General features: G+C 29.6%; 103 protein-coding genes, 1 pseudogene and 2 riboswitches (1 of these 106 running past the window's edge). Of the genes and pseudogenes, 85 read left to right on the top strand and 19 right to left on the bottom strand.

Translation table 11 applies throughout. The features are described from left to right. The first annotated feature begins 285 nt into the window (after positions 1-285). Genes JG776_RS01660 through JG776_RS01680 form a run of 5 tightly spaced genes read left to right on the top strand, consistent with a single transcriptional unit; the run spans position 286 to position 3,323 of the window. The gene (locus JG776_RS01660; RefSeq protein ID WP_291964104.1) at positions 286-636 is read left to right on the top strand and encodes a DRTGG domain-containing protein; all 351 of its coding nucleotides are present in this window, start codon (positions 286-288) and stop codon (positions 634-636) included. Beyond that, positions 636-1,061 (top strand): ATP-binding protein, encoded by a 426-nt coding sequence (locus tag JG776_RS01665; RefSeq protein ID WP_291964105.1) that lies wholly within the window; start codon positions 636-638, stop codon positions 1,059-1,061. The genes JG776_RS01660 and JG776_RS01665 overlap by 1 nt, the downstream gene beginning before the upstream one ends. A gap of 9 nt (positions 1,062-1,070) precedes the next feature. Beyond that, positions 1,071-2,315 carry a [Fe-Fe] hydrogenase large subunit C-terminal domain-containing protein gene (locus JG776_RS01670; protein WP_291964106.1) on the top strand — a complete coding sequence of 415 codons (1,245 nt, stop codon included), beginning with the start codon at positions 1,071-1,073 and terminating at the stop codon, positions 2,313-2,315. Continuing rightward, positions 2,305-2,637: a DRTGG domain-containing protein gene (locus tag JG776_RS01675; RefSeq protein ID WP_291964107.1), complete on the top strand. Its 333-nt coding sequence runs from the start codon at positions 2,305-2,307 to the stop codon at positions 2,635-2,637. Before JG776_RS01670 ends, JG776_RS01675 begins: the two co-directional genes overlap by 11 nt. A gap of 2 nt (positions 2,638-2,639) precedes the next feature. Next, entirely contained in the window at positions 2,640-3,323 is a 684-nt protein-coding gene (locus JG776_RS01680) for a PHP domain-containing protein (protein ID WP_291964108.1), read from the top strand. Positions 3,324-3,372: 49 nt separating this feature from the next. Here the strand turns inward: JG776_RS01680 and JG776_RS01685 are convergent, their stop codons facing one another. Then, positions 3,373-3,870, bottom strand: a complete 498-nt coding sequence (locus JG776_RS01685) for a hypothetical protein (protein ID WP_291964109.1) — start codon at positions 3,868-3,870, stop codon at positions 3,373-3,375. Positions 3,871-3,954: 84 nt separating this feature from the next. After that, positions 3,955-5,889, bottom strand: coding sequence for an ATP-binding protein (locus tag JG776_RS01690; RefSeq protein ID WP_291964110.1), 1,935 nt, complete (start codon positions 5,887-5,889; stop codon positions 3,955-3,957). A 182-nt stretch (positions 5,890-6,071) separates the two neighbouring features. On the opposite strand from JG776_RS01690, the gene JG776_RS01695 reads away from it, so the two are divergent. Then, positions 6,072-7,787, top strand: coding sequence for a 5'-nucleotidase C-terminal domain-containing protein (locus JG776_RS01695; RefSeq protein ID WP_291964111.1), 1,716 nt, complete (start codon positions 6,072-6,074; stop codon positions 7,785-7,787). A gap of 20 nt (positions 7,788-7,807) precedes the next feature. After that, positions 7,808-9,490, top strand: a complete 1,683-nt coding sequence (locus JG776_RS01700; RefSeq protein WP_291964112.1) for a 5'-nucleotidase C-terminal domain-containing protein — start codon at positions 7,808-7,810, stop codon at positions 9,488-9,490. Positions 9,491-9,514: 24 nt separating this feature from the next. On the opposite strand, the gene JG776_RS01705 is transcribed toward JG776_RS01700, so the two are convergent. After that, positions 9,515-10,678 (bottom strand): MFS transporter, encoded by a 1,164-nt coding sequence (locus tag JG776_RS01705; RefSeq protein ID WP_291964113.1) that lies wholly within the window; start codon positions 10,676-10,678, stop codon positions 9,515-9,517. Positions 10,679-10,828: 150 nt separating this feature from the next. Here JG776_RS01705 and JG776_RS01710 point away from each other — a divergent pair, with 150 nt between their 5' ends. From JG776_RS01710 to JG776_RS01785, 16 genes are all read left to right on the top strand, one after another. After that, positions 10,829-11,647, top strand: coding sequence for an Mrp/NBP35 family ATP-binding protein (locus JG776_RS01710; RefSeq protein WP_291964114.1), 819 nt, complete (start codon positions 10,829-10,831; stop codon positions 11,645-11,647). 11 nt (positions 11,648-11,658) lie between these two features. Beyond that, positions 11,659-12,105 carry a DUF134 domain-containing protein gene (locus tag JG776_RS01715; RefSeq protein ID WP_291964115.1) on the top strand — a complete coding sequence of 149 codons (447 nt, stop codon included), beginning with the start codon at positions 11,659-11,661 and terminating at the stop codon, positions 12,103-12,105. Positions 12,106-12,148: 43 nt separating this feature from the next. Then, positions 12,149-12,234, top strand: a riboswitch (cyclic di-GMP riboswitch). Positions 12,235-12,282: 48 nt separating this feature from the next. Beyond that, a complete protein-coding gene (locus JG776_RS01720; RefSeq protein WP_291964116.1) occupies positions 12,283-13,236 on the top strand; it encodes a hypothetical protein in 954 nt (317 codons plus the stop codon). Between the two features lie 262 nt (positions 13,237-13,498). Then, positions 13,499-15,079 carry an alpha-glucoside-specific PTS transporter subunit IIBC gene (locus JG776_RS01725; protein ID WP_291964117.1) on the top strand — a complete coding sequence of 527 codons (1,581 nt, stop codon included), beginning with the start codon at positions 13,499-13,501 and terminating at the stop codon, positions 15,077-15,079. Positions 15,080-15,118: 39 nt separating this feature from the next. Beyond that, positions 15,119-16,444: a 6-phospho-alpha-glucosidase gene (locus tag JG776_RS01730; RefSeq protein WP_291964118.1), complete on the top strand. Its 1,326-nt coding sequence runs from the start codon at positions 15,119-15,121 to the stop codon at positions 16,442-16,444. Positions 16,445-16,559: 115 nt separating this feature from the next. Continuing rightward, positions 16,560-17,321 (top strand): MurR/RpiR family transcriptional regulator, encoded by a 762-nt coding sequence (locus JG776_RS01735; protein ID WP_291964119.1) that lies wholly within the window; start codon positions 16,560-16,562, stop codon positions 17,319-17,321. 233 nt (positions 17,322-17,554) lie between these two features. Continuing rightward, complete coding sequence (locus JG776_RS01740; protein ID WP_291964120.1) at positions 17,555-18,280, top strand: DUF1287 domain-containing protein; 726 nt, start codon at positions 17,555-17,557, stop codon at positions 18,278-18,280. Positions 18,281-18,336: 56 nt separating this feature from the next. Beyond that, the gene (locus JG776_RS01745) at positions 18,337-18,915 is read left to right on the top strand and encodes a Uma2 family endonuclease (RefSeq protein WP_291964121.1); all 579 of its coding nucleotides are present in this window, start codon (positions 18,337-18,339) and stop codon (positions 18,913-18,915) included. A gap of 168 nt (positions 18,916-19,083) precedes the next feature. After that, a complete protein-coding gene (locus JG776_RS01750; protein WP_291964122.1) occupies positions 19,084-19,608 on the top strand; it encodes an FmdE family protein in 525 nt (174 codons plus the stop codon). A 406-nt stretch (positions 19,609-20,014) separates the two neighbouring features. Beyond that, on the top strand, positions 20,015-20,257 hold the full coding sequence (locus tag JG776_RS01755) for a hypothetical protein (RefSeq protein WP_291964123.1): 243 nt from the start codon (positions 20,015-20,017) through the stop codon (positions 20,255-20,257). A 229-nt stretch (positions 20,258-20,486) separates the two neighbouring features. Next, on the top strand, positions 20,487-21,665 hold the full coding sequence (locus JG776_RS01760; protein ID WP_291964124.1) for a DUF6449 domain-containing protein: 1,179 nt from the start codon (positions 20,487-20,489) through the stop codon (positions 21,663-21,665). Positions 21,666-21,683: 18 nt separating this feature from the next. Continuing rightward, complete coding sequence (locus tag JG776_RS01765) at positions 21,684-22,064, top strand: GntR family transcriptional regulator (RefSeq protein WP_291964125.1); 381 nt, start codon at positions 21,684-21,686, stop codon at positions 22,062-22,064. Then, on the top strand, positions 22,064-22,369 hold the full coding sequence (locus JG776_RS01770; protein ID WP_291964126.1) for an ATP-binding cassette domain-containing protein: 306 nt from the start codon (positions 22,064-22,066) through the stop codon (positions 22,367-22,369). Before JG776_RS01765 ends, JG776_RS01770 begins: the two co-directional genes overlap by 1 nt. Positions 22,370-22,415: 46 nt before the next feature. Beyond that, positions 22,416-22,964 (top strand): hypothetical protein, encoded by a 549-nt coding sequence (locus JG776_RS01775; protein ID WP_366934180.1) that lies wholly within the window; start codon positions 22,416-22,418, stop codon positions 22,962-22,964. After that, positions 22,939-23,262 (top strand): hypothetical protein, encoded by a 324-nt coding sequence (locus JG776_RS01780; RefSeq protein WP_291964128.1) that lies wholly within the window; start codon positions 22,939-22,941, stop codon positions 23,260-23,262. Before JG776_RS01775 ends, JG776_RS01780 begins: the two co-directional genes overlap by 26 nt. A 19-nt stretch (positions 23,263-23,281) precedes the next feature. Further along, positions 23,282-24,637, top strand: a complete 1,356-nt coding sequence (locus tag JG776_RS01785; protein ID WP_291964129.1) for a hypothetical protein — start codon at positions 23,282-23,284, stop codon at positions 24,635-24,637. 31 nt (positions 24,638-24,668) lie between these two features. Here the strand turns inward: JG776_RS01785 and JG776_RS01790 are convergent, their stop codons facing one another. Continuing rightward, positions 24,669-24,989, bottom strand: a complete 321-nt coding sequence (locus tag JG776_RS01790; RefSeq protein ID WP_291964130.1) for a thioredoxin family protein — start codon at positions 24,987-24,989, stop codon at positions 24,669-24,671. A gap of 191 nt (positions 24,990-25,180) precedes the next feature. Here JG776_RS01790 and ppaX point away from each other — a divergent pair, with 191 nt between their 5' ends. From ppaX to JG776_RS01830, 8 genes are all read left to right on the top strand, one after another. Further along, a complete protein-coding gene (gene ppaX, locus JG776_RS01795; RefSeq protein ID WP_291964131.1) occupies positions 25,181-25,810 on the top strand; it encodes a pyrophosphatase PpaX in 630 nt (209 codons plus the stop codon). A 76-nt stretch (positions 25,811-25,886) separates the two neighbouring features. Continuing rightward, positions 25,887-26,876 carry a LacI family DNA-binding transcriptional regulator gene (locus JG776_RS01800; protein ID WP_291964132.1) on the top strand — a complete coding sequence of 330 codons (990 nt, stop codon included), beginning with the start codon at positions 25,887-25,889 and terminating at the stop codon, positions 26,874-26,876. A 47-nt stretch (positions 26,877-26,923) separates the two neighbouring features. Beyond that, positions 26,924-27,877: a carbohydrate kinase gene (locus JG776_RS01805; protein WP_291964133.1), complete on the top strand. Its 954-nt coding sequence runs from the start codon at positions 26,924-26,926 to the stop codon at positions 27,875-27,877. 9 nt (positions 27,878-27,886) lie between these two features. Further along, positions 27,887-28,768, top strand: a complete 882-nt coding sequence (locus JG776_RS01810; protein ID WP_291964134.1) for a glycosyltransferase — start codon at positions 27,887-27,889, stop codon at positions 28,766-28,768. Continuing rightward, positions 28,744-29,337: a glycosyltransferase gene (locus tag JG776_RS01815; RefSeq protein ID WP_291964135.1), complete on the top strand. Its 594-nt coding sequence runs from the start codon at positions 28,744-28,746 to the stop codon at positions 29,335-29,337. Before JG776_RS01810 ends, JG776_RS01815 begins: the two co-directional genes overlap by 25 nt. A 2-nt stretch (positions 29,338-29,339) precedes the next feature. Continuing rightward, positions 29,340-30,272 carry a DUF4931 domain-containing protein gene (locus tag JG776_RS01820; protein ID WP_291964136.1) on the top strand — a complete coding sequence of 311 codons (933 nt, stop codon included), beginning with the start codon at positions 29,340-29,342 and terminating at the stop codon, positions 30,270-30,272. Positions 30,273-30,301: 29 nt separating this feature from the next. Next, positions 30,302-31,654, top strand: coding sequence for a HAMP domain-containing protein (locus JG776_RS01825; RefSeq protein ID WP_291964137.1), 1,353 nt, complete (start codon positions 30,302-30,304; stop codon positions 31,652-31,654). Between the two features lie 2 nt (positions 31,655-31,656). Then, positions 31,657-32,337, top strand: coding sequence for a methyl-accepting chemotaxis protein (locus tag JG776_RS01830; protein WP_291964138.1), 681 nt, complete (start codon positions 31,657-31,659; stop codon positions 32,335-32,337). Positions 32,338-32,410: 73 nt separating this feature from the next. Here JG776_RS01830 and arcC read toward each other — a convergent pair whose 3' ends face one another. The 3 genes from arcC to arcA are packed head-to-tail and all read right to left on the bottom strand — an operon-like array spanning position 32,411 to position 35,645. After that, positions 32,411-33,361 carry a carbamate kinase gene (gene arcC, locus JG776_RS01835; protein WP_291964139.1) on the bottom strand — a complete coding sequence of 317 codons (951 nt, stop codon included), beginning with the start codon at positions 33,359-33,361 and terminating at the stop codon, positions 32,411-32,413. Positions 33,362-33,392: 31 nt separating this feature from the next. Then, on the bottom strand, positions 33,393-34,382 hold the full coding sequence (gene argF, locus JG776_RS01840; RefSeq protein WP_291964140.1) for an ornithine carbamoyltransferase: 990 nt from the start codon (positions 34,380-34,382) through the stop codon (positions 33,393-33,395). Between the two features lie 33 nt (positions 34,383-34,415). Next, positions 34,416-35,645, bottom strand: coding sequence for an arginine deiminase (gene arcA / locus JG776_RS01845; protein ID WP_291964141.1), 1,230 nt, complete (start codon positions 35,643-35,645; stop codon positions 34,416-34,418). A 462-nt stretch (positions 35,646-36,107) separates the two neighbouring features. Between arcA and JG776_RS01850 the strand changes: the two genes are divergently transcribed. Next, positions 36,108-36,686, top strand: a complete 579-nt coding sequence (locus tag JG776_RS01850) for a GNAT family protein (RefSeq protein ID WP_291964142.1) — start codon at positions 36,108-36,110, stop codon at positions 36,684-36,686. 5 nt (positions 36,687-36,691) lie between these two features. Here JG776_RS01850 and JG776_RS01855 read toward each other — a convergent pair whose 3' ends face one another. Next, complete coding sequence (locus JG776_RS01855; RefSeq protein WP_291964143.1) at positions 36,692-37,909, bottom strand: MFS transporter; 1,218 nt, start codon at positions 37,907-37,909, stop codon at positions 36,692-36,694. A gap of 214 nt (positions 37,910-38,123) precedes the next feature. Between JG776_RS01855 and JG776_RS01860 the strand changes: the two genes are divergently transcribed. After that, positions 38,124-38,588 (top strand): methylated-DNA--[protein]-cysteine S-methyltransferase, encoded by a 465-nt coding sequence (locus JG776_RS01860; RefSeq protein WP_291964144.1) that lies wholly within the window; start codon positions 38,124-38,126, stop codon positions 38,586-38,588. Positions 38,589-38,592: 4 nt separating this feature from the next. On the opposite strand, the gene JG776_RS01865 is transcribed toward JG776_RS01860, so the two are convergent. After that, a complete protein-coding gene (locus JG776_RS01865; protein WP_291964145.1) occupies positions 38,593-39,498 on the bottom strand; it encodes a DMT family transporter in 906 nt (301 codons plus the stop codon). 129 nt (positions 39,499-39,627) lie between these two features. Here JG776_RS01865 and JG776_RS01870 point away from each other — a divergent pair, with 129 nt between their 5' ends. Continuing rightward, positions 39,628-40,650, top strand: a complete 1,023-nt coding sequence (locus tag JG776_RS01870; protein WP_291964146.1) for a low specificity L-threonine aldolase — start codon at positions 39,628-39,630, stop codon at positions 40,648-40,650. Between the two features lie 23 nt (positions 40,651-40,673). Here JG776_RS01870 and JG776_RS01875 read toward each other — a convergent pair whose 3' ends face one another. Further along, positions 40,674-41,960 (bottom strand): aminotransferase class V-fold PLP-dependent enzyme, encoded by a 1,287-nt coding sequence (locus JG776_RS01875; protein WP_291964147.1) that lies wholly within the window; start codon positions 41,958-41,960, stop codon positions 40,674-40,676. Positions 41,961-42,155: 195 nt separating this feature from the next. Between JG776_RS01875 and JG776_RS01880 the strand changes: the two genes are divergently transcribed. The 5 genes from JG776_RS01880 to JG776_RS01900 all read left to right on the top strand — a co-directional run bounded on the left by JG776_RS01880 (position 42,156) and on the right by JG776_RS01900 (position 48,540). Then, positions 42,156-43,631, top strand: a complete 1,476-nt coding sequence (locus tag JG776_RS01880) for a methyl-accepting chemotaxis protein (protein WP_291964148.1) — start codon at positions 42,156-42,158, stop codon at positions 43,629-43,631. A gap of 123 nt (positions 43,632-43,754) precedes the next feature. Continuing rightward, a complete protein-coding gene (locus JG776_RS01885; RefSeq protein WP_291964149.1) occupies positions 43,755-44,480 on the top strand; it encodes an ABC transporter ATP-binding protein in 726 nt (241 codons plus the stop codon). Further along, positions 44,473-46,128, top strand: coding sequence for a hypothetical protein (locus JG776_RS01890; RefSeq protein WP_291964150.1), 1,656 nt, complete (start codon positions 44,473-44,475; stop codon positions 46,126-46,128). The genes JG776_RS01885 and JG776_RS01890 overlap by 8 nt, the downstream gene beginning before the upstream one ends. Before the next feature lie 308 nt (positions 46,129-46,436). After that, a complete protein-coding gene (locus JG776_RS01895; RefSeq protein ID WP_291964256.1) occupies positions 46,437-47,285 on the top strand; it encodes an FAD:protein FMN transferase in 849 nt (282 codons plus the stop codon). Between the two features lie 10 nt (positions 47,286-47,295). After that, positions 47,296-48,540 carry a 4Fe-4S binding protein gene (locus JG776_RS01900; RefSeq protein WP_291964151.1) on the top strand — a complete coding sequence of 415 codons (1,245 nt, stop codon included), beginning with the start codon at positions 47,296-47,298 and terminating at the stop codon, positions 48,538-48,540. A 134-nt stretch (positions 48,541-48,674) separates the two neighbouring features. On the opposite strand, the gene JG776_RS01905 is transcribed toward JG776_RS01900, so the two are convergent. Further along, positions 48,675-49,730, bottom strand: coding sequence for a Gfo/Idh/MocA family oxidoreductase (locus JG776_RS01905; RefSeq protein ID WP_291964152.1), 1,056 nt, complete (start codon positions 49,728-49,730; stop codon positions 48,675-48,677). Positions 49,731-50,182: 452 nt separating this feature from the next. Between JG776_RS01905 and JG776_RS01910 the strand changes: the two genes are divergently transcribed. The 7 genes from JG776_RS01910 (at position 50,183) to JG776_RS01940 (ending at position 56,567) form a co-directional block, all read left to right on the top strand. Beyond that, entirely contained in the window at positions 50,183-51,463 is a 1,281-nt protein-coding gene (locus JG776_RS01910) for a phosphatase PAP2 family protein (RefSeq protein WP_291964153.1), read from the top strand. Between the two features lie 2 nt (positions 51,464-51,465). Next, on the top strand, positions 51,466-52,308 hold the full coding sequence (locus JG776_RS01915) for a homocysteine S-methyltransferase family protein (RefSeq protein WP_291964154.1): 843 nt from the start codon (positions 51,466-51,468) through the stop codon (positions 52,306-52,308). Positions 52,309-52,361: 53 nt separating this feature from the next. Then, positions 52,362-52,751: a bacteriohemerythrin gene (locus tag JG776_RS01920; RefSeq protein WP_291964155.1), complete on the top strand. Its 390-nt coding sequence runs from the start codon at positions 52,362-52,364 to the stop codon at positions 52,749-52,751. Between the two features lie 189 nt (positions 52,752-52,940). Continuing rightward, positions 52,941-53,054, top strand: a riboswitch (TPP riboswitch). A gap of 81 nt (positions 53,055-53,135) precedes the next feature. Continuing rightward, a complete protein-coding gene (gene thiD, locus JG776_RS01925) occupies positions 53,136-53,945 on the top strand; it encodes a bifunctional hydroxymethylpyrimidine kinase/phosphomethylpyrimidine kinase (protein ID WP_291964156.1) in 810 nt (269 codons plus the stop codon). After that, complete coding sequence (locus JG776_RS01930; protein ID WP_291964157.1) at positions 53,935-54,648, top strand: cytosine permease; 714 nt, start codon at positions 53,935-53,937, stop codon at positions 54,646-54,648. The genes thiD and JG776_RS01930 overlap by 11 nt, the downstream gene beginning before the upstream one ends. A 72-nt stretch (positions 54,649-54,720) precedes the next feature. Next, positions 54,721-55,344, top strand: a complete 624-nt coding sequence (gene thiE, locus JG776_RS01935) for a thiamine phosphate synthase (protein WP_291964159.1) — start codon at positions 54,721-54,723, stop codon at positions 55,342-55,344. Positions 55,345-55,661: 317 nt separating this feature from the next. Next, positions 55,662-56,567, top strand: coding sequence for a DMT family transporter (locus tag JG776_RS01940; protein ID WP_291964161.1), 906 nt, complete (start codon positions 55,662-55,664; stop codon positions 56,565-56,567). 220 nt (positions 56,568-56,787) lie between these two features. Here the strand turns inward: JG776_RS01940 and JG776_RS01945 are convergent, their stop codons facing one another. Beyond that, the gene (locus JG776_RS01945; RefSeq protein ID WP_291964163.1) at positions 56,788-58,110 is read right to left on the bottom strand and encodes a glycosyl hydrolase family 18 protein; all 1,323 of its coding nucleotides are present in this window, start codon (positions 58,108-58,110) and stop codon (positions 56,788-56,790) included. A 163-nt stretch (positions 58,111-58,273) separates the two neighbouring features. Here JG776_RS01945 and JG776_RS01950 point away from each other — a divergent pair, with 163 nt between their 5' ends. The 3 genes from JG776_RS01950 (at position 58,274) to JG776_RS01960 (ending at position 62,039) form a co-directional block, all read left to right on the top strand. After that, positions 58,274-59,044 (top strand): ABC transporter ATP-binding protein, encoded by a 771-nt coding sequence (locus tag JG776_RS01950; RefSeq protein WP_291964164.1) that lies wholly within the window; start codon positions 58,274-58,276, stop codon positions 59,042-59,044. A 332-nt stretch (positions 59,045-59,376) separates the two neighbouring features. After that, positions 59,377-60,501 (top strand): ABC transporter ATP-binding protein, encoded by a 1,125-nt coding sequence (locus tag JG776_RS01955; protein ID WP_291964166.1) that lies wholly within the window; start codon positions 59,377-59,379, stop codon positions 60,499-60,501. Further along, on the top strand, positions 60,501-62,039 hold the full coding sequence (locus JG776_RS01960; protein ID WP_291964168.1) for a glycine betaine ABC transporter substrate-binding protein: 1,539 nt from the start codon (positions 60,501-60,503) through the stop codon (positions 62,037-62,039). The genes JG776_RS01955 and JG776_RS01960 overlap by 1 nt, the downstream gene beginning before the upstream one ends. Positions 62,040-62,060: 21 nt before the next feature. On the opposite strand, the gene JG776_RS01965 is transcribed toward JG776_RS01960, so the two are convergent. Together JG776_RS01965 and JG776_RS01970 are read right to left on the bottom strand one after the other, a co-directional pair. Then, complete coding sequence (locus tag JG776_RS01965) at positions 62,061-62,681, bottom strand: TrkA C-terminal domain-containing protein (protein ID WP_291964170.1); 621 nt, start codon at positions 62,679-62,681, stop codon at positions 62,061-62,063. A gap of 85 nt (positions 62,682-62,766) precedes the next feature. Then, positions 62,767-63,369 (bottom strand): lactate utilization protein, encoded by a 603-nt coding sequence (locus tag JG776_RS01970; protein ID WP_291964172.1) that lies wholly within the window; start codon positions 63,367-63,369, stop codon positions 62,767-62,769. 272 nt (positions 63,370-63,641) lie between these two features. Here JG776_RS01970 and JG776_RS01975 point away from each other — a divergent pair, with 272 nt between their 5' ends. The 15 genes and pseudogenes from JG776_RS01975 (at position 63,642) to JG776_RS12400 (ending at position 83,670) form a co-directional block, all read left to right on the top strand. Further along, positions 63,642-64,568, top strand: coding sequence for a DUF5692 family protein (locus JG776_RS01975; protein ID WP_291964174.1), 927 nt, complete (start codon positions 63,642-63,644; stop codon positions 64,566-64,568). A gap of 152 nt (positions 64,569-64,720) precedes the next feature. Then, entirely contained in the window at positions 64,721-65,656 is a 936-nt protein-coding gene (locus JG776_RS01980) for a hypothetical protein (protein WP_291964175.1), read from the top strand. A gap of 149 nt (positions 65,657-65,805) precedes the next feature. Beyond that, positions 65,806-68,889, top strand: coding sequence for a PD-(D/E)XK nuclease family protein (locus JG776_RS01985; RefSeq protein WP_291964176.1), 3,084 nt, complete (start codon positions 65,806-65,808; stop codon positions 68,887-68,889). Continuing rightward, the gene (locus JG776_RS01990; RefSeq protein WP_291964177.1) at positions 68,886-72,119 is read left to right on the top strand and encodes an exodeoxyribonuclease V subunit beta; all 3,234 of its coding nucleotides are present in this window, start codon (positions 68,886-68,888) and stop codon (positions 72,117-72,119) included. Before JG776_RS01985 ends, JG776_RS01990 begins: the two co-directional genes overlap by 4 nt. Positions 72,120-72,195: 76 nt before the next feature. Next, a complete protein-coding gene (locus tag JG776_RS01995; RefSeq protein WP_291964180.1) occupies positions 72,196-72,882 on the top strand; it encodes a TIGR00266 family protein in 687 nt (228 codons plus the stop codon). A gap of 106 nt (positions 72,883-72,988) precedes the next feature. Beyond that, the gene (locus JG776_RS02000) at positions 72,989-74,143 is read left to right on the top strand and encodes a sugar diacid recognition domain-containing protein (RefSeq protein ID WP_291964182.1); all 1,155 of its coding nucleotides are present in this window, start codon (positions 72,989-72,991) and stop codon (positions 74,141-74,143) included. A gap of 113 nt (positions 74,144-74,256) precedes the next feature. After that, entirely contained in the window at positions 74,257-75,390 is a 1,134-nt protein-coding gene (locus tag JG776_RS02005) for a glycerate kinase (protein ID WP_291964185.1), read from the top strand. A 19-nt stretch (positions 75,391-75,409) separates the two neighbouring features. Then, positions 75,410-76,753: a GntP family permease gene (locus JG776_RS02010; RefSeq protein ID WP_291964187.1), complete on the top strand. Its 1,344-nt coding sequence runs from the start codon at positions 75,410-75,412 to the stop codon at positions 76,751-76,753. Between the two features lie 274 nt (positions 76,754-77,027). Continuing rightward, on the top strand, positions 77,028-77,615 hold the full coding sequence (locus JG776_RS02015) for a hypothetical protein (RefSeq protein WP_291964189.1): 588 nt from the start codon (positions 77,028-77,030) through the stop codon (positions 77,613-77,615). Positions 77,616-77,633: 18 nt separating this feature from the next. Beyond that, complete coding sequence (locus JG776_RS02020; protein ID WP_291964191.1) at positions 77,634-79,718, top strand: DEAD/DEAH box helicase family protein; 2,085 nt, start codon at positions 77,634-77,636, stop codon at positions 79,716-79,718. 179 nt (positions 79,719-79,897) lie between these two features. Next, positions 79,898-81,910, top strand: coding sequence for an AAA family ATPase (locus JG776_RS02025; RefSeq protein WP_291964193.1), 2,013 nt, complete (start codon positions 79,898-79,900; stop codon positions 81,908-81,910). Next, on the top strand, positions 81,907-82,365 hold the full coding sequence (locus JG776_RS02030; protein ID WP_291964195.1) for a hypothetical protein: 459 nt from the start codon (positions 81,907-81,909) through the stop codon (positions 82,363-82,365). The genes JG776_RS02025 and JG776_RS02030 overlap by 4 nt, the downstream gene beginning before the upstream one ends. A gap of 41 nt (positions 82,366-82,406) precedes the next feature. Next, positions 82,407-82,538: a hypothetical protein gene (locus JG776_RS02035; protein ID WP_291964198.1), complete on the top strand. Its 132-nt coding sequence runs from the start codon at positions 82,407-82,409 to the stop codon at positions 82,536-82,538. Between the two features lie 107 nt (positions 82,539-82,645). Continuing rightward, on the top strand, positions 82,646-82,996 hold the full coding sequence (locus tag JG776_RS02040; RefSeq protein WP_291964200.1) for a hypothetical protein: 351 nt from the start codon (positions 82,646-82,648) through the stop codon (positions 82,994-82,996). Positions 82,997-83,340: 344 nt separating this feature from the next. Next, positions 83,341-83,670: pseudogene (locus JG776_RS12400) on the top strand (HNH endonuclease family protein). 67 nt (positions 83,671-83,737) lie between these two features. Here the strand turns inward: JG776_RS12400 and JG776_RS02045 are convergent. From JG776_RS02045 to JG776_RS02065, 5 genes are read right to left on the bottom strand one after another with little or no spacing between them, the layout of a single operon-like run. After that, the gene (locus tag JG776_RS02045; RefSeq protein WP_291964201.1) at positions 83,738-84,916 is read right to left on the bottom strand and encodes a cysteine desulfurase family protein; all 1,179 of its coding nucleotides are present in this window, start codon (positions 84,914-84,916) and stop codon (positions 83,738-83,740) included. After that, complete coding sequence (locus JG776_RS02050) at positions 84,913-85,296, bottom strand: DndE family protein (protein ID WP_291964203.1); 384 nt, start codon at positions 85,294-85,296, stop codon at positions 84,913-84,915. Before JG776_RS02050 ends, JG776_RS02045 begins: the two co-directional genes overlap by 4 nt. A gap of 3 nt (positions 85,297-85,299) precedes the next feature. Further along, entirely contained in the window at positions 85,300-87,453 is a 2,154-nt protein-coding gene (locus JG776_RS02055; RefSeq protein WP_291964205.1) for an AAA family ATPase, read from the bottom strand. After that, a complete protein-coding gene (dndC, locus tag JG776_RS02060; RefSeq protein ID WP_291964207.1) occupies positions 87,440-88,831 on the bottom strand; it encodes a DNA phosphorothioation system sulfurtransferase DndC in 1,392 nt (463 codons plus the stop codon). Before dndC ends, JG776_RS02055 begins: the two co-directional genes overlap by 14 nt. 10 nt (positions 88,832-88,841) lie before the next feature. Beyond that, a complete protein-coding gene (locus JG776_RS02065; protein ID WP_291964209.1) occupies positions 88,842-89,153 on the bottom strand; it encodes a helix-turn-helix transcriptional regulator in 312 nt (103 codons plus the stop codon). Between the two features lie 178 nt (positions 89,154-89,331). On the opposite strand from JG776_RS02065, the gene JG776_RS02070 reads away from it, so the two are divergent. The 21 genes from JG776_RS02070 to murQ form a co-directional block, all read left to right on the top strand. Then, a complete protein-coding gene (locus JG776_RS02070) occupies positions 89,332-90,306 on the top strand; it encodes a phosphoadenosine phosphosulfate reductase family protein (RefSeq protein ID WP_291964211.1) in 975 nt (324 codons plus the stop codon). Positions 90,307-90,563: 257 nt separating this feature from the next. Beyond that, positions 90,564-91,673, top strand: a complete 1,110-nt coding sequence (locus JG776_RS02075; protein ID WP_291964213.1) for a metallophosphoesterase — start codon at positions 90,564-90,566, stop codon at positions 91,671-91,673. Continuing rightward, positions 91,670-94,081, top strand: coding sequence for an ATP-binding protein (locus tag JG776_RS02080; RefSeq protein WP_291964215.1), 2,412 nt, complete (start codon positions 91,670-91,672; stop codon positions 94,079-94,081). The genes JG776_RS02075 and JG776_RS02080 overlap by 4 nt, the downstream gene beginning before the upstream one ends. Before the next feature lie 51 nt (positions 94,082-94,132). Next, positions 94,133-94,600 carry a hypothetical protein gene (locus tag JG776_RS02085; RefSeq protein WP_291964217.1) on the top strand — a complete coding sequence of 156 codons (468 nt, stop codon included), beginning with the start codon at positions 94,133-94,135 and terminating at the stop codon, positions 94,598-94,600. 229 nt (positions 94,601-94,829) lie between these two features. Then, positions 94,830-96,815 carry a BglG family transcription antiterminator gene (locus JG776_RS02090; RefSeq protein WP_291964218.1) on the top strand — a complete coding sequence of 662 codons (1,986 nt, stop codon included), beginning with the start codon at positions 94,830-94,832 and terminating at the stop codon, positions 96,813-96,815. After that, complete coding sequence (locus JG776_RS02095) at positions 96,805-97,245, top strand: PTS sugar transporter subunit IIA (RefSeq protein WP_291964220.1); 441 nt, start codon at positions 96,805-96,807, stop codon at positions 97,243-97,245. The genes JG776_RS02090 and JG776_RS02095 overlap by 11 nt, the downstream gene beginning before the upstream one ends. Positions 97,246-97,298: 53 nt before the next feature. Then, entirely contained in the window at positions 97,299-98,324 is a 1,026-nt protein-coding gene (locus tag JG776_RS02100; protein WP_291964222.1) for a PTS fructose transporter subunit IIC, read from the top strand. 27 nt (positions 98,325-98,351) lie between these two features. After that, positions 98,352-98,666 (top strand): PTS fructose transporter subunit IIB, encoded by a 315-nt coding sequence (locus JG776_RS02105; protein ID WP_027308524.1) that lies wholly within the window; start codon positions 98,352-98,354, stop codon positions 98,664-98,666. 404 nt (positions 98,667-99,070) lie between these two features. Further along, a complete protein-coding gene (locus JG776_RS02110; RefSeq protein WP_291964226.1) occupies positions 99,071-99,685 on the top strand; it encodes an SOS response-associated peptidase in 615 nt (204 codons plus the stop codon). 188 nt (positions 99,686-99,873) lie between these two features. Then, a complete protein-coding gene (locus JG776_RS02115) occupies positions 99,874-100,437 on the top strand; it encodes an MFS transporter (RefSeq protein WP_291964228.1) in 564 nt (187 codons plus the stop codon). A gap of 154 nt (positions 100,438-100,591) precedes the next feature. After that, positions 100,592-101,791 carry an iron-containing alcohol dehydrogenase gene (locus JG776_RS02120; RefSeq protein WP_291964258.1) on the top strand — a complete coding sequence of 400 codons (1,200 nt, stop codon included), beginning with the start codon at positions 100,592-100,594 and terminating at the stop codon, positions 101,789-101,791. 341 nt (positions 101,792-102,132) lie between these two features. After that, positions 102,133-106,155: a family 10 glycosylhydrolase gene (locus JG776_RS02125; RefSeq protein ID WP_291964231.1), complete on the top strand. Its 4,023-nt coding sequence runs from the start codon at positions 102,133-102,135 to the stop codon at positions 106,153-106,155. Positions 106,156-106,300: 145 nt separating this feature from the next. Further along, entirely contained in the window at positions 106,301-106,609 is a 309-nt protein-coding gene (locus JG776_RS02130; protein ID WP_073247705.1) for a PTS sugar transporter subunit IIB, read from the top strand. A 26-nt stretch (positions 106,610-106,635) separates the two neighbouring features. Then, positions 106,636-107,961 carry a PTS transporter subunit EIIC gene (locus JG776_RS02135; RefSeq protein ID WP_291964235.1) on the top strand — a complete coding sequence of 442 codons (1,326 nt, stop codon included), beginning with the start codon at positions 106,636-106,638 and terminating at the stop codon, positions 107,959-107,961. A gap of 199 nt (positions 107,962-108,160) precedes the next feature. Then, complete coding sequence (locus tag JG776_RS02140; protein ID WP_027308112.1) at positions 108,161-108,469, top strand: PTS lactose/cellobiose transporter subunit IIA; 309 nt, start codon at positions 108,161-108,163, stop codon at positions 108,467-108,469. Between the two features lie 16 nt (positions 108,470-108,485). Next, a complete protein-coding gene (locus JG776_RS02145) occupies positions 108,486-108,782 on the top strand; it encodes a hypothetical protein (protein WP_291964239.1) in 297 nt (98 codons plus the stop codon). Between the two features lie 22 nt (positions 108,783-108,804). After that, entirely contained in the window at positions 108,805-111,456 is a 2,652-nt protein-coding gene (locus tag JG776_RS02150) for a sigma 54-interacting transcriptional regulator (RefSeq protein WP_291964241.1), read from the top strand. 15 nt (positions 111,457-111,471) lie between these two features. Further along, entirely contained in the window at positions 111,472-112,401 is a 930-nt protein-coding gene (locus JG776_RS02155) for an N-acetylglucosamine kinase (protein WP_291964243.1), read from the top strand. Next, positions 112,394-113,560: an anhydro-N-acetylmuramic acid kinase AnmK gene (anmK, locus tag JG776_RS02160; RefSeq protein ID WP_291964244.1), complete on the top strand. Its 1,167-nt coding sequence runs from the start codon at positions 112,394-112,396 to the stop codon at positions 113,558-113,560. Before JG776_RS02155 ends, anmK begins: the two co-directional genes overlap by 8 nt. Next, positions 113,557-114,639 carry a DUF871 domain-containing protein gene (locus JG776_RS02165; RefSeq protein ID WP_291964246.1) on the top strand — a complete coding sequence of 361 codons (1,083 nt, stop codon included), beginning with the start codon at positions 113,557-113,559 and terminating at the stop codon, positions 114,637-114,639. Before anmK ends, JG776_RS02165 begins: the two co-directional genes overlap by 4 nt. A 17-nt stretch (positions 114,640-114,656) precedes the next feature. Next, a protein-coding gene (gene murQ, locus JG776_RS02170) for an N-acetylmuramic acid 6-phosphate etherase (protein WP_291964248.1) crosses the window boundary here: on the top strand, positions 114,657-115,343 show its 5' portion. It continues 237 nt past the right edge of the window; the window shows 687 of its 924 coding nt (coding positions 1-687); its start codon is at positions 114,657-114,659; the stop codon falls past the right edge of the window.

The following is a 115,343-nucleotide window of genomic DNA, read 5'->3' on the forward strand; positions in this document are numbered from 1 at the left end:
CTCGCGATGCCATCGTCCTGATGGCCGCTCGGCTCGGCACGTCCTGTGCCGAATTACGGACTTTTTCAAAGTCGAAAAGCTAAGAATTGCTAAAGCTCACGAAAGAGCACATTGAAATCCATTCATAGGGCTTTTTCATAATTTATCTAATAAGTAGATTTGTCAACAATTTCAGCATTAACCTTAAGTGGTTAATGCTTTTTTAGTTTATCAAAAAAATAACATTGAAAAATTTTCGGAAAAATTATAATATTAATATATATCTTGTGACGGGGGAATGTATATATGAAATTGAGTAGAATTAAAGAATTGATAAGTGCGGAAGTTTTATGCAATGAAGAAATGCTTTCGATGGAAACTGTATGTGCCTTTGGTTCAGATTTAATGAGCGATGTTTTAGCACTAACTTGTAAAGATACAATTCTTATTACAGGGCTTACCAATATACAGACAATAAGGACAGCAGAGATGCTCGACATTAAATGCATTATTTTTGTAAGAAATAAAAGACCAGATGAAACAATAGTTGAGCTTGCAAAGGAGAAGGGAATGTGTATTCTTACAACACGACACACTATGTTTACAACTTGTGGTATACTTTATAGTAATGGATTAAAAGGAGTTGACATTGACTAATGGAGGAGTTACTTTCTGTTAAATATGATATAGTTAGTGGTGATTTTATTAGAGGAGGAGAGGCCTCCAGTAATCTGAAAAAATTATTAAATCAGCTTGGTATAAGGAGCGATATAGTAAAGAGAATTTGTGTTGCCTGTTATGAGGCAGAAATGAATATTGTCATACACAGTGTTGGCGGCTTTATTGAGGCTAAAATATATAATGATAAAATTGAAATTACTGCCTATGATTATGGGCCAGGTATTCTTAATATTGAACTTGCAATGCAGGAAGGATATTCAACTGCATCTGATATTGCACGAGAGATGGGTTTTGGCGGAGGAATGGGTCTTCCTAATATTAAAAGAAGCAGTGACGAATTTTATATAAAGTCAGAGGTGGGAAAATTTACAGAAATAAAGATTATAATTTATTTTAATTAAGGTGATAATATGAAACAACTATTCCATTCAGTTGCTTTGATTTCTGAAAAGTGCATAGGATGTACTAAATGTATGATGAATTGCCCAGTTGAAGCTATAAGAGTAAAGGGTGGTAAGGCTGTAATATATAACGAAAAATGTATAGATTGTGGGGAATGTATAAAGGTGTGTCCATATGGGGCTCATATTTCTATAAAAAATTCATTAGATGATATACACAGGTATAAGAAGAAAATAGCCATACCATCTGTTACCCTATATTCACAATTTGGCAAGAATGTAGAGCCTGATGTTATAAATGAGGGACTTTTAAAGCTTGGATTTGATGAGGTATTTGATATTACCTTTTCCTGTGATATAGCATCAGAGACATTGAAAAAAGATTTAGAAAGGGTAGAAAAACCAGCAATTTCTACATTGTGCCCAACAGTTGTAAGGCTTGTTGAGACTGAATATCCAAGTTTAGTAGGTCATTTAGTTAAAATGCTAACACCAATTGAAATATCCGCTCTTATAATTAGAGAGAAGTATCAGGGAATGGGATATAAAAACGAAGATGTAGGGATATTCTTTTTAACTCCTTGTCCAAGTTGGGTGACTAAGATAAGCGAAATATCTAAAAATGAAAATATAAGAATAAATGGTGCAATACCAATAAGTGATATATATCCTAAATTGTTAAAGCATATAAAAGGTAAGGTTGAAAATAAAAATTCGCATATTTCAAGAACAGGACTTATGTGGGCCTATTCTGGAGGTCAATGTGAAGCAATTGGCATAGAAAATTCAATTTCTGTAGATGGAATAAAAAATGTTATAAAGGTGTTAAACGATGTTGAAAATGGAAGGTTAGATGATATAGACTTTATTGAAGGATTAGCCTGTCCTAATGGATGCTTAGGAGGACTCTTGCTTGTAGAAAATCCCTATAATGCAGAAAGAATAACAAAAAATATAAATAGCAAGATTGATTTTACTTATCAAATACACGATTTTTCCGATATCGAAAGCAAATTAGTAAGTGATGAAGAAATTGATGAACATAGGGATACACAAAAATTTTCTACAAACTTTGAAAGTGCAGTTAAGATGATAAAAACTATGAATAATATAATAAATATGCTTCCTGGAACTGATTGCGGACTTTGTGGTTCACCCTCTTGTAAAGCTTTTGCTGAGGATGTGGCAAAGGGACTTGCAAGTTTGAAGGATTGTAAATTTTTAAATAAAGGAGGTTTTAAAGATGAAGGTTAAAGATATAGTTGATGCCATAAATTTTGAGGTTTTGGCTGGAGCAGAGGGACTTGATAGAGAGGTTAAGGGAGTTTATACCTGCGACCTTTTAAGCTGGGTTATGTCCCACGGAAAGCAAAATAATGTGTGGATTACAGTTCAAATACATCCAAACATTATTGCGGTTGCAACTCTTTTAGAATTTTCCTGTATAATAATTCCAGAAAATATAGATGTTGAAGAAGCAACTTTAAATAAAGCAAACAATGAAAATATACCTGTACTTCAATCCAATCTAAATGCATATGAAATTTGTATTGAATTAAATAAGTTAGGTGTATAAATATGAAACTCTATTATGATTTTCATATACACACAGGGCTTTCTCCCTGTGCAGATGATGATATGACTCCTAATAACATAGTAAATATGGCAAAAATTAAGGAACTTGATGTTATTGCAATTACAGATCACAACAGCTGTAGAAATGTTGAGGCCTGTTTAAAGGTTGCAGAAAAGGTAGGAATGTTGGTTATACCAGGAATGGAGCTTCAGACTAAAGAGGAAGCTCACGTTCTATGCCTTTTTAAGGATTTAGATTCAGCACTTTGTTTTCAAGAATTTGTTTATAACAGATTGCCCAATATAAAAAATAAACCAGATATATTTGGAAATCAGATAATATATGATGAAAATGATAAGATAGTAGGGTATGAGGACAAATTGCTGCTAAATTCTGCTGACATAACAATAGATGAGGCTTTTTATAGGGTAAAGGAGTTAGGCGGACAATTTATACCTGCACATATTGATAAGGATACTTATAGCATAATATCAAACTTAGGCTTTATTCCAGATTATTTAGATATAAAGACGTTAGAATATTCAAGTTATGAAAAAATCAATAAATTAATTAATAGTAAACAATTAAAAAACACCTATAGGCTTATTAAAAATTCAGATGCCCACAATTTAGCCCAAATATCAGAAAGAGAAAACTATATAGAGTGCCACCCAGGTGAATTGTGACATTATCCATATTATGGAACTGAAACCTTCATCAGGGTGGCAATATTTATTATTTCTTGTGATAGTTAAGTCTATTTATTATAATTGAGTTTATATCATTGGTTATTTTACCCATAGTTAAGTCGTAGTAGAATTTATTTATGTCGTGCAATTTATTATTCCTATTAATTTTATAATTTACTTGGCAATTATTATTTGCTTTTATTAGGTTTATAATTTTGTTTATAGATGCATTTATATTTTCGGTTTTATTTTTAAAATATTCCTCAATCCAGCTATCAACAATTTTGTTTACTTCTTTTTCTATATTCTTTATATCAGACCTGAAGAAGAAATACTTGTCGTTATAAAAGTTTTCAATTATTGTGCTACTTTTAATTGAGGACATATTATTTAAGTATTTAGCAGAAAATATGTTAAACCCATTTCCAATATATTTATTTATGTTTATGTTAGAGTAAATTTTGTTTGTAAGTGAATATAGCTCATTATCAACATATATTGTGGATAAATTTGTTAAATTATTAACATTTGCATCAGCTTCCATCTTAACCCCTCCCATTTACATTTGTTTAAGAAATGCAACACAATATATATATATATTCACTAAAATAAAAAAATGTGAGAGAAATTAAAAATAAATATCAGAAAATTCAATTGAAATTCTCTCAACATTATTAAAATTACTTATTGTACCTATTTCACAATTTACCTCTTTGTCTAAGTTATTTGGTAGTAAAATTATAAATTCACTGCCTTTTCCTTCTTCACTTATTAATTTAATTTCTCCACCGTGCATTTCAATAAATGATTTAACAATATTAAGACCAAGTCCACTTCCTTCGCGTTCCCTTGATAGAGACTTATTAACCTGACTAAATCTTTCAAAAATTATGTCCTGTTTATCGTAAGGTATACCGATTCCAGTGTCCTTAACAGAAATGCAAGTGTATTCTTCTAAATCCTTTATATTAACAATTATTTTTCCATTATTTGGTGTAAACTTAATTGCATTAGAGAGCAGATTTAGTATTATTCTTTCAATTTTATCTTTATCACATTTTATATATTTTTCTTCTATCTCAGTATCGAATATAATTTCAATATTTTTAGAATTAATATAATCGGCAACAGATTGAATTATGTCTTCAATTAAAGATACTATATTGCATTCGCATAGATTAAGTTGCATATATCCAGCATTTACTTTTGTTATATCTATTAGGTTATTAACAAGCCTTAATAGCCTAAAACAGTTTTGTTTTATTGATTTGTTATATTTGTATAGAGTGTCATTGTCATCAATAATTTTATTGTTTTTAAGATATAACTCCAAAAGCTGTATTGAACCTAAAATAATGTTCAAAGGAGTTCTAAACTCGTGGGATATATTAGCAAAGAATTCTGAACGTATATTTTCATATTCCTCAAGCTCTTTAATTTTTCTCCTGCTCTCTTCAAGTTTTTTAGAATCGGTTATATCCTTTGCATAAATGAAGATTCTATCTAAAAGAGTGTTATCTAATATAGGCATTATGTTTAGTTCAAGGAAGTACTCTTCATTTACTTTGTTTACTAATTTTGTTTCAAATTTTATTGGTTCTCCTTTTAACAATGCATCAATTGCTTCTTTACTTGTTATTTGATTTTCAATATTAAATAAGTCGTATATAGTAAATTCTTCAAGGTCATTTTTATCAAGTTTAGTTATATTAAAGAAGGTAGGATTTGCTACAAATATGTAACCAGAATAGAGGTCTGCCTCTAAAAGCATATCAGGACTGTAGTCAAAAAAGGACTTATATTTTTTTTGCTGCTCTAAATTTTTAATTTCTATAAGCTTTTTTTCTGTTATGTTTCTTACAACGGCAATAACCTGATTTTCTTTTAGTGCTACAATTCTTGCTTCAAAGTATTGTTTTGAAGAATCAAAGGAAAGACTATATTCTATCGATTTTATTTTCTTTGTACTTAATGTATAATCGATTGCTGATTTATATAGAAGTGCCACATCCATTGGCAGCATATCTATTATTTTATTTCCGATTATTTTATCTGGAGATACATATAAATCATCCCTATTATAGGTTCTAAAGTCAAGTATTGTTGTATCCTTATCTATTTTAAAATAAAGGTCTGGAAAGGCTTTAACTATAGACAATAGTTCAGTTGTAATGTTTTTTAGATTTTCCTCTGCCATTTTACGTTTTGTAATATCAACGCCAACAGCCCAAAGGGATAATCCTTCAATTGGATATAAGGATGAAACATTTGACCAAGATATAACCTTTTGACTTCCATCTTTACAGGTTATAGTGGTTTCAAGATTTCTAAAGTTATTTTCAAGCTCTGGAACAAGGCTTAAAATATAGCTTCGATATGTATCATCAGGATATAGAAGTTTAAAGGCGTCGGGATTGTTTATTATTTCTTCCTTAGAATATCCTGTTACCCTTTCGGCCTCTTTATTCCAAAAGATTATATTTCCATTTTCATCAAGAGCATCTATTAAAACAGGCATATTCTCAAGCATATAAAGTGATTTTTCGTTTATTAAATTTTGCATGCCCCTTCCCCTTCCTATTTATTTCTATATAAATAATTCAACATTTGTAAAAAAAATCCTGCAAATATTTTATAACATAAAAATCAGAAAACCATTTCTAAAATTTTATTCATAATATTTACACAATTAAATAAAAGTAATATAATAGATAATGCACCAAAAAAATGAAGGGGGAATAAAATATGAGAATTAAAAGAATTGGTGCTAAAATTACCAGTTTTATATTAAGTTTGTTGCTGATCTTGTCGATGCTACAACCAGGACTTGTAACCTTAGCACAGGCAGAGACAACTGGAAAGGTTTATGACATCATTGAAATCACAGATTTTCACGGTACTTTACAGGATTCTTCTAATAACAAGGTTGCAGCTGTCTTAGGAGACAGAATTAAAAAGGTTAAACAGTTAAACCCAGATAGATTTATTTTCCTAAGCGGCGGAGACTTATATCAGGGTTCGCCTGTTTCAAATGTACTTTTAGGAAAACCAGTTAAAGAATTTTTAAACAATGTAGGGCTTGATGTAACTGCCCTTGGAAACCACGAATTTGACTGGGGATTAGACAAAATAATAAATATGCATAAGGAAGAGCCAGTTGCTAAATATGATTTTGTATGTTCAAATCTATATGACAAAACAACAGGAAAAAGAGTATTTGAACCATACAAGATATTAGAAAAGGATGGTCTTAAAATAGCAGTTGTGGGAGCTATATCTACAGAAACTCCAACAATAGTTCTTCCTAAAAATGTAGAAAACTTTGAGTTTAAGGATGAAGTAACAGAAATTAATGCAGTTGTTAAGGATATAAGAGATAACAATAAGGCGGATGTTGTATTAGCTCTAATTCACGAAGGAAGTGATAAGACAGGCAAAACAGGTAAGATATTTGATATAACAAATAAGTTAGAGGGCGTGGACGCAGTATTTGGAGGACATTCACATACAATAGTTTATACACAGGCAGAAAATGGTATTCCGGTGTATATAGCAAATTCAAGTGGAAAGGGCTATATTCACGTAAAAATGACAGTTAAGGATGGTAAACCAAGCTTTACAGGAAATTATATTGCACTTGATAATGCTTCAGGGTATAAGACAGCAGAACCAGTGTATGATGCAGAGGTACAAGCTATAGTAGATAAAGCATATCAAGACTTAAAGCCAATATTTGATGTCAAGATTGGTTATACAGACAAAAACTTAACAAGAACACAAAAACAAAGCCCATACGGTGAATCATATCTTGGAAACTGGGTTACTGATGTAATGAGAAAGAAATTGAATGCAGATGTTGCTTTTCAAAATAATGGCGGTATAAGAATAGATATTCCAGCAGGGGATATAACTGTTGGTACAATTTTCTACTTAATGCCTTTTGACAATACTTTAGTTAAACTTGAAATGACAAAGGCACAATTAAAGACAGTATTAGAACAAGCTTTTAAGGACGGTGGAAAGGGAATACAAGTTTCAGGATTAAAGGTAAAATACGATCCAACAAGACTATCAGGAGACAGAGTTGTTGACATTATAAGAGAAAATGGCAAGGCAATTTCAGATACAGAAAAATTAGTGGTTGTTACTAATGATTTTATGGCAACAGGTGGAGATGGATTTACAGCATTTAAGGATGCAGGTGGTGCAGATCCAAAGAATAATACATTTATTTTAGTAAGAGATGCTTTAATTAATGCTGTTAAAGAAACAGGAAAAGTAGAAACAACTATGAATAATAGAATAACAAATCTTAAAAAGTCAATATCAATAGTTGCAACATCAGATGTTCACGGAAATGTGCTAAACTTTGATTATGCTACAGGAAAGCCACCAGTTGATTCAAAGGGAGTAGAAATTGACAAGGTCTTGCTAAGGTATCAACTTTTGTTAAAAACCTAAGAGCTCAAAATCCAAATGTAATGTTAATAGACAATGGTGATACAATTCAAGGTACGCCACTTGTTTATTATTACAATATGTTAGATAAAACAGCAGAGTATCCAATGATGAAGGTAATGGGTGCAATGGGATATGATGCTTGGGTATTAGGAAACCACGAATATAACTATGGTCTTGATACTTTAAATAGAGTAATTAAAGATGCAGAGAAAAACAATATAGAAGTATTATCAGCAAATACATATAAAAATGGTGAAAACTTTGTAAAACCATATATTATTAAGTCCTTTAATTTAGATGGAAAAGAAGTTAAAGTTGCAGTTATAGGACTTACAACTAAAACTATACCAAGCTGGGAATCACCACAAAATTATGCTGGATTAGAATTTAGAGATTTAGTTGAAGAGGCAAAAAAATGGGTTAAGGAAGTTAAAGATAAGGGGGCAGATGTTGTAATAGTATCAGCACACAGTGGAGAAGAAAAAGCATCAGACATAATACCAGAAAACCAAATTAAGGCAATTGCTCAAAATGTAAGTGGAATAGATGCAATTGTTGCAGGACACGCACATAGTATAATTTCTGAAAATATATATAAAAACCCAGAAGGAAAAGATGTAATAGTTACTGAACCAGGAAAATGGGCACAATATATATCACAAATTGATATTTATGTAAATCAAGATGGAACATATTCAGTATCAGCAAAGAATGTAAAGATGGATAGCACAATTGAAGAAGATATAGAGATTGTTAATTTAATTAAGCCATATCAAGATAAGACTATGGAATATATAAAAACAGTTGTTGGAAAGGCTACAGGAGAATTTACAGGTTTAAATCAAACAATAGAACCAACTGCTATAATGGAACTTATAAACAAAGTTCAGATGGAAGCAGCAGGAACCCAACTTTCAATTGCGGCACCATTAAGTTCAAAGGCTTATATACCACAAGGTGATGTAACTATACAAGATATTATGTCTGTATATGTTTATGAAAACTTCCTATATGGTATAAAGATGACAGGAAAGCAGTTGAAGGACTGGTTAGAATGGTCAGCAAGATATTATAAGCAAGTTCAAAGCCCAACAGATAAAATAGAAAAGGACCCAGTACTAAACATTCCAGACTATAATCTTGACCAATTATATGGTGCAACATACGATATAGATTTAACACAACCTGCTGGAAATAGAATTAAGAATTTAAGATATAAGGGCAAATTAATTAAGGATACTGATGTATTTACAGTAGCAATTAATAATTACAGATACAATGGTGGTGGCGGATTTATGGCTGCTGCTGGAATAAGCAATACAGATTCAAGTATAGTTGTATACGATTCACAAAAGGCACTTGGAGATGATGGACAAGTAAGAAGCTTAATGATAGAGTACTTCAAGAAATATGGAACAATTGCAAATACTGTAGAAAAGAATTGGAAGTTAAGCACAACAAAGGTTGAAGAAATAAAGGATACTGAAGATACAACTAATGATGAAATACAAAACGATGATAAAACAACAGATGATAAGGAAGCAACCAATAATGGAGGAGCTGAACAAAATAAAGATGGTAAATTACCAAAGACAGGTTCAGTAGTAGACATAACTACTCTATTTGGAGCAGGTGCAGCTTCCATTATGATTGGTGCAGTTTTTGTAATACACGATTCAAGAAGAAAGAAAAAAGTAGCATAAAAATAAAGCAGGCGAAAGCCTGCTTTATTTTTTCATTGCATTTTTTACTGTGTAAGTTGCTATGAAGGAAACAAGAAGCATTGCTATTGATGCACCGATAAATACATAGCTGTAGTTATTATATAGGTTTATTATTTTTCCATTTAAACTTGTTCCAATTGCACCACCTACAAACATATTAAAGGAAGCAAGGGACATAGCAGTACCCCTAAGTGTAGGCATAGTTTCTTGTGCTGTTGAAACAAGTGTTGATTGTAGTGAAACAAAGGCAAGACCAAATCCAAATAGAGCAACTACTATTAAAGCTGTTGAATTAGTTGCAGAAAGTAGATAAAGAGATACTGAACCTGTTAATCCTAAAACTAAAAGGAATTTATTTTGTAGTTTTGCTCTAAGCTTTGGTGCTATTCTTCCACCTATAACCGTTGCAATACCAAAGGAAGTTAATACAATACCTACAATTAAAATGTTGTATCCTGTCTTAGATTGAACAAGTTTTCCAGTATATGTGAAGCTACCAAATACGCTAAATCCAACAAGCATAATAGTTGATACAACAGCTACAAGCTTACCGTTAGAAAGTGCCTGCTTATACACACCAGTTAAATTTAGTTTATCAATTCTTCCAGGAAGTTTTGGTAGTTTCTTTAGCATTACTATTGCAAGTATAAGTTCTCCAAGTCCATATATAAAGTAAACAGCTCTCCAAGAACCAAAGTATGCAAGTGCTCCCCCGATAAGTGTTGCAGATGCACCACCTAAGAACATCATACCCATAACCTTACCTATGGATTTTTGTCTCTCCTGTGGTTCAAAAACTTCTCCAACAAGTGCCATAGTAACAGGGAATATACCAGCACCAAAGGCACCGTTTACTGCTCTAAAGAATACAAGCGAAGGTAAGTTAAATGCAAAGGCACCAAGCATACTAAATATTGCTGTACCAAAGGCAGCAATGTTTATAATCTTTGTCTTTCCGAATCTGTCTCCAAGTGGTCCAAATAGTATTGTAAATAGACCAAATGAAAGCATATATGCAGTAACAGATACTGCGGCAGTTGTAAGACTAAGATTTAAATCCTTTGCAATATTTATTATAAGTGGAGCAGCAGCATAGTTGTCTCCATTGGCCAAAAACGCCATTAAACCAAGTACCATAATTATGGTTTGTTTATCTTTGTTTGTCATTATAACACCTCCGTAATATAAGTAAATAATTAAATAATAATATAACAATATCATATTATTACAATATATCATTTTTGTCAACAATGTATTTGACATATTTGTTAAATAGGTATATTCTAATAATAGCAAATGCTAAAAAGGGGTGGTATTATGTCAAATTGCAGTACTTGTCCTTCAAATTCATCCTGTTCAAAGGACAAAGAAACTTGTATGGTACAAATAAATCCAAACAATAGAATAAAAAAGGTAATAGCAGTAATGAGTGGAAAGGGTGGAGTTGGTAAATCAACTGTATCAGTTCTACTTGCTAAAAAACTAAATGAGTTAGGATATAGTGTTGGTATTATGGATGCAGATGTTACAGGCCCAAGTATACCAAGACTTCTTAATATAAGAGAGAAGGCAAGGGGAACAGAGGAGTACATACTCCCTGTTGAAACTGAAGATGGCATTAAAGTGATGTCAGTTAACCTTTTAATGGAGGATGAAAATCAGCCTGTATTATGGAGGGGACCTGTAATTTCTGGTGTAATAACTCAATTTTGGACTGATGTTTTGTGGGAGGATTTAGATTATCTAATAATAGATATGCCTCCAGGAACATCTGATGTTGCACTAACTGTAATGCAGTCAATTCCTATAAATGGAGTTGTAATGGTTTCAATTCCTCAGGATTTAGTTACAATGATAGTTATGAAGGCAATAAATATGGCAAGAAAGCTTAATATTGATGTTTTAGGTGTTATACAAAATATGAGTTATATTAACTGCCCAGATTGTGGAAAGAAAATAAGATTATTTAATTCAGAAAAGGCAGAGGAAGAATATAGAGAAATGGGAGTTGATATTTTAGGCGAACTTCCAATGACTCAAAGTCTAAATAATTACAATGATTTAACACAAGATAGAATAGAATTTGATAAAATATTTACACCAATTGTTTTAGAGATAATGAAAAAATTAAATTAATGGAGGGGTATATGCCAAGACCTACTAAATATAGAATGGTAGAAAATTTACCAAAGGAGGAGTATTTTGTTCCAGCAAATGTTCCAAAATGCTCCTTAGATGAGGTGGTTTTGAAGGTTGAAGAGCTTGAGGCTATGAGACTAAAGGATGTTGAAGAGCTTCATCAGGAGGACTGTGCAGAGAGGATGAACGTCTCAAGACAGACCTTTCAAAACATCATAGATAGTGCAAGAAAAAAGGTAGCGATAGCACTAACAGAAGGAAAGGCAATAAGAATTGGAGGAGGGCATTTTGTAACAAAGTACTGTAAATTTAAGTGTTTTGATTGTGGAAATGAGTATGATATAAATGTTGAATATGACAAAACAAAGTGCCCTGTTTGTAGTTCTAATAAAGTTATGTGTAGTAAAAAGGCTGAGAAGTGTAAAAAGTGGTGTAGATGTGAGGAAAATGATTGATTTGTTTTGTTAAAGTGATAAAATTAAATTAAGAATAAACAAAACCTGAAAAGGGCAAACTTAGGGAAACCTAAGGACGCAAAGTTATGGGCCTAAGGAGCTGTGCTCTATGGTTGCCAGACTGCCAGGTTCTCCTTATATGGGGAACCTAATATCTCTATATAAGGAGGTGTTTTTATGTTTAAAAAATTCTTTTCTATCAGTCTTGCTTTTTTATTAATAGTTACAAGTTCATCTACACCTATTATTGCTAAGTCAAAATCCAAGTCAAATCCTATTAGAAAAAAATCTGTTTTCACTCAAACTATGCAAAATAAAAAGGTGTTATCAAATTCTATTTATAATGAAAAAAGTTATGGTACATGGATGTGGAATACACAAAAGATAGTTGAAAGTCCTGATACAATAATTAAGCTCTTAAAGGATAATAAATTTACTGAAGTGTACCTTCAAATAGATCAAAAATTAGATGCTAAATACTACAGTCATTTTATAAAAAATGCTAATAATAATGGAATAAAAGTTTATGCATTAGATGGAGATCCAAATTGGACTTTAAAGAATAATAGGAGAGAACTTGAAAATTTTTTAAATTGGGTTGTTAATTATAATAGTTCAAAAGTACAAGATGAAAGATTTGTTGGTATTCATCTTGATGTTGAACCATATCTTTTAAGTTTATGGAAAAATAACAAAATCAAAGTTATAACAGATTATATGGAATATATAACGTACTTAAAGGCATTTGGTGCTAAAAATGGACTCGAGGTCGCTGTAGATATTCCATTTTGGTTTGATGAAATAAGTATACCGAAACAAAAGGTAAATTTAGCTGAGTATGTAATATCAAGAGTTGATAGTGTAAATATAATGGCATACAGAGATAGAGCACAATCAATAATAGACATAGTAAAAAATGAAATGAATTATGCTAAAAAGTACAACAAAAAAGTTGTTATATCTGTTGAAACAGGAAATACATCAGAAGGTGAAAACATTACATTCTATCAAGAAGGACTTAGTTTTATGTGGAATGAATTAAATGAGGTAGATGAATACTATAAGAATAGTTATAATAATTATGGTTTTGCTGTACATTATTTAGAAAATATAATGAATATAAAAAAATAAAATTAAAAGCATCTATTATACATAGAGTTATGTGTAATAGATGCTTTTTTATATTTTTTAAAGCTATTGTAGGTATAACGTTATTTTGTGAATTTTCAACATAAGTGTGAAAATTCAAAATGATTAAGAATAGACACAGAATAACTAAATTGTATTGAAGGGCATAAGAAAACTTGATAATATTAAGTCGATGAAAGTACTTTCAGAAAATTTAAAATTAAAAAACAAGAATTTGCAATAAATATACGAGGGGTGATAAAAAATGATGCAAAAAATACAAAGATTTGGTGCAGCTATGTTTGTTCCGGTTTTATTGTTTGCATTTGCAGGAGTAACGGCAGGGATATCAATTTTATTTATGAATCCAGATATAATGGGTTCAATTGCAAATCAAAATACAATGTGGTATAAGTTTTGGTTTATTATTCAAGAGGGTGCGTGGACAGTATTTCGCCAGTTACCATTATTATTTGTAGTTGGATTGCCTATAGCATTAGCTCAAAAAGCTCAAGCAAGAGCATGTTTGGAAGCATTAGTAATTTATTTAACATTCAATTATTTTGTAAGTGCTATATTGTTATTATGGGGTCCAAGCTTTGGAGTTAATTTTAATGCACAAGTTGGTGGAACAAGCGGTTTAACTATGATTGCAGGCATAAAGACACTTGATACTGGAATGATAGGAGCAATTATAATTGCAGCTATAGTAGTTTATTTGCATAATAAATATTTTGATAAAAAATTGCCTGATTATTTAGGAATATTCCAAGGTTCATCTTTTATAGTAATGATAGGTTTTTTTGTTATGTTACCGGTAGCATTAATTATGTGTTTAGTATGGCCTAAAGTACAAGGTGGGATAGCGGCTCTACAAGTTTTATTATCTTCATCTGGTGTTTTTGGGGTATGGCTATATACATTCTTAGAGCGTATCTTAATACCAACTGGATTACATCATTTTATTTATGGTCCTTTCATTTTTGGACCAGCAGTAGTTGAAAATGGTATTGCTTCATATTGGCCATCTCATTTAAGGGAATTTGCAACAACTGCCCATTCATTAAAAGAAATGTTTCCAGCAGGTGGGTTTGCATTGCATGGAATGTCCAAAATATTTGGTGCACCTGGGATTGCTTTAGCAATTTATTCTACTGCAAAACCAGAAAAGAAAAAAATAGTTGCAGGATTATTAATACCAGCTACATTAACCGCTGTTATAGCGGGTATAACTGAACCACTTGAATTTACCTTCTTATTTATAGCTCCTATACTATTTTTAGTGCATAGTATATTGGCAGCAACTTTAGCTGCAATAGCATATGCTTTTGGAGTAGTAGGAAATTTTGGTGGTGGATTGATAGAGTGGGTGGCTCAAAATTGGCTTCCTTTATTTAAATATCATTATATGACGTATATTACTCAAATAATTATTGGATTATGTTTTACAGCTGTATATTACTTTGTGTTTAAATTTGCTATTGAAAAGTTTAATTTTAAAACACCTGGAAGAGAAGAAGGAGAAGAGGAGACAAAGCTTTATACAAAGGCAGATTATAGAGCAAAAAAGATGTCAGATGCGGCGGTTACTGTAGAAACAAATTTAAATAATAGTAAAGCAGGAAAGTTTTTAATTGCTTTAGGTGGAAAAGATAACATACAAGATGTTACTAATTGTGCAACTCGTTTAAGAGTTTCTGTAAAGGATGAAAGTAAAATTGCCAAAGATAGTGTATTTCATGAAGCAGGTGCACACGGTGTCGTTAGGAATGGTAAAGCAATTCAGATTATTGTTGGTCTGTCAGTTCCACAAGTAAGAGAAGAATTTGAAACATTATTAAAATAGATTAAAGATATAATAACATAAATAGAAGGAGGAACAAAAATGAAGAGATTTTCAATAGTAATTGCAGGTGGAGGTTCAACTTTTACTCCAGGAATAATATTAATGCTATTAGAGAACTTAGACAGATTTCCAATTAGAAAAATAAAATTGTATGATAATGATAAGGAAAGACAAGATATAATTGCAAATGCGTGTGAAATAATATTAAAGGAAAAAGCACCAGATATTGAATTTATGGCAACTACAGATCCGGAGCAAGCATTTACTGATATAGATTTTGTAATGGCACACATTAGGGTTGGTAAATATAAAATGCGTGAATTAGATGAAAAGATACCATTAAAGTATAATGTTGTTGGACAAGAAACTTGTGGACCTGGTGGGATTGCTTATGGGATGCGTTCAATTGGACCAATAATAGAAATAATAGATTATATGGAAAAATATTCACCAAATGCATGGATGCTTAATTACTCTAATCCAGCAGCTATTGTTGCTGAAGCTACACGTAGATTGAGACCAAAATCTAAAGTACTTAATATATGTGATATGCCAATAGGGATAGAAACAAGAATGGCTGAAATATTAGGATTAAAGTCAAGAAAAGATATGATTGTTAAATATTATGGATTAAACCATTTTGGATGGTGGTCAGATATTAGAGATAAGCAAGGTAATGACCTTATGCCGAAGCTTAAGGAACATGTAGCAAAGTATGGATATGTTGTTAATAATGGTGATTCACAACATACAGATGAAAGTTGGAAGGATACATTTGCAAAGGCAAAGGATGTTTATGCATTAGATCCTAATACTTTACCTAATACTTATTTAAAATATTATTTATTCCCAGATTATGTTGTTGAACACTCAAACAAAGAATATACCCGTGCTAATGAAGTTATGGATGGTAGAGAAAAGTTTGTATTTGGAGAATGTAAAAAAGTTATAGAAAACAAATCTACTAAAGGTTGTAAACTTCATATTGATGAACATGCATCATATATAGTAGATTTAGCCAGAGCTATTGCATATAACACACAAGAAAGGATGCTCTTAATAGTTGAAAACAAAGGTTCAATTTTAAATTTTGATCCAACAGCAATGGTTGAAATACCATGTATTGTTGGAAGTAATGGTCCAGAACCGTTGAGAATAGGAGAAATTCCTCAATTTCAAAAAGGTTTAATGGAACAACAGGTGTCTGTAGAAAAGCTGGTTGTTGATGCATGGATAGAAGGCTCTTATCAAAAGTTATGGCAGGCAATTACGTTATCTAAAACTGTTCCAAGTGCACATATTGCCAAATTAATATTGGATGAGTTAATAGAAGCTAATAAAGGATATTGGCCTGAATTGAGATAAAGAAATGGAGACGGTATAGTTAGTGCCGTCTTCATTTTTTTAATACAAACTAATATTTACAGTTTAAATAAAGATATATAAAATAAAAATATAAGTGAACTTTAGGAGGATTAATATGCGGTTAGAAGAACTAATAAATAGTAGATATTCAAAATTGAATGAAAATGATATACATATATTAGGATATATTTTAAATAATAAAAAGAGGTGCTCAACACTTAGTATTAATGAATTAGCTAAGGTTTGTAATGTTTCAAGGACTACAATTTTAAGAACGGTTCAAAAACTTGGTTTTGATGGATATAGTGAATTTAAAGTGTATTTAAAATGGCAAGTGGAGAAAAATAAAAAAATTGACAATAGTAGCTTAGATGAATTTTATGGAGATTTATATAAAACAATTAAAATGTTAAAAGAAACAGATTTTAGCGTTATATCAAATTTAATTGATAAAGCGGAAAGAATTTTTGTGTATGGGACTGGTGCTGCACAAAAAATAGTTGCACAAGAACTAAAAAGAACATTTTTAGCGGTACATAAATATTTTCATGTAATAGAAGGAAGTACTGAACTTAATATAATAACACAAAGCATTACACAAAAAGATTTGTTAATAATTATTTCGCTATCAGGTAATACAGAAAATATATTGGACTGTATTAAAGAATTGTCAATTAAAAACATACCAATAATATCAATAACACGATTAGGAAATAATAAACTTTCAACAATTGCAAATCATAATTTATATACATATATTTCCACATTAAGTATTACTGAAAATAGAAAAGTAGAAACTTTTTCACCATATTTTATTTTAAATGATGTTTTATTTAGAGAATATATAAGATATAAGCAGAACACAGATTGCAAGTGATAATTTAGGGAGTTTTAAGAAAAATAGAATTACACTTTTCTTTAAATAATAAGTTTTTCAGCAAAAAGGCTGAGAAGTGTAAGAAGTGGTGTAGATGTGAGGAATAGGTTTCATTTGGTGGTTAACACCAAGTGAAACCTATTTTTTATACTTTTTTTTACTTTATTTTAATTATAAAAATTTGAATATATTGCTATACTTATATAGAAATAAATGTAAATGGAGTAGGTTGTATGAAAAACAAAATTAAAATAGTATCTGCTTTTATTATAGTAATAATTAGTATTTTATTTTTTAGGAAACACTCTATAAATTTAAAAGTTCAAGAAAAAATACAAGAAAACGTAGTGGATAATAGTATATTAGATAATATTCCTATTTTAAAAACTGTTGAGGTAGAAAAGATAGTTATTCCTGTAGATAAAGACAATGACAGTATATATGACTTAGATGATATAGTAGAAGGTGCAAGGCTTGAAGCCCAGAGAAGACCTATATATAAAAGTGCCTATTATCAAGGAGGATATCCACCAGAAACAGAGGGAGTATGCACAGATGTAATTTGGAGGGCTTTTAAAAATGCAGGATATGACCTAAAAAATATGGTGGATAATGACATAAAAAATAATGTAAGACTATATTTAAGAGTAAATGGAAAACCAGATCCTAATATTGATTTTAGAAGAGTTCCTAATTTAGACGTTTTTTTCAAAAGGTATGCGAATACATTGACATTAGAGCTAAAACCCTATGATAAAGAAAATTTAAAACAGTGGCAGGGTGGCGATATTGTTGTTTTTAAAAATCCTGGGCATATAGGTATTTTATCTGATAAAAGAAGAAATGATGGAATACCTTATCTAATTCACAACGCAGGTCCCTATGCAATGGAGGCGGATGACCTTTTATGGTGGTATCCTAAAATAGTAGGGCACTACAGATTCCCTAAAGTAGATTAATTATCTACTGATAAATTTGTGGTATAATTATAAAAAAGGCAAATAGGGGTGATTTTATGGTATTGCCTGAAAGACTTGAAATATATACTTATAGCGACTATAAGAACAAAGAAGATGATAATAGATATGAACTTATTAATGGAAAGTTTTATGCAATGGCTCCGGCACCTTCAAGAATTCATCAAAAGATAATAACTGAAGTATCACGAAACATAGGAAATTATATTGAAGGTAATTCACTATCCTGTGAAGTATATGTAGCCCCCTTCGATGTTAGATTAATAGATGATGGTCAGACAGAAGATAGCTGTACAAATGTAGTTCAACCGGATATTTCAGTTATATGTGACAAAACAAAGTTAGATGATAAGGGTTGTATAGGAGCACCTGAATTTATAATAGAGGTCGCTTCATCATCAAATGCATCAGTTGATTATGTGAAAAAGCTTTATTTATATGAGAAGTTTAATGTTAAGGAATATTGGATTATAAATCCTAATACGGAGCATATAATGATATACACTTTAGGTGAAAACAATCAATACTCAGAACCTTTTATCTATACATTTACAGAAATCATAAGATCTAAGTTTTTGCAGGGATATGAGGTAAAAATAAGTGATATTGTTAAATAATAATTTATATTGACTAAAATATTATATTTTGTTAACATAAAGTAGGAACACGAAGTTCCACATAAGGTAAGATTTTTAAAACAGAGCTAAACCCACGAAGGGTTAAAACCTTCGTGGGTTATTTTTTGTATTTCTTTTACTAATAAAAATTATTTAGGAGGTTGAGGTATGAATAAAGAATTGTGGAAAAAATGTGTGGAGTTTCACGGACACGAGTGCCCAGGGCTTGCAATAGGATTTAGAGCCTGTGAAATCGCAGCAGAAAAACTTAATTTGACCTTTTCTAAAGATGAGGAGGTTGTATGCATAACTGAAAATGATGCCTGTGGTGTTGATGCTGTACAAGTTATAACAGGATGTACGATGGGAAAGGGTAATTTATTATTTAAAGACAGGGGAAAAATGGCCTTTTCTTTTATTAAAAGACAGACAGGACAAGGAATAAGAGTAGTATTAAAACCTTTAAAAAGAGAAATAACAAGAGAAGAAAATCAAAGGTATATTTTAGAGGCATCAGCAGAGGAGGTATTTGACATAAAGCCTTTAAATACTAAGCTTCCTGAAAAGGCAAGACTTTTTAACAGTATAGTTTGTGAAGAGTGTGGAGAGGCCACTGCGGAACATAGGGTAAGAATTCAAAATGGAAAAAAGGTTTGTTTAGACTGCTTTAAGGAATATACAAGGGTATGGTAAAAATGCAGGCAGAAATTATGTATAAAAGATATGTTGGTAGATAAAAGTTTGTATTTTTACTACCTACACAAAGAAGAAGGCAGATGAAATATATAAGTTTTTTGTAGGTAAGGAATTGTTTGATAAAATGCAGGAGGATTTTGGTGAGCTTGGGAAATTAAATTTAAAATAAAGTATATAAGTAACAAGAAGACGAAGTGGCAAAATGCTTCGTCTTTTTTGTTTTAGAAAAATATTTACAGTAAAGTATTTACAAAAACAAAGAAGTAGAATATAATATAACTGTACTAAATGAAATAATACAGATAATACACGTAATACAGGGGGAGGGGTTATTGAATTCTACTAAATAGATTAATAAATGTAATAGAATGTGTTTAAAAAAGGCTATTAAGGAGGGTTTAGAATGAAAAGGGTGCATATACATCCGATACTTCAAAACGATTTTAAAAGATTTGGACTGTTTGGATTGATATATGGGTTGTTTTTAAGTTTATTTATACCGATTAAGCTGTTTAATCTAATTGGCCATTCTAAACATATAGAGGACATAAACCCATATGCAATTTTTAGATTCAATTCAGAAAATGGTATATATATTTTAGGTATTGTTATTTTTTTCAATCATACTTGGTGTTGTTATATTTAGTGAAGCACAAAATTATAGCTCCAATAATCATTTATATGGCCTGCCCTTTACCAAAAAGGAAATTTTTATAAATAAAGTTTTAGTAGGTATTTTTCTTATATTAATTGCCTGCCTATTTAATGTTTTACTTTGTTATATCTTATTATTGAAAACTAATTACTACACTATTTTAAAATTAAGTATATTAAAGTATTATATTTTAGTTTTTATTTTAAGTACAATCTTTTTTATGTATAGTGTTTTATTTTCAACAATGACAACAAATAATCTTCTTAATGCTCTTTTTAGTTTTACTTTTTGCGTACTGCCCTATGGTATTGTAAAACTTTTGAATATGTTATTAGAAAACATTTTAATTGGTAGGTATGAACAGTTTAAGGAGACAATTTTACCACATCTTTTTCCATTTAGCATAATGGAAGGTTTAGCTTTAGAGTTATTTAAGAGTAAGGACTTGATTTTATTTTTAATGAGTATAATTTTTATATTCATTTTATCCTTTGCACTGTTTTTATACAGAAAAAATGAGAACATTAATAGATTAATTGTATTTAAATTTTTAGAACCTGTATTTGTGTATGTCGTGACTTTTATTACAATGTTGATATTTGGAATAATTATAATTAATATGTTGCCTGAAAGTTTTATAGGAGTAACTATAGGTTGTCTTATAGGTGCATTTTTAGGACATTATGTTTCACAAATGGTGCTTCATAGGGAAATAGTTGTTTTTAAATATATGAAGGGATTTTATGTATATGTATTATTAATGATTATTGTTATATTTGTTATCGGCAAAACAGATATAGTTTATCGCCATACGCTGCCTAAAGTTGAAGAGGTTGAAGGAGCTTACGTTACAACAGAATACTATAGATTTAAATCTATGGAAAAAAATAATTTCAATTACCTTATAAGAAATCCTAATACGATAGCACAAATAATTGATTTACAGAATTATTTAATTGGTTTAAAGCAGATTCCTTATGATACTAATTCTACTTTTATTGTTTATAAATTAAAGGATGGATCAATTGTAAAAAGAAAATATATGACAGACTATACAATAAAGGAAGAAGAATATTTAAAGCAAATATCAAAGGATAAAGACTTTAAAACAATTGAATATGATATTTTGCGTATACAACCAGAGCATATAAAGGATGTCGTAGTTGTATATGAGAATAATACATTTGAAATAAAGGATAATGCAAAAATAAATTATGTATGTAAAAACTTAAGGGAGGATATTTTGAATGATAGATATAATCTAAGTACTTTTGAAGGCACAATAAGAATAACCCTATATCCACAATATTATAAAAAATATGGAATAGACAGCGATAATCAAATTTTAAATTATCAAATAAGTTCAGGTAACAAGTGGATTGAAGAGGTAATAAAGTAGGAAAATGGAGGTGAATTTATGTTTGAACTTGATGTTAGAAGTAGAGTTCCTATTTATGAACAGCTATTTGAAAAGATAAAGGAACTCATTATAAAGGGGTTGTTGAAGGAGAACGAACAGCTTCCATCGGTTAGGGCACTATCTAATGATTTAACAATAAACCCAAATACAATTCAAAAGGCATACAGGGAGCTTGAAAATCAAGGATATATATATTCAATACCTGGAAAAGGAAGCTTCGTAGCACCTTTAAAGGACAGAGATATTAATAAAAAACAGATAGAAAAGATTTTAGAAGAGGTAAAGAAGCTTATGCTTGAGGGACTTTATTTAGGAATGGATAGAGAGGATTTTATAAAGGTTTTAGAAGATGTTATAAAAATTAAGGAGGGAAAATAATGTTAAGGGTAAATGGACTTTATAAAAAATATGATGATTTTGAAGCAATAAAGAATGTAAACCTATATATACCAAAGGGAGTAGTTTATGGACTTATTGGTTCAAATGGTGCAGGAAAAACCACTTTATTAAAGACAGTAACAGGAATTTTTGAAAAGGACAGAGGAAGTGTAGCTTTAAATGAAAAAGAAATTTATGAAAATGTTGAGGCAAAAAAGAAGATATTTTTTATAGCAGATAATCCATATTTTTATCCTGGATATACAGTAAAGGATATGGCGAAATTTTTACAAATCAGTATATGAAACTTGGGACAGGGATAAATACGAAAGGCTAAGAGGTATATTTAAAATAGATGAAAACAAAAAAGTTAGGAATATGTCAAAGGGGATGCAAAAGCAAGTTGCAATATGGCTTGGACTATCAACAAATACAGATGTTTTAATTTTAGACGAACCACTTGATGGTCTTGATGCAGTTATAAGGCAGAGAGTAAAAAAATTGATTTTCCAGGAGGTTGTAGATAGACAACTTACAGTTTTAATTTCATCACATAATTTAAGGGAACTTGAGGATTTTTGTGATTATGTTGCAATACTCCATAATGGAGAGGTAATTTTAGAAAGAGAAATTGAAAAGCTAAAGAGCAGTATTTTAAAAGTAGAAGTTGCCTTTAATGATGGAATGCCTGAGGAGCTAATGGAAAGGATAAAGCCAATAAAAACTGTACAAAAGGGTAGAATGTGGGTCCTTATAGTTGAAGGAGAAAGAATTGAAATTGAAAAAATTATTCAATCCTATAATCCAATTTTATTTGATGTTGTATCACTTACTCTTGAGGAAATTTTTATGTATGAAATGGAGGGGATAGGGTATGAGTATGAGAGCATCAACTATTAATTCAATATTTAAAAATGATTTAAAAAGGTATTGGGTTGTAGACCTTATGTATTTAATTTTAATATTTTTAAATATACCTTTAAATATGTTAATTTTACTATCAAAGTCAACAGAGAAAGAAGAATTAATGTTTTCTCTTACACAAATGTTTAATTATCAATCAGATTACTTTATATTTGGCATATTAATTTTAACTATTTTGATGTGTATGCTTTTAATTCGTGAAGTACAGGGGTATAGAAGCAATATTCACATTTTTAGTTTGCCATTTTCAAAGAAGAATATTTTTTATAAATAAGTTCCTTGCGGGTGTTATTTTGATTTTTACTCCAATATTTATAAATTTTTTAATAACTGAAGTAATTTATTTTGCATTTGACGCAAATAAATTGATTAAACAAAGTATAATATTAAATTATTATATAATGCTTCTAATAATTTGCATAATTTTCTTTTTACAAAGCTTGGTGTTGGGTATTATTACATCAAACTCATTGTTTCATATAGCAAGTGGATTATTAATTAATTTTATTCCTTTTATTTTAATAAGTGTTCTAAATTTATTTTTGAATGTTGCTTTCTATGGTTTGTATTTGGAGGATAGTTTAACACTTTTAGTATCAAATAAGTCATTTATAGCTTATCTATTTCCACTTTTGAGCTGGTTAAATAGTGAAATTGTATTTAGTAAGGTAGGTTTTGTTGGATATATATATTTACTTTTAACAATACTAATTTATTTTTTACTATCCTATATACTTTTTACAAAAAGGAAAAACGAAAAGGCAACAAATTTAGTAGTTTTTGACTCTATAGCCGAAGCACTAAAATATTTTAATACAACATTGTTAATGTTTGGAGTTTCAAGTTTAGCTACAATGATAGCAAAAGGAGACATATTTACAGTATTTATTTCGGGATTAATAGGTGCTTTCGTAGGATATTATTTTTCTGAGGCATTAATAAAAAGAAATTTAAAAGTTTATAGGAATCTGAAGGGATATTTAATTGTTGTGTCTATATGGTCTATATTTCTGTTAATTAGTCAAACGGAAATGATATTTAGACACAGCCCTCCAAAGTTAGATGATATTGAGAGTGTATGTATATCTAATAATAAAAAAATTATTTATGATATGGAATATGGATCTAAGGCACCAAGATTTCATATAAAAAATAAAGAAACAATTAAAAAAGTACTTTCTCTACAGCAACATATAACATCTCTTAAAAGGGATTACAGTAGATTAAATAGTGTTTATATAGTTTATAGACTTAAAAATGGCAGAGAAATAAAAAGACTTTATGAAGGAAGTTTTGACAGCAAATATAATGAGTATATGCAATTAATTTCTTTGGATGAAGGTTATAAGAAAATAAATTATGATATATTCAATATAGATTATAAGGATTTTAATAAGGTAATGATATTTATGAAGAACAAAAATGAAGTTGAAATTAATGACAGGGAAAAAATTGAATTTGTTGTGAATAACATAAGAAGAGATATATTAAATAATAGCTATCAGTATAAAGATGACGTTATTTTTGATGGAGTTGATAAATCAAAGGGAAGTATTGAAATATATTATGGATATGACGGGCAACAATACAAATATACAGCATTTATAATAGATACAAATAATAAATGGATAGATGAGCTTATTAAATAGTTTAACAAAAGGGCAAATCCCTTTTGTTAAACTAAAACACAAGTGAATAATATTTGTCAATAGTCGCCAGAAAATCATCAATGCTAATTATTCTTGATTTTCTGGCTATTTCTTTTCCATCGATAAAAATAAGTAATGTAGGAAATGAAAATATAGAATATTCTCCAGCAGCTTCAGGAACGTCTGAAATTTCAACCTTTGAGAGTTTGATATTAGGGTAGTTTGTTAAAACCTCTTCTATTTTAGGATAGAGTGCGTGGCATACGCTGCAAGCCTCACTTGAAAAATATACAATGCACATTGTATTTTCTTTTGTAAAATTTTTAATTGAGTCTAATGTTGAAAGAACCATAAAAACACCTCTTTAACATAATATCATTATAATACGATATATTATATAAGATTTTTAATATAATATCTACCATTATACTTTAATATTTTGTTTAGAAACATTATTTTATCATTTATTTTTACAAAGTTTTGAAATAATATGTATTTATGATATGATAGATTATAAGTTAATTTATTTTTAGGAGGGAATATATGTTTAGGGCAGTTTTATTTGATTTAGATGGGACTCTTTTAGATACAAATCAGCTTATAATATCATCTTATAAACATACTATAAAAAAGCATTTAAACAGAGATTTAGAAGATAAAGAAATAGTAAGATATTTTGGTGAACCATTAAGGTTAACTCTTGAAAGATATGATAAGGAAAAGGTTGAGGAGATGTATGAAACCTATGTAAAATATAATGAAGAAAAACACGACAGTATGATAAAGCTGATGGACAATGCAAAGGAGACATTGGAGGAGCTTAAAAATAGAGGAATAAAAATAGGTGTTGTAACATCTAAAAGAAAGCATATGGCGGAGAGGGGACTTAAGTATTTTAACTTGCTTGAATTAATGGATGTAATAATTGCAATGGAGGACACAAGTGAACACAAACCAAATCCAGAACCTCTACTTGAGGCCTGTAGAAGACTCGACATATCACCAAGCGAAGTTTTATATGTGGGGGATAGCCACTATGACATTCAATGTGGTAAAAATGCAGGTTCAAAAACCTGTCTTGTAAAATACACAGTACTTGATTTAAATGAAGTTTTAAGCTATAAGCCTGATTTTGTTATTGATGGACTTAGACAACTTTTGGAGATAATATAGATAGATAAAATTTTAGTTGAAGGTTGAATTATAATATGGTAAATTAAATATGAAAAGCTTTTCAAGGAGAGTTGCTATGTTAAACATTAAGGATATTGCAAAATTGGCGGGAGTTTCGCCTGCAACTGTATCAAGGGTTATAAATAATAGTGCCAATGTAAATGAGGAAAAAAGACAGAGAGTCTTAGAGGTATTAGAACAAACAGGATATAAACCAAATGCCTTGGCAAGAGGATTACTATATAATAAGACCTTTACATTAGGTGTGGTTGTACCTGATATATCAAATATAAATTTTTCAGAGTTTGTAAAGGGAATAGAAAAAGAGGCAAGACAAAATAGCTATAATATAATTTTAATGACTTCAGGAAATGAACCAGAGAGGGAAGTTGAATGTTTTGAAATACTTAAAGAAAAAAGGGTAGACGGAATAATATTTGCAGGTACTATTTTAACAGATAGACATAAACAACATTTAGACAATTCAAATATTCCATTTGTGGTTTTTGGGCAAGATTTTGAATATAAATCATTAATTTCTATTAATTTAGATAATCTTAAAGCCTCCTACGATGCAGTAAGATATTTATATTCAAAAGGAATAAAAAAGGTTGCTATGATTACAGGACCACTTTGGGATAAATCTGCTGGATATGATAGATATATTGGATTCTTAAAGGCTTCTATTGAAAATGGTATAAACCAAAGGGATTTGATATATAAAGAGGGGGATTTTACAATTACGTCTGGATATGAAAATATGAAAAAGATATTGGAGCAAGATAGAGTAGAGGCAGTTTTTGCGGCGAATGATTTTATGGCACTTGGTGCAATTAAATATCTATTAGACAATAATATTAAAGTACCGCAGGATATAAAGGTTGTTGGATTTGACGATAATCCAATAGCAAAGATCTACACCCCATCCTTATCAACTATAAAAATTGATTTTTATAATGCAGGAGTATTAGCTGTAAAGGCTGCTATAAAATGCTTAGATGGAATTGAAGATGAAAAAAGGATACCTATAGAATATGAAATAATAGAAAGGCAGAGTAGTATATAATTTTTTTAATTACTTTTGAAAAGCTTTTCAAAAAGGGAGTGATAAAGATGAATATAGAAGAAAAAATAATTTTTAGCAATAGGGAATATGACCTTTTGACAGTTGGAGAAATATTAATAGATATGATATCTAAAGACTTTGCTGAAGATTTTTCAAGTGAAGAATATATAAAAAATTTTGGTGGTTCACCCGCTAATATAGTGATAAATACTAAAAGATTAGGATTAAATTCAAGGGTAGTTTCAAGTGTAGGATTTGATGGATTTGGAGATTTTCTTGTTTCCCATCTACAAAATGAAGGAATAGATACATCCCTTATAGGAAGAACAACTTGTCCAACAAGTATAGTGGTTGTTACAAGGTCAAGGGGGACACCTGTACCTATATTTTATAGAGGTGCAGATTATGAAATAGAATATACAGAAGAACTAGATAAAGCAATAAAAAATACAAGGATTATGCATTTTTCAACGTGGCCACTATCAAGAGAAAGATCAAGAAAAGTAGTAGAGAAGGCAATAAAAACTGCAAAGGAAAGTGGAACATTAATAGGTTTTGATCCAAATTATCATAGGGATTTATGGGACAAAGATTTTGATGCAATAGGATATATAAAATCAATAATAAAGTATGTAGATTTTATAAAACCGTCGGAGGATGATGCAGAAAGGTTGTTTGGGAAGGATATTCCCAAAAATCAAATTAAAAAATTCCTTGAACTTGGTGCAGATGTTGTTGTTATGACACTTGGTAAGGATGGTGTTATAGTTGCAGATAAAAATAAAATGATACAGTTTAATACATTGGCGACAGAAGTTAAAGATACGACAGGTGCAGGAGATGCCTTTTGGTCAGGTTTTTATACAGGAATGATAAAGGGGAGAAATATTGAAGATGCAGTAAAGGTTGGACTTGCTGCAAGTGCTTTTAAATTAAAATATATTGGTGCTATTTCGCCAATGCCAAGATATGAGGAATTAATAAAACAATTTAATGTATAGGAGGTTAGTATGAGAATAGCGTTTATCAATCCACAAGGAAATTTTGATAATAACGATAGCTACTGGACACAGCATCCTGATTTTGGAGGACAGCTTGTATATGTAAAGGAAGTTGCACTTGCTCTTGGAGAAATGGGGGTTAAAGTAGATATAATTACAAGAAAAATAGTTGATGATGAATGGGTAGGGTTTTCAAAGGATGTTGAAATTTATCACGGCAATGAAAATGTTAGAGTAGTTAGAATACCCTTTGGAGGTGACAAATTTTTACCAAAGGAACAACTTTGGCCATATCTTGCAAATGAATTTGTAAATGGAATAGTTGAGTTTTATAAGAAAGAAAACATAAAGCCTGATGCAATAACAACTCATTATGCAGATGGTGGACTTGTTGGTGCCATACTTTCAAATATATTTGATGTTCCATTTACCTTTACAGCCCATTCCCTTGGTGCACAAAAGATGGACAAGTTAGGTGTCAATAAAGAAAATTTTGATGAATTTGAAAGAAGATTTAACTTTTCAAAGAGAATATTTGCAGAGAGAATTGCAATGAATAGATCCTGTGTGAACATTGTTTCAACAGCACAGGAAAGATATAATCAGTATGGTCATAAATACTATGAAGGTGCAGTTGATGTAAATGACGATAAGAAGTTTAAAGTAATTCCACCGGGTGTAAACACAAAGGTATTTACCTATCAATATAGAGAAGAGGATGATAAAACAAAAGAATATATATACAAATATTTAAGGAGAGACATTGCTGAAGATAGATTAAACCTTCAATATGTTGTTTTATCCTCAAGATTTGATAAGAAAAAAACCATAAGGGAGCAGTTCTTGCCTTTGCTAAAAACAAAAAGTTGCAGGAGAAGGCAAATCTTGTAATTGTTTTAAGAAATGTAGAAAATGCCTTTGAGGATTATTCAAATTTAAATGCTGAAGAGAAAGAAATAATGGATGAAATTATGACAATCATAAAGGAGTATAATCTTTATGGAAAGGTATCGATGTTCCCTATAAATGGCCAAAAGCAGCTTGCTTCTGCATACAGGGTTTTTAGCAAGCTAAGATCAGTTTTTTGTTTAACAGCACTGTATGAACCCTTTGGACTTGCTCCAATTGAAGCAATGTATGCTGGGCTTCCTGCTGTTGTAACTAAAAATGGAGGGACTCTTGAGACCGTAGATAAAGGACGATATGGAGTTGTAGTTGATCCAGAAAATCCAGAGGATATATCAGAAGGACTTATTAAAGCACTGGAAAACTTTGATATCTACAGAAAGCTTGGGATAGAAAGAGTAGAATCAAAATATACTTGGAGAGCAACTGCAGTTGGATATCTTAAGGTAATTGAGGAGGCTTTAGGAAAAAGAGAAGAGATTGAAGATTATTACTATACAGGAGCTCAAGAAGAAAATTTAATTAGAAAAATGAAAGGAATGTTAGGTGATTAATTATGGCAGAGTTTAGATTGAATGAAATAACAAATGAACAAATATTGATAGTAGAGTCAAGACTAAAAAGACCAAAGGATTATAAGGATAAAGAGGTTGTTGAAAAGGTTTCATTCAAAGAAAACTGTCCATTTTGTGTAGGAAATGAAGAACAAACACCACCTGAAGTTTATAGGGATGGTGATCCTTGGGATGTTAGAGTGGTAGAAAATAAATTTCCTATACTTGGTAGAGAAGGTGCTATAACAGGTTATCATTATGTTGTTATTGAAACAGCTGACCATAGTAAAAATCTACACGAAATGAGTGAGGATGAAATATATAAAGTTGTTAAAAGCTTTATTAAAGTAAGTGAGGAGTTATATAAAAAGCAAGATATAAAATATGTTCAAATTTTTAAAAACTACAAGAAAGAGGCTGGTGCGTCTTTAGAACATCCTCATTCTCAAATTATCGCAATAAAAAAGATGCCTGAAAAGATAATAAAACAGAAGAAAAAAACAAGAGAGTATTTCTATCAAAATGGAAGATGTTTTATTTGTGACATTATTAAAAATGAAATACAAAATAAAGAAAGAATAGTATATATTGACGAACAATATATAATTTACTGCCCATTTGCATCCATATTCCCTTATGAAATGGCTATTGCTCCACTTATACATAAAAGTAGTATATTGAATATGAATGATGAAGAAATAAGAAAATTAGGAAGTATTATTTTAAATGCATTGAATAGATTACAAAGAAATGTTGGAGATGTAGCATACAATTTGTTTTTTGATTTTATTAGAGATGAAAATGAGTACTATCATTTTCAAATTAGAATATGTCCAAGAATTTCTATAAATGCGGGTTTTGAAATAGCGACTGGCTTACATACAAATGTAATATCTCCAGAAACGGCTTCATTAATACTTAAAGTGGATAAATAAAATGTGTACAAAAGGTGGGTAGGGTTGTAATGGAAAATATAATTGCCACAATTAAAAAAAATAGTATTTTTTCAAAGCAGAAGTTATCGATAAGATTAATAAGAATTATTAGTGTGTTAACAATGTTAGCTTTTTTGTTTTTACTTGGAATGATATATAATGTATTGATGGCATCTGCAAAAAGGCAGTATATCAATTCTGCAAATCAAGTATTAGAGCAAAACAAAAATTATATTGAGTATATTACAAAAAGTATAAACAACTATGCAATACAAATTTTATCAGATAAAGATTTGATTGAGACTTTGCAAAAAGATTATAAAGATGATTATGATAAATTATTGGCTACTAAAGCTTTAGAGAGCAAAATATCTTCTATAGCATTATCAAATGATATAATAAGTGATGTTTTTATAATAGTTGATAACAAAATAAACTATGGTTACCCAAATATTAAAAGTGACATTACAACTGATAAAGTTCCATATTATAAAGAATTTATAGAATCTAATAGCTCTAATTATTGGACACCGCCAATAAAATTAAATTTAGGTTTTATTGATGATATAACGGTAAGCAATTATTCAATAGTAAAAGATTTAGATTTTGGTAAAAAATTGGGACTTCTTGTTATCAGTTTAAATCCATTAAAATTTTCAAAAGCACTGATTAAAAACAATGATGGGTCAATTATGTATATTGTAAATGAGCAGGGGAAAATAATATCGCATCCAGATCTTAATTTAATAGGTAAAGATTTAGTTCAAATTAAAAAAGATAATTTAAATAAGGGGCAAGGGCATTTTTATATTAACGATAATTCTAAGGAAAAATTAATAATATATTCAACAGTTCAAAATGGTTGGAAGTTGGTATATGAAATTCCAAAAGGTTTATTATTAAAGGATACTATTAAAATTATAAATTATATTTTGATTATAGGAACTTTATTTGTATTAATAGTTACGTTAACACTAATAGTATATATGAATAAATTGTTAAAGCCATTAGATAAAATAGTACAAGCAACCAAGAGTATTGAAAGTGGAGATTTAACAATAAGTGTTGATGTAAATACAAAAGATGAGATAGGTAAATTATCGAATACATTTAACAATATGATAAACAATTTAAGAGCTATGATTGAAAGAACAACGAAAACAATCAATGAATCTAAAAAAGTTGCAAGTAATGTAAGTTCAAGTGTATATGAACTACATAGTGCAATTTATGAAATTTCTGCAAGCATACAATCAATTTTAGAGGGAGCAAACAAACAAAATGATATGGCAGATTTATGTAGCAGCAGGGTAGATAGTTTTGGAAAACAGTTAAGAGAATCTCTTGAGATATTTGAAAAGTTAGAAAAAAATCTAAAGTAGCAATGGAAAAAAGCTTAAGTGGTATTGAATACATTAAAAGTATTATAAATGAATTTGATGAAAATGTAAAAAATATCAACAATGTTAAAAAGATGTCCAATGATTTAACATTGAGTACAAAAAATGTTGAATCTATATTAAATAATATTAATGAAATTGCTGAGCAAACGAATCTGCTGGCATTAAATGCTGCAATTGAAGCTACAAGAGCTGGAGAAGCAGGACGTGGATTTATGGTAGTTGCCGATGAGGTTAGGAAACTTGCAGACAACTCGAAGAAGTCTGCTTATACGATAGCAAACATAATAAAAGATATAGATAAAAATGTAAATAGTACATCCTTTGCTATGGAAAATATAGCGGTAGTACTTAATAATCAGACGCAAGCAATTAATAGAATAATTGAAATATTTAATGAAATAAATGAATCTTTTAAAGAGGTTGCATTTGGAATAAGTAAATTTGGTGATGTGGTTAATGAAATTGATAAAAGTAAAGAAGAAGTTATAAATTCTATTTACGAAATTTCAAATATATCTCAAAATACAACAGCTTCAATTAATGAAATTAGTGCAGCATCGGAAGAACAAGTTAATGCTGTTGAAAATGTTAAAAATCTAATGGTAGAACTTGAAAATGTGTCTTCTAAAGTAGAAGAAATTATATTAAAATTTAAGGTTTAGATTGATTTGTTCCTCATTATAAATTTATATTGTTACTTAAAAAATCCGCTTTGGTAAAACCAAAGCGGATTTTTTATCTTATAACTACTGTTCCAGTTAAGCCCTTTAATGCCTCTCTTGCCTTTTCAAGTGAAGTTATTATAGCCTTTCTTCCTTCCTTTGAATTTGCAAACATCATTGCAGCCTTTACCTTTGGAAGCATAGAGCCTGGAGCAAAGTGACCTTCTTCTATATACCTTTCGGCTTCTTTAATGGTCAGTGTATCTAAATCCTTTTGGTCTGGTTTATTGAAGTTTATTGCAACCTTTTCAACAGCAGTTAGTATAACAAGTTCATCTGCATCAAGAAGTTCCGCAATTTTTTCAGAGGCAAGGTCTTTATCTATAACTGCTGCAACACCCTCGAGTGTTCCATCTTCCTTCATAATAACAGGAACACCACCACCTCCAACTGTAATAACAACGTGTCCAGCCTCAACAAGTGTCTTTATAATAGGTTCTTCAACAACAGCAACAGGCATTGGAGATGGAACAACACGTCTCCAGCCACGACCTGCATCCTCCTTCATTACATATCCCTTTTCAGCCATTAAAACCTTAGCCTGTTCTTCTGTAAAGAAGGAACCAACTGGTTTTGTAGGATTTTTAAATCCAGGGTCATTTTTATCAACTACAACTTGAGTTACAACTGCTGCAACAGACTTTTTAATGTCTCTTTTTAACATTTCTTCTCTTATTGCCTGTTGTAGGTGATATCCTATATACCCTTGGCTCATAGCTCCGCATTCAGGAAATGGCATAACAGGCTTGGAACTATCCTGTGCATTTGCAGCCTCATAGGTTGCAACTATTTGCCCAACTTGAGGACCATTTCCGTGTGCAATTATAACTTCGTGACCATCCTCTATTAAATCAACTATTGCCTTTGCAGTATGATGACAAGTTTCAAGTTGTGCCTCTGCCGATATATCTTTTGGATTAGCTTGAAGTGCGTTTCCACCTAAAGCTACTACTATTCTTGCCATATTTATCCCCCTATTCTTTTTGTTTACTTAATTAAAGAGTAGCAACCATAACCGCCTTTATAGTATGCATTCTATTTTCAGCCTCATCAAATACAACTGAATGTCTGCTTCTGAATACTTCATCAGTAACTTCTCTAATATCAAGTCCCATCTTTTCCATAGCATCCTTTGCCATTTTAGTTTCAAAATCGTGGAAGGATGGTAGGCAGTGCATAAATATTACATCAGGATTTTCAGTTGCTCTAAGCATATCCATTGTTACTCTAAATGGAGTTAAAAGTCTTACTCTTTCTGCAAGTTGAGCTTCTTCCCCCATTGATGCCCAAACATCTGTATAGATTACATCTGCACCTTTTAGAGCTTCTATATTATCAGTTATTTCGATTACTGCACCTGTTTGATTTGCAACTTCACGAACCTTTTCAACTATATCTTCCTGTGGCCAAAGTTCCTTTGGTCCATAAGCAACAAAATGCATACCCATCTTTGCACAACCATACATCCAAGCATAAGACATATTGTTTCTTGTATCTCCAACAAACACAACCTTAACCTTGTTAAGTGGCTTTGCAACGTGTTCTTCAATTGTCATAAGGTCAGCAAGAATTTGTGTTGGATGGTCAACATCAGTTAAACCGTTCCATACAGGTACACCTGAGAATTTTGCTAAATCTTCAACAACCTTTTGTTCAAATCCTCTGTATTCAATTCCGTCATAGTATCTTCCAAGAACCTTTGCAGTATCCTCTAAGGATTCTTTTTTGCCCATTTGTGAACTGTTTGAATCAAGGAATGTAACGTGAGCACCTTCATCTAATGCAGCAACTTCGAAGGCACATCTTGTTCTTGTTGAAGTCTTTTCAAATAGAAGAACTATATTCTTTCCAGCAAGAAGGTTATTTCTTATTCCAGCTCTTTTTTTAGATTTTAAATCGTGAGATAAATCAAGTAAGTATCTAATTTCCTCTGGAGTAAAGTCCATAAGTGTTAAAAAGCTTCTTCCTTTTAAATTAACTGGCATACTTATTTCCCCTTTCTTTATGTAAAATTTATTTTAAAGATTAATATTTTCTCTATATAGAGGCATACTCATACATCTTGGGCCACCACGCCCACGGGATAGCTCAGAACTTGGAATGGATATTACCTTTATTCCTTTTTTAACTAAAATTTCGTTTGTTACATAGTTTCTTTCATAGGTTATAACTACACCTGGTGCTATTGATAGAGTGTTTGAACCATCATTCCACTGTTCACGTCCTGCAACTATAAAGTCGCCACCACCGCATTTTATAAGTTCAACGCTGTCAAGTTTTAGTGCATCCTTTAATATATCTTCAAGGGGACTTGTATTGTGCTTGAATTTTAATGTATTGTTGGCACCTTTTGTTACTTCATATACACTAAGCGGCCCTTGAATAGCTGGATGGATTGTAAACTTATCATAATCAACCATAGTAAATACAGTATCAAGATGCATAAAGGCTCTGCATTTTGGTATTTCAAAAACAAGAACCTTTTCAAATCCTGTGTCTTCTTTAAATAGATTTTTAGCAACTATTTCAATAGCCTCTGGTGAAGTTCTTTCACTACAGCCTATTGCAACTACTTTACTTGATAAAATTAGTTCATCTCCACCTTCTATCGAGAAGGGTAATGTTCTGTCATACCATAGGGGTACATTAGATTGTTTAAAGTCTTTGTGATATTTATGGATATACTTTAAGAAGAGAGTCTCGCGTCGTCTTGCCTCGGTATGCATTTTATTTAGTGTAATTCCATTACCAATTGCTGCACCAGGGTCACGTGTAAAATAAAGATTTGGCATTGGATCTAAATAGAAGGGATAGTCGTCCATCATTAGGTCAGCAAGAGATGTAACCTCTTTAATTTCAATTTCTTCTTTTCTTATACCAGACATTATTTTATCTACCATAGAACTTGTAGGCATAGAAAGTAGATATTCGATTAGAGCCTGCCTTAGGGAAGGAGAGTTAATTCTACTCTCATCCATCATTTCTTCTAAAAACTCAATTTTTATTTTGTCATCACTTAAAGCTGAAGTTGCAAGTTCTTCAAGGTAAACAACCTCAACATCATTTTCTCGAAGTACTTGTGCGAATTTGTCGTGTTCCTCTTGTGCTATTTTTAGATAGGGTATATCGTCAAAAAGCAGTCTTCCGAGATACTCGGGTACGAGGTTTTCAACTTCATTTCCTGGTCTATGTAATAGAACTTTTTTGAGTTTACCAATCTCGGAGGTGATGTTTATAAGGTTATTCATTTTATCCCCCCTTTGTTACAACTGTAATTGCAATTATTTTACATTATTCATTATACATTTTGTGTATAAAGCAGGTAAAACCTTATACATTGACAAAAACACCTATATGAACGGAATTTTTGTCAACATTATTATTTTATCTCCTTTTTACTTGAGTATACTAACAATTTTGAAAATTTAAAATAATTATTCAGGATATTGTTTATTTAAACAGAGGGCTTGTATAAAACATAATATTTATACATAAAAAAGATTGCTTTTATTCAATAGAGTAATTGAATATACAATGAAAGTGTATACATCTTACACAGATTAAAAGTTTGTAACAAAAAGTGCCACCCACGTGAAATGTGAGATTTACAAAAAAATACACATAGATTATAATAAGTTTAATATTAAGAGAGTAATAGCTATAATATACATTTACTATATAGTTGTTTAATATACTTTGGGGGGATATTTATGTACTTTAAAAGGTTTATAGGGGAGAGAATATATTTGTCGCCATTAAATGTAGAGGATTATTTAAAGTATGCAGAATGGATAAACGATCTGGAAGTTAGTATTGCTCTCTTTGAAATGAAAACTCCAATTACTGCACAAGGTGAAAGGCAAATTATAGAAGATTTATCTAAAGAAAATGTTTTTGCAATTGTAGTAAATGAAATAGATAAATTAATAGGAAACATTGGACTTCATAATATTAATTGGATATCAAGAACTGCAGAGCTTGGTATATTAATTGGAGATAAATTTTATTGGGGACAAGGCTATGGTAAAGAAGCAATAGAGTTAATATTAGACTATGCATTTAATATGTTAAATCTACATTCAGTATATCTTAAGGTTTATGGATATAACACAAATGCAATTAAGTGCTATGAAAAGGTAGGTTTTAAATATGCGGGAAGGTTGAGAGAGGCAATAGAAGTTGCGGGAGAAAGATATGATGTTATTTATATGGATATATTAAGGGATGAGTTTGAGTCTGTATATATAAAAAGTATTGTAGAGAATAAAAAGAAGGGTCTGAAACCTTAATGGTTTTAGACCCTTCTGTGTCGTAATATAAAGAGCATACCTGATATAAACCTTAAAACACCAACTATAATTAGAGCAGTTCTAATTGTAGTGACTTGATAGAGCTTCATTCCAACCCAAGGTGCAATTACAAGGGTTATATTTGTTACAAGGTTATAAAAGGCAATATAGGATGTTCTGTTTTCCCTTGGTGCAACCTCATAAAGGGAGTTTAAAAGTAGGAGCATAGTACCCGAAACACTAAGTCCAGTTATTACTACAAAATAGGCAACGTGATAAATTTTTGTAGACATTGCATACATAAATGGTGCAAAGGACATCCCAACTGTGGCTAATGTGAGTGCAAGGGAATTTCCGTGATGCTTAGAAAATCTTCCCCAGAATCTATATCCAAAGGCCATTGCAAGTCCATTTATTGTTGATATAATAGATGCCCAAAATTCATTTGTGTGTAGATAATCTACTTCATAGGTTAAAAACAGTGGCCATCCCATCTGCCAAGTGAAGTGAAATATTATAACAGTTGTTATAAATATAAGGTATTCCCTTTGATTAGGTAGATTTTTAATAAATTCAATTGATAGTCTATTATTATCAGTTGAAATTTCGGCGTAGGAAGATTTTGCATCGTATTTATGCCTCCAGAGTACAAACACCTCAAGTATTCCAAATACAAATGCAATTAGGAATATATATTGATAGGTTTTAATAAGTTCCGCCTTTGAGCTTGAAAGTGTCGTAAGAAGAAAGCCAGCGAAAAGTGTTGTAGCTGTTCCTGCAAAGGTTGCTATACTATTTCTAACTGAAAGATACTGTTCCCTTTGTCCTGGAGGGAAAATATCAGCAAAGAAGGATTGCCATAAAAATACAGCAATAGAGTTTGGAAAGTTCATAGAACTATATAGAAGGACAAAAATAAGTGCCCTATACTTTTCATTTAAAAAAGGAATAAGTGCCATTAGGATATAAAAAACTCTTGTTATTAAAAACATTAAAGAAGTAGTTCTTTTTTTGTTTTGAGTAGAACTTAAAATTATACCACCAATAAATATAGCTAATATACTAAAAAAAGCTGGGAGAGAGTTAAAAAGAGAAACAAGTGAATCTCCAGCATTTAGCCTTTTTAGGAAAAGACCTGCAAAGGATGTGGCAAGATTTAGTGCGATTGCTTGAAAAACTCCATTTAGTATATTAAGGTAATAATTAGTCTTTAGTTTAGACAAAATAACACCCCCTAATCCCCTAATAACGATTATATATGAGGTAGGGGGGAATTACAATAAATGAATAAATTTTTGCAAAAATTCAGTAGGTGTTAATCTAACTTTTTGGTATAATTAAAAAAGTATGATACAGAGGTGAAATACAAATTACCAATATATTACAATTTGATATTTCACCTGGGTGGCACTTTTGAAAAAATGGGGGTGTAATGTTTTGGGCTCATACTACATATCTTTCTATGATTCACCAATAGGGCTTATTAAGATAGCTGCAAATGAAGAAGCAATAGTCGCCCTTGATTTTGTATATAAAAGGTCAAAGGAAAATGAGAATGATGTGATTAGACAATGTAAAATTCAGCTTGATGAATATTTTAAGGGAATAAGAAAAGAGTTTGACGTTAATATTGAGGTAAACGGAACAGAGTTTCAGAAGATGGTTTGGCAAGAATTAAAAAGAATACCCTATGGGCAGGTTAGAAGCTATAAGGATATTGCGGTTGCTATTGGAAATGAAAAGGCTGTTAGGGCAGTGGGTGGTGCAAACAATAAAAATAAAATTGCAATAATAATACCCTGTCATAGGGTAGTGGGAAAAGATGGTTCTTTAACAGGATATGCTGGAGGCCTCTGGAGGAAAAAGTGGCTACTTGAGCACGAAGAAAGAAACAGCAAGTGAAGACTTATTCACTTGCTGTTTCTGCTTTAGGCTCTATTTTTAACCCAAATTTTGTTTCAACAGCTAATATAGATATAAAAATAAGCATACAGCCAATAAACATATTAAGGGTAAATTTATCGTGTAGTAGTATAACTGAAAATATAGTTCCAAATACTGATTCTGTACTTAATATGATAGCAGTTTTGGTGGAGGATGTATACTTTTGCCCTATTGTTTGAAACAAAAATGCAATGCAGGAACTAAAAATTCCAAGATATAGAACAGAGAATACGGTGGTTTTGTTATATACTGTAGGTACTGGTTCAAAAATTAGAGCAAATATCAATGAAAGCACTGCTGTTAATCCAAATTGAATTATAGATAATATAACTGGATCGATATTTTTAGCAAAGTGGCCAGTTGAAACTATATGGGCAGCATATAAAAGAGCACACAATAGAGTTAATATATCTCCTAAATTTAAGTTTATACCTACTCCACCTTCATATGTAAGTACTGATATTCCTATGAAACTTAAAAAAACACCTATATAAGAAAATATATCAGGTTTCTTGTTAAATACAAACCAATATAAAAAAGGTACCATAACTACGTTTGTCCCAGTTAAAAAGGCTTGCTTAGATGGGGTTGTATATTGAAGCCCTATTGTTTGGCTTGAAAAGGCAGTAAAAAGAAAAATACCTACAATAAGACCTCCCTTTAAATCTTCTTTTGTTATCTGTTTTAGTTTTTTAAAAAATATAGATGAAAGCAGAAGGAAGGCTATTGAAAACCTTAAAAACTGTAAATAAAATGGTTTTATATGGTCAAGTCCATTTCTTGTTGCAACAAATCCACCGCCCCATATTATTGCGGTTATAAGTAATATTGACATTGCAAATAAATCCTGTTTCTTCTCTTTATCCATTATCAATCCTCCTTTATAGTGCTATTTTAACAGAGTTAGCTTTTTAAGGTAAAGTATTAAATAAAAAATAGTATAATAATATAAATGTATGCTAAAATATATTTAGTATAACAAAATTGGGGGGATAATATGAAAAGTTTTGCCAGCGACAATACATCAAGGGTACATCCTAAAATAATGGAGAGTATCGTTAATGCAAACTATGATAATGCAAAGTCCTATGGATATGATGAATATACATTGAGGGCTGAAAATAAATTTAAAGAGCTATTTGGGGAAGATATTGATGTATATTTTGTATATAACGGTACTGCAGCAAATGTTTTGGGACTTGCATCAATAACAAATACATACAATGCAATAATATGTTCAGAATGGGCACATATAAACACGGATGAATGTGGGGCACCAGAAAAAAACATTGGCTGCAAGATAATTTCAATACCAAGTAGCGATGGGAAATTAAATGTTGAAGATGTAAACAAACACCTATTTGCGATGGGTGTAGAGCACCATTCACAGCCAAAGGTTATATCGATTACCCAATCAACAGAGTTAGGAACTGTTTATACAAAGGAAGAAATAAAGCAGATTGCAGATTTTGCCCATAAAAATAATATGTATCTGCATATGGATGGTGCAAGAATTGCAAATGCAGCCTGCTATTTAAATTTAGGTGTAAGAGAGTTTACTAAGGATGCAGGTGTAGATGTTTTATCCTTTGGAGGAACTAAAAATGGGATGATGTTTGGAGAGGCAGTCATATTTTTAAACAAGGGATTATCAGAAGGGTTTAAATATAGAAGAAAGCAGTATATGCAGCTTCATTCAAAAATGAGATATATATCAGTACAGTTTGAGGCTCTTTTAACTGATAATTTATATATAAAAAATGCAAAGAATGCAAATGAAATGGCAAAATATCTTGAAGTTAGATTAAGGGAAATACCAAATATAACAATCACACAAAGGGTTGAGGCAAATGCTGTTTTTGCTTCACTACCAAGAGAGGTAATAGATAAGCTTTTAGAAAAATACTACTTCTATATATGGAATGAAGATAAAAATGAGGTTAGATGGATGACATCCTTTGATACAACAAAGGAAGAGATAGATGAGTTTATAGAGGATATTAAAAAAATTATTAAATAAAAGGGTGGCAAGTTGCCGCCCCTTCATTTTGATGAATACTTTTTAGTTATCTCCTCAAGTGCAAACTTTAGTCTATCTATTTCCTCAAAGGTGTTGTAGAGTGCAAAGCTTAATCTCACAAGCCCAGGTCTTTTAGTTATATCACTATCTCTAATTATATTCTTAATATCGCTTCTATTTAAATTTAAAAGCTTATGAACATACGGCTGTGCACAGAAGCACCCATTTCTAACGCCTATTCCGTATTCCTCAGAAAGTATTCTTGCTACATCGTTGTGATTTACTCCTTCAATATTAAAAGGAATAATTGAAACTTTATTTTCTATTCCATCACAGTAGGACCTTATATCTTTTACATCCTTTAAAGCTTCAGAAGCATATTTTAAAAGTTCCTTTTCATATTCCTCTACTTTATCAAGCCCAATATAATTTAGAGTATTAATAGCGGAAATTAATGCAGCAACACCCATAACATTAGGAGTCCCCCCCTCCTCCTTGTGGGGTAGGTCATCCCAAATAACAAAATCGTCGGTTACAATCTTTACAGTTCCTCCTCCCTTTATGTCTGGAATGCCTGAACTTAAACTGTTTTTATCCCCAACTAAAACGCCTATACCAAAGGGAGCATACATTTTATGGGCAGAGAAGGCAATAAAGTCTAAATTTTTACGTTCATCCTCATTTTTCATAGATATTTTCTTATGGGCTATAATCTGTGCACAGTCTACAAATATTTTAGCGCCATATTTATGACATAGTGCAGCAATTTCGTGGACAGGGTTAATGTAGCCAGTTACATTAGAAGCATAGGTTATTGCAACAAGCTTAACCATACCATAATAACTTTTTAATTTTTTTTCAAGGTTTTCAAGATCAATTCTTCCACAAGAATCTGTCCTTACAGTATCAATATGGAACCTAAACCTCCAGGGGAGTAAATTAGAGTGGTGTTCCATTTCAGTTGTTAGAACAACACAATTTGGATATTGGCTACATATCTTGAAGGAGAGCTTGTTTATTGCTTCGGTGGTATTTTTTACAAAGATAACAGTATCCTCTTTGCTACCACCTACAAAGTTTATAATATCTTCTCTTGCTGATTCATATATTTCCGTTGATACTCTTGATTTGTAACCTTCACCACGATGAATAGAAGAGTAGTATTCTGAAAAGTAATTTATAAACCACATTACATTTTTAAAGGGAGGTGTTGTTGCTGCATTATCAAAATTTATATATTTAATAAAACTGCCATCCTTTAATGGAACTAAACTCTCAACCCCAACAACAAGATCTCTAAAGGAATCCATAAAAATCACCCCTTTGTTTTCTATACTATATTATTCAAGAAGTGCCACTCACGTGAAATGTAAAATTACCATTTTGTAGGTAGAAATCAATTATATAATTTTTATTTATGGAGAATATCAAATTAAGTATAAAGTTTTCAATAATTCATACGATAAGATAATTGAACTATATAGTTTAAGAAAGGGGAAAGGTAGATGGGTATTATCGAAAGAGAAATTAAAATGATTAACAAAAGAGTTTTACAAATCCACGTACTAATTTTTGTTATCTTTGCATTGGGCTTTACTGGAGAGTATATGAAGGGAAACAGGACTCTCCCTTTTATAGCTGGGGTTTTATCAATTACTTTTATTGGACTTGTAGCCTCATATATTTTATATAATAAGAAAAACGATTCTACAAAAATCAAATGGATTTTAATGATAAGCTATGGTATTGCGTATGTTGTAACACTATTAACTGCAGATAAGGCAATGACATTTATATTTTTCTTCCCATATGCTGTTACATATACACTTTATGCAGATTGGGTGCTAACAACGATTCAAAACACGGTTGCCTTTATTACAATTGGATTATTTATATTTTTAAGAATTAATGCAGGTGCAACAACAAGCCTTGATACTTCAAACTATACACTTATGGCAGGAACTGTATTGATGTATATTCCAGCAACATTTACTATAGTTAGAGTAACAAGAAACTTAAGAAAGCAAACTATGGATAATTTAATTGAACTTGAAAATAAAGAAAAAGATGCAAGAAGAGCGATGGAAAATTTAATTGAAATTGCAAATTTAGTAAAGAGCAATTCAAATGAATTAAATAGCATAATTGATGAAATAGCATCATCAACTATGGCCTTTTCAAATGCAGTAGAGGAAATAGCCCACGGTGCATCAAATACTGCAGAGGAAATACAGGATTCAAATAATGCAATAGAATCTATAAGAGAAGAAGTAGAGAATACATCAAGGGTCTCAGCAGAAATAAAAGCGGCAACAGAGCAAACAACTCAAATAGTGCAAAATGGACAAGCAATAATAAATGACCTATCAAATATGGCAGATGAAGTTAAAGATAAAAATGATAGTGTAAGTAAAACTATGGATTCACTTAAGATAAAGTCAGATGACATTGTTAATATAACTGGTGTTATTGCACAGATTGCAGAGCAGACAAATCTTCTTGCATTAAATGCAGCAATAGAGGCGGCAAGAGTTGGAGAAGCAGGACGTGGATTTGCAGTAGTTGCAGATGAAATTAAAAAGCTTGCACTTGAGAGCAAGAATAATTCAGATAATATAGCAAACATAATAAGTGAACTTCAAAATGAGACAATAACATCAGTAAAGGCAGTTGCAGAGCTTATAAGAATAAATGAAAAGCAACAAAAACTTGTTGAAGAAGTAAGCAGTATGTTTGGAAGGATTAATCTAAATGTAGCTGACATTAAAGAAAAGACAGATATGCTAAATAGGATGATGGAAAATGTAACAGCAGGAATGAATAGAATAGCAAATGCAGGAGAAAATATAGCAGCAGTTTCACAGGAGACTATGGCAAATTCTGAAGAGGCGGCTGCAATGTCAAGAGAACATATAAACCAAGCAGAAAATGCAAAGAGACTTTCAAACGAGCTTTTAGATATGGCAAATAGACTTGTGTAAAAAAATCGTTTTGGCGTATTGCCAAAACGATTTTTTCTATTGAATTTTTAATTAGGCTTTGTTAAAATATTATTAGATATTTAGACAAATGTCTAATTACAAATATTTCAAAGAGGTGTTAGTATGATAACAATTCAAAATGTATCTAAAACTTATGGAAAAAACAAAGTTAAGGCACTGGATAACATTAACTTTGAGGTTAGGGATGGGGAAATATTTGGATTTTTAGGCCCAAATGGGGCAGGGAAAACTACAACGATAAAACTTATTACAGGAATACTTAATATGGATGAAGGTAGTATATTGGTAAACGGAATAGATGTTAAGAAGAATCCTATTGAGGCAAAAAAGCAAATAGGCTATGTTCCAGACAATCCAGAAATATTTAATAGACTAACAGGATTAGAATACTTAAATTTTATTGGAGATGTTTTTGAGATGGACAGCAAAGAGAGAACAGATAAAATAATGGAGCTTGCTGAAGAATTTGAAATAAAATCTGCACTTAAGGAGAGCATAAGTAGCTATTCCCACGGAATGAAGCAAAAATTAGTTTTAATAGGTGCCCTAATGCACAATCCACCAGTTTGGATACTTGATGAACCTATGGTAGGGCTTGACCCTAAATCTGCCTTTACCCTAAAAAAGATGATGAGGCAACACGCAGATAGTGGTAAAACAGTTTTCTTTTCAACCCACGTTATGGAGGTTGCAGAAAAGGTATGTGATAGAATAGGAATTATAAAGGGTGGTCGTATAATATTTGTAGGTACAGTTGAAGAATTAAAGGAAAGAAAGAATGATGAGTCATTAGAAAATATATTTTTGGAGTTGATTGAAAATGAGTAATGGATTAAATTTAGCGAAAATATATATAAATTCATCATATGGTTTAAGTAGATTTATTAAGGACTTAAAATACAATAAAAAGAATGCTGCAAAGACAATAGGTCTTATATTATTAATTATACTTTCCTTTAGTGGTATGTTTGGAATGTATCTGTATTTTAATATTAAGATGTATGATCTATTGAAAACTATTAATCAACAGGGTACTGTAATAACTTTAGCTGTAGTATCCGCCTCAATTTTAACACTTATGTTTGGCATTTTAACGGTTTTAGCGAATTATTTTTATAATCAAGAGGGAGATATAATATTAGCACTTCCAATAAAGAAGATGGATTTACTATTTGCTAAATTCATCAATGCATATATTATAGAGTTAATTGTTACATTTGTATTTATGGGAGTTGGAGTTGGTGTTTATGGAATTAAATCAAGTGAAGGGATTTTGTTTTATATAGTTTCAATAATTGCAACAATGTTTATTCCATTAATTCCACTTTCAATTTGCTACTTTTTAATAATCCCCTTAATGAGATATGGAAACTTAACAAAGAAAAAAGATCTCTTTATGATTTTGGGTGGTTTTTTAGGAATTTTTATAGCTATTTTGTATCAGTTATTAGTAAATAAGCTTGCCAGCACTAATGCAGGACCAGAGGAATTGATAAAAAGCTTGATGAGAGAAAATGGATTGATTGATCTATTTGGAAGAATTTATTATCCATCAATATGGATAAGCAATGGGATAATAAAATATAAAAGTTTATCAGGTATATTGTATTTATTTGCATTTGTTTTATTGTCTACTTTAGTAGTGTATTTACTTTTAATTTCTACTTCAAATTTATACTATTCAAGCATTATTGGAAGTAGCGAGATTACAAAGAAAAATAGAGATATTAAAGTTGAAGAGATAGATAGAGTCTTTAAGAAAAGAAGTCTACTTATTTCTCTATTTTTAAGGGAATTGAAGCTTATGAACAGAGAGCCTATATATTTTTTAAATGGCCCCTTTGTTATTTTTTTACTTCCACTTATACTTGTAATTATGTTTACAGTAAATAAGCAAAGTTTTGGTGAAATCGATAGCTTAATAAATGGAGCTAAAAATATAAAATATATGTTACTGATTTCAACAGGTTTAATTATGTTTGTTGGTTCTACAACTTCTATAACTTCAACCTGCATATCAAGGGAAGGCAGTGGTATATATGTTTTAAAATCACTTCCAATTAGGCCTATTGAACTAATAAAGGCAAAATTTATGCACGGTGCCTTCTTTGGATTTGTTGCATCAATAATTGTAGGTGTACTACTTTTATATTTAAAGGTTCCATTTTATATAATCTTTCTTTCATTTGTGATAGGAAACTTATATTTATTTGTTGTATACCTTGTTGGAATAATCCTTGAGCTCAATTGGCCAAAGTTGGTATGGGATAATCCACAAAAACCAATGAAGCAGAACGTTAATGCTGTTTTTATAATATTTATTAATTTTGCTTTAATTGGAATTAACTATTTAATAACAAAGACCATACCTCAAAGTATTCTTGTATTATCGTTTTTTATAATACCAATTATATTGCTTTTATGTGCATATATCTATTTAAATAAAAATATAGAGAGGCTTTATAGCAGACTGTAGTATAGATTAAATTTTAATACTAAGTATTATGAGTAGGTTTCAGTTTGGTTAATAAGAACTAAACTGAAGCCTATTATTTTGTTTAGGTTTTCAATTTAAAGTTATTATGGAATATATTAGATAATGTCACAATTCACCTGGGTGGCACTCTTATTTACATTTTATTAACAAATTTTGCATCGTAATGTCACGATATTACAATAGAATTAACTAATAAGGAGGTGTGAACAATTAAAGGTATATATGCTTTAGGAAGCGATATTTATGTTAATGCACAAAACTTTAGAGGTAAGATAGCTTCAGAATTTATTTTTAGAAGAGTTTTAAGTATAGATAAAAGAATGTCAGCATTTAGAGAAGATAGTGAAGTAGGCTTAATTAATAAAAATGCAGGCATTAAAGAGGTTTTAGTAAGTAAAGATACTAAATATGTAATAAATAGAGCACTTGAGTTTAATAAAATATCTAATAAATTTGATATAACCATAGGGCCTTTAAGTTTACTTTGGAGTAAAAAACTAAAAAATAATCAAATTCCAAGTAAAGAAGAAGTAAAAAATATAAAATCATTGGTAGATTCAAGGGACGTTGTAATAAAAGAGGATTTTGTATCTTTAAAAAGAGAAGATATGATGATGGATTTAGGTGCAATAGCAAAGGGATATGCAACGGATATATCAAAGGATATTTTAAAGGCCTTTTCGGTTAAAAATGTCCTTCTTGATTTTGGAGGGAATATATATACAATTGGTAAAAACAAAGGAAAGCATTGGAGCATAGGAATACAAAATCCATTTTCAGATAGGGGAGAGATATTAGGAATATTGAGTTCTACAGATGAGAGCATTGTAACATCGGGAATTAATGAAAGGTATACTAAAATTGGTGATAAAATATATCACCATATAATAGATAAATACACAGGTTATCCTGTTGAAAATGAAGTTGCAAGTGCTACGATTGTTTCACAATCATCAATTGATGCAGATGCCTTTGCTACAATTATTTTGCTTGAGGGATTGAAGGAAGGAGTTAAGTTAATTCATTACTTTAATTTAGAAGGAATAATTGTAACAAAGGATAAGGAGATATTTGTATCAAGAGGGTTGTGTGAAAGATTAAATTTTATTTGTGACTATCAAATCTTTAAAATATGAGGAGGGCTTTATGTTAAGAAGAAAAAATGTAACCAATTATTTAAGGCTTGCTATACAACTTATGTTTTTAATTTTAATGCCAGGATTATTTACGATGATTTTCGGACAGATGAGGCAAATTTATACTTCTATAATTTCAGGTAAAATAAATTTTAATATTTTAGTTAATACAACATTGCCACTACTTATTTTAGTCTTTTTAACAATAATATTTGGTAGATTCTTTTGTGGATATATGTGTGCCTTTGGAACAATAAATGATCTACTTTATAAACTCTCATCAAGGGTTTTTAAAATAAAGTTTAAAGTAAATAGATCAGTAGATAGTTTTTTAAAATTAATAAAATACGCTGTTTTACTATTTATTATAGTTGGAGTTTGGACCTTTGGAATAAGTGGTTTAAACAGTATAAATCCTTGGGAGGCTTTTGCACAGCTCATTCAGTTTCCACCACAGCTTGCAAGTGTAACAGCATTAATTGTTCTAATACTTATATTTGTAGGTGCATTATTTATAGAGAGATTTTTCTGTAGATATTTTTGTCCTCTTGGTGCATTTTTATCAATCCTACAGGTATTTAGAATAGTAAAGATAAGAAAGGATAAAACTGGATGTATTAATGGTTGCAATGCTTGTACAAGAAGTTGTCCAATGGGAATTAATTTGGATAAAGTAAACAGAGTTGATAGTTTAGAATGCATTGAGTGTATGAATTGTGTAGGGATTTGTCCTAAAGGAAACGCTAAATTAACTATATTTGGTAGGGTGGTTAATCAAATAATTATCATAGTTGTATTTGTTTTAGCATTTTTAGGACTTAAAGGCCTTGCAGAAAAAGTTATAGATTTTAAAATGATGATGGAAGATAAGGATAGGAGCATTAATTTTGGTGAACATATGCCAAAGCCAGATGGAAAGAGAAGACATAGACGTGGTGGAGAAGAACAGCAGAGAGTACAAAATGTTGAGGTTACACAGGGAAAGTACAAGGATGGAAAGTATATAGGTTCAGCGATAGGGTTTAAACCAGGTCTTACTGTTGAGGTTACAATAAGTGGTGGAAAAATATCTAAAATTGAGATTGTAGACCATAATGAAACGCCAAGCTATGCAAAAATACCATTTAAAATTGTTCCAGATGAAATAATTAAAAAGCAATCAACAAATGTAGATGCAGTATCTGGTGCAACAAGAACAAGTGTTGGTATAATGAATGCAGTAGCAGAGGCACTAAAGCAGGCAGAGCAAAAATAGAATTAAATTAAATTAAAATATAAAAGCCCCATAAATGAGACTAATTAGTCCTTTTAGGGGCTTTTTTAAATTAACTACCAGAAGTGTTTTTAGTGGTACTAATTAAGGAAATGCTTTTATACACATCTACGAGATTAATTATATGGAATAAATTGGATAATGTCGCATTTCACCTGGCTGGCACTTTCTAATATGTATATTGTGTTTCTTGCCTCTTCTGCTGTAACAGGTACTCTTTTGCCTTCTACAATTGCACTATATAGCTCTCTATAATACTCCCTATAATCACCGCATTCACTTTGTATAGTTGTCCTTATATCAATCCCATTTAGATTTGTATTTAAAATTCCATTTGTAGTTTCAGGCTCTTTTCCCCAAGGAGAGTATGTATTTGGTGTAAGCCCCCTTCTTAAATGTTCCTCTTGTACATCCATTCCATACTTCACAAAATTTCCGTTTTCACCTGTTACTATGTATTTAGGTAGAGGTTCTTTTACAAGCATTGAAGCTTTAAGTGTAACCTTTAAGTTATCGTAAAATAAAATAATTTCAAAGTTATCGTCTGCCTTTGCAAAGCTTCTTTGTTTTCTTACATCGGCAAAAAACTTATTGGGTGTTCCAAAAAGATAAAGAGCTTGGTCGACAAGGTGTGAACCTAAATCATATAATATTCCAGAGCCAGGTATATTCTCCTCCCTCCAATAATTTTTAGGGAAATTTCTAAATCTATCAAAATGTGCCTCAAATTCAACAATCTTTCCTAAAACACCGCTTTCGATAACCTTCTTTACTGTTTTAAAGTCGCTGTCGTATCTTCTGTTTTGGTAAACTGATAAAACCTTAGATTGTTCTCTCGAAATTTTAATCAAATCTTCAGCCTGTTTTGTTGTGACAGTAAAGGGTTTTTCAACTACAACGTGCTTTCCCTTTAAAAGAGCCCTCTTTGCATATTCATAATGGCTTTCATTTGGAGTTGCAACCACAACAAGATCTATTTCATCACCATTTAAAATATCATCAACATTACTACAAACCTCTGCAGAGTATTTTTCTTTTGCTATTTTGATATTCTTTTCGTTTTTCGTATAAATTTTTTTTAATGAATATCCTTCTATGCAGTCTATAATAGGTGCGTGAAACACTTGTCCAGACAGCCCAAAGCCAATAAGTCCAACATTTATATTTTTCATTTTATCACCTCAAATTAATTTATATTTTTAAGCAAATAAAGTATAAGTTTGTTTAGATGAGGATAGGGAAAAATTATTTACTATAATTTGTAATAAATCTCTTATATTAAACATTTCATAACTATTTTGTTAAAATTATTTTATATTATTTAAAAGTCAATAACAATAAAAAAATGCAGTGCAAAAATTAAATGTTGTATCATATAATAAAAGTTTGGGATAAATTAAAATTATTTATTCCAAAAGAGGGATTTATAAATTATAATATTTTATAAGGCATAAATTTGTTAATGTATTATTTTAATAAGTGTTTATTATGAGCATTGGTATATCAAAATTATATTATCTATCTTCTGAAGATTTATTTCGATAGTTTTTTAAATTAATATAAATTTATATTTAGTATAAAATGGCTAATGTCACATTTCACTTGGGTGGCACGGAGGTTGGATATGCAGCAGATATTACAACATTTAATAAACATATTTCAATCCTATGGAATACTTGGTTTAATTGTCTTATCCTTTGCAGAGTCTTCGTTTTTCCCAATACCGCCAGATGTTATATTGATTCCTATGTGTTTAATGGACAAAAATATGTCATTTTTATATGCATTATCAACAACATTATCTTCCGTTGCAGGAGGTATATTTGGGTATTACATAGGGAAAAGGCTTGGGAAACCAATATTGGGGAAGTTTTTTAAAGAGGACAAAATTAAAAAAGTTGGATATTACTTTGATAAATATGGAGGTTGGTCTATAGTAATTGCAGGCTTTACACCAATACCATACAAGATATTTACAATTGCAGCTGGTGTGTTTAACATAAACTTTTTTACATTTGTTACTGCCTCTTTAATAGGCAGAGGAATAAGGTTTTTCCTTGAAGGAATTTTAATTTTCTATATGGGAGATAGTGCAAAGTATTTTATTACGAACTATTTTGAGTATATAACAATAGGAGTTGCTCTTGTATTAATTTTATTCTATACATTATTTAAATATTTAAATAAGAAAAACTTGTTAAAACTGAATTTTGCTGTATATAAGAAAAAAATATATGCAAGATTAAATAGTTTCCACAAAAAATATAGAATTGTTGATCAGACAGCCTTTTATGTATATACATCAATAATATTATCTATCTTCTCTCTATTTGTGTTCTGGGAACTTACAGAGGAGAATTTTATTCATAAGAATTATACCTTTGATATGTATATATTACAATTAGTATTATCAATTAGAAATAATGTTTTAATTAAGATATTCAAGGCAGTAACTGTACTTGGTAACTATCAATTTGTAATTGCATTTACAGTTTTAGCCGTCTTACTTATGATAAAGAATAAGCAAAAAAGATTTGCATCATTTTTTGCATTAAACATAACATTAGTATGGCTTTTTAATGAACTTTTAAAGGTACTTTTTAAAAGACCAAGACCAGATTTAATATATAGGTTAATTGAAGCAAAGGGATACAGCTATCCAAGTGGCCACGCTATGGTTTCTTTAACCTTTGCCCTTGTTTTTGTGTATTATCTAAACGAAATGGAATTTAAAAATAACTTTATAAAGTGGATAGTTTTAATTTTAGCTCTTATCATAGGTATAAGCCGCATATATCTTGGGGTACACTACTTTACAGATGTTTTAGCAGGCTGGGCAGTTGCAGTAATCTACTCAACAACAAGCATATTAATTTATAAAAATGTTTTAATAAAGGTGAGGTAAAAATGTTTCCATTTAATAATAACAAGGTTATGCTTTTAGATGGTGCAATGGGTACAATGGTTCAAAAATATAAAAGAAAAAGGGATATAGTACCAGACACCCTTAATATTACAGAAGCTGAACTTATAAAAAAAATACATAGTGAGTATGTTGATGCAGGATGTGATGCAGTTGTAACAAATACCTTCCGTTCAAACAGATTAAGTATGGAAGAGTGTGGATTTGATTTTAAAGAGGTAATAAAAAGAGGAATAGACATAGCAAGAAGTGCAAGCAAAGATTTACTTGTTGCACAAGATATTGGGCCAATAGGAAAACTTATTGAGCCTAAAGGGCCTATAAGTAAAGAACAGGCCTTTGAAATTTATAAAGAGCAAATTAAGATAGGCAAAGAAGAAGGTGTGGATTTCATACTTATTGAAACAATGTATGATATTGAAGAATTAGAGATTGCCTTAAATGCAGCAGATTATTTTAATATACCTGTTTTTGCATCTATGTCATTTAACAAAGAGGGAAGTACTTTTTTAGGTTATACTCTTTATGATATGATAAAAACAATTGAAAAATATAGGGTTGTGGCAGTTGGTGCAAACTGTTCAACAGGCCCCTTTGATATGATAAATATAGCCCAGGAAATATTAAAAAGTACAAACATACCTGTTCTTGTAAAACCCAATGCAGGAATTCCAAAGGAAATAGATGGAGATTTGGTATATGATGTTGATGAAGATGAGTTTGCAAAACACATTTTATCAATGATTAATATAGGAGTTAAGGTTGTAGGAGGCTGCTGCGGAACAACACCAAGCTATATAAAGAGGATAAGGGGTTTAATAAGTTAACAAAGTGAAATTATAAAGAGATTACTTATGCATTTTAGGATAGGAGGATGATTATGATAACGTGGAAAAAAGAATATTCAATGGGGGTTGAACATATAGACAATCAGCATAAGCACTTAGTTGAAATTGCAAATAAAGCTTATGAAGTATTAAAAAATGATTTATACATTGATAAGTTTGATAAAATAGTTGAAATATTGAAGGAACTTGAAGATTATACTGTATATCATTTTGATTCTGAAGAAGAATATATGAAACAAATAGGACATGAAGGTTATTTTTTACATAAAATAGAACATAAGCAGTTTATAGATAAAATAAAATCAATTGATTTAAATAAAGTTGATATTGAACAAGATAAGTATTTACTTGATATATTAAATTTCATAGTTGATTGGTTGGTAAAGCATATATTAGAAAAGGATAAAGAAATAGTAAAATAGGCTTTATATCGATTTTAGGGAAGGTATTTCATTAAAGTGTTATCATTTTTACATGAGGTTATTTTAGAAATATATTTTGTATATTTTATTTACTAAATAATAAATTTTTGCAGTCAAATAATATAATCTAAAAAATACTTGAATATATAAAAAATTTTAACTATAATGAAATTGGTTAAAACTTAATAATTACGCCACAAGGGGAGATGGATGAGGCCATCTGAGAGTAAGGTCCGTTGAAACCTTTGACCCTTTGAACCTGATCTGGTTGATACCAGCGTAGGGATGTGGGATACTAAAAGATATCAAGGCTATTCCCACTGGAATAGCCTTTTTTGTAACCACCCTTGCTGGGTGGTTTTAGATTTTTTTGGAGGTGATGTTATGAAAAAGGTGTTAACAATTGCAGGTTCAGACAGCTGTGGAGGTGCAGGAATTCAGGCAGATTTAAAAACATTTTCAGCTCATTTAGTGTATGGTATGAGTGTTATTACTTCAGTAACAGCACAGAACACTCAAGGAGTAATTCATTCCTATGATTTACCTGTGGAGGTGATCGAAAAACAAATTAGTGCAGTTTTTGATGATATTAAGGTTGATGCAGTAAAAATTGGTATGTTGTCAAGCAGCAATATAATTGATGTGGTTGCTAATTCATTAAAATTTTATAAAGCACCAAATATTGTTTTAGATCCTGTTATGATTTCAAAAAGTGGATTTAAGCTATTAAAAGATGAGGCAATTAATAGTTTACTTAGCAAATTGATACCAATTTGTACAATAATAACCCCAAATATCTATGAGGCAAGTTTAATAGCTCAGATGGAAATTAAAGATGTAAATGATATGAAGAAGGCTTGTAGGAAAATATATGATTTAGGAGCAAAATATGTTCTTGTTAAAGGTGGACACCTAAATGGTGATGCAATTGATATATTATTTGATGGATTAGAATATTACCAATTCAAAGGAAATAGAATTAAAACCAAAAATACACATGGTACAGGTTGTACTTTATCTTCAGCAATTGCTTCAAATTTAGCATTAGGATTTGATGTTATAGAAGCTATAAGTAGAAGTAAAAATTATATACAAAATGCAATTAAAAATTCCTTCAGCATAGGTATGGGGGTTGGGCCGGTTGATCACTTTTATGCTTTCAAAAGTAAGGAGGTAATTATAGATGAAGAATAAAAAAGGAAGATATTTTTTCTTTTTATGGTTTGGGGCAGCCATTTCGGTCGCTGAAATAATGGCAGGAGCCTTTCTTGGATCTCTTGGTATAAAGAAGGGGGTAGCTGCAATAATTATAGGGCATTTAATAGGATGTTTGATATTGGGATTAGCTGGAGTTATAGGACAGGAAAAGAATATGACAGCTATGGAAACAGTTAGTTTATCCTTTGGTGTTTTCGGGAAATACATATTTTCGATTTTAAACTTTATACAACTAGTTGGCTGGACATCAATTATGCTTATTACAGCATCTAATGGTATGAATCAAATCTTTAAAAGTCTATTTGGTTATGAAAACTTTTATATATGGGTTTTAAGTGTTGGCGTATTAGTTTATATATGGACTGAATATAGTTCCTTTAAATATCCAAAATTAAACTACATATCAGTTGTTCTACTTATGTTTCTTTCGTTGGTGATGTTTTATATTTTAGTAAACTCAAGTACAAATAACCTTGAATGTACTGAAGGAATTTCTTTTGGGTTAGGGCTTGAACTTAGTATTGTAATGCCAATATCATGGTTACCTTTGATATCTGATTATACAAAATATGGTGAAAACAAATTAAGTTCATTTTTAGGGGCAGGATGCGATCCATTGATTTCTTGCATATCAGGTTATGCAGTGAAGAGGCATATAAAAAGTCAGGAAATAATATAGGGACATTTAAGGTTAAATTGTTTGATGAAATATATAATTTAAATGATATAAAAATAAAAGAAGGTGTTAGACTTGAAAAAGGTTGATTATAGTTTGCATCTAGTTACAGATAGAAAAATAATTGGAGATAGAGATTGGTTAAGTTGTATTGAGGATGCTATTAAGGGAGGAGTTACAATTGTGCAACTTAGGGAGAAGGAGGCATCCTCTTTGGAATTTTATAATATTGCAATTCAAATGAAGAAAATAACCAGTAAATATAGTATTCCATTAATAATTAATGATAGAGTGGATATTGCATTAGCTGTAGATGCTGATGGTGTACATATTGGACAAGAAGATATACCTGCCAAAAAGGTAAGGCAACTTATAGGTGAGAATAAAATTCTTGGAGTATCCGTAAGTAATATAGAAGAGGCAAATAGGGCATTTGAAGATGGAGCAGATTATTTAGGTGTTGGTGCTATATTCCCAACAGATACTAAAAAAGATGCAGTTAATGTAAATATAGAGACGCTAAAGAAAATAAGAAACAATTTAAATTGTAAAGTAGTTGCTATAGGTGGTATAAATGAAAATAATGTTTATAAACTTAAGGGGCTTTGTGATGGGGTAGCAGTTATTTCAGCAATATTAGGTAAAGAAGATGTAAAAGATGCTGCTATAAAAATTAAAAGTAAATTTTTACAAGAATAGGGCAAATAAATTGTCCTGAGATTGTTGACAAATCTACTTATTAGATAAATTATGAAAAAGCCCTATGAATGGATTTCAATGGGCTCTTTCGTGAGCTTTAGCAATACTAAGCTTTTCAAATAAAGAAAAGCTTAGTATTGCTTAGCGAAATGAATCGATGCCCAAGAAATCCTTCATAGGGCTAATCAAAATATACCTTTTTCAACAGCCTGAGGGCAAATAAATTGCCCTATTTTTATTTAAAACAACTTTTATTGCTATTGTTTTATTTTAATAAAACTTATGTTAGAATATACAAAGTGAATAGGAGGTGTGTTATGAAAAAGTATCTTCCATACTTGGCTGGAGTTACGATGTCTTTAATTTTTGGTTTTTCCTTTATATTTAGTAAAGCTGCATTAGAGACGCTGTCAACCTTTGAACTTTTATTTTTAAGGTTCACAACAGCAACAATAACAATGTCTCTTTTAATATTGTTTGGGATTGTTAAGGTAAATTTAAGGGGCAAAAATTTAAAACCCCTAATATTAGTTGCCCTTTGGCAGCCGATTATATATTTTATTATGGAAACAAAGGGGCTTCAGTATACTACATCATCAGAGGCTGGGGTTATGATGGCCTTTATTCCTGTACTTGTTGCAATACTTGCAGCGTTTTTATTAGACGAAAAACCTTCAAATATTCAATGGATATTTATAATTATATCTGTTGTAGGGGTTCTAACGATTGTATTAGGTGGAGGAAATTTAGAGGCAAAGGGCCAATTAAAAGGAATTATATTTTTACTCTCTGCAGTTTTTAGTGCTGCAATGTTTAATATCTATTCAAGAAGAGCCTCACAGGATTTCACATCATACGAGACGACTTATTTTATGATGATACTTGGGATGATTGCTTTTGGAACACTATATTTTATTCAGGGTATAATGTCTAATGATATTAATATTTTATCTAAGATAAATATACAGGTTTCAATTTCAATTTTCTACCTTGGTGTATTGTCATCGGTTTTTGCATTTTTGCTTGTAAATTACAGTTTATCAAAGCTTCCTGCATCACAATCATCAGTCTTTGCGAACCTTACTACAGTTGTATCGGTTATAGCTGGTATTATAATAAGAGGTGAAAGTTTTGAAAGCTACAAATTGATTGGTGCAGTAATGATAATTATTGGTGTGTGGGGGACAAACTATTTTGGAATACGTAACAAAAATAGGGCATAAAGCCCTGAGATTGTTGATAAACATAGTTGTTAGCTAAGTTTTGAAAAAGCCCCATGAATGGATTTCAATAGGCTCTTTCATGAGCTTTAGCAATTCTTAGCTTTTTCAAACAAAGAAAAACTTAGAATTGATTAGCGAAATGAACGAATGCCCAAGAAATCCTTCATGGGGCTAATCAATATATAATTTTTTAGCAGCAATAGGGTATAAAGCCCTATTTTTATTTATTAAATTTAGCCTTTATCATATTCATATAATCTGTATTTTCAAGTCCAAGTCTCCAAATAGCAACTCCAGAAAGATTATAACTGTTTACTAAATCAAGCTTATATGCAATGCTTTTATCATTTTCAAACCAAACAGAATGTGCTACTCCATTTACATCTGTATAATTAAAATAAGGTGACTTTGATATATCATCCCAAAGGATAGTTGCATTATTGCTATTTGCAATGTTATAAATTCCATTTATACTATATGCCTTTGTTCCATTTGAGGACCAGTCGTATCCGTAGGCTGCAAGTCCTAAGAAAATCTTTTCTTTAGGAACAACAGTAATAGTATAATCTATTACCTTCTGCACCCATCCAATGGATGCAATAGCACCAGGTGTACCCCCTGGGTAGTGCTCATCGTAGGTCATTAGTATAAATTGATCTACGTACTTTGAAAGTTCGGCATAATCATAGGCACCTGTCCAGCTATTAGTTAAGCTGTCATATGTTTTGGCAGGAACAGAGATGCCTATTATATATCCTTGTGGTTTTAATGCAGTATAAAGCTCCTTCATAAAAGTTGATAGATAGCTTCTGTTGTAGTAATAAACTCCTTCAAGGTCTATGTTTACGCCTTTATAACCATTTAGTTTTAGTGCATTTGATATATTATTTATAAGAGCTTGTCTATTTTGTGTATTTTCAAGTAGCTGCTTTGCTATGTCACCACTGAAGTTATTACTTACCATTGCGATAGGAGTTATTCCATTGTTGTTTGCATAATTAATTTGTTCAGTCGGAACTAAACCAGATATATTTCCAAGCCCATCTGTTGTATATGTGTGCGTAATTACTGTGTTTAAAAGAGAAGTATTGTTTACCATAGAATTATAGGAGGACTTGTCCCCGCTGTAATAGTAGGTTGTAAATCCAATAACCTGCTTTTGATTATTAATAACAATATTCTGAGTAGTTACTTTTATATGAGCAGAATCACCTGATGTGCCATAGGTATTGTAGGCACGAACAAAAAACCAATATACCGTAGCAGGTTTTAAATTTGTAACTTTATAGCTTGTTGCTGAAGTAGTTGCAATTTGTGTGTAGTTTGAATCATTTAAAGTTGCCATAAATACTTTATAGCCCGTTGCACCTTGGCTACTTGTCCAAGTTAAAGTAAGTTCATTTGTTGTTATACCTGATGTACTTATGCTTGAAGGTGCAGCAGGAGATGTTCTTTTTCTTACTTTTGCAAAGGCTGTTACAAAACTTGTAAGTGTAAAAATAATAAGCAGGATTGATAAAATTAATTTTTTCTTATTTGTCATACACTACCCCCCTAAAACTTTATATATTATTTATCGTAATGAATAATTATAAAGTTTAAATGTAATTTATGGGTATATTACCAATGAAAAAGTAGTTTAAAACTTGAAAATAATTATATTTTGTGTCAAAATTAACCTATATACAAAGCGAAGGAGGATAATGATGGATAATATAATTTCAGTTGAAAATTTATATATGGATTATGGAAGTGGGGATGTATTAAAGGGAATTAGCTTTGAGGTGCCAAAGGGGCAGATTGTTGGATATATTGGCCCAAATGGTGCTGGTAAAAGTACAACTATTAGAATATTTTTAGGAATGACAAGTGGATATAGAGGTACTGTTAAAATTTTTAGTGAAGATATAAGGGATAAATATGAGTATAAGAGAAGAATAGGTTATGTTCCAGAAATTATTGAATTCTATGACAGCCTAACTCCAGTTGAATACCTAAACTTCATAGGAAGCATATATGGACTTGAGGAAAATAAACTCAATAAAAAGATAGACGAGTTACTAAATATTTTTGACCTCTATGAAGTAAAAAATACAAGGATTTCATCCTTTTCAAAGGGGATGAAGCAGAAGCTTGCAATAATCTCATCAATAATACATAACCCAGATTTAATATTCTTTGATGAACCAATTACAGGCCTTGATGCAAATAGTGCGATGGTCTTTAAAGAAATGATGCAGGCATTAAAAAATGAAGGCAAAACCATATTTTATTCATCCCATATTATGGAGGTTGTTGAAAAGGTAAGTGATAGAATACTTCTTTTAAATGATGGTCAAATTGTAGCTGATGGTAACTTTGAAGAACTTAAGGAGAAGGTATTAGGAAGCAGCCTTGAGGATATATTTAACACATTAACTGGATTTACAAACCGTTCAGAGGTTGCCAATAGACTTGTTGAAGTGATTAACTCATAAAAGACCTAAATTATGTATTATTTTAGACGTGTTTTTGCACGTCTTTTTATTTTATAAGTCATATAGCATTTAAACCATCTAACTTATTGCGAAAGCATAAAAACTTATTTAGAAAACAAAAAAGAATTGACAGAGTAACAACTTATAAAATATAATAAGATTGTTACTTAAAAAATTATATATAAAAATACATTAAAATCCAGCAAACATATTCATTTCAACTTAAATTTCATAGAGGAATAGTTATCGAAAATAAGCTCAATCTAATCTCATTTCAGTTGAATTCATAATGAGCTTTATTAAATAATTTAATATTAAAAGGAGGGATTGTGGTGATCCAATTTAAAAATATTCAAAAGAAGTATAAAGATACCACAGTTATTAATGACTTTACATTGACTATTAATAAAGGAGAACTTGTAGTTTTTGTAGGACCAAGTGGTTGTGGAAAGACAACGTTACTTAAGATGATTAATAAATTAGAAGAACCAACAAGTGGAAAAATTTTTATTAATGGTGATGATATTTCTAAAATAGATACAATTGAGTTAAGGAGAAATATTGGGTATGTTATTCAACACAATGGTTTATTTCCGCATATGACTGTTAAAGAAAACATTGAGTTAGTCCCCAAAATTAAAGGAGAAAACATAAATTCAATTGAAAATAAAACAAAAGAACTTTTAAAACTTGTTGGATTAGAACCTGATGAGTATATGAATAGATATCCAAGCGAACTTAGTGGAGGACAACAGCAGAGAATAGGGATAGCAAGGGCATTAGCAACTGATGCAGATATCATACTTATGGATGAACCTTTTAGTGCATTAGACCCTATAACAAGAAATAATTTGCAGGAGCAACTGTTTCAATTGCATAGAGAACTAAATAAAACAATAGTATTTGTTACACATGATATGGATGAAGCAATAAAATTAGGGGATAGAATTTGTTTAATGCATTCAGGAAAAATATTACAATATGATACGCCTGATAATATCCTAAAGAATCCTGCAAATGATTTTGTTACAGATTTTATTGGTAAAAAAAGAATTTGGAATAATCCAGAGTTTATAAAGGCTGAAGATATAATGATTAGAGAACCAGCAACAACAGGTTCTAATAGAAATGTGCTTCAAGCAATAGAAATAATGAAAACAAATAAAGTCGATAGTTTAATGATAACCGATAAAGAAAATAAACTTATTGGACTTGTTACATTAAAAAGAATTAAGACAGAGGAAAGGAACGTTTTACTTAAGGATGTTATGGAAACTAATTTGGTTACTGTAAACAAGCAAAGTAACCTTGTAGATGTTTTAAAAACAATGAATATACATTCCATTGGATATGTTCCAGTTGTAGATGACAATAATCAACTGTTAGGATTAATAACAAGAAGTAGTGTGCTATCGGCATTGGCTACTCAAATTGCTGATATGGAGGTGAATTTCTAATGATGGAATTTATAAATTTTGTTGTTACAAGAAGTGATCAAATTGGGAATCTTATAGTACAACATATATATTTAAGCTTCATTGCTGTATTAATTGCAATTTTAATAGGGGTACCCCTTGGAATTATAATAACAAGGGTAGAAAAACTATCAAAACCAATACTTGGTTTTGCAAATTTAGTACAAGCAATTCCGAGTTTAGCTATATTAGGATTCTTAATACCTTTTGTAGGAATTGGAAAAAAACCTGCGATAATAATGGTTGTAATTTATTCATTACTGCCTATAATAAAAAATACTTATACAGGTTTAGTAAATATTGATAAAGATACAATTGAAGCTGCTAAAGGTATAGGATTAACAAATAGTCAAATTTTAACAAAAGTTCAATTGCCATTGGCATTTCCTGTTATAATGGCAGGTATTAGAATATCGGCTGTAACAGCTGTTGGGTTAATGACAATTGCTGCATTTGTAGGAGCAGGTGGTCTCGGATATTTGGTTTTTTCAGGAGTCCAAACAGTAGATAATTATATGATTTTAGCAGGTGCAATACCAGCATGTATATTAGCTCTTTTAATGGACTTTATTTTGGGAAAAGCAGAAAATAGATTACACTATAAAAACAAAAAAAATTATAAAGGCATAAACAAAAAAGTATTGGTTGCTTCAGGGTTAATAATTGTTTTAATTGTGTTTGGGGTTGCTAATCAAACTAAAAGTAATAAAATAACTATAGGCTCTAAAAATTTTACTGAATCTATTATTTTAGGAAATATGCTTGCAGATTTAATAGAGGAAAATACGGATTTGAAGGTTGAGAGAAAATTAAACTTAGGTGGAACTCAAGTAGTTTTTGGCGCATTAAATTCTGGTGATGTTGATTTATATGTAGAATATACAGGAACAGGTCTTGTAAATATATTAAAAAAAGAAACTATAACAAATCCACAGGAGGTATATGATATAGTTCAGAGAGAATTTAATGAAAAATATGATTTGAAATGGCTAAAACCATTAGGATTTAACAATACTTATGCAATAGCAGTAAGAAAAGATACTGCAGAAAAATATGGATTAAGGACTATATCAGATTTAAAAAATGTAAGTAACGAATTGATTATGGGACCGACAATAGAATTTTCAAATAGACCGGATGGATTAATTGGATTGAGTGAAAAATATAATTTAACATTTAAATCTGTTAGTCCAGTTGATGGAGGGCTAAGATATACTGCAATTAATAGTAAAAAGAGTGATATAATTGATGCGTTTTCTACAGATGGATTGTTAAAAGCATTTGACTTAGTAGTGCTTGAAGATGATAAAAACTTTTTCCCACCATACTATGCAGTACCACTAATTAGACAAAAAACACTAAAGAAATATCCTGAATTAGAAAGTGTAATAAACAAATTAGCTGGAAGATTGAATGATGAAAAGATGAGAGAGTTAAATTATAGAGTTGATGAGCTGAAGGAATCACCAGAAAATGTAGCAAGGGATTTTTTAATTCAAGAAGGCTTGATAGAAAAATAGGAGGCTTAAACATTAAGCCTCCTATTCATTTAAGTAGCTAAGTGTTCTCTCATATACATTGTTATCACCAATTATAAGCAAAATATCCCTTTCCATAATTGTAGCATATGGTCCAGGTGAAATTATAAGTTCTCCATTCCTTTTTATACCAATAACTGTGGCACCAGTATTTTGCCAAAATTTAATATCTGATATAGTTTTACCAATATACTTACAACTTGAAGGAATTTCAATTTCTATAGGTACAAGTGGATTTGTATTTTTTAGTTTAGATGCATAATCAAACAATTTATTTACAGATTCAATTAAAGCGTTATCAAGCTTAGTTCTTTCTTCAAGATATGTATTAATTTTGGCTTGAAGTTCTTTAATAGTTTCGATTTTAGAAAAATTATTAATATACTTAAGAGCATTTTCTCTAGAAATAATTTCAATACCGCTTCCCCTTGTTGATTGAAGGATATTCACGTCTTCTAATAACTTTACAGCTTTTCTTATTGTTTCTGGTGAAACATTATATTCGCTTGCTAAAGTTGATCTTCCATGCAGCTTTTCTCCTATTTTAAAATCACCTTTATAAATTCTATTGGCAATATCAATTGCGATTTTTTCATAAACAGGAATACTGATTTTTTCGTTCATTTTGTCCTCCGAACCAATGATTTTGAATTATTACACATAAATAATATCATACTTATTTTAAATAATCAATTTTATGTATAAAGGGTTACATACCTAAGTTTTCATCAATTATAATAATTTCTGATTCAACACCGTCCATTTTTTTAAAATAAATATTAAGTGCATTACAAATTCTTTCAGGACTTGAACAGTTATAACATTTATCACCTTTTATAGCACAAGGGGTTTTAATTCCAAGACGCTTTGCATTTTTAGGCGCAGCAATATTTCGAGCACGCCAAATTGCTTTTTCAAGATTAGGTTCAATTTTATTTGCTCCGAAAATAAAAAATACTTTTTTGTGTCCAAACAATGAACCGGCTATTCTGTTTCCTGCATCGTCGATATTAACAAGTTCACCTGTTTCTGCTACAGCATTAACAGATGTAAAATAAACATCTGTTAAAAGAGTTTCTTTTGCAATTTTAAAGAATTCATCTCCTGAAAACTTACTTGGATCAATTACATAGTTATATTTTGACAGGTGATCTGCCAAATTTAATTCAGATAGGGTTAGAGAGTCTCCAAAGCCTATTTTTACTCCCTTTACATTTTCTACAATATATTCAATTGCATCTTTTGAGTTCTTGAAAAATGAAACCTTATATCCATTTTTCTGTAACGCTTCTATTGTTTTTTCATATTTCATTTTTAATTACCTCCATTATTTTAAACTAAATATATAAGCAGCTATCCTCATTAAGTGAAAACAGTACAGTTAAAATTGTTTTAGTTAAAAATTAATAATGTAATAAATGTTATTAATTATAGATATGTTTATTTTAGTACAATTTAATTATAACTAATTCAAAAATAGTTATACAAATATTTACATAATTATATTATTTGATATAATATAATTATAGCATATTATAAAAAATTTCTAATATTTTTAAATTTAAATAATTAGGGGGGGATTTTATGTTTTTATTTGAACCGCTATCATTTGCACAAATAGTTATGGGGGTTATTGTATTAGTAGGACTTATTTTAGTTAATGAACTTGCACGCAGGAATAAGTATTTTGCAATCTTCTTATTCATTATTCTTCCAATTATATTAACCTTTACAGTATGGCCGAAAACAGCAGGAGAAGGTTCAAGTGTTGGAACTTGGTTCCATTGGGCAAAGGTATATTCTGTACTTGCAGGATGTATAGGATTTATGGCAATTAGGTATAACAAGAAATTGCAAACAAATAAATATGCTTTGATGTTTCCACCATTTATACTTTCACTAAACATTATGGAGGCAGTAATAAGAGATTTTCAATGCTACAGCTATAATGGGCTTGTTGATGGAGTTACAATAATTGGTGGTCCTTGGAATATAATGAATGGTATTGCAGGGATATTAAATATTATAACCTTATCAGGTTGGGTAGGTATAGTAATTAGTAAGGATAAAAGCCAAGATATGATTTGGCCAGACCAATTATGGTTTTGGATAATCGCATACGATCTATGGAACTTTGCATATGTATATAACTGTATTTCAGATCATTCATATTATTCTGGACTCCTGCTTTTGTTATCTTGTACAATCCCAGCCTTTTTTATAAAGAAGGGAGCTTGGTTGCAACACAGAGCACAGACCTTAGCTACTTGGGCAATGGTTGCTATGTGTATTCCTAATTTTTTAGATACTTCAAAGTATGCAGTAAAATCTTCTCATAGCACAACAGCATTATTTGTTGTAAGCCTACTTGCATTACTATCCAATATAGCGGTATTTATTTATCATTATTATAAAATATTCAAATTTAAGAAGAATCCATTTAAAGAAGAGGTACACAGTGACCTTAAATCCTATAAGGTTGTATTAAAAAGTAATAACTTAACAATGTAGATAAAAAGCATCTGAATTTCAGATGCTTTTTTAAATAAGAGCAATAACATTTATAATTTATACTATGTATGATATTGTTATTATGATGGAGGATGAAACAAAATTTTTTTTATGATATAATTAAAATACAAGATAAATATAGAGGTGGCAATATGTCAAATATACATATATCGCACAATAATAACGATATAATTTTAAAATATATGGCAGAGGCATTTAAAGATACGACTTTAGAATTTTTAGGTATTAAACTTCCCAAAATAAAGTCAGTAATACCAACAGATTTACCAATAATTGATGTAAAAGAAGAGGTTATGGATTTTGTGTTTTTGTTAGAAGATGATTCATTGTTGCACTTAGAATTTCAAACAACTTATAAAAAGGATGATTTAATTAGGTTTAACTTATATGACTTAAGGTTATATAAAAAGGAAAGAAAACCAGTTAGAACTATTGTTATTTATTCAGCAGACATTAATGATGATAATATAATTACAGAATTAAGGATAGGTCCTAACAAACTTTATAAAGTAGAAAAAATTCTAATGAAAAGATTTGATGGAGATAGAACTTTAGAACATTTAAAAAGTGTAATTTTGAGTGAAAAAGAATTGACTGAATTAGACAAGTTAAATTTAATATTTTTACCTTTGATGAAATCAAAAAAAGATAAAAATGAATTAGCGATTACGGCTGTTGAACTTGCTAAAGAAATAAATGATAAAGATTTAAAAATGTTTTGTATATCAGCAATAATAGCTATTTCGGATAAGTTTATAGATAAGGAATATATAAATAAATTGAAGGAGGTGTTTGAAATGACTAAAGTTGGTTATTTATTAAAGCAGGAAGGTATTCAACAAGGTATTCAACAAGGAATAAATGAAGGTATAATAAAAGCAAAAAAACAGGATATAGAAAAATTCTTGAATAAAAAATTTAAAGAAGATTTGCACGAGATAATATTTTTGATAAGTAAAATAAATAATATAGAGGCTTTAGATAAAATATTTGATTTAGCTATAGATTGTATAAACTATGAAGATTTTAAAAATGAGATTATAAAAATACAACGTGAAAATATGTAAAAAAACCCACCCATTATAAAAATGAATTTTTAATGGGTGGGTTTTTTTAGCATTTATATTACTTATACCTTATTATAGGTTGATTCATTTTTTGATAGGGTATAAAATATAATTAACTTGAAAAATTTTCAAATTATTGGGGTGATATCTTGTTTGATAAAATTGTAAATGAAATAAAAAACAACAAAAGGGTTATATATCTTGCACCAACAAGAGAGCTTATAGAATTCGTTAGAGGCGAAATTTTAAAAAGGGCAGGTTGCTTATACAATGTAGATGTTATAACCTTTGATGACTTATCAAGAAGGATTTCTAAAAATCATTTAGGCAGTTCTGAATTAATCACCTATGAGGCTTCCCTTGTACTTGTTGAAGAAATATTAAAGGAGCTTGGAGAAGAAAAGATTAAATACTTTTCTAAAGTCTATGATAAAAAGGGATTTGCAGTAAATGCACTTAATGCAATAAGAAGCATAAAAAGGGAATATGTTGATATAGATGAGTTTAAGGAAATTATAAATTCCATAGGAGATGAAGTATTAAAAAGAAAAACAGAGGATTTAATAACAATATACACAGCATATCAAGAAAAATTAGCCTCATTAAATCTTATGGATATGGATGATATAATAAAGATTGCAATAGAAAATGTAGACAAAACTACATACTTTGAAAATGTATCCTTATTTATAATCGATGGATATATAGATATATTCAAAAGTGAAAAAAAACTACTTGAAAATATAAAAAATAACTTTGCAGAAATTAAGTTTATATATCATCTTCCTTTAAATGTTCCCTATGTATATGATTTTGCAAAGAGAGAAGCCTTAGGATTTGCAAAGGAATTAAAATTTGAAATCAACAATGACGACTTTTTAAATACGAAATATAGATATCTAGCAGAAAGGTTATTTACAGATAGAGAGTTAGATGACAATGTTGATGTAAAAATACTTGATGCTCCCTGCATTGAGGATGAGGTAAGGCAGGTAGCTTCAAACATAAAAGAAATATACAAAGAAAAAGGCATTGAGCTTGATAAAATAGCATTAATAGTTCCAGACAGGGAAGAATACGAGGATACACTGCTTGAAATATTTAATGAATATGGAATACATATATCCTTAAGCGATACTGAACTTCTCTCTAAAATACCATTTATAAAAACTATTATGGCACTACTTAGACTTAAAAATGAAAGATATAACAAAAACCTTTTACAGGATATAGCATCAAGTCCATATCTATCTATTCCTGAAAGAAATGATGTTTTAAGAGTTTTAGATAGATATTTTATAGGTAAAGATACATCTGCTTTCCTTGAAAAACTACCAGAGGAATTTAAGATTAAAAATGAAGATGAAGAGGTACAGAGAGAATACACAGAAAAAATATCAAAATTGAGAGAAAGTTATATTAAATTTGAAAATATGATTGATGACAAACTATCAAAATTCAAGAGGAGTACAAGTTTTGAAGAATATAAAAGGTCAATAGTTGATATTTTAGATGAATTTGGTATAAAAAAGAGAATAGTGTGCCTGTATAACAAAGGCAAAGGTAAAATATCGCAGGATATAATGCTAAGAGACCTAAAGGCGCTGTTTGGCTTTATTGAAATGCTAAACAATCTTGGTGAGGTATATAAACACCAAACTTCAAAAATAGACTATACAGAGTTTTTAAATATATTAGATGAAAATATAACTACTACCACAGTTACTTTAAGCCCTAAAAAGAGCTATGGTGTTAAGGTTTTAACTCCAGATTTAATAAGAGGAACAAGCTATGACTATGTATTTATAATGGGACTAAACGAAGGAAAGTTCCCTAAAGTTTCAAAGGCAACAGGCATATACACAACAAGAGAAAAGGAAATTATCTATAGGCAGGGAGTAAACTTTGGAAGCAGCATATTTGAGATGGAGAAGGAAAAGATAAGGTTTATATTATCAATAGCATCATCCAAGGAAGGACTATTTTTATCCTATAGAACATCTGGTGAGGACGGTTCATACATTTCAAAATCACAATTTTTAGATGAGGTTATATATAAACTTGGACTTCACAAAAATTTTGAGGAAAGAAAAGTTAGAACTATGAGGGACAGGTTTAGCCTAAATAGAATCTACAGCAGAGAAGAGCTGGTTAAAAGATACTGCATAACAAAGGACAGTAGAATAAAATATGATGAATTAGACTATTTGGATTTAGCAATTCAGGTAGAGGAAAAGAGAAATGACATTGAGTTTACAGAGTATGATGGACTTGTTGATATAAATAAAATAAAGGACAGCAATAGAAGGGATGTATTTAGTGCCTCTAAGATTATGTCCTATAACAAGTGTCCATTTAGGTATTTTATAGAGGATGTACTTAACATAAGAAAATGGGAAGATGATGTTTATTCAAATTTAAACTTTGGAAATATATATCACTATGTGCTTGAAAACTATTATAAGGATTATATAGGAAAAGAACTTGAATATAAGGAGAACAAAATAGAAGAACTTATAAAGGAAGCCTTTGAAAATTTTGGTTTGGTTTTAGATGATAATTTTACAGACATTACAAAGCAACAGCTACTTGAAAATATAAAGAATTTTATTAAGATTGATGTGGAATATAAAAATGGAATTAAATTTAGACCATACCTTATAGAAAAGGAGTTTGAATTAGATAACTTAATTGAAGGAATAAAGATAAAGGGAAGAATAGATAGGGTTGATATGGAGTATGATGGAGACAAACCAACAGGAAGATATATAATACAGGACTATAAGATATCTAATGCAAAGGCTTTAGGGGATATGCTAAAGGGAGAGGCTATACAGGTGGTGCTTTACTACTATGTAGTAAACAGAATTTTAGAAGAGGAATTAGAGAAAACTCCAGAATGTCTTGCGTTGGTTTACTATGATATTAATGCTACGGTAGAAAACAATAGTAAAAAAATTAGTGGAATTATAGTTGCAAAGGATAAGGAAGAATTAAAAATACTTAAAACGCATCATCAAACAAGAACTATTGCAAAAGAAAACTTTAATGTCGTTATACCCCATATAACCGACAATTTCATTAAAGACAGCATAGAAAAAATCAAAAAGGCAGTATTTACCCTTCCTAAGATATGTGAAGTACAAAGTGCCTTTAATTATAGCTGTGACTATGAAGATGTGTGTAGATATAACAAACTTAGGCTTTTAAATAAATGTGAGGTGAAAATATGAACATAGAAGAAATAAAGAATGTGTATGGGGTTAATGATGAACAGGCAAGAGCCCTTGATATAAATAAAAACATTGCACTACACGCTGGGGCAGGTTCTGGTAAAACAAGGGTTTTGACAAGAAGGTTTCTGAGGCTTCTTATTGAGGGTGGTGCTGATGTAGATGACATTGTAGCTATAACCTTTACAAAAAAGGCAGCCCTTGAGATGAAGGAGAGGGTTATAGATTTAGTAAATAAGTTTATAGAGCAGGAAAAGGACAGAAAAAAAAGAGACGCTTTAAGAAAAATAAAAGAAGAACTGCCTCTTGCAAATATATCAACCTTCCACAGCTTCTGCGATACGCTTGTAAAGGAAAATTATTATATTGTTGGTATTGAGCCTATGTATAAAATTGTTGAAGAGGTTGATACATTAACTTTACTTAACAGAATAGCCGATGAAGTACTTGATGAGTTTGTAAATAACTCTGAATATAGAGATAAATTTGAAACGGTTGCAGAAGTTTTAGGGGTTGAGTATTTAAGTAAAAAGAAAATAATAGAGGATGTAAAGCATTTATATAAAGAAATAAAGACAAAGGGAGACAGCATAGAGGAGGCAAAAAGATTTACAGAGAATAATATAAAAAGGTTTAACGAACTAACTCCTAAGGAGGAGAAAAAAAGGGGAAGGAAATCTAATAATACAGATGAAGGAGATTTAGAAAAACTCCAAATAATAATCAACCTTGTTATGGACTTGGTGGATTCTGTAGATAAAAAGTATTCAGAAGAAAAGAAAAAGCTGGGAGTATTAGATTTTAATGACCTTGAAAAATATACCCTTCAGATACTTGAAGTGGAGGAAGTTAGAAATAGGATAAAGGAAAGATATAAATACTATCTTGTGGATGAGTTTCAGGATACAAACGATGTTCAACTAAAGATATTAAGCTACCTAACAGAAGAAGAAAATAAAATTAAAGATGGTAAACTATTTGTTGTTGGAGATATAAAGCAGTCTATTTATCTTTTTAGAGGTGCAAATTATAAAGTATTTGAGGATGTCACAGATAAAATTAAAAATTCAGGTGGAGAAAAGCTAAACCTTTCAACAAACTACAGAAGCCACGACAAAATTGTTGATATTATAAATAATATGTTTGAAAATTTAATGGATGCCTATGAACCTTCAAAGGTTTCAAATGGTGTAAAGGGTGAGGCAGGTTTTGATTTTTGTATATTAGAAACGGAAGAGAAAACGAATTTTGATACAAAACAGCTAAAGGAAAGAAGGGTAGAATTAGATGAGCTTAAGGTTTTTTTAGAAAAAGAGGACAAAGATGAAAAGAGGAGAAATGAAGCAGAATACGTTGCAGATAAAATATTAGAATTAAAAGAAAAGGGAATAGAATATAAAGACATTGCAATTTTATTTAGAGGGAGAAGTGGAGTATTGGAATTTGAAAACTCCCTAAAGAAGAGGCAGATACCCTATACAATTCTTGGAGGAATAGGATATTTTGAAAGACAGGAGATTAGGGATTTAATAAACATAGTAAGGTTTATATATAGATATGAGGATAAGCTCTCTCTTCTTGGTATATTAAGAAGCCCCTTTGTGGGACTTTCAGATAATGAGGTATTAGATGTATATAATATAATAAATGAAAATAAATATATAAGCTCAGCACAAAATTATAATGACAAGGTAAAAAGGCTCTTTGAACTTAAGGAAGAGGCTCCTTTATACAGCGTATCAAGTTTCTTAAAGAAGTTAGATAAGGAACTAAAAATAAAGGATATACTTCTTCTTCAGGAGGATGGAGTACAAAAGTATAGGAACTTTGAAAAGTTTTTAGAGATTGCAGAGGAGTTTGATAGAAAGGGAATTTATTCATCAATTGAGTTTGTTGATTATTTAGAAAACCTAATAGAAATATCCCAAAAAGAGGGGCAGGCCTTTTTAGATACAGAAAACAGCAATGCAGTAAAGATAATGACAATACACGCATCAAAGGGACTTGAATTTGAGGCGGTATTTATTCCTTCCCTTGATTATGAAATTGCAAAAAGTAATAAAAAGAAATTTGTTTATGATAAATTTGGCAATGAAAATGCAAGATATGGTATAGTAATAAACCACGATGCAATAAAAAAGGATGGTTTATACAAATACGTAGAAGAAAAACGAAAAGAGGAAGAAAAGAAGGAGGAAATAAGAATATTTTATGTTGGTGTAACAAGGGCAATAAGGTATTTATCCTTAAGTGCAGTTAGAAAAAAAAGAGAAAGTACATTAATTAATTATTTAGTAGATTGCGGAATAAATTTTGAGAGGTATGTTGAAGAAACAAGTACATTTAAGGACTATAAAAAGGAAAAAGAAGAAAATAATTATGAAGAAGATATTTTTGATATTGATAGAGCATTAGAAAATATCAACATAAACATTAACTATATACCAAAATCAATATTCAGTATATCAAGGTATATGCTCTATAAGGACTGCCCAAGAAAATACTTTTTTAGATATATTGCAAAAATAGACGAAGGCCTATTAGATATTGACTTTTTAAATAAAAAAGAAGATGAAGAGGAACAAAATGAAGCAGAAATAGTAAAAAACATAAACGCAGCAGAGATTGGAAGCTTTGTTCACAGCATCCTTGAGGATGTATCAAAGGGTTATAAAGTAGATATTGAAGATAGGATAAATAGAGAGTTATACGAAATTTCAAATGAACAAAAAGAAAAAATAAAAACAATGGTACAAAACTATGAAAAAATAGAAAAGAGCATAAAAATAAATGGAGAAAAGTTATTCTCCCATCAAGAGTTTAACTTTAGAGTACCTCTACCAAATACAGATATTATCTTAATGGGAATAATTGACAGATTAGACATATATCAAATTGGTGATACTAAAAAGGCAGTTGTTATCGACTACAAAACAAACAAGGTTAATAGCGAAGAGGATAAAGAGAGACTAAAAAATCACTATCTTCCTCAATTTATTGCCTATAGATTTGCAGTAGAGAAAATATATGATATAGAAATTGAAAAGATGTATCTATATCTTCTTGATACAGGTGAATATATAGAAATGGATATAAAGAATGAGGAGATACAAAAGGGTATAAAGGATATTGTAGAAGTATTTAACTTTATGGAAACAAACAAGGAATTAAATCATTACGATAGATGTGAAAACTGCTACCTATGTAATTATAAATTTATCTGCGAATAAAATTAACCATATTTTTACCATATTAAAAGATAATTTTAGTAGAATAAAATTAATAAATATTAATGAGGTGGAAATTATGAGATATAGGGTTATTGGCGAAGGCTTACCAGTTGTGATTTTAAATTTAGATAGGGGAGAAACAATAATAACAGAATCTGGTGGTATGTCCTGGATGAGTGATGGAATTGATATGTCAACAAATATGGAGGGTGGACTTTTTAAGGGCCTTGCCCGTGCCTTTGGTGGTGAATCAGTTTTTTTGACAAGATATACAAGCAGAAGAGACAATACAGAAATAGCTTTTTCGTCATCATTTCCCGGGAAAATTGTTCCTTTAAACCTTGCATCAGGGCAGTCAATAATTTGTCAAAAGCACGCATTTTTGTGCGGTGAAAGCTCTATAAATCTTGATGTTATATTCAATAAAAGGCTTGGAGCAGGTTTCTTTGGAGGAGAAGGCTTTATTCTACAAAAAATAACAGGACCGGGTATGTGCTTCCTTGAAATAGATGGAGAGGCAGTTGAATACAACCTTGCCCCAGGTGAAATCCTAAAGGTTGATACAGGCCACGTTGCAGCCTTTGAACCATCCGTTAGCTATGATATTGTAACAGTAAAGGGCTTTAAAAATGTATTCTTTGGAGGAGAAGGACTATTCCTAACAGAATTAAGAGGCCCAGGCAAGGTTATATTACAATCACTACCAATTCAAAACCTTGCAAGAGAGATAATACCTTATATACCTGTTAAGCATAATGATTAATTTCTAAAAAATTTACACAATTTCAAAGGGGATTATATTATAATAGTAGGATAAGGCAAATATTACCGCCTTATTTTACTATTTATTTTTTAGAGGGGGAACAATAATGCTTTCTAAGGAAGATTACCAAAAGATAGTAAATAGATTAATGTATATATTGGGTAAAAATATAAATATAATGGATATAAATGGAATAATAATTGCATCGGGTGATGAAGGAAGAATTGGAACCCTTCACGAAGGTGCGAGGGAGGCTGCAACTTTTAAAAAGGAAGTAATAATATGCGATGATAATAAACATTTATATAAAGGAAGCAAAAAAGGAATAAATATCCCCATATTTAATAATGATGAGGTTATCGGTGTTGTTGGAATTACAGGAGAACCTAATGAGGTATTAGGCTTTGGTAAGATTATAAAAGAGCTTGTGGAGCTTATGGTTCAAGAATATGAAAACAACAAATTTCAAACCTTTCAATCAAGAGCCATCGAAAACTTCACAAAGGAACTTTTTAAAAAGCAGGCCTTTGAGAAGGAGGAGCTTTCTGTTTTAAAGCATAGAGCAGAAATTGTAGGTTTTAATTTAAAAACAAAAAGATACATTATTGTACTTGATATAATAACCTTTAATAGTTATATTAACGCAAATTCCCTTAATGAATTTGATGTACAACAAATTAAGCAGAGCATTATAGACGACATTAAATTAAAACTTTCTAAAAAAGATATAATTTACAACATTTCAGAGGATAGGTTTGTTATAATAACTCAAAATGAAAACCCCTTAGATTTAAGTAGAGGTATTCAAAAGGAAATATATAATAAATACAAACTTAAGTTTAATATCGGAATAGGGAAGGAATGTCAAGATGTAGAGGATTATTATATATCCTTTACTATAGCCAATAAGCTTATTAAAATAGGAAGAATATTAAATGAGGAAATATTATACTATAAGGACTCTTTACTTTATCTAATGTTAGATGACGTTCCTGAATATATAAAAAAGCTGTACATAAATGAACTTAAGACGAACTGTTTTGATTTAAATAAAAATGTAGAACTTCTGACTACTTTAAAGGTTTACTTTGAAACAGGTATGAATATAAAGGAAACGGCAGCAAGGCTTTATGTACATACAAATACAATAAAATATAGACTTGATAAAATAGAAAAAATGTGCAATGTAAATATAAAGGACCCCTTTGAATGTATGAAAATATATTTTTATATTGCTTTAAAACAAATATCCAGCTCATAGGGATATTTGTTTTTTTGGTACAAAAAATAAATTCTAAATCCTTAAAAAATTATATAATTTTTACATTTTATAGTCTTATAAAGAGTAATAGAATTAATATAGGTGGTGGTTATATGAGGGTATTAATTGCTCCAGACAAATTTAAGGGAAGTCTTTCAGCAATGGAAGTATGTAAAAATATAGAGATAGGAATAAAAAAGGTTTTTAATGATATAGATATAGAAAATGTCCCAATGGCAGATGGAGGAGAGGGGACTGTTGAATCATTAGTAGATGCCACAGGGGGAAATATAATAAAAACTATTGTAAGAGATCCTATTTATAGGCAAATACTCAGCTTTTATGGGATATTAGGTGATGGCAAGACAGCAGTTATAGAAATGGCCGCAGCATCGGGACTTTATCTTTTGAAGGAATATGAAAGAAATCCTCTTTTTACAACAACCTATGGAACAGGCCAACTGATTTTAGATGCCTTAGATAAGGGATGTAGAAAATTTATAATTGGCATTGGAGGAAGTGCTACAAACGATGCAGGTGCTGGTATGGCAATGGCACTTGGAGTAAAATTTTTCGACTCTCTTGGGAATGAAGTAGGATTTGGCGGAGGAGAGCTTGGGAAGGTATGTTATATAGATACAACTAAAATAGATAAAAGGATATATGAAAGTGAATTTATTGTTGCTTGTGATGTAAAAAATCCTCTGATTGGTGAAAATGGTGCCAGCAGAGTATATGGGCCTCAAAAGGGAGCATCTGAGGAAGTAGTTGAAATACTTGAAAAAAATTTGAGCCATTTTGGAATGCTACTTGAAAATACATTTAATAAAGAGATAATAAACTACCCTGGTGCAGGGGCAGCGGGTGGGCTTGGTGCAGGACTTCTTGCCTTTTTAAATGCAAAATTAAAGAGCGGTGTAGATATAGTTATGGATGTTTTAAATCTTGAAGAAAAGGTAAAGGGAGCAGATATTGTTGTATCTGGAGAAGGCAAGGTAGATGCCCAAACAGCCTATGGCAAAACGATATATGGTGTAGCAAAGCTCTGCAAAAAGTATAACAAACCTTTAATTGTTATTGCAGGAGCGGTTGAGGATGTTGATGCACTTTATGATATGGGGGTTACAAGTGTATTTTCCATTTTAGACAAGCCGATGGCATTAGATTATGCTGTGAAGGAGGCAGCAGTATTAATTCAAAATATTTCAGAGAGGGTATTTAGGTGTATAAAAGCCTTTAAGGCTTAAAATATAAGGAGGGGGATTTATGTCAGGTCCATATTTAGTATTTGTTCTTTTACTTGCCATTGTTTTTATAGTAGTTACAACATCAAAATTTAAACTTAATCCATTTTTAGCTCTTATATTTGCTTCTTATTTACTTGCCTTTGCTGCAAAACTACCCTACGATAAAATCACAACAATAATTACACAGGGGTTTGGAAATACCTTAACAAATATAGGTATAGTGATTATAGCTGGTGTAATAATTGGAACAATACTTGAAAAATCAGGTGCGGCAATTAAAATGGCAGAGACGGTTATAAAACTTGTTGGTGAAAAGAGGCCAACTTTAGCAATGAGTATAATAGGTTATATTGTTTCGATTCCTGTATTTTGTGATAGTGGTTTTGTAATTTTAACACCACTAAACAAGGCACTTGCTAAAAAGACAAAGACCTCAATGGTTGCTATGTCAATTGCACTTTCAACAGGTTTGTATGCAACACACGTTTTGGTTCCACCAACACCAGGGCCAATCGCAGCAGCTTCAAATTTAGAGCTAAATAATATTCTTCTTGTGATTGTTTTTGGTCTTATTCTTTCTATTCCTGCACTAATTGTAGGTAATGTTTATGCAAATAAGGTTGCATCAAAATATAGTTCAAATATTACAGATGATGTTAGCTATGAAGAGGTTATGAAAAACTATGGCAAGCTCCCAAGTGCTTGGAAATCCTTTGCACCAATAGTTGTTCCAATAATTTTAATGGCATTAGGTTCAATAGCAAAATTTCCAGGAAATCCATTTGGAAAAGGATTAATATTTAAACTATTTGTTTTCCTTGGAACTCCAGTTAATGCACTATTAATTGGTATGTTCTTTGCCTTCTTATTAATACCAAATGTAGATAAGGAAACAAAGAACAAATGGATACAGGAGGCTATGAAGGATTCAGCAATGATTTTAATAATAACAGCTACAGGTGGCTCACTTGGAAATGTTATAAAGGAGATAAAGGTAGGCGAATATTTAGGACAAACATTAGCAGGCCTAAACATAGGTATAATCCTACCATTTATAATTGCTGCGGCAATAAAGACAGCACAGGGTTCATCAACAGTTTCACTATTAACAACATCAGCACTTATGCTTCCACTACTTCCAACACTCGGATTTACTTCTGAAGTTGCAAGAGTTCTTGTGGTTATGGCAATAGGAGCAGGTGCGATGACTGTAAGCCACGCAAACGACAGCTACTTCTGGGTAGTATCTCAATTTGGTGGAATGGATGTAAAAACAGCCTACAAGACACAAACAGTTGCAACTCTACTTATGGGTATAGTAACAATAATATCAATTTATATTGCATCATTAATATTGTTGTAATGGATAGGCAGCCGCAAGGCTGCTTATAGTTTTTGTATATGTGAATAATACATCATAAATTAACATTTTATATATATATTAGGCTATTCTAAGTTAATTAACTTGAAATTGTTAAAATTTATTAAATCACAATAAAATATAATTTTTATATATTTTATCTATTTAAATAAATATAAAAATTTTGTAAAATACAAGTAAAAGTATTTTTATATTTTTAAAATGTATATTTATAATTTCATCTGTAAAAATATTTGATTTAAAGGATGATATAAATATGAAAAGAGAGTTTTATAGATATTTTTTGAATTATATTATTGAAAATAAAGATTTATACAATGATAAAGAGATTAATGTATATAAGATTATACAAAAAGTAAATTATTTCTCAACTCAATATAAAAGCAGTTTAGAAGGTTTAATATTTAATTCTTTTGATGAAGAATATGATTATATTAATAATTTGATTAATGAAATTAATTATAATATTAAAGAATATAATAACTCTAAAAATCCAAATAGTTATATTGATGAAGAATTACAATTTTATATTGATAGTTATAATAAAGGATTAATTATAAGTAATGACTTAATCAAAAATGTATACTGGGAATCTATGTATAAAAATTTTAATGAAATAATGAAAGAAAAAGGTTATATATATATGGTGGAATTATTTACTTTTGACTTTAATATTTTATATAAATATAAAGGGTTTAATTATAAAATCATTGAGCATATTAAAGAAACATTTAAAGTGTGGTGTAGCTGTAATTTTAAAAATAATAATAGTAAAAATAATCAAATTAGTTATGAAAAACAAGAAAATGCTATACATGATGTAATTAATGAATTTTTTATTTAATAAATAAGGGGGATTAAAATGTCATTCATAAATGAAAATTTTAAAATTTATTATAGTACAGATAATGATGATATAGTAAAAGATTTTTATTATAAAGCATTATCAAAAGCAGTTTTATACAGAAGAGCAACTGGTTTCTTTTCAAGTTCTTCTTTAATACTAATTTCAAAAGGAATAGAAGCTTTATTATCTAATGAAGGGAAAATGGAATTATTAGTATCACCAAATTTATCTCAAGAAGATATTGAAGCAATAAAAAATGGATATGAAAATAGAAAGAATATTATATATTCAAATTTATTAAGAAATTTTGATTTTGAAAATATTCAATTTAAGGATCAATATAATTTTTTAGCTTGGTTAATATATGAAAATAGATTAGATATTAAAATTGTTGTTAGAAAGGATTTCTTAAATTATGGGATTTTTCATGATAAATTTGGATTAATTTATGATAAATTTAATAATAAAATTGGTTTTCATGGTTCAATGAATGAAAGTGAAACTGCTATGTTAGATAACTATGAATCTATTAATGCGTTTTTTTCTTGGGAAGATAGAGATTTAGAAAGAATTAATCATCTTGAAGTTAAATTTAACAATATATGGAATAACAAAAATAATAATTGGGAAACATTTGAGTTCCCTGAAGCATTAAAGGAAAGGATTTTAAAATTCAGGACTAATACCAAGCCAATAATTTATATTGAAAATAATTATTCGGATGAAGTAATAAAGGAAGTAAAAATACCTGATTATATAGTTTTGAGAGATTATCAAAAAGAAGCTATAAAAAATTGGATTAAGAATGAAGGTAAGGGCATATTTGAAATGGCAACTGGTACTGGAAAAACTATAACAGCTATAAGTGCAATGGTCAAGCTAATAGAACAATACAATAAAAATAAAATTCCCTGTGGAATATTAATAATTGTTCCATATAAAGTATTACTTGAACAATGGGATGAAGTTTTAAATAAGTTTAATATTACAGCAATTAAATGCTATGAATCAAAAAGTAAATGGTATAATGAATTACAATATAAAATAGAAATGTTTAATTCAAATTATATGAATAATTTATTTATTATAACAACTAATTCTACATTTAGAGAAGAAGTATTTCAAAATTTATTTAAACGCATAAATAAAGATTTTATATTATGTATAGATGAAATGCACCATTGTGCAACTGATGCAATGTTAAGCTTATTACCAAACTTTAAATTTAAATTAGGATTATCTGCTACATTAAATAGTTTTTATAATGAAAATAACATAAAAAGGTTAATTGATTATTTTGAAAATGGAATTATATTTCAATTTCCTTTACAAAAGGCAATAAAAGATGGATATTTAACACCTTATTATTATTATCCTATTTTTGTAGATTTAACTGATGACGAAAAAGAAGAATACTTTCAATTAACTAAAAAAATTGGTAAAATTGTAAACTTAAATAAAGAAGAACAAGATTGTCAACAGTTAGAGGCTTTATTAATAAAAAGAGCTAAAATATTAACGTCAGCAGAAAACAAATTAAAAAAATTAGAAGATATGAAAGATATAATTAAAGATACTTATTTTAATATTTTTTATTGTGGTGATAAAATTAATAATGATGAAAAATTTATAGAAAAAGTAAATAGAATATTAAGATTTAAAATTGGTATTAAAACACATACATTTACAGCTGAAGAGAATTTAAAAGAAAGAAATAGAATTTTAAATGACTTTGCATCAGGAGATTTACAAGCCTTAACGGCTATTAGGTGTTTAGATGAGGGGGTAGATATACCGCAACTAAGAAGAGCATTTATTTTATCAAGTAGTTCAAATCCAAAGGAATTTATCCAAAGAAGAGGACGTGTTTTAAGAAAGTTTGAAGGTAAGGAGTATGCTGAAATCTATGACTTTTTTGTTGTACCAACTTTAGATAAAGAACAAATAAAAAAAATGGATATTGAGTTAATAAGGATAGAACAAAAAATTATAGAAAAAGAATTTAAAAGATTTGAGGAGTTTGCTGAATTGGCAATTAATAATTTAGAGGCTTACAATAAAATTTTACAAGTTTGGAATATGTATAGTTTAATAATCTAACATAGGGAGGGACAATTATGAATGAAAAAGAAGCAATAGCAAATATATTAAAAAAATATGATACTGAAGTAATTAATGTGTATAAAAAAATAACTGTTTTGGTAAAAGAAGAAAAAATAAGGTAAAGAGAAATGAAGTTAGAGAAAAAATTAAGGAGTTAATTGAGGGAGTGGTAAAAGATGAAAATTAAAAAGGTTGTGTTAAATAACTTTTTTAGGTATTACGGTAGACAAGAAATATTATTTTCTGTTGATGACGATAAAAATGTAACAATTTTAAGAGGAGAAAATGGAACAGGTAAAACTACATTATTAAATGCTTTTTATTGGGGATTTTATGGTGATGTTATATTTCCATTAACTATAGATAATATGTTAAATTATAGAAAATCAAAAGAACTTAAAGAAGGAGAATTAGCTGAAGCTTTAGTTGAAATAGAGTTTGAGGATAAAAATGTTCTATATACTATAATAAGAAAACAAAATTTTATTAAAAAGAATGGACAATTAATAAAAACTGGTCAACCATATTTAAACATAACATATACAAATGATAAAGGTAACGAAACTAAGATTGAATATGCTGAAAGATTTTTCGAAGATATTATACCAAAACAATTAAGAGGATTTTTCTTTTTTGATGGAGAAAGAATAAATAGATTAGCCCAAATTGATGGGAAAGAGGAAATAAAGAAAGCAATATTAGATATTTTAGGCTTAACAGTTTTAGATTTAATTAATAACGATTTAGAAAAACTAAATCAAGAGTTATCACGAGAAAAAAATAAGTATTTAAACAAAGATGAAGAAGAAATTAACAATTTATATTTAAGTAAATTAGATGAAAAAGAAAAGTTGAATAAAGATTTAGAAGATTTAAAGCAAAATGAAAATCAAATAAAAGAGAATTTGAAACAAATTGATGTATTTTTACAGCAACATAACTCAGATGTAATTAAAAATAAACAAAATGAGAGGAAAACATTAGAAACTGAAGTAAAAAAACATGAAGAATCGTTAGAGTCTAATAAGAAAAATTTGATAAATTTAATATCTAAAGAATTTAAATTATATATTATATCAAATTATGTTAATAAAATAGAATCTTTATTAGAAGAAAAAAGAAAAAAAGGAGAATTACCATCGGATATCAAAAAACAATTTGTTAAGGATTTATTGGAACGAAAAAGATGTATTTGTGGTAGACCTCTCATTGAAGGTAGTGAAGAATATGATATTGTTTATAATTTGATGAAAGTAGCAGGACAAACTGAATTAGATAGTGCATATATCAAGTTAACTGCTTTTATAAATGAAATAAAAGAAAAAAAAGCTAATAATGAATTTTATAATAAATTTTATAAATTAATTGAAGAAGAAATGAACTTAAAAGAATTAATAGAGCAAAAGAAAAATAAAATTAAAAATATTAGTGAAGAGTTAAAAAAATCACCTGAAGAGCAAATAAAAACATATGAAAATTTGAGAGAAAAATATTTAAGTGTATTATCAGAAATTAATAGAAAAATTGGACAAATACAACTCATGCTTGAAGACACAGAAAAAGAAATAAAGAAATTAGATAATAAACTAAAAGAAATAAAATTAGAAAGTAAACAAGCACGAAAAATAGAAAGACAAAGAGAAGTAGTACAGAAGATAGGACAATTAAATAAGGAAATTCAAGAATTATTTATTTTAACTACAAGACAAAATTTAGATAAAAAAATAAAAGAAGTGTTTGCACAAATGACACGTAAGGATTATAGGAAACCTATTCTTACAGAAAATTTTGAATTAAAAATTGTTAGTGAATTAAAGAATAATAATGAATCAGAAGTTCTTTCTACAGGTGAAGGACAGGTGGCTAGTTTAGCATTTATTGGGGCGTTAATATCTTATTCAAAGGAAAAAATGAATAGTAGTATAATTTCAGATTTTGCAGGTGGTGATTTTCCTATTGTTATGGATTCACCTTTTGGATACTTAGACTATGTTCATACAGCAAATGTTGCAGCAAATATTGGCAAACTTGCATCACAAGTAATAATCATAGTATCTGATAAACAATGGAGCAAAGAGGTAGAAGAAAATATTATAGATCAAGTAGGAAAAATGTATAAAATGATTGATGAAGTTTCAAAAGATCAATCAGAAGGCGAATATACGATAATAAGGGAGATGAAAATATGAAAAATTCTTTAAACAAATCCGAAGAATTTGAAAAATATTTCCAATTATTAGCAAATAGACCGGATAGTATTTTTTCAACAATGAAAGATTTATATATAATTTCAGCAATAATTGGATTTATGAAAGGTTATAAAAAGCCATTTGCGAAAACTGCGGGAGAACCTATAAAATTGCAATATTTTGATCAGAATGATAAAAATATTATGGATATCATAGCATTAAGTGAAAATATGGATTTAAGTATATTAACAAAAGAAAGAGAAGAAGAAAAATATATTCTAATAGAAGAATATGCAAATGGAGGTATGGAAATAATTGTGAATAATTATTTTAATAATCCATTACCAAATATTGAAGATTTAAAAAAGATAATTATTACTTTTAGAGATGAAGAAGATTTTACAATTAAAAAAGATTTATCAACATTGTTAGATGATGCATTAAATGATTTATGATTGTTATCATATAAAATTAGCATTTTTGCTAAGGGGGATTTATGGAAGGTTGGAAATTAAAAGAAGGGAAATTAAAAAAGGAAGTAGTAACAGAAGAAAATTTATGGGCAATTTTTAATAATGTTTTTTCAACTAAATCAGTTAAAAGAACTACTTATAAATTATTTTTTTAAAAATCAATTATTGAATGTTATATAGATAGCGAAGAAAATCATATAACATATGATGTAATTTTTTAAAGTTCACTGAATATTATTGGGATATTTTTAAAAATTTTGGTTTGATTAATTGTGATAAAGGGGTAAGAGATGGGAAAACTAAGGTTGAAAAAATATTCGAAGAATATATTTATGAAGATAAAAATTTAGCAGAATTAAATTTTCACCAAATACCAGACAAATTAAAGAATGAAATTATTAGTAAAGTTAAGAATGAATGTAAAAAATATGTTATTGGAGCTCTTTATGGTGATACCAATGGTTATTTATATGAATTTTTTAATGCAAGTGAATATATTAATCTTAGTGATGAAGCGGCAAAATTTATTAAAAAAAATAATTCAATAATATTAGGACTAATAAAGAGTGAATTGATTAAATTCTATAACAATGTGTTAGATAATATTTTATAAATATAGTTATATATAAATTATAAATGTCAAAAAATTAAGTACTTTAAAAATCATAGTAAGGAAATAAAGCCTTACTATGATTTTTTATTATGTTCGACAAGTATATTTTTATGTATTTTATGAGACTAAATAAAAAGAAGCTCTAAATATAAAAATCTTAAGACTCTTTTTTAAAAAGATTATTAAATGTTTAAATTAATATATCTTATCTACCGAACAAAAATTTGTTGAACGTTGTAGTTTTCTTATTACGAATTTGATTAATAATACAAATTAGGCTCATATAATATTACTTAATAATTAGTAATATTTCCTGAGATGTAAGTGGTAAAAATAAAAAAATTATATCAAATACTAAATCTGTATGGAATCTAAAAGCAATAGAAATTGAACATATATATCCTCAGACTCCACAAGATCAAGATATAGATAACAATTTGGAACAAGTAAAAAATAATTTACCAAATTTAAGTTTTTGGTGACCAAATGACAATAAAAATGCAAGTAATAATATATTTAGTGTAAAAAAGAATCAATATAATAACTCAAATATAAAACTTAATAGACAATTATGTAATTATTCAAATTGGACTATAAAGGAATATGAAGAAAGAAAAGAACTTTTATTATCTTGGGCAGATAAGTTATTTAGAGTGCACGAAGATAATAAATAATTTAGAGTATTAAAGATTAATATGGTCTTGCTTAATTTTAAAAGAGCAAGACCATATTTTATGGAGTTTAAATTTTTTCTATAAATGTATTTATTTCATCCAAATTATTATATTTATTCAAACTTATTCTAACAAAATTACTTGCATACTCTCCTAATCCTATTGCTTCAAGTACATAAGATGGTTCACCAAAACTGCAGGCAGAACCAGATGAAATAGCTACTTCATTGCATATGTTTCTAATTAACATTTCATTAATTTTATTTGGAATTATAACAGGTACAACACCAGGTATGTGTTCATCAGGGTGACCTACAAATTTAATATCTTTAATTTTTTCTTTTAATGCTTTTCTAAGTTCAATTTCCAATTCTTTTATTTTATTAATATAATTATTCATATCTCTAAGTGCTATTTCAGCAGCCTTTCCAAATCCAACTATATTATGAACTGATAAAGTACCTGCTCTATATCCATATTCTTGTTCTCCACCATGTATTAGTGATGTTATATCAGGAAGAGAATACTTACCTTTTCTTATATAGCATGCACCAATACCTTTTGGTCCATATATTTTATGTGCAGAAAATGAAAGAAAATCTACTGGAACTTCTTTAACGTTAATATCTATTTTCCCAAGTACTTGTGTAGCATCTGAATGGAATAAAACTCCTTTTTCTTTACATAAACAGGATAGAGATTTTATATCATTTAAACTACCTATTTCATTATTTCCCCACATAATAGAAACTAATATTGTAGAGTTATTAATAGAGTTCTTAAGATTGTCAACTGTAACTTGTCCATATTCATTTACGTCTAAAAAAGTTACAGAATAGCCCCTATCTATTTTTGAAGATTCTTGATTAAACCTTTTTTTCTTTTGTTTATTCATATAAATTTCTCCATTGAGAAATTTACAAGCTTGAAGTACCGATTTATGTTCAACTTTTGACGTAATTATATGATTACCTTTATTTTCTATAAACTTTTTATAATCAGCTATTCCTTTTATTATAAAGTTATTACTTTCAGATGCACAGCTTGTAAATATTATTTCGTCAGGTGAAGCATTAATTAATTTAGCTAATTTTTCTCTTGCTTCTTCTACCGCCTTTTTTGAATTTTCGGCTTTAGTATAATATTTACTTGATGGATTTCCATATTCTTCTTTTAAATATGGGAGCATTGCATCTAAAACTTCAGGATCAACTGGTGTTGTTGCATTATTATCAAAATATATCATATAGCATTACCACCTTTTATGCATAAGTTTATAAATCTTTCAAGGTTAGTAGCATAATTGTATTTTGCAATCAGCATTTCAGCCCCTCTATCTATATGTCTTTTTAAATGATCAGGGCAATATTCATCATCGGTTAGATGTCTTCCAGCGTGTTGTTCTAAAAGGCATTTATATATGGCGTTGTATTTACCTGTTATTGTTTGAATATTTAGCTCTAACCCCTTAGATTGATCTAAAGGATAGTTTTCAATGTTTTCTTTATTTGTTAAAGAAAGTGCAATTGCAATTTTAGCAAGAGCGAATGGTTTTAAATTTGACCTTGCCCCTAATTCTAAAAAAATGTCTTCTGTTTTTTTAGATGTTACTAATCTAAATCCCATATTTTACACCTCGAAAAAATACTTATCTTTATGAATAATTGTTCTGTGTTCTTTTGTATTAAATTCTAACAAATACTTTTGTGATATATAGTTTTCTATTTTTTTATAAGAATCTTTATCAATTTCTTTATTTGTAGATAGAATGATTACTTGATTGCTTATATTAGGTAGATATTCTGTAGTAATATTATTTCTATGAGTTTCATCTATTCTTGCATATGGTGTATCTATTATAAACGGTATTTTGATATTTGATGTTTTAATAAGTGCCCAATATAAACATAAAATATAAATTTGTCTTTCACCATTTGATAGCGTAGTTACATCTATTCGTGTTCTTAAAATTAAAAATGAGTTTTGATTAATTTCATTGAGTCTTGAAATTAACTCATCATAATTTGATACATTAAGGTTAAAATATAAGTCTTGTATAAATTTATTTCCATATTTTTTAGATAGTTCATCAAAACCTATGTTGTTTATTATATTTTTTATTTCAAAAAGATTATACATTTTTGAAGTGTATAAGTTTATTGTAAAGTCTTGCAATATTTCAATATCTGTAATAAAACCTTTTTTTCTGAGTAATTTTTCAAAAATGTACATAAAGTTCTGTTCCATTTGTTTAATTTTATTAATTATAACTTCATTAGTTAAATCATTTAGCATATTTAATATTCTAATTGAAATATCTTTAATATTGTTTTCTTTTAATATATCTAAGTATTGCGAATATAATTTATCTTTAAGTATTATTTGTTTTTCAATTTCAGTTTCAATATTTGATAATTTATCTTCTAAATTATTTAATTGGGATAAAACTTCAGCCTTTTGATTATTTAGTTCTGTAATATTATTAATAAAATTTGATAGTAAATTGTCATCTTGATTATTTAAAATTTGCTTGTAGTTGGATATTTTATCTGATATTTCGTTTAATTCGTTATATAATGAATTAATATAATTAGCATCAAGGTTTAAAACATTATTAATTGTTTCAAGAACATTGCTTTTATCATCTAATGATAACAAGTGTAACATATTGAAGTCTTTGCTAAAATTAAAAATATTGCCAAGTAAGTTTTCAGCAAAAGTTATAGCAATTTCATCAACGTTTTCCAGATTTATATTAGATAGTTTAAATGTATTTATTAATGTTTGGGTGTTTAATTTTTCTTTTAGCTTTAAATAAGCATTGTATTCATCTTCGAAGTATATTTGTTGTTTTAATTGGATAATATTATCTTTTAATATTAAAAATGGTAAAGTGTCATTGCAAAAATCCTTTATTAGTTGATTTATTTCATCACGTCTTTTTTCTAAATAAGTTATTTCTGATAATATTTTTTCACGTTCATCTGATAGTAAACCACCAGATGTTCTAAATTCCTTTTGTATTAGATCTAATTTTATATCTATTTGTTCTATTTGTTGTTTTTTATATTCTATTTCATCTTTTAAATCATCTCTATCTTTTATTAGTTTATCTAAATTACTTGATACTTTATCAAATTCATTGTATTTCTCTTTAGCAATGTCAATATTTGAACTAATTTCTTTTGTATTTAGAATTAAATGTTTTTTTAGGAGTTCAAAATTATTTAAATTACAAAGGGTTAACAATGCTTGTCTTATATGAATATTATAGTTTTTAGATGTAAAGAAATCAGATATATTTTCACCATCAAAGAAAATAAAATTAAAAATTTCTGGTGGTATTCTTGTCATTAAGTAATTGAAGAAGTATTCCGTTTCCTCTTCATTAAGTAATACATTATTTTTTATAATGTTTAAATGTTCACTAAGTTTATTTTTATAGATTATCCATTTTCTATTAATTATACAATTTGATTTTTCCGTACCTTCCTCAATAGTTATGTGAAGTTCTATATATGCCTCTATTGTGTTTTCTTTATATGCATTATTATTTATATTTGATTTTATTTTACTAATATAAGAAGAATGAAAGCCTTGATAATTATAAGCTAAAGGACCATATAAACAAATTTTAATGGATTCAAATAGAGTAGATTTTCCAGCACCGTTTTCTCCACCAATTAAAATAATATTTTTAGGTTTGTTTACGTATAAATCAAACTCGTTTATACCTTCATAGGATCTAAAATTTTTTAAGATTACTTTTTTAATAACTATCATATTCTATCTCCTCGTCCAAATCTTGATGTAACCACTTTTGGTTTAATATTTTTCTAATGACAGTTTTATATTGATTTTTATTTGAATAATGTTTAAATTTTTCTGTTTGAATTAATAATGTTTTAATAAGCTTTTCTGGAATATCATAATTATTTGCGTATTTATATATATAATCTATAACATCATCACCATATAATGGACTTTTAAAATCATGCCAAGGTAATTTAGTTTCCATTACTTCTTTATACAAATTTATTAAAATTGATCTTGTTAAATCTTCTTCTTCATCCCATATTTTATCTATTTCTTTTAATTCATCAATTGTTATTAATTCATAACCTACTTCTTTCTGAGTTTCTAATAACTTTCTCAATATTTCTTGGCGAGCTTTAAATGTAAAGGGACCAAATCCAGTTTCGCCTGTTTTGGTTTTGTATACTGTACCATCACGTCTATGCTTTTCTCTATATTCAGGATTATCTCTTATATTTAAAATCCATTCCCTGAATTCTGCAAGTGGTATTAACCATTCTTCTCCGTTTTTAATAAAACCATTTAAAGATTTATCCTCTTGAACAACTGTACAAATCCAACAACCAAAACGTGTTTGACCACAGGATGGAATTTCTATATTTTTGTCACTTTGTCTTGTTGTTAAAACAAACGGACATTCTCCTCCATCAGAATCAGAATAGAGTTTAAATAATTCAGAGTTATCAGTTCCCCAAGGTGTCTTTTTATAATAATTCAACAAAATATTCCAAACATCATCAGTAGTTAAATCTTCAATAGGATTATATACATATGCACCATTTATAGTTTCGTGAGGTGTTAGTAAATATCCATCAATTTTACGTGCTTCTATTCTTTGTCTACGTGCTTCACTTTCAGCTTTACGAACACCAAGTAAAATTACAACTTCACCACTTTTTTCAATTGTTTCTAAAATAAAATCATTAGATGGTTGTATTTTAAGTCTTTCTGTACACCATCTAAATTTTTTAGATTTTGGTGTAGGGAAACCTCTACCTATAACATTAACCCAAAATGTATTGTTAATTCTTGGTTGAACAAGATGAGCTGATAAATTAATATCATTGCTTTTAGCGGATGAATTTATTAGATTAATATTCTTTTTAAGGTATTCTAAAATAATTGGATTTTCAACAAGTGTATCAGATGAAACAACATAAACATTTTTATGACGTTGTTCTTTTGGTAGACTTAGTAACATATTAAAAACAAGTAGTAGGACAGTTGTTGAATCTTTTCCACCACTATATCCTAAAATCCAAGGTCTATTATCATTAAGATAAACTCTTTTCAATTCATCAAGAATAACATCTATTGAATTGTTATCTAAAAAATTATTTGACAATATAATCGCCTCACTTATCTTTTAATATTATTTTTACATTTTTTATATTGATGTTATAGTCTGAAGGAATTTCAAGTATGAGTTCTCTTGTTTGTTTATTGTTTCCAAATATAAGATAATCTGTAGTTACATTAAATTCGATAGCCAACTTTTTTATAATATCCATATTGGGATTTTGGGTTTTACCGTTTTCTATTAAACTTAGTGCTTGTGCTGATATACCAATTCTACTTGCAAGTGCCTGAAGGCTCCAATATTGTTTATTTTCAGACTGCCTTTTTGTTCTTAAATCTTTAACTCTTTGGCCAAAACTCTCACACATATATACACCCCACCACATTAATTATAGTTGTCTAATTAAATTATTTCAATAAACCAAATTAAGTAAACTTGTAATTAAAAAATTTTTTATAACAAGTATATTTTTTTATATTATACATAATATAAAGATAAATTTAAATAATAAACAAAAAATAAAATTAACTTTAAGGAGTGATATGATGAATGAAAGTATAGAAAATAAAATTAAGAATATATATAATGATGTAAATGAAAATATAACAGTAAGAGATACTGAAAAATATAAAATAAGAATGAATAAACTTATAGTTATGCAGCGTATGCCTCTTGAATTAAAAATTGATAAAACCATCAAAGTAATTGAGGATGCCATATATGAATGTGGAAAAGATTTTATTTACATTTCTTATTCCGGAGGGAAAGATTCAACAGTTTTATCTCATATAATTAGAACTAAATATCCTAATATACTACATATATTTTCTAATACAACCAATGAATATCCTGAAACAATTGAACATATAGAATGGGAGAAGAAGTTTAATAATATGAATTTAATTACTGTTCTTCCTTATAACAAAAAAGGAGAATGTATGAATTTTAAGAAGGTTGTTGAAAAGTATGGTTATCCTATGTTTTCGAAAGAAGTAGCTTGTGCAATAAGGACATATAGAAGAGCAAAATCGGAAATTACTCGAAAAAATGCTTATGAGTATATAGAAAGAAATTTTAAAAAATACATTGATTATATAAATTATAATATTTCTGATAAGTGTTGTGATGTACTCAAAAAAAGGCCTATAAAATCTGTTGAAAAAAAGCTTGGACTAAAAGGAGTTTTTATTGGTACATTAGCAAAAGAGAGCAGAAGAAGGACTAATGATTGGATTAAATATGGATGTAATTTTGTAAGTAAAGAAACATTAATTAGTAAACCACTTAGTATTTGGACTGAGGATGATATATATGAATATATAGAGAGAAAAAATATTAAAATTTCAAATTTGTATAGTATGGGATATACGAGAAATGGATGTATGTATTGTGGATTCGGTGTTCATTTAGAGACTGAAAATAATAGATTTCAAAAATTAAAAGAAACTCATCCAAAGGCATACAATTATTTAATTGATAATTTTAAAGACATTCTAAATGAATGTGGGATAATATATTAAATATTTATATCTATCATTTAATTTATATATAGTCTTGAAATTACTTAATAAAAATACGCAATAAGAAATCTGGTTTAGCGTTATTTTGAGAAAAATATAGTTTAAAGGGGACTGTCTTTGATGGTCCCCTTTGTGTCATATATTGTCAATAAATTACCTTTGCGTAACAATTTTCAAAGTGATAAGATTAATTATAGTATGATATATGTATTATTGTATTTATTTGTAAAAAGACTAAAGTAAAAGGGGATGATTAGATGGGATTTAGTTTTTTAGCAACTTCAGACCTACATATTGGTATGAAGTTCAAAAACTATATTGATAATGTAAGTAGAGAACTTCAGGAGGCAAGGTTTAGAGCATTAGAAAATATGGTTAACATAGCAAATGAAAGAGGTTGCAGCCTATTTTTAATTGCAGGGGACCTTTTTGAAAGTGCAGCAGATACAAATAGAAAATACATAGACGAAATCATATCTATACTAAAGAAATTCCACGGTGAATATGTTGCAATTCTTCCAGGAAATCACGACTTTTTCAATGTTACAAACTTTTGGGTAACATTTATAAACAACATAAAGGATACAAATATAATACTTTTAAATGAGTATAAACCCTATGAACTTGAAATAAACGATGAAAAGGTTGTTCTATATCCTGCATATTGCGATTTAAAACACTCAAAGGAAAATAGGCTTGACTGGATAAAAGAGCATAGGGATTTTGACAAGGATGCCTTCAACATACTTGTTGCCCACGGTTCAATAAAGGGTATTTCACCAGATATGAAGGATGAATATTTTAGTATGAGCATTGATGAAATAAATTCTTTAGGAGTAGATATGGCTGTTGTAGGTCATATGCATATAAACTATCCCTTTGCAGATGAGATTAAAAATGAAAAGCTTCTAATTCCAGGTACTCCAGAGCCAGATGGACTTGATTGTAGACACGAGGGGTATGCTTGGGTTGTAGATGTTGTAGGTAAAGGAAGTTTTAGTGCAGTAAAGGTTAAAACAGGTACATATAGATTTTTAGATGATAAATGCATAATTAACTCATATAAGGAGCTTGAGGATTATAAAAACAGGCTTTTAGAGGACAATCCTAAGTTTAAGATTGTAAGAGTTTCTTTTTCAGGAAGTATTGAAGGCGATTATAGTGATGAAAGAAAAAAGTGCTTTGATGACCTATCAAAGAAGCTCTTTTATTTTGAATACAGCGATAATATAAGAAAGAAATTTGATAAGAGCCAGATAGATAAAGAGTTTTCAATAGGTTCACTTCCACATAGAATTTTAAGCAAAATAGATGATAAAGAACTTTTAGAACTTGCCTATGAAAAGATAATGGAGGTGAAAAAATGAAGCTAAAGAAGGTAGAATGTAGACAGTTTGCTGGTTTGAGGGATAAGAAGGTGGAGTTTTCTGATGGCCTAAATGTAGTATATGGTAAAAATGAGGCAGGAAAGAGTACAATTGTCGAGGCAATTTCAAACACAATCTTTAAGGATGCAAAATTAGGAAGTAGAAGTAAGGAGGATAAGGAATTTAAGAAGCTGTTTTTTCCTTATCCAAATGGTGATTTTGCAGAATCTTTTTTAGAGATTGAAAATGATGGGGTTGACTTGAAAATAAGTAAAAAGTGGTCTGATAAAAATCCATCATCATATTTAGAAATAAAGGGAATAAAAATATCAGATGAAAAAAGGATAAAGGAAGAGATACTTAAAATATTCTCCCAAGGGGAGGCAACATATAATAAGCTTGTGTTTCAAAGACAGAGGGATTTTAAAAAATCTATACAAAAAATTGCAGAGGATAAAGATATAAAAAATTCTATATTTGAATTTGTAAGCACATCAACCCTTGAGCTTGATGGTGTATCTATAGAGGATCTAAAGGCTAATATAGATAATGAAATCAAGGAATTGACAAATAGCTGGGATATGGATAGAGAAGCACCTCTTAATAATAGGGGAATAAATAATCCGTATGTTAAAAATGTTGGATTAATCTTAGGGAGTTATTATAACAAAGAAAGGGCAAAGTTAGAGCTTGAGGAAGTAATAAAGATAGAGGACGACAGGGACGAAGTTTTAAAGAGGTTAAAGGAGTTAGAAAAGGAATATAGTGTTGTCAAAAGGGAGTTAGATGAGCTAAGGGCCTTTGAAAAGGATGCATTACAAAGGGCAGCGATTGAACCTAAAAAGGATAGGCTAAAAGCTGAATATGATAAGCTAATTGAGGTTCAAAAAATTTGGCCACAGTATCAAACTAAATTAGATGATAAGAAAAAAGAATTGGCGGTGGTTGAAGAGAATATTAAAAATCTAATAAAGGAAGAGGAACAAAACCTAAAGGTAAAGGAAAAAGAAGAGATAGAAAAGAAGTTAAAGCAGGTAAAGGAAAAACTTGAACAAGTAGAGGATTTAAAAAAGAAGCTTGATGAATTAAAGGAGATTTCAGAACAGGATGTTAGAGGACTTGAAAAGATAAAAAGAGATATAGAAAGGTTAGAAAACCAAATAAATTTAGGTGAGTTTACAGTAAGTATAAATATAAAAAATAGAAAGCCTATATATTTAACAAAGGATTTAGAGGAAAAAAGCAGAGTAGAAGAGTCGGTTCAGGCAACTGCAAAGGGATATGCAAAGGTTGAAACAGATGATTTTGATTTTGAGATAAAACTTAAGGATTTTGACGTAGAAAAGATAAGGGAAGAGTATATAAAGTTAAAGACTGATTATGCAGGTATTTTAGAAAAGTTTGGGGTTAAGGATGTTGATGAGGCAAGGGAGATTGCAACAAAGAGAAACAAATTAAGTGTAGAAATAGTGAATAAAAAGAATGAGATACAGATTGTTTTAGGTGAAGACACAATAGATGCGTTAGAAAAGAGGCTTGTTGATATAGGGAATGTTAATATAACAAGATCAATTGATGAGATAAGAAGAGAGAAGATGGAATTAGATAATAAGAAGATTACAATATTAGCAGATATAAAAAATATAGAGTCAACTTTAAAGGAATGGGAGAATAAGTATAAGTCTTTTGATGAGCTATTTAATAGGTTAGTAGATATTATGTCTGAAATAAAAATGTTGGATAAGGAACTTGAAAAACTAAAACCACTTCCAGAAGGATTTACTTCGGTTATGGAGTTTAATGAGTATTTGAATGATATTAAGGAGAAGGAGCAGAACTTATTTGGAGAGAGGGGAAAACTTCAACAACAATACTATACTATAGAGCTTGAGCTTCAAAATAAAAAATCAAGTAAGGACCTTGAGGAAGAAATAAAGATATATGAGGAAAACTATAAAAATTATCTCAAGAAGGCAAAAAATTTAATTAAATTAAAGAAGTTAATAGATGAAACTTTAGATGATATAAATAGTAATACCTTTGATCCAATTGTAGATAGCTTTAATAAATATTTAGCATATATAACAGGCAATAAGTATAAGGTTAAGGACTTTAATGAATCATTGGAGTTTGAAATAGGAAATGATGCATCTAATCTTTCAGTAGACCTATTATCAACAGGAACGTATGATACTGTTGCCCTTGCACTTAAGTTTGCACTGATTGAAAATATGTTTGACAATGAAACTTTTATAGTGTTAGATGATTGTTTAGTTGATTTAGATGAAGACAGAAAACAAAAGGCAGCAGAGCTTATAAAGGAATTTTCAAAGAAGCATCAGGTGATTTTTACAACTTGTAGTATGGATACAGCAAAATTATTAGAAGGGAATTTGATTTGTTTATAATGATTTTGTTTTTAAACAGCTTATTAAAATAAATTTTAGGAGGATATATAAATGGAATATTTTGAAAAAGACAAACAATTTAATTTTGATGAGTGGGAGACATTTGAATCAGATGATTTTAGTATTGATTTTCCAAAGGATTTTATGACAATAAAAAATTTAGAAAAAAATGAAATAATAATTTATCATGGAGCTCTGCCTCCACAATTATACATGATATTGTCTCCTTTATATGTAAAAATAAATAAAGAACAGCTGCGTGAGAATATAACAAGAAAAGAAGCAATTGAAATTATAAAAAATAGTTTAAAAAGCAAGGGATTTGATTTTGAAGATATAGAAATAAATCAATTGAATTTTTTAATTTCTTCTTTTGATAATCCTTTTACAAATGGTAAGATTAAAAATATTTATGTATTTGGAGATAATCATATATATACTCTTTTTATTGGAGCAAAATTTGTAAATGATATAGATGAAGTTATAAAAAAAGTATATAGTTCTTTTAAAATGAAGTAAAAATAAGTGATATGGTTGCCATATCACTTATTTTATGGGAATATTTATAATAAAACTATTTTATTTGTTATTAATAAACATTTACCACATTAATGCGGAAATATAAATATAGGTTACATGTATTGAAAAAACTATATTTTTAGAAATATAATATAATTAAGAAATGTAAATAAAATAAAATTAATTGAATAAGTATTACCATATTCAATGTGGTAAAAAGGGGATAAATATGAGCCAAGATAGAGTGGATAAAATTGTAGAAATTTTATTGGAAACAAATCAGTCTTATATAACAATTGATGAAATAGCTGAAAAATTAAATGTATCAAATAAAACAGTTAGAAATGATTTGAAGGAAGTTGAAAAAATTCTATTTAATAAAGGAGTTTATGTTGAAAAGAAGCCAAGGTATGGAATAAGAATAAAAGTTGATGAAGAAAAACGAGTAGAGTTACTACAAAATTATAAATTTAAAAGTAGTTTTATAGAACCATATACTCCAGAGTTCAGAAGAGATTATATTATAAAAAGGTTATTAATTAAAAAATCTAATATAACAATAGCAGAACTTGCACAGGAATTGTATGTTAGTAAAGTTACAATTCATAAAGATATTGATTATGTACAAAAATGGTTAATGAATTTTAATCTTAAACTCATTAAAAAGACAAATTATGGTATACAAATAATTGGCGATGAAGAAAATTTTAGGAATGCAATAGCACATTTGATTGTAAGTGAAAAAGATAAAAAGGAATTAGAAGAAATTTTATTTAACAATATTACAACAAGATTAGATTTTAAAACAATTGAAAAATTAAAAGAGTTGGTAGATTTAGATTATAAATTGTTAGAAAAAATAGTAGAAAATTCAGAAGAAAAAATGGGAGTTAGATTTACTGATGATGCTTTTATAAGTCTTATAATTCATATTGCAATTTCTATCAAAAGGTTAAAAGAAGGTAATGATATAAATATACCGCAAGATATAGTTTATGAAATTAAGGAAAAGGAAGAATTTAATGTTGCGTTAGAGGTTACTAAAAATATAGAAAAGGCATTTGGCGTAAAATTCCCAAAATCAGAAGTTATCTATATTCTCCTACATATACTTGGAGCAAAAATGCAACAAAATAAAAAGGATGATGTGTTTAATTTAGTAAACAATATAAAAGAAGATGATTTGTCTGTTGTGATGGCAAAGGAAATAATTGATATTGCACAGAGGTCATTAGGTACCTATTTAGAAAAAGATGAACAACTATTAAATGGACTTATACTACATTTAAGGCCAACAATAAACAGATTAAAATATGGTTTAGCCTTGAGAAATCCAGTTTTAAATGAAATTAAAGAAAATTATTCAGAGTTTTTTGGTGTAGCTTGGATGGCCAGCACTGTATTTAATAAATATTTAGGTGTAAAAATTCCTGAAGAAGAGATTGGATATATAGCACTACATATAGGTGCAGCTGTTGAGAGAAATATAAAACCATTCAAAGTATTTGTTGTTTGTTCAAGTGGAATAGGTACATCACAGCTATTGGCTGCCAGAATACAAAAAAGTTTTAGAGAAATTGATATAGTTGATACAGTATCATATTTAGAGCTTGAAAAACTTAAACTGGATGAAATTGACTTTATAATTTCTACTATACCTATATATAGCATAAAGCCAGTGGTACAAGTAAAGCCAATTCTAACTCAAACTGACATAAAAAAAATAGAGTATTACATTAATTATATGAAAAACAAAAAAGATAATAAGTGTTTTGTAGAGAAGATTATTGATGAAGATTTGATATTTTTAAATTGTAATTTTAAAATACAAAATGAAGTGTTAAAGTTTTTATCAAATGAACTTATAAAGAGAGACTATGTAGATAAAGAATACTATAAAAACTTAGTAGAAAGAGAAAAAATGACATATACATCTATTGGAAATGGTGTAGCTATACCACATGCAAATCCTGAGTTGGTAAAAAAATCAAAAATATCGTTGCTAACCTTAAAAGAACCCATAATATGGGGTAATGAATATGTGGATGTTATATTAATGATAAGCATAGCACAAAAGGATTTAAAAGAAGGAAAATTTCTATTTAAGAATCTTTACAATGCTATAGAAGATAAAAGTTTTATAAAAAAAATTAAAACTTCAAAGGAAATCTTAGAAGCGAAACAAATAATAGGGGGAGTTTTAAATGGTGATTGATCAAAATTTAATAGTATTGAATTTAAAATCAAATAGAAAGGAGGAGGTAATTAAAGAATTAGCAGAGTTAGCATTTGCTGAAGGCAAAATTACATCTGTTAATGATTATGTACAAACTGTTTTAGACAGAGAAAAATTATTTACAACAGGAGTTGGAAATGGTATAGCAATACCTCATGGTAAAACAGATTCTGTCAAAGAATCAATGATGGTTTTTGCAAAGCTTAATCAACAAATTGAATGGGAATCATTAGATGGTAAACCGGTTGATTTAGTATTTTTGTTAGGAGTTCCTGAAAAAGATGCGAATGATTTACACCTACAGATTTTATCACGAATTTCAAGAAAGTTAATGGATGACACTTTTGTAGACAAGCTCAGAAGATCCCAAACAAAAGATGAAGTTATGGATATTTTGAATTCAATTTAAACAGCAGGACTTATTAGTTCTAATAAATATTAAATTAATGAGGGGGATTTAAAATGAAAGAAGAATTAAAGAAAATCAGAGAGTATTTGATGACTGGTGTGTCCTATATGATACCAATAGTAGTTATTGGTGGTGTGCTTATAGCATTTTCAATTGCACTAAGCGGTGTTAAAGCAGGAGAGGGTGCTGTAGTTACAAATCCTATGTTAAAAAGTATGATGGACATAGGAGTAGCAGCTTTTAGTATGATGGTTCCAGTACTTGCAGGATTTATAGCATTTGGTATTGCAGATAGACCGGGGATTGCTCCAGGACTTGTAGGTGGTGTACTTGCAAACAATCTTAAGGCAGGCTTTTTAGGAGGTATTGTTGCAGGATTTATAGCAGGATATACTGCAAGATGGATTAAAGGATGGAAAGTTCATAAAAACTTAAGACCTATTATGCCAATATTTGTTATACCTTTACTTACTTCACTAATTGTAGGTTTCTTAATGATTTATGTTATAGGTTCTCCAATAAGTAGTTTAATGACAAGTTTAACTAATACGTTAAAGTCAATGAGCACTGGAAACGCAGTTGTATTAGCACTCATAATGGGAGCAATGATTGCGTTTGATATGGGTGGACCAGTTAATAAGGTAGCATTTATGTTTGCAGCAGCTATGATTGGTGAAGGTGTAGTAACAATAATGGGACCAGTAGCTGTAGCTATATGTATACCACCACTTGGAATGGGAGTTGCAACATTATTAAACAAGAAAAAATATACTAAGGCTGAGCAAGAAGCAGGTATAGGTGCAATTGCTATGGGGTTAATTGGTATAACAGAAGGAGCAATTCCTTTTGCAGCAGCAGATCCATTAAGAGTAATTCCTTCCATAATGACTGGTTCAGCAGTAGGTGCAGCAATTGCTGCTATAGGTAAAGTTGGGGATCATGCTCCACATGGTGGACCAATAGTTCTTCCAGTTGTAGATAATAGATTGATGTTTATATTGGCTGTTATTGTAGGTGTTATTGTGACAGCACTTATGGTAAATGCATTAAAGAAGAATGTTGAAGTTGTTGAGGAATAAGTTTTATAATATAGAGAGGTGAGACAAATGAAGATAGTAGCAGTAACAGCTTGTCCAACAGGGATAGCACATACTTATATGGCTGCAGAGGCATTAGAAAGAGCAGCAAAAAGCTTAGGATATAGTATCAAAGTAGAAACACAAGGATCAATAGGTATAGAAAACAAAATATCTCAAAAAGAAGCAAATGAGGCAGATTTAGTTATATTTGCAGCTGATGTCGCAGTTAAAGAAGAAAATAGGTTTAAAGATAAGGCTATATTTAGAGTTGAGGCTCAAAAGGTAATAAAAAATGCAAAGGCTGTAATAGAAGAGGCAGTAAATCAATTAAAAAATAAATAACAGCTTTAATTAGTAAAATAATTGGCCACTTAAGTGATTTAGTCACTTAAGCGGCTTAATTTTTTATTTATATAAAGGGGCAACCAAGGTAGAAAAAACTTTAGAAGTTAAAATAGAAAATTTGAGAATAAATAGTATAAAAATGTTTTATTGTAAATTCAAATAAAAGCAAATTATGCTGTGCTTTTACTTTGTGAGTTTATTTATAAGTTGCAAACAAAGTCTTTTGATATTAAATTAAAATAAATTGAAATAAATAGTTGATTATATATATTTTTCATTTTTAATGATGATAATATTATAATTAAATTTAGGTATTATAATAATTTGTGTATACTAAATCTTCGTTACAATAAATGGATAATGTCACATTTCACCTGGGTGGCACTTTTAGGAGGGATAGTATGTGTGGTAGAGTTATTCTTGAGAGCAACTTTCAGGATATTTTAAAGAGGTATATGGTTCAAGAATATAATAGGTTTGAATATAAAAAAGGTGAAGGATTTCCAGGAGACAATCTTCCTGTTATAATAAAGGAGAATAAAAAAATGGCAGATGTGTTTTTGTGGGGATTTTTGCTTGATAATAAAAGGGTTATAAACGCAAGAAGTGAAACTATATTAGATAAGCCGCTTTTTAAAAATGCCTTTTTATCAGGAAGGTGCATAGTACCTGTAAATGGATTTTTTGAGTGGAAAAATGAAAAGGATAAAAAGATTAAATATAGAATAACTTTAAAGGATGAAGATATTTTTTCACTGGCAGGAATTTATAGAGACTTTAAAGACAAGGATGGAAGCATAAAAAGATGTGTAACAATACTAACGACTGAACCCAATGATGATATGAGAGAAATTCATAATAGGATGCCTGTTATAATAGATGAAAAGGATGAGGAATTATACCTATATGAAGGTTTTGATAAAAGTATAATGGATCTATTAAAGCCCTTTGAGAATGGGAGGCTGGTTATCAAAAGGGAAGATAGGGTAAGGTATGAGAATGTTAGTTTTTTATAGATCAAGAAGGGGGATGAGGTGCAAAGTTTAAGACGAAGGCTACTTGGAGGTTTAGATGGCAATGCCTATTATAGTATTATAATGGAGCTTCTTTGGGCTGTTTTTTGAGGAATGATTTTTTTTCTATCAGCCACTTTATATTAAACATTTAAATGTAACAGAGGTGCAGATAGGATTTTTAAATTCTCTTGCAGCGGCTGTTCTTTATTTTATTAATAGGACAACTTCAAATGTCGTTTTTGTATTTTCAATCAGTCTATTTAAAGGATGTTATAGGAATAAGGGAATCATTAACATCAATGGTTCCAGGTGTTTCAGCAGTAGTAAACTTAGTAGTCTACTTTGTGTTTATGGATAAGCTAAGAAGGATTGGGGATAAAAAAAGTTTGTTTTATGGTTTAACTTTTAATTCTATAGGAGTATTACTTCTAATACTTGTTAGACCGAGAGGATACTTATTATTACTTGTTAGCATTATATTTATGGCGGCAGGCAATTTAATTACAATAGTATTTAGAGAAACTATATGGAATAATGTTATTGGTGAGAGGGAGAGGGCAAAGATATTCTCAGCAGCCAGTGCATTTATTGCCCTAATCTCAATTCCAGCAGGTTATGTTTCGGGATATATGTACAATCTAAATCCTATATTCCCCTTTTATGCGAGTCTAATTTTATACATAGTTGCAGTATTGCTATCTATGAGGGTAAATAGGATTTATAAAAACAACATTGAAGAAGCAGGTATATAAACTGCTTCTTTTTTATATAAAGATGAATGGTTTATAGTACAGGATAAAAGATAAAAGCAAAATATTCAGAAAAATATTGAAAAGTAATATTCTGTTTGATATAATAATATATGGAAATAGTTAAAAGATTAACAATATAGGGGGGATACGCGTGTTGTGGGAAACAAAAATGCCCATTAATGAAGTAAGGGAGATTAGATGTAAAACAACAGTATTCTTTGGGGTTGGAGCAATAAAGAAGATTTTTGACATCTGCAAAGACCTAAAGGAGAGAGGAATTGACAAGGTTGTAGTAGTTACAGGAAAAGGTGCATATGAAAAGACAGGAGCTTGGAAGTATGTTGTTGATGCATTTAAGGAATATGGAATAGAATATGCACTATATAACAAGGTTACTCCAAATCCAACAACTCATCAAGTTGATGAGGCAACACAATTAGGTAGAGAACTTGGAGCAAAGGCTGTAATTGGTATTGGTGGAGGAAGCCCAATAGATGCAGCAAAGAGTGTTGCAATATTATTAGAATATCCAGATAAGAACTGTCAAGAGCTTTATGAGTACAAGTTTATTCCAAATAAAGCTGTGCCTATAATTGCTATTAATTTAACACACGGTACAGGAACAGAGGCAGATAGATTTGCAGTTGTTAGCATACCAGAAAATGAATATAAGCCAGCAATTGCATATGATTGTATATATCCACTTTATTCAATAGATGATCCAGCACTTATGACAATGCTTCCAAGAAACCAAACACTTTATGTTTCTGTTGATGCAATAAACCACATTATAGAAGCAGCAACAACAAAATCCACTAACCCATATTCTGTACTTCTTGCAAAGGAAACATTTAGACTCATATCAAAATATCTTCCACAGGCACTTATGCATCCAGAAGATTTAACAGTAAGATACTATTTGCTATATGCTTCAATGATTGCGGGAATATCCTTTGATAATGGACTATTACACTTTACACACGCATTAGAGCATCCATTAAGTGCTGTAAAGCCAGAACTTGCCCACGGATTAGGTCTTGGAATGCTTCTACCTGCTGTTATTAAGCATATTTACCCAGCTTGTTCAGAAGTTTTAGCAGACATATTATCTCCAATTGCACCAGATTTGATGGGCGTTCCAGGAGAGGCAGAATATGCAGCAGAAGCAATGGAAAATTGGTTAAATCAAATGGGACTTGTTGAAAAGTTAACTGATTTGGGATTTGGTGAGGAAGACTTAGATAAGTTAACAGACCTTGCAATGAATACTCCAAGTTTAGATTTACTTTTAAGTATGGCACCAATTCCAGCAACAAGGGAGACAATAAGAAGGATATATGAGGATTCACTATAAAGATTAAAAGACTGTTAGAGTATTATAAAATTAGAAAGCCCTATGAGATTTTAAGTCATAGGGCTTTTAGTTTTTTTAATAATCTAAAATTTATTAATAGGAATTTAAGTGATTTTGTGTATCAAAGTATTTATAAAAATATACATTAATACACAAAATCACTATTTATTTAGTTATAAAATTAAAAATTAAGAGCTAATTGTATCAAAAGATAAATTATAAATGTATCAATAGACTCATTAACAATATTATTTTCCTTGTAAAACAATAATTTTTAAATTATATAAATTTTGGTATGATATTTGCTTTATAAATGTCAAATCTATTGAGGGGGGAAGATAATGAGTAAGGTGAAAATTAGACTTCTTTCAAGGTTAATGGCATTTTTAATGTTTTTTTCCGTATTAAATTTAGGACAGTATAAAGTAAAGGCTTTCGAAGGCGAAGTAGTACCATTATATAAATATGGTACTCAAACACCTATTCAAATTCACCAACAAGATGTTTATATACCTAAATATTATCAGCAGCTTAAAAGGCAGTTTAGAACAGCTTGGGTATCAACAGTTACAAATTTAGATTTTCCAAGTAGACCAGGTTTAACTGAAGAAGAATTTAAACAAGAATATCTTAAGATTTTAGATGAATTTGAAGAATTGAACTTTAATGCAATTACAGTTCAAGTAAGACCAAAGTTAGACGCATTTTATAAATCAGATTTAAATCCATGGTCAGAATATATAACAGGTGTGCAAGGAAAAGACCCTGGCTGGGATCCATTAGAATGGATGATAAAAGTTACACACGAAAGAAATATGGAGTTTCATGCTTGGTTTAATCCATACAGAGTTACAAATACATATGAACCTAATAAAACTATAGATGAAATTTTAGCTACTTTAGCAGATAATAACTGGGCTAAAATGCATCCTCAATATGTATTAAAGTTTGATGGTAAACTTTTATTAAACCCTGGCGAACCTGAAGTAATAAATTACATAAAAGATAGTATAGTTGAAGTTGTTCAAAAGTATGATGTAGATGCAATTCATTTTGATGATTATTTTTACCCATATAAAGTAACAAGAAATGGAGTAACGTATTACTTTGGTGATGCTAATGAAGACTTAGAAACCTTCCAAAAATATGGACAAGGTTTTACTGATATAAAAGATTGGAGAAGAAATAATGTTAATACATTAATAAAGGAAGTATCAAAAGCAATAAAAGAAAAGAAACCTTATGTTAAGTTTGGTATTAGTCCATTCGGTATTTGGGGACATTATGATAAGCATCCAGAAGGTAGTGCTGAAGGTGTAGGTTCACATACACCAATTACTTCATCAGCAAGCTATGATGATATATATGCTGATACAAGGAAATGGGTTAAAGAGGGCTCGATTGATTATATTACTCCTCAAATTTACTGGGCTTTTGGAACTACGGCTGCACCATATGGAGAACTTGTAGATTGGTGGGCAGATGTTGTAAAGGGTACAAATTGTCACTTATATATAGGACATGCGAATTATAAAATAAATTCAAATGATAACGATTGGAAGAATCCTGAAGAAATTGGAAATCAGCTTAAATTTAATTTATTATATAACGAGGTAAAGGGTAGCTCATTCTTTAGTTTAAAACAATTAAGATTAAATAATTTAGGTGTTACAGACAAGATAAAGAATGACTATTTTAAAACAAAAGCGTTTATACCTGCTATGCCGTGGATTGATGATAAGGCACCAAATAAAGTGCAAAATATTTCATACAAATTATTAGGTGAAAACAAAATAGAGGTATTATGGAAAGATGATTCTAACAATGATTCAACATATTATGCAGTATATCGATTTGAGGGAAAAAGCCTTGGAAATATAGAAAATCCATCCAATGTTATTGGAATAGTAAGAAGAGATAACAATAAAGAGGAATATTCCTATATCGATAATTCAGTAGATAAAAATAAAGAATATGTATATGTTGTAACAGCATTTGATAGGTTGCATAATGAAAGTAGACCAGAAGTAGTATTCTATCCTAAGGTGCAGTATATAAAAGAAAAGATAATGCTGAAGGATATAATTAATAATAAAATTGAACTTGAATACAGGGGATATCTTGATATAGCACAAGATGTACTTGTATATCAAATTCTTGATAATAAAGTGATAGAAAAAAGTTTATCAGATGTTATGGTTGGCGCTGAAAATGTAACTTTATATTTAAATAAGGATAATCAAATTGATTTGATAATAATTGATGGAGAAACAAAAATAGATAAGATAAGAATTGGAATAAGAAGTGATGTAAACAATCCAGCAGATATTAATTTACTTGATTATTTAAATATTGAAATGAAGGCATCAAATGGATTTAAGTTAATAGATAAAAAAAGCAATGTTAGCTTTGATATATTAAATAATGATTTAATAAGTTTCAAAGTTGAAGAAGGGAAAATTTCAGTATACAAGAACGGAAATTTAATTTATAAAACTTTGAATAGATTATATGCTGAACCTATTAATGAAGATGAAAAAATAACAGTTACAACATTAAGAAGAGGAAGCCCCGTATTTAATCCCTCCTACAGAGGAACATTAGAAATTACTCTGTCTAAGAATGGTGATAAACTAAATTTAATAAATGAAATACAAATTGAAAAGTATTTATATCAGGTTGTACCAAGTGAAATGCCAGCATCATTTGGATTAGAAGCATTAAAGGCACAAGCAGTAGCAGCAAGAACATATGCATTAGGAGATTATTTTAGCAGCAGATTTGCAGATAGAGGATTTCATGTAGATGATAGTACGTTAAGCCAAGTATATAACAATACTTCCGAGAATCCAACAGCTACTCAAGCAGTAAATGAAACAAAAGGAATGGTTATGAAAAATGGAGATCAACTTGTTGATGCAAGGTATTATTCAACTTCAGGAGGTTATAGTGCAGCAAAACATGAAGTATGGTCAGAACCAGTCTCTAATATATTTCCGGGAATTCGAGTTCCATATTTGATAGGCAGAAGTTATACATTTGATCCACAAGATAATACAAAATTATTAACTATTAATACACAAGATGAAAAGGAAATTTCGGAGTTTTATAAAAATATATCATTAAGGGCGTATGATTCTGATTCAGCATGGTTTAGATGGAAGGTAAGCTTAAGTAAACAAGAACTACAAAACACAATAAATTCTAATATAAAGTTAAGGTATGAAGCTGATCCACAATTTATACTTACTAAAGATTCAGATGGAAACTTTATAAGCAAATCAATACCTGAAGAAGGAATAGGTGAAATACTAAATATGTATGTCGCTAAACGTGGAGAAGGAGGCAACATAACAGAACTTGTTATTGTAGGTACTACTGGAACGTATAAGATAGTTAAAGAATTTAATATAAGATTTCTCATAAGACCAAGAGCAGTAGATACAAAGGGGAGTGATGTAATTTTATATAGGGCAACAGGTGGATCACAAGACTATAATGCAAGTTCATTAAAGAATTATAGTATATTACCATCTGCCTTCTTTACATTCGATACGATTAAAGATGAAAATAATAATTTAATTAGTGTTGTTTTTTATGGTGGAGGAAATGGACATGGAGTTGGTATGAGTCAATATGGAGCAAAGGGCTTATCAGATAGAGGATGGACATATGATAAGATACTAATGACTTATTATACTAACGTTGAGCTTGTTAATGTGTACAATCAAACTAACAATCAAGAAAATAATCCTTTAAAGCTTTTAATTTTAATGTCTGAAGATTTGTTTAATAGTGCAGAAGAAGGAAAAAAGCAAGGAAATTATTTAGAGGGTTCAAAAGCTAAATTTAGAGTTGTAATAGATAAGGCTGTTGCAATTTTAAATGATGAAAATTCAGATAAAGATCTAATTGAAAGTGTAACAGATGAGTTAAAAACAGCAATGAGAAAATTTATTGATTCAAAGGTATCAGAAGAACAGGCAAACCAATATGTAAAAGAACAAGCTGCAATAGATGCGATAGCTTCATTGCCAGATGTTGAGAATTTGACTTTAGAAGATGAAGACGCTATAAAAAATGCAAGAAGCTTAGTAAATATAGCAAATAATGATTCAAATATTGTAAATCTTAATAAACTGATTGCACTTGAAGAAAAGTTATTAGAACTAAAGAATAAAGATAATAAAAATACAGATGAAAGTGATACAAACAATGAACAAAATAATCAAAATGAATCGAATGAAAATTTACCTAAAACAGGACAATTATTAGATGCAAATATATTGGTTTTAATAAGTTTTATATTAATTTTATGTGGTATATCATTACTTTTAATTAGAAAGAAGAAAGATAACATTTAATTAGTATCAACTATTAATTAAGGTAGTGTATCAAATAATTTGATTTTGATACACTACCTTGAAAAGTATAGTAGATACAATATATTTACAACATGGCATGCTATTTGCTTATATAAATGAAAAAATTTAGATAGGAGGGAAGATGATGAAAGTATTGATGGTTTGTTCAGGGGGAATGTCAAGTGCCATAGTAGTAAAGGCAATAAAACAAGAAGCAGACAAACAAAACTTTCCACTTGAAATTAAAGCTGTTGGAACAGGTGAATTCGAAGATGAGCTAAAGACAGGGGGATACGATTTAGCAATAGTAGCACCACAAGTAAAACATAGAATGGATGTATTTAAAGAACAAGCTGCTAATGCAAATGTTCCAATAGAATTAATTGTTCCAACTGGATATACTCCAATAGGGGCTCCAAAGGTATTAGAACAGATTAAAAAATATTCTAAATAAAAAATAATTAAGAGGGGGAAAAAAGAATGGAAAAGTTTTTGAAATGGATTGAAGAAAAGTTTATGCCTCCTATGGCAAGACTGGCAGAACAAAGACATTTAAGAGCAATAAGAGACGGTATTATCTCAACATTATCATTAATTATAGTTGGTAGCTTTTTCTTGATTATTGCATTTCCACCAGTTAAATCTTGGGCAGATGCTGTTGCACCTAATGTGGGAAAAATACTTATACCATTTAGAATGACAATGGGACTTATGGCTCTATACGCGGCATATGGTATGGGATATAGCTTAGCAAAGTCATATAAATTAGACGGAGTATCAGGTGGAGTTCTTTCCTTAGCAGCATTTTTGATGATGACTATTCCAGTGAATGTTGATGGTGTTTTAAAGAAGGCAGCAGAAGCAGGTATACAAGGTGCAAATCCAATAGGCTGGGCACTACCTATGGGTAATTTAGGTGGAGCTGGTATGTTTGCAGCGATTATTGCTATGATATTTGCAGTTGAAGTTTTAAGAATTTTAAAGAAATACAATGTTACATTAAAAATGCCAGAACAAGTTCCAGAGTCAGTTTCAAGATCCTTTGAAGCATTAATACCAGCAGCAGTTATTATTGTTGTACTATGGTTTATAAGAGTATGGTTAAATTTTGATATACAAAAATTTATAATGGATATTTTTGCACCAGTAAAGGGTGTGGCTGGTAACTCAATTTGGGGTGTACTTGTTCCAATTTTCCTTATCACATTATTGTGGTCAGCAGGTATTCACGGAGCGTCAGTTATAGGTTCAGTACTTAGACCAATTTGGTTAGTTTTATTAGAAGAAAATGCAGCAGCACTTGCAGCTGGACAACCACTTCCAAACATTGCACCAGAGCAATTCTTCCAATGGCTTGTATGGATTGGAGGTGCAGGAGCGACTTTAGGACTTTCAATTTTACTATGCTTCTCAAAATCTGAATACCTAAAGAAGGTTGGTAGATTCTCAATTATACCAGCAATATTTAATATCAATGAACCAATGATGTTTGGTGTGCCATTAGTAATGAACCCAATCCTTGCAATACCATTTATAGTTGCACCACTTGTAATAGGTATAATTTCTTACATTGCTGTATCAATAGGTATGGTTGGAAGATTTGCAATAAATGCACCTTGGACACTTCCAGCACCAATTGGAGCATATTTTGCAACAAATGGTAGTATATCAGCTGTTATTTTAGTAATAATAAACATTTTAATTTCAATGGTAATTTATTATCCATTCTTTAAGGTATATGAAAAGAAAATGATTGAGGAAGAAAAGGCTCAAATTGCAGCTACTGAATCTACTTTAAATATGTAAAACTTAAGCACCAGGGTTTGACCCTGGTGCATATATAAAAAATATTAGAGAAATGTTTAGCATAACTCTAATATTTACCAATAAAGTTAGATTGGTAAATAAATTAAATTTTATATTCAATTCATACAACAAATCTTATAGAAAAATTTAATTTAAAATTAATGACTCAATTTTAAAATCGCAGATTGGAGGGTTTTTTATGGAAAATGAAATCTTTGAAATAATATCACATGGAGGAAATGCCAGAGCATATGCCTTTGAAGCTGTTAAAAAGGCCCAAGAGGGAAATATTAAAGAGGCTGAAGAATTACTTGTAAAGGCTCAAGAGGAATTAGATATTGCTCACAATACTCAGACAAAACTTATTCAGGCTGAAATAAATGGTGAAAATCTACAGATGAATTTACTTATGGTTCATGCACAAGACCATTTAATGACTGCTATTTCAGAAAAAAATTTAATAGAACAAATCGTAAACTTGTGTAAAAAATTAGAAGAGAAAAAGTAGTATGGAGGAGATATAGATGCCTTCAAAACTGTTTTATATAATTTTTTTCATAGTTTTAATTGTAGGCTCAGTTAAAGTTACTAATTATTTGATGAAAAAATTAAAATTGAATAGATGGATTATAGGTTTTTCAGCATTTTTAGTATTGATAGTCCCAAGCTTTTTATTCAATAAAATTAATCCCGTTATCTGGAACATTTTGTTGATTGTATCTTCTGTATTGTGTATTATGTTTTTTGAGATTACAAGACAAATGTTAGAAAAGGATGAATACAAAGGGCTTGTAAAGATAGCAAATAAAAAAAATAAATAAATTTTTATAAGGCGGGATTAGTGTGAAATATAAAGAGGTATACGATGTCATTAAGGAAGAATGTAGAAAACAAAAAAAGCAAACAGGGAAGGTAATTGGGGTAACTGCACAGGAAATAGCTCAAATAATGAATATGCAAAGAAGTAATGTAGTAAGAGAATTTAGTAGACTTGTTAATGAAGGAAGTATTAAAAAATCATCAGGAAGGCCAGTAAGATACTTTGTAAGTGAAGAAAAATTAACAAAAGAAGAAGTTGATAAAAGCCTTTCTGTGTTTGATACCATTATTGGAAATAATGGAAGTTTAAAAAATCAGATTTCGTTAGCAAAGGCTGCTATTGTTTATCCACCAAAGGGATTGCATACTTTAATAGTTGGAGAAACTGGAGTTGGAAAATCATATTTTGCAAAGATAATGTTTAAATATGCTGTAGAGTCAAAGATGATAAATGATAGTAGTAAATTTGCAGTTTTTAACTGTGCAGACTATGCAAATAATCCACAGCTTCTTATATCCTATTTATTTGGTGTAAAAAAAGGTGCATATACAGGAGCAACAGAGGACAGAGATGGAATAATTGAAAAAGCAAGAGATGGTATTTTGTTTCTTGATGAAGTTCATAGACTTTCACCAGATGGGCAGGAGATGCTTTTCACATTAATAGATGAAGGAAGATATGTTAAATTAGGCTCAACTCAGGAGATACCTATAAATGTAATGATAATTGCGGCTACAACAGAAAATATAGAATCAACTCTTCTTAAAACATTTGTAAGAAGAATACCAGTTATTATTTCACTTCCTCCTTTAAGAGAAAGACCAATTGAAGAGAGATTTGAGTTAATAAAAAATTTCTTTGAAGAAGAATCAAAAAGGATAAATAGAAAAATAGAAGTGGAACAGGATGCAATTACTGCACTATTAAATTATGATTGCTTAAATAATATAGGTGAACTTAAAAGTGATATACAAATTGCTTGTGCAAAGGCCTATATAAGAAGTATGTTTGGTGGAGATGTTTTAAATGTTACACTTGATGATTTTAACGAAAAGGTAAAAGTAGGTTTACTTGTTGCAAGAAAAATAAATATGAGAAAATTAAAAATAAAAACAAATGGAATATCAAAAGACTTTATTGAGGATGATAAATATACTCTATCACATAATATTTATGAGTTTATGGAAAAAAGAACTGTGTATTTTAAATCTAAGGGATTAGAAACAAATGAAATAAAAAAAATTGTTTCAAATGAAGTCGAACAATATATAAATAAATATTTAAAAAATATCAATTTAAGAAATGAAGATGAAGAAGTTAAAAGATTAATAAATAATGATTTATTTGAATTTATAAAATCATTTATACCTTTAGCAGAGTATAAGTTAAAGAGAAAAATTTCAAAAAATACATTCTTAGGATTAGTCATACATATCGATACATTTTTAAACAGAGTTAAATTGAATAAAATGATTGAGAATCCAAAATTAGAAGAAATACGAGAAAAATATCCACAAGAGTTTAAGATTGCAATGACTCTTGCTGAAAAGTTAGAGGAAAAGTTTAATGTTAGAGTTCCATTAGATGAAATAGGTTTTATTGCAATGTTTTTTGCAGCAGAAATAAAGGAAAATAGTGGTAAGGTATTAGTTTTAGTAGCAATGCATGGAAGTAGCACAGCCTCGTCAATGGTTGAGGTAGTAAATCATTTATTAAATACTAATCATGCATTAGCTTTTGATATGCCACTTTCAATGAAGCCAGAGGATGCACTAAAAAAAATTCAAGAAATAATAAAAGAGAAAAATGAAGGAAAAGGTGCATTACTCTTAGTTGATATGGGTTCATTGAGATATTTTGATAAAATGATTTCTAATAATACAGGAATAGATGTAGAATGTGTAGATATGGTTACTACACTTATGGCAATTAAAGCGACAAGAATGGCTTTAATGAATGCAAGTTTGAGTGATATAGTAAGTTCACTTAAGGCCGAAGAAAAAGAAATAGTTGAAGCAGAAAAAATATTTAATGTAAAAAATAAACCCATCATAATTTCAGCATGTACAACAGGGGAAGGAACTGCACAAAAAATTAAGGATTTAATCTATCGAAATTTTGATAGGACTAAATATGATGTAGTTAACTTAGCTATAAAAGATAGAAGAGAATTTCTAAAGGCAATAAATGCACTTAGAAAAAATTCTGAAATTGAAGCGATTGTTAGTCCGTTTAAAATAGAAATTGAAGGTATAAAGTATATTTCACTTGATTCACTATTTGAGCAGTATTACAAAGGGTATATTAATTATACAACTTCAAATGAAGAGTTTAAAAGAAATTTAACTATAGTTTTTAAGGAGTATTTGCAAATTGATGAGTCAGGTGATTTGGTAGATTATATTGTAAATATGTTTGATAATTTACTTAAGACTTTTAAGATTCATATTGATGAGGATAAGTTAAATGGTATTATTATACATTTAGGTTCTTTGATTGAAAAGTTAATTAACAAAGAGGAAACAGTGAAATGTGAAAATATAGAATTAATAAAAAATAAGTATATTGAAATCTATGACTATGTAAAAGAGAACCTATGTTTTATAGAAAGAAAATTTAGTATTAATTTTTCAGATGATGATTTGTGTAATATTTTAGAAATGATATTAAACTAAGAGGCTGGTGATAGTTTGCATTATATCATAGGTGTAGATGGAGGAGGAACTAAAACTGAAGCAGTAGCCTTTAGTATGAATGGAGATGTTATTTTTAAAAATGTCACAGGTTTTGGAAATGTGTTGGTTGATGAAACAAAGGCATTAGAGAATATAATAGAAGCAATTGATGGCTGTATAAAGGGTGTATATGAAAAAAATAGAGAGATTAGATGCATATTTATATGTGCAGGTTTAGCAGGAGTTGAAGTGGGAAATTATAGCATTATTATTAAACAAAAAATAGAAGATTATTTTAAAGTAAGGACAAAAGTAGTAAATGATGCAGTTATAGCACACGCGTCTTTATTAAAAGGGGAAGATGGAATAATTACTGTTTCAGGTACAGGTTCTATAAGTATAGGCAAAAGAGAAAATGAAATTGTAAGGGCCGGAGGATGGGGACATATTTTAGGTGATGAAGGAAGTGGATATCACATAGCACTAAAGGCTTTAAAAAAAGCAGTCAACGAATATGATATGGGATGTAAAGAGAGCCCTTTAACATTAAATATAATGAAAAAATTAAATATTAAAAGGGTAGAAGAGATCAAAGACTTTGTTTATAAGTCTGATAAGGCAAGTATTGCTTCATTAGTACCAGTTATAGTAGAAAGCAGTTGTTATGACCTATACGCTAAACAGATATTAATTGATGCTGCTAATGAATTATCAGAAATAACATATATGGTTGCAAAGAAACTAAATATGTTTAATAACGTAAAGATTGGAATTAAAGGTAGTGTCTTAACAAAAGTTGATATAGTTAGAGAAAATTTTGAAAAGTTTTTAAGTAGAAAATTAAAGAAAGTAGATTTAATAGATGAAGATGTTCCATCAACAAAGGGTGCATTTTATTTAGCTCTTTTGGAATATAGTAAATTGGCTGGTGATAGTAATGTTTAAATATGCTGTAGGACTTATGTCAGGGACATCATTAGATGGAATAGATGCAGCACTTGTTAAAATAAAAGGAAGTGGTGAGAATACAGAAGTTGAATTAATTGAATTTGTTAATTTAGATATGTCAGATTCTATAAAAAAAGAGATAAAAAGTTGCTGTAGAGTAGAGGAGTCTAATGTTAAATTAATATGTAGTTTAAATTTTAAATTAGGGTATATATTTGCAGATGCAGTAAAAGAGGTATGTAAAAGAGCAAATTTTCCTATAGAAAAATTAGATTTTATAGGTTCACACGGGCAAACTGTATATCATATACCAACAGACAAAGCAGAAAGTATAAAATCAACACTTCAGATTGGAGAACCAGCAGTTATATCCTATGAGACAGGAACAACAGTTGTTTCTAATTTTAGAGTTATGGATATGGCAGCAGGAGGACAAGGTGCACCACTTGTACCTTATGTAGACTACATATTATTTAAAGGGGATAGAAATAGAGCACTACAGAATATAGGTGGAATAGGTAATGTGACTGTAATACCTAAAAATTGTACAGTTGATGATATTCTTGCTTTTGATACTGGGCCAGGTAATATGATTATTGATGAAGTTGTACAGAGACTCAAGGGAGTAAAATATGATAAAGATGGATATTTTGCTTCACAGGGAATAATAATTGAAAGTATGTTAAGAGAACTTTTAGATATACCATATATACAAAAAGAACCTCCTAAAACTACAGGGAGAGAATTGTTTGGTAGCCAATTTGTTGATGAACTTTTAACTAAATGGAAAAATAAAAGAGATGTTGATATTATAGCTACGGTAACTGCTTTTACAGCACATTCAATATATGAAAACTATAAAAGGTTTATTTTTGATAAATACGATATTGACGAAGTAATCATAAGTGGTGGTGGAAGTTATAATAAAACTTTAATTGGTATGATTAAAAATTTATTGCCAAACTGCAAGGTTTTTATATTAGAGGATTTAGGATTTTCTTCAGATGCAAAAGAAGCAATTGCGTTTGCTATACTTGCAAATGAAACATTAAATGGAATATGTTCGAATGTAAGAGGGGCAACAGGAGCAAAACAAAGAGTTGTTTTAGGGAACATTACACCAAGTAAAAAATTTTTTAGGGGGAATAATATATGAAACAATTAGGAATTTCAATATATCCTGAAAAGGCCAGTTTACAGGAAAATATAGAGTATTTAAACTTAGCAGCAAAATATGGGTTTAATAGGGTTTTTACTTGCCTTTTATCTGTTAGTGGTGATAAAGAGAAAATAGTAAAGGATTTTAAGGAAATTATAAATGAAGCAAATAGATTAGGAATGAATGTAATAGCAGATGTAAGTCCAAGGGTTTTTGGAGAACTTGGAATAAGCTATAAGGATTTAAGCTTTTTTAAAGAACTTAATGTATATGGTATTAGACTTGATATGGGATTTAGTGGATTAGAAGAATCTCTTATGACTTTTAATCCTTACGGATTGAAGATTGAAATTAATATGAGCAATGGAACTAAGTACATTGAAAATATCTTAAGCTACAAGCCAAATTTAGAAAATCTAATTGCATGTCATAACTTTTATCCCCATAGATATACAGGTTTAAGCTATAGTCACTTTGTAAAGTGTAGTAAACAATTTAAAGAATTAGGTATAAGGACGGCTGCTTTTGTATCTTCAAACAATAGTACTTTTGGGCCTTGGCCTGTTAATGAAGGACTATGTACATTAGAAATGCATAGAAATTTACCAATAAAGGTTCAAGCAAAGCATTTATTTGCAACAGGATTAATTGATGATGTCATAATTGCAAACTGCTTTGCTTCTGAAGATGAGATGAGGCAACTAAGTAAAGTTGATAGGGATATTCTTAAATTTGAGGTAGAGCTTGTTAAGGATATACCTGAGGTAGAAAGAAAAATAGTTTTAGAAGAATTACACTTTAACCGTGGAGATGTGTCAGAATATATGATTAGATCTACACAGAGCAGAGTTAAATATAAGGGACACGAGTTTGTGCCATTTAATACACCAGATATTAAGAGAGGAGATATATTGATTGATACGTCACTATATGGACATTATGCTGGTGAGTTGCAAATAGCATTAAAGGATATGAAAAATTCAGGAAAGACAAATGTTGTAGGAAGAATTAAGGAAGAAGAGTTATTCTTATTAGACTATATAGAACCTTGGCAGAAATTTGGTTTTGAACTTTAATGTTAGGAGTGAATTCAATGGACAAAATAAACTTAGCAAATCTTACAACTGAATCAATAAATCCAAATACAAAGGATATAGATAGAGTAAGTACACTTGATATGGTTACTATGATTAATGAAGAGGATAAAAAGGTGGCATTTGCAATTGAAAAGGAGAAGGAAAGTATTGCTAAGGCAATTGATTTGATTGCAGAAAGGCTATTAGAGGGTGGAAGATTAATATATGTTGGTGCTGGTACAAGTGGAAGGCTTGGTATATTAGATGCTTCAGAGTGTCCCCCAACATTTGGTGTTGATTATGACTTGGTTCAGGGGGTTATAGCTGGAGGAAATACAGCAATGTTTAAAGCTGTTGAAGGTGCAGAGGATGATGAGGAACTTGGCAGAAAAGATATGATTGAAAAAAATTTAAATGGAAAGGATGTTGTTTGTGGGATTGCAGCATCGGGAAGAACTCCCTATGTTATTGGTGCAATGAAATATGCAAAGGAAATAGGTGCACTAACAATTGCAGTAAATATGAATAAAAAGAGTATTATGAATGAATATGCGGATGTTGCAATATCGGTTGAGGTTGGACCAGAAGTTATAATGGGATCAACAAGGATGAAGGCAGGAACAGCTCAAAAAATGATTTTAAATATGCTTTCAACCGGAACAATGATAAAACTTGGTAAAGTTTATCAAAATCTAATGGTGGAT

This window comes from Caloramator sp. (assembly GCF_020054765.1).
In the GTDB taxonomy this organism is placed as follows: Bacteria; Bacillota; Clostridia; order Clostridiales; family Caloramatoraceae; genus Thermobrachium; species Thermobrachium proteoclasticum.

What these genes read in the sequence shown, in the direction of transcription:
- JG776_RS01790 (WP_291964130.1), bottom strand. Translation starts at nt 24,989, where the DNA reads ATGGTTCTTTCAACATTAGACTCAATTAAAAATTTTACAAAAGAAAAT.
- JG776_RS01910 (WP_291964153.1), top strand. Translation starts at nt 50,183, where the DNA reads ATGCAGCAGATATTACAACATTTAATAAACATATTTCAATCCTATGGA.
- JG776_RS01735 (WP_291964119.1), top strand. Translation starts at nt 16,560, where the DNA reads ATGCGGTTAGAAGAACTAATAAATAGTAGATATTCAAAATTGAATGAA.
- JG776_RS01725 (WP_291964117.1), top strand. Translation starts at nt 13,499, where the DNA reads ATGATGCAAAAAATACAAAGATTTGGTGCAGCTATGTTTGTTCCGGTT.
- JG776_RS01905 (WP_291964152.1), bottom strand. Translation starts at nt 49,730, where the DNA reads ATGAAAAATATAAATGTTGGACTTATTGGCTTTGGGCTGTCTGGACAA.
- JG776_RS02090 (WP_291964218.1), top strand. Translation starts at nt 94,830, where the DNA reads ATGAGCCAAGATAGAGTGGATAAAATTGTAGAAATTTTATTGGAAACA.
- ppaX (WP_291964131.1), top strand. Translation starts at nt 25,181, where the DNA reads ATGTTTAGGGCAGTTTTATTTGATTTAGATGGGACTCTTTTAGATACA.
- JG776_RS02135 (WP_291964235.1), top strand. Translation starts at nt 106,636, where the DNA reads ATGGAAAAGTTTTTGAAATGGATTGAAGAAAAGTTTATGCCTCCTATG.
- JG776_RS01695 (WP_291964111.1), top strand. Translation starts at nt 6,072, where the DNA reads ATGAGAATTAAAAGAATTGGTGCTAAAATTACCAGTTTTATATTAAGT.
- JG776_RS01670 (WP_291964106.1), top strand. Translation starts at nt 1,071, where the DNA reads ATGAAACAACTATTCCATTCAGTTGCTTTGATTTCTGAAAAGTGCATA.
- JG776_RS02085 (WP_291964217.1), top strand. Translation starts at nt 94,133, where the DNA reads ATGGAATATTTTGAAAAAGACAAACAATTTAATTTTGATGAGTGGGAG.
- JG776_RS02095 (WP_291964220.1), top strand. Translation starts at nt 96,805, where the DNA reads ATGGTGATTGATCAAAATTTAATAGTATTGAATTTAAAATCAAATAGA.
- JG776_RS02110 (WP_291964226.1), top strand. Translation starts at nt 99,071, where the DNA reads ATGTGTGGTAGAGTTATTCTTGAGAGCAACTTTCAGGATATTTTAAAG.
- JG776_RS01710 (WP_291964114.1), top strand. Translation starts at nt 10,829, where the DNA reads ATGTCAAATTGCAGTACTTGTCCTTCAAATTCATCCTGTTCAAAGGAC.
- JG776_RS02045 (WP_291964201.1), bottom strand. Translation starts at nt 84,916, where the DNA reads ATGATATATTTTGATAATAATGCAACAACACCAGTTGATCCTGAAGTT.
- JG776_RS01820 (WP_291964136.1), top strand. Translation starts at nt 29,340, where the DNA reads ATGGCAGAGTTTAGATTGAATGAAATAACAAATGAACAAATATTGATA.
- JG776_RS02015 (WP_291964189.1), top strand. Translation starts at nt 77,028, where the DNA reads ATGAAAAGAGAGTTTTATAGATATTTTTTGAATTATATTATTGAAAAT.
- thiD (WP_291964156.1), top strand. Translation starts at nt 53,136, where the DNA reads ATGAAAAAGGTGTTAACAATTGCAGGTTCAGACAGCTGTGGAGGTGCA.
- JG776_RS01780 (WP_291964128.1), top strand. Translation starts at nt 22,939, where the DNA reads ATGAGTATGAGAGCATCAACTATTAATTCAATATTTAAAAATGATTTA.
- arcA (WP_291964141.1), bottom strand. Translation starts at nt 35,645, where the DNA reads ATGAATAACCTTATAAACATCACCTCCGAGATTGGTAAACTCAAAAAA.
- JG776_RS02070 (WP_291964211.1), top strand. Translation starts at nt 89,332, where the DNA reads ATGAATGAAAGTATAGAAAATAAAATTAAGAATATATATAATGATGTA.
- JG776_RS02075 (WP_291964213.1), top strand. Translation starts at nt 90,564, where the DNA reads ATGGGATTTAGTTTTTTAGCAACTTCAGACCTACATATTGGTATGAAG.
- JG776_RS01715 (WP_291964115.1), top strand. Translation starts at nt 11,659, where the DNA reads ATGCCAAGACCTACTAAATATAGAATGGTAGAAAATTTACCAAAGGAG.
- JG776_RS01930 (WP_291964157.1), top strand. Translation starts at nt 53,935, where the DNA reads ATGAAGAATAAAAAAGGAAGATATTTTTTCTTTTTATGGTTTGGGGCA.
- JG776_RS01675 (WP_291964107.1), top strand. Translation starts at nt 2,305, where the DNA reads ATGAAGGTTAAAGATATAGTTGATGCCATAAATTTTGAGGTTTTGGCT.
- JG776_RS01800 (WP_291964132.1), top strand. Translation starts at nt 25,887, where the DNA reads ATGTTAAACATTAAGGATATTGCAAAATTGGCGGGAGTTTCGCCTGCA.
- JG776_RS02105 (WP_027308524.1), top strand. Translation starts at nt 98,352, where the DNA reads ATGAAGATAGTAGCAGTAACAGCTTGTCCAACAGGGATAGCACATACT.
- JG776_RS01810 (WP_291964134.1), top strand. Translation starts at nt 27,887, where the DNA reads ATGAGAATAGCGTTTATCAATCCACAAGGAAATTTTGATAATAACGAT.
- anmK (WP_291964244.1), top strand. Translation starts at nt 112,394, where the DNA reads ATGTTTAAATATGCTGTAGGACTTATGTCAGGGACATCATTAGATGGA.
- JG776_RS01920 (WP_291964155.1), top strand. Translation starts at nt 52,362, where the DNA reads ATGATAACGTGGAAAAAAGAATATTCAATGGGGGTTGAACATATAGAC.
- JG776_RS02080 (WP_291964215.1), top strand. Translation starts at nt 91,670, where the DNA reads ATGAAGCTAAAGAAGGTAGAATGTAGACAGTTTGCTGGTTTGAGGGAT.
- JG776_RS01690 (WP_291964110.1), bottom strand. Translation starts at nt 5,889, where the DNA reads ATGCAAAATTTAATAAACGAAAAATCACTTTATATGCTTGAGAATATG.
- JG776_RS02030 (WP_291964195.1), top strand. Translation starts at nt 81,907, where the DNA reads ATGAAAAATTCTTTAAACAAATCCGAAGAATTTGAAAAATATTTCCAA.
- JG776_RS01665 (WP_291964105.1), top strand. Translation starts at nt 636, where the DNA reads ATGGAGGAGTTACTTTCTGTTAAATATGATATAGTTAGTGGTGATTTT.
- JG776_RS02065 (WP_291964209.1), bottom strand. Translation starts at nt 89,153, where the DNA reads ATGTGTGAGAGTTTTGGCCAAAGAGTTAAAGATTTAAGAACAAAAAGG.
- JG776_RS02125 (WP_291964231.1), top strand. Translation starts at nt 102,133, where the DNA reads ATGAGTAAGGTGAAAATTAGACTTCTTTCAAGGTTAATGGCATTTTTA.
- JG776_RS01875 (WP_291964147.1), bottom strand. Translation starts at nt 41,960, where the DNA reads ATGGATTCCTTTAGAGATCTTGTTGTTGGGGTTGAGAGTTTAGTTCCA.
- JG776_RS01685 (WP_291964109.1), bottom strand. Translation starts at nt 3,870, where the DNA reads ATGGAAGCTGATGCAAATGTTAATAATTTAACAAATTTATCCACAATA.
- JG776_RS01730 (WP_291964118.1), top strand. Translation starts at nt 15,119, where the DNA reads ATGAAGAGATTTTCAATAGTAATTGCAGGTGGAGGTTCAACTTTTACT.
- JG776_RS02000 (WP_291964182.1), top strand. Translation starts at nt 72,989, where the DNA reads ATGCTTTCTAAGGAAGATTACCAAAAGATAGTAAATAGATTAATGTAT.
- JG776_RS01745 (WP_291964121.1), top strand. Translation starts at nt 18,337, where the DNA reads ATGGTATTGCCTGAAAGACTTGAAATATATACTTATAGCGACTATAAG.
- JG776_RS02035 (WP_291964198.1), top strand. Translation starts at nt 82,407, where the DNA reads ATGGAAGGTTGGAAATTAAAAGAAGGGAAATTAAAAAAGGAAGTAGTA.
- JG776_RS02145 (WP_291964239.1), top strand. Translation starts at nt 108,486, where the DNA reads ATGCCTTCAAAACTGTTTTATATAATTTTTTTCATAGTTTTAATTGTA.
- JG776_RS01850 (WP_291964142.1), top strand. Translation starts at nt 36,108, where the DNA reads ATGTACTTTAAAAGGTTTATAGGGGAGAGAATATATTTGTCGCCATTA.
- JG776_RS01705 (WP_291964113.1), bottom strand. Translation starts at nt 10,678, where the DNA reads ATGACAAACAAAGATAAACAAACCATAATTATGGTACTTGGTTTAATG.
- JG776_RS01880 (WP_291964148.1), top strand. Translation starts at nt 42,156, where the DNA reads ATGGGTATTATCGAAAGAGAAATTAAAATGATTAACAAAAGAGTTTTA.
- JG776_RS02130 (WP_073247705.1), top strand. Translation starts at nt 106,301, where the DNA reads ATGAAAGTATTGATGGTTTGTTCAGGGGGAATGTCAAGTGCCATAGTA.
- JG776_RS01755 (WP_291964123.1), top strand. Translation starts at nt 20,015, where the DNA reads ATGAAAAGGGTGCATATACATCCGATACTTCAAAACGATTTTAAAAGA.
- JG776_RS01975 (WP_291964174.1), top strand. Translation starts at nt 63,642, where the DNA reads ATGTTTTTATTTGAACCGCTATCATTTGCACAAATAGTTATGGGGGTT.
- JG776_RS01680 (WP_291964108.1), top strand. Translation starts at nt 2,640, where the DNA reads ATGAAACTCTATTATGATTTTCATATACACACAGGGCTTTCTCCCTGT.
- JG776_RS02100 (WP_291964222.1), top strand. Translation starts at nt 97,299, where the DNA reads ATGAAAGAAGAATTAAAGAAAATCAGAGAGTATTTGATGACTGGTGTG.
- JG776_RS01945 (WP_291964163.1), bottom strand. Translation starts at nt 58,110, where the DNA reads ATGACAAATAAGAAAAAATTAATTTTATCAATCCTGCTTATTATTTTT.
- JG776_RS01660 (WP_291964104.1), top strand. Translation starts at nt 286, where the DNA reads ATGAAATTGAGTAGAATTAAAGAATTGATAAGTGCGGAAGTTTTATGC.
- JG776_RS01805 (WP_291964133.1), top strand. Translation starts at nt 26,924, where the DNA reads ATGAATATAGAAGAAAAAATAATTTTTAGCAATAGGGAATATGACCTT.
- JG776_RS01765 (WP_291964125.1), top strand. Translation starts at nt 21,684, where the DNA reads ATGTTTGAACTTGATGTTAGAAGTAGAGTTCCTATTTATGAACAGCTA.
- JG776_RS02005 (WP_291964185.1), top strand. Translation starts at nt 74,257, where the DNA reads ATGAGGGTATTAATTGCTCCAGACAAATTTAAGGGAAGTCTTTCAGCA.
- JG776_RS01900 (WP_291964151.1), top strand. Translation starts at nt 47,296, where the DNA reads ATGTTAAGAAGAAAAAATGTAACCAATTATTTAAGGCTTGCTATACAA.
- JG776_RS01825 (WP_291964137.1), top strand. Translation starts at nt 30,302, where the DNA reads ATGGAAAATATAATTGCCACAATTAAAAAAAATAGTATTTTTTCAAAG.
- arcC (WP_291964139.1), bottom strand. Translation starts at nt 33,361, where the DNA reads ATGGCAAGAATAGTAGTAGCTTTAGGTGGAAACGCACTTCAAGCTAAT.
- JG776_RS01740 (WP_291964120.1), top strand. Translation starts at nt 17,555, where the DNA reads ATGAAAAACAAAATTAAAATAGTATCTGCTTTTATTATAGTAATAATT.
- JG776_RS01915 (WP_291964154.1), top strand. Translation starts at nt 51,466, where the DNA reads ATGTTTCCATTTAATAATAACAAGGTTATGCTTTTAGATGGTGCAATG.
- JG776_RS02020 (WP_291964191.1), top strand. Translation starts at nt 77,634, where the DNA reads ATGTCATTCATAAATGAAAATTTTAAAATTTATTATAGTACAGATAAT.
- JG776_RS02165 (WP_291964246.1), top strand. Translation starts at nt 113,557, where the DNA reads ATGAAACAATTAGGAATTTCAATATATCCTGAAAAGGCCAGTTTACAG.
- JG776_RS01890 (WP_291964150.1), top strand. Translation starts at nt 44,473, where the DNA reads ATGAGTAATGGATTAAATTTAGCGAAAATATATATAAATTCATCATAT.
- JG776_RS01700 (WP_291964112.1), top strand. Translation starts at nt 7,808, where the DNA reads ATGTTAATAGACAATGGTGATACAATTCAAGGTACGCCACTTGTTTAT.
- JG776_RS02010 (WP_291964187.1), top strand. Translation starts at nt 75,410, where the DNA reads ATGTCAGGTCCATATTTAGTATTTGTTCTTTTACTTGCCATTGTTTTT.
- JG776_RS01960 (WP_291964168.1), top strand. Translation starts at nt 60,501, where the DNA reads ATGATGGAATTTATAAATTTTGTTGTTACAAGAAGTGATCAAATTGGG.
- JG776_RS01940 (WP_291964161.1), top strand. Translation starts at nt 55,662, where the DNA reads ATGAAAAAGTATCTTCCATACTTGGCTGGAGTTACGATGTCTTTAATT.
- JG776_RS01950 (WP_291964164.1), top strand. Translation starts at nt 58,274, where the DNA reads ATGGATAATATAATTTCAGTTGAAAATTTATATATGGATTATGGAAGT.
- JG776_RS01865 (WP_291964145.1), bottom strand. Translation starts at nt 39,498, where the DNA reads ATGGATAAAGAGAAGAAACAGGATTTATTTGCAATGTCAATATTACTT.
- JG776_RS01870 (WP_291964146.1), top strand. Translation starts at nt 39,628, where the DNA reads ATGAAAAGTTTTGCCAGCGACAATACATCAAGGGTACATCCTAAAATA.
- argF (WP_291964140.1), bottom strand. Translation starts at nt 34,382, where the DNA reads ATGCCAGTTAATTTAAAAGGAAGAAGCTTTTTAACACTTATGGACTTT.
- JG776_RS01830 (WP_291964138.1), top strand. Translation starts at nt 31,657, where the DNA reads ATGGAAAAAAGCTTAAGTGGTATTGAATACATTAAAAGTATTATAAAT.
- JG776_RS01970 (WP_291964172.1), bottom strand. Translation starts at nt 63,369, where the DNA reads ATGAAATATGAAAAAACAATAGAAGCGTTACAGAAAAATGGATATAAG.
- JG776_RS01760 (WP_291964124.1), top strand. Translation starts at nt 20,487, where the DNA reads ATGTATAGTGTTTTATTTTCAACAATGACAACAAATAATCTTCTTAAT.
- JG776_RS01990 (WP_291964177.1), top strand. Translation starts at nt 68,886, where the DNA reads ATGAACATAGAAGAAATAAAGAATGTGTATGGGGTTAATGATGAACAG.
- JG776_RS02140 (WP_027308112.1), top strand. Translation starts at nt 108,161, where the DNA reads ATGGAAAATGAAATCTTTGAAATAATATCACATGGAGGAAATGCCAGA.
- JG776_RS01770 (WP_291964126.1), top strand. Translation starts at nt 22,064, where the DNA reads ATGTTAAGGGTAAATGGACTTTATAAAAAATATGATGATTTTGAAGCA.
- JG776_RS01750 (WP_291964122.1), top strand. Translation starts at nt 19,084, where the DNA reads ATGAATAAAGAATTGTGGAAAAAATGTGTGGAGTTTCACGGACACGAG.
- JG776_RS01720 (WP_291964116.1), top strand. Translation starts at nt 12,283, where the DNA reads ATGTTTAAAAAATTCTTTTCTATCAGTCTTGCTTTTTTATTAATAGTT.
- JG776_RS02055 (WP_291964205.1), bottom strand. Translation starts at nt 87,453, where the DNA reads ATGATAGTTATTAAAAAAGTAATCTTAAAAAATTTTAGATCCTATGAA.
- JG776_RS02050 (WP_291964203.1), bottom strand. Translation starts at nt 85,296, where the DNA reads ATGGGATTTAGATTAGTAACATCTAAAAAAACAGAAGACATTTTTTTA.
- JG776_RS01965 (WP_291964170.1), bottom strand. Translation starts at nt 62,681, where the DNA reads ATGAACGAAAAAATCAGTATTCCTGTTTATGAAAAAATCGCAATTGAT.
- JG776_RS02025 (WP_291964193.1), top strand. Translation starts at nt 79,898, where the DNA reads ATGAAAATTAAAAAGGTTGTGTTAAATAACTTTTTTAGGTATTACGGT.
- JG776_RS01885 (WP_291964149.1), top strand. Translation starts at nt 43,755, where the DNA reads ATGATAACAATTCAAAATGTATCTAAAACTTATGGAAAAAACAAAGTT.
- JG776_RS01980 (WP_291964175.1), top strand. Translation starts at nt 64,721, where the DNA reads ATGTCAAATATACATATATCGCACAATAATAACGATATAATTTTAAAA.
- JG776_RS01995 (WP_291964180.1), top strand. Translation starts at nt 72,196, where the DNA reads ATGAGATATAGGGTTATTGGCGAAGGCTTACCAGTTGTGATTTTAAAT.